The organism is Pantoea sp. JV6, assembly GCF_025910055.1.
Classification (GTDB): Bacteria; Pseudomonadota; Gammaproteobacteria; order Enterobacterales; family Enterobacteriaceae; genus Pantoea; species Pantoea agglomerans.
In genome coordinates this window covers 346029-461371 of sequence record NZ_JAPCIM010000013.1, presented here as the reverse complement: position 1 = coordinate 461371, position 115343 = coordinate 346029, and the positions used below count along the sequence as shown (strand labels likewise).

Below are 115343 nucleotides of genomic sequence, written 5' to 3'. Positions count from 1 at the left end.
TGACGCTGAACCCCCAGCCAAAGAACGCGACGCCGAGCAAGCTCCAGAGTCGCAATCCCCACGCATCGCCCAGCACCCGCTCCAGCAGGAAGACCGGCAGCGCCAGGATGACAAAACCAAAGCCCTCTTTAACGGTTTGCATCCACGGGCCGCTTTTCGGCAGCAGCCGGTTACCAAACAGGGTCACGGCGATCAGCGGTAATCCCATTCCGACCGCATAGAGCCACAGCGTCCCGGCACCGGCCCACAGATTTCCGCTCTGCGCGATGTAAAGCAGAATGGCGCTGAGCGGGGCCGTGGTGCAGGGCGAGCAGATCAAACCCGCCAGTGCCCCCATCAGGAAGACGCCGGGCAGCGAGCCACCCTGCTGACGATTACTCCACAGGGTCAGGCGGGTTTGCAGGCTGGCGGGCAGTTGCAGCGTAAACAGGCCGAACATCGACAGCGCCAGCACGATAAACAGCAGTGAGAGCGTGAACAGCACATAAGGATGCTGCAACGCAGCCTGGAAGCGCAGGCCCGCTGCCGCGACGACGACTCCCAGCAGCGTGTAGGTCAGCGCCATCCCCTGCACATAGACCATCGCCAGCGCGAACAGCCGGCCCAGCGAATAGTGGCGCTGTCCGCCAAGGATAATGCCGGAGATCAGCGGATACATCGGCAGTACGCAGGGCGTAAACGCGACACCGATACCAATCAGTAGCGCCCAGAGCGGCGAGAAAGGCAGCGGGCTGGCGGGCGCGGGCTGAGCGCTGACCGACGGCGGTGCGCTGCTGGCGGTCACCGCACTTACCGGAACGCTGCGCGTTTCTGGCGGATAACAGAATCCGGCGGCGGCACAGCCCTGATAAGTGACACTGAGCGTGGCGCCGCTGGCCGCCTGTTGCAGCGTCACCGGCAGCGTCAGATCCTGCGGATAGATTTCACTTTTGCCGAAGAATTCATCTTCATGCGGCTGACCAGCCGGCAGCGTTAACGGCGCGATGGTCGCGTTCTGCGGTGTGATGTGGATCTGCTGGCGATAGAGGTAGTAACCCGATTTCACTTTCCAGTGCAGGTTGAGCTGCGCGCCCTGCTGGTCGAAGTCAAAAGTAAAGGCCTGATCGACCGGCACAAAGCGACTGGTCGCCGGATTTGAAAAGAGTGAAGCGTGCGCCTGCAGGCCGATAAACAGCGTCAGCAGAAGCGTAATTAAGCGAGAGATGCGTGCAGCCATGACAAGTATTCACTGTCTCCATATTGAACCGGCAGCGCCAGCAGTTCGGGCACATCGTAAGGGTGAGCCTCTTTGAGCAGATCACACAGCGCCTGCTGATGATCGCTGTCGCATTTCAGCAGCATCTGGACTTCGCTGCTCTGCTCCATTTTTCCCTGCCAGAGATACCAGGAGGTGGCGCCCGGCAGCAGTGTGACACAGGCCGCCAGCCTGGCTTCCAGCGCTAAGCCAGCAAGGTGCTCCGCCGTGACCTGATCGGGTGTGGTGCAGAGGATAACGACAGCATTCATCCTGTGACTCCTGTTTTAAAGAGCGCCGATGATAGCACGCTCCATCCGTAACACGAGGAGTGCGCTATAGCAGCAATCCGCCAAAAACGAAGCCAGAGAGCACCGACAGCGCAATAGCGATCACGCCGGGAATGATAAAGGCATGGTTAAACACATACTTGCCAATCCGGGTCGAGCCGGTGTCATCCATCTCAACGGCGGCCAGCAGGGTCGGGTAGGTCGGCAGCACAAACAGCGCCGAAACCGCCGCGAAGGAAGCGATGGCAGTAAGCGGCGTAACGCCCAGCAGCAGCGCGGCGGGCATCAGCGCTTTGGTGGTCGCAGCCTGCGAGTAGAGCAGCATCGAGGCGAAGAACAGCACCAGCGCCAGCATCCACGGATAGGTTTTCAGCGTGTCGCCCGCCAGCATCTGAATCTCCGCCAGATGTGCCTTCACAAAGGTATCGCCCAGCCAGGCGACGCCCATCACGCAGATACAGGCGCTCATGCCGGACTTAAAGGTGCTGGCGCTGAGGATTTCGCTGGTGTCGAGTTTGCAGGTCAGGCTGATCAGCGTGGCGATGGTCAGCATAAACACCACAATCGCTTCATTGCGTGGCAGTGGCGGATTAACGATCAGCCCGACGCTGGCGCTGGTCGCGGTGGCATAAAGCACCACGGCCACAATGCCCGTCAGAAACAGCAGCACCGATTTTTTCGCGCCCGGTTTTGCCTGGTAGAGGCTGGCGCCGCGCAGCGTGACTTCGCCTTTGGCGAGACGCGCCTGATAAACCTCATCATCCTTTAGCTCACGGCCTAAGAAGTTAGTCACCAGAGCCGCCAGGAAGAGGCCCACCATGGTTGAGGGGATGGCAATCGCCAGCAGCGTGATATAGCTGACGCCGCGCGGCTCAAGCAAAGTGGCGAAGAAAACCACTGCGGCTGAAATGGGTGATGCGGTAATCGCGATCTGCGAAGCCACTACCGCAATCGACAGCGGCCGGGAAGGGCGAACGCCTTGCTCTTTCGCCACTTCGGCAATCACCGGTAATGTTGAGAACGCGGTATGTCCGGTACCGGCCAGCAGCGTCATCAGGTAGGTCACCAGCGGGGCCAGCAGCGTAACGTGGCGTGGATGACGGCGCAGCAGGCGTTCCGCCAGACTCACCAGATAATCCATGCCGCCTGCCACCTGCATGGCGGCTATCGCGGCGATCACCGCCATGATGATTTCAATCACATCGAACGGAATAGCGCCGGGTGCCATGCCAAATCCCAGCGTCAGGATTAGCACGCCCATTCCGCCTGCGAACCCGATACCAATGCCGCCAAGACGTGCGCCCAACCAGATCGCCATCAAGACGATAAGCAGCTCAACCACAAACATGAATGACTCCTGAAAGATAAACCGGTAATAGCCGGGTGTGCTGTTTAACAAAAAAAAAGGCACACCGTGTTGATCGCGGTGTGCCTTTGGTTAACCAGCGTCGGTTAAACCTTACTGTTCGTTTTCATCAGTATAACGTTTGGCTTTATAAACCGGGTACATCAGGTTCTGCACCGAGAAGATATCGTCCAGCTCACTTTCCGTCAGCAGGCCGCGCTCCAGCACGACTTCACGTACGCTTTTACCGGTTTCCGCACAGATTTTACCGACGATGTCGCCGTTGTGGTGGCCGATGTAAGGGTTGAGGTAAGTCACGATACCAATCGAGTTGAAGACATAGGCTTCGCACACTGCGCGGTTGGCGGTAATGCCGTTGATGCACTTCTCCAGCAGGTTATAGCAGGCGTTAGTCAGAATGCTGATCGACTCAAACAGCGCCTGGCCAATCACCGGCTCCATCACGTTGAGCTGCAGCTGGCCCGCTTCAGAGGCCATCGTCACGGTGATGTCGTTGCCAATCACTTTGAAGCAGACCTGGTTTACCACCTCCGGTACAACCGGATTGACCTTGGCGGGCATGATAGAGGAACCCGCCTGCAGCTCTGGCAGGTTGATTTCATTCAGACCAGCACGCGGGCCTGAGGAGAGCAGGCGCAGGTCGTTACAGATTTTAGAGAGCTTCACCGCCAGACGTTTCAGCGATGAATGGACCATCACATAGGCGCCGCAGTCGGAGGTTGCTTCAATCAGATCTTCCGCTGGCACCACCGGCAGGTTGCTGACTTCCGCCAGACGCTGTACCGCCAGGTGCTGATACCCTTCCGGCGTATTGAGGCGGGTGCCGATGGCGGTCGCGCCCAGGTTCACTTCCAGCAGCAGTTCCGCGGTGCGCAGAATGCTTTTGGTCTCTTCGTTCAGCAGTACGCTGAAGGCGTGAAATTCCTGCCCGAGGGTCATCGGCACGGCATCCTGCAACTGGGTACGGCCCATTTTCAGGATGGTCTGGAACTCATCGGCTTTGTGCTGGAAGCCTTCGGCCAGCTGGCTGATGCCATCAAGCAGTTTCAGTAGCGAGCTGTAGACCGCGATGCGGAAACCGGTTGGGTAAGCGTCGTTGGTGGACTGGCATTTGTTCACATGATCGTTGGGGTTGAGGTACTGATATTCCCCTTTCTGGTGGCCCATCAGCTCAAGGCCGATGTTCGCCAGTACTTCATTGGTGTTCATGTTGACCGAGGTCCCGGCACCGCCCTGATAAACATCCACGGGGAACTGGTCCATACAGCGGCCGTTGTTAAGCACTTCGTCGCAGGCCTTAATGATGGTATCGGCAATGTTGCGCGGGATGGTCTGCAGCTCTTTGTTGGCCATCGCCGCCGCTTTTTTTACCATCACCATGCCGCGGACAAATTCAGGTATGTCGCTGATTTTGCTGTTGCTGATATAAAAATTCTCAATCGCACGCAGAGTATGAACGCCATAATAGGCATCCGCCGGAACTTCGCGCATACCTAACAGGTCTTCTTCGATACGAATGTTGTTCGCCATGATAACCTTCTTGTTGTTGCCGCTAACCATCACAAAGGATGTGTTTATTTTGTCGTGGTGTACCCGTGCCGACATATTATCCGTCTTCATAGGGGCGTGTGCGATCATATTCTGATGCATATGAAAAGCACGCATGCAGATCACTTAATGCTGCAGCCTGGTTAACGATATGTGAAGTTGGTTACAAAATTAACCCCGCAGGATAAATTTGACAGGATCGGTTGAAAATGGCGGCGCGGGTGCCCATCTCTTTTCTTATCATCCTCAGGATGAACGCTTTCTGCTGACCGGCACGCTGCCGTTCAGCCCCTACTTACAGGAGAGTACGGTGCGCTGGATACCGTTATTAGTCTTTTTCGTTCTGGCCTGGATTGAGATTTCCCTCTTCATTCAGGTTGCACACGTCATGGGCGTGCTGCTTACCATGCTGTTGGTGGTCTTCACCTCGTGCATCGGCGTCTCGCTGGTCAAAAATCAGGGCATGAAAAACTTTATGCTGATGCAGGAGAAGCTGGCACGTAATGAAAGCCCGGCCAATGAGATGATCAAAAGCGTGTCGCTGATCATCGCCGGTTTCCTGCTGCTGCTGCCTGGTTTCTTTACCGACCTGCTGGGCCTGCTGCTGCTGCTGCCACCGGTGCAGAAACATCTGACGCTGAAGCTGATGCCTCATCTGCGCGTCTGGCGGGGACCGGGAGCCGGTCCAGACAGCGGCTACACCATGGATGGCGAGTTCGAGCGTAAAGACAGCGATCGCCTTGAGCATCATGACGATCACAAGGATCGTTAACCGCAGCTGTCACCTCTGAAAGCGCAACCTACGGGTTGCGTGAGATTGTTGAAAAACCTGACCCGGCCAGCTGTGAGACCGGAGCCGCACAGGGAACAGGGTCAGATCGGAAAGTCGCAAAATCGTCATCCATGACTGCTCGGCCCGCGCCATCCGTGGCGCGTGACGCTTTCCTCTTCTGACCCTGTTTCCTGCGCCCTGAGCTTAGCCGTTGCTGCCAGGGTCATCCTGTACTGAGTTTGTCAGCACGCTGGCGCAACCTACGGGTTGCGTTTTTTATCTGCCCCATCATCTGTTCAAAAAGCCATCACTTATCACTCACAGGTAAAAAATTTGTTGTCCGCCCCCTTGAAAGTGGGTGGCAGCGGCCCTATCTCTCTGGTCACGAGGCCGGAAGCCATGCAGCCCGGTGTTCAACCCCAAAACTGAATGATTGGACTTCTCAAAGGAGAGCTATCAAATGAAAATTCGTCCATTGCACGATCGCGTTATCGTCAAGCGTAAAGAAGTTGAAGCTAAATCAGCTGGCGGCATCGTGCTGACCGGTTCCGCAGCCGGTAAATCCACCCGTGGTGAAGTACTGGCTGTCGGCAATGGCCGCATCCTTGAGAGTGGCGACATTAAGCCGCTGGACGTGAAGGTTGGCGACATCGTGATCTTCAGCGAAGGTTACGGCGCGAAAACCGAGAAAATCGACAACGAAGAGGTGCTTATCATCTCTGAGAGCGACATTCTGGCCGTTGTTGAAGCGTAATTTTTACGCGTAATTCACTGAACGAAACGAATTTAAGGGATATTTAAAGATGGCAGCTAAAGACGTAAAATTCGGTAATGACGCACGCGTAAAAATGCTGCGTGGCGTGAACGTACTGGCAGATGCAGTAAAAGTTACCCTGGGTCCTAAAGGCCGTAACGTAGTCCTGGATAAATCTTTTGGTGCACCGACCATCACTAAAGATGGTGTTTCTGTGGCACGTGAAATCGAGCTGGAAGACAAGTTCGAGAACATGGGCGCGCAGATGGTGAAAGAAGTTGCCTCTAAAGCGAACGACGCTGCGGGCGACGGTACCACCACTGCAACCGTACTGGCACAGTCTATCATCACCGAAGGCCTGAAAGCGGTCGCAGCGGGTATGAACCCGATGGACCTGAAGCGCGGTATTGACCAGGCTGTTATCGCTGCAGTTGAGAAACTGAAAGCGCTGTCTGTTCCTTGCTCTGACTCTAAAGCGATTGCGCAGGTAGGTACTATCTCTGCTAACTCCGATGAAACCGTGGGCCAGCTGATTGCTCAGGCGATGGAGAAAGTGGGTAAAGAAGGCGTGATCACCGTTGAAGAAGGCACCGGCCTGCAGGATGAGCTGGATGTGGTTGAAGGTATGCAGTTTGATCGCGGCTACCTGTCACCTTACTTCATCAACAAGCCAGAAACCGGTGCGATTGAACTGGAATCTCCGTTCATCCTGCTGGCTGACAAGAAAATCTCTAACATCCGTGAAATGCTGCCAGTGCTGGAAGCCGTTGCGAAAGCCGGCAAACCACTGCTGATCATCGCGGAAGATGTTGAAGGCGAAGCGCTGGCAACACTGGTGGTTAACACCATGCGCGGCATCGTGAAAGTGGCTGCGGTTAAAGCACCAGGCTTCGGCGACCGTCGTAAAGCTATGCTGCAGGATATCGCTATCCTGACCGGTGGTACCGTAATCTCTGAAGAGATCGGTATGGAACTGGAGAAAGCGGCTCTGGAAGATCTGGGCCAGGCAAAACGCGTTGTGATCAACAAAGACACCACCACCATCATCGACGGTGTGGGTGAAGAAGCGACAATTCAGGGCCGTGTAACCCAGATTCGTCAGCAGATCGAAGAAGCAACGTCTGACTACGACAAAGAAAAACTGCAGGAGCGCGTAGCGAAACTGGCAGGCGGCGTAGCCGTTCTGAAAGTAGGCGCAGCAACTGAAGTTGAAATGAAAGAGAAGAAAGCCCGCGTTGAAGATGCGCTGCACGCAACCCGTGCTGCTGTAGAAGAAGGTGTGGTTGCTGGTGGTGGTGTGGCGCTGGTTCGCGTGGCAGCACAGCTGGTTGATCTGCGTGGTCAGAACGAAGATCAGAACGTCGGTATCAAAGTTGCGCTGCGCGCGATGGAATCTCCACTGCGTCAGATCGTTTCTAACGCCGGTGAAGAGCCATCTGTTGTCGCTAACAACGTGAAAGCGGGCGACGGTAACTACGGTTACAACGCGCAGACTGAAGAGTACGGCAACATGATCGACTTCGGTATCCTGGACCCAACCAAAGTGACCCGTTCTGCTCTGCAGTACGCGGCCTCTGTTGCGGGTCTGATGATCACGACCGAATGTATGGTCACTGACCTGCCAAAAGGCGACGCACCTGATTTAGGCGGCGGCGCTGGCGGTATGGGTGGCATGGGCGGTATGGGCGGCATGATGTAATTGCCGTTGACTGCTTAAGTCATCAAAGAACCCCCGATCGGAAACGGTCGGGGGTTTTTCTTTTTCAGCGTCTGAATGCTGGCAGCAGCAGGAAAAACCCATTAACTTTTTTTATGTTCTGCATCATGGTTTAGTCAGGGCGGGATGCTCTAACGTGGATCCCGGCGCAAAATAGCGCGCTCTGAAAGGGATAAACAACAGATTAAGGAAAATTAAAATGCACGATAAATGGGAATTTTATAAGGACGAAGCACACAAGTGGCGCTGGAGAAGAACGGCGCCCAACGGCAATATTACCGGCGCCGCCAGTCAGGGCTACGTTAACAAAGCCGATTGCATCGAAAATGCACGACGTAATGGCTACATCGGTTAAGGGCATCACGCTCTGACATCACCCCCGATCGGAAACGGTCGGGGGTTTTTCTTTTGGGTGGGAAAATAGTATAAGTAAGGCGCAATCGTTCGTCTTTCCTCTTGATATGTCACGCTGTCTGCGGCTGCGCCGACTGATCGACTGGCTTCATTTTATTCACCAGCATCGGCACGCTTGCCAGCCTGCAAGCGGCGTGAAATATTGAGACGATATAACGGGATAAGGGCAATGAATGTGCAGAAAGAAAAATCCTTTTTCTGCTACGCTGCCACCCGACTCTGATGATAATAAATGGGGATTACAATGCGGATTAACCTCTTGCTCGGACTGACGGCTGGCGCGTTATTGCTGGCGGGCTGCAGCAGCTCTACGCAACTCTCTTCAGCAGGACAGCGCGTGACGTTCACCGATCAGCAGCCTGGCAATACCTGTCAGCTTCTGGGCAATATTACCGGCTCTCAGAGCAACTGGCTGAGCGGTGCAGGCGGGGAAACCAGCGCACTGCGTGGCGCAGCAAACGACCTGCGCAATCGCGCAGCGGAGATGGGCGGTAACGTGATTTATGGAGCAACCAGTCCGACGCAGAACCTGTTGTCCGCGTTCGCGCCACTCGACAGCAAAATGACCGGCCAGGTCTACAAGTGCCCATAATGTGAATCAGGCAGTCTGCCAAATTGAACCGGCCAGCCTTTTACTGGCCGTTTTTATTCCTGACGTAACTGTAAATCTAACGGTGTTTTACTTGGCTCTCCGCCAATTTCACGCGCCAGCTTTGGCACCAGATAGCCGGAGACCTGTGACAGTAATGCACGCACCAGCTGGCGGGCCTCGTCATCTGACACAAAGAAATGCGCCGCACCCTGTACCTTATCCAGCACGTGCAGATAGTAGGGCAGAATGCCGGCATCAAATAGCGCATTGCTCAGGGTGGCCAGCGTCTGCGCATTATCGTTGATGCCACGCAACAGGACGCTCTGATTCAGCAGGGTGACACCGGCACGCTTCAGGCTGCTCATCGCCTCACGCAGCTCATCATCAATCTCCTGCGCATGGTTGATGTGCGTCACCATCACCACCTGCAGTCGCGTCTCGCTTAACATCTGACAGAGCTGATCGGTAATGCGCGCCGGTATCACCACCGGTAAACGGCTGTGGATGCGCAGACGTTTCAGATGCGGGATCTGTTCCAGCGCGGCGATAAGCCAGGCGAGCTCATGATCTTTCGCCATCAGCGGATCGCCGCCGGAGAAAATGATCTCATCCAGCTCGGGATGATCGGCGATATAGTTCAGTGCAGCCTGCCAGCTACGCTTGTTGCCGGGATTATCCTGATAGGGGAAATGACGACGGAAGCAGTAGCGACAGTTGACGGCGCAGCCGCCTTTTACCAACAATAAAGCCCGGTTTCGGTATTTATGCAGCAATCCAGGTACAACGTTGCTTTGTTCATCGAGCGGATCGGTGCTATAACCTGGCGCATCAGTGAATTCCTGGCGGCGGGTCAGTACCTGAAGCAGCAGCGGGTCGTGCGCATCGCCTTTTTTCATCCGGCGGATGAATGCATGCGGTACACGTAAGGCGAAAAGACGCCGCGCATCCGCACCTTCAGCCAGCTCAGTGTGCTGATCAAGGGCTAAAATCCGCAGTAATTCATCAGGTTCGGTGACAACATCCGCAAGTTGCTGCAACCAATCTTCTCTGGAAGGTGTTTTTAGGGTTACAATGTGTGCCATTTTTTTGGCTTAGTACCAGTGTCAATTTTCGTAGAGGGCCTTCATGGCGACTTATTCTAGCAACGATTTCCGTCCCGGTCTTAAAATCATGTTCGAAGGCGAGCCGTATGCCATCGAATCCAGTGAGTTCGTTAAACCGGGTAAAGGTCAGGCATTCGCGCGCGTTAAAATGCGTCGCCTGCTGACGGGTTCTCGCGTTGAGAAAACTTTTAAATCTACCGACTCCGCCGAAGGCGCTGACGTAGTAGATACCAACCTGAACTACCTGTACAACGACGGTGAGTTCTACCACTTCATGCATCCGGAAAGCTTTGAGCAGTTCCAGGTTGAAGAGAAGACGGTAAGCGATGCAGCGAAATGGCTGCAGGATAACGCTGAATGTATCGTTACGCTGTGGAACGGTCGTCCGATCGCCGTTCAGCCGCCGAACTTTATCGAAGCTGAAGTTATCGAAACCGATCCAGGCCTGAAAGGTGATACCGCAGGGACTGGCGGCAAGCCAGCTAAACTCTCTACCGGTGCCGTGGTGAAAGTGCCACTGTTCGTGCAAGAGGGCGAAGTGGTGAAAGTTGACACCCGCTCTGGCGAATACGTGTCACGCGTGAAATAAGATTCGCAGGCGCATCTTCTGGTGCGCCTTTTTCTTGTCTGAGAGAAAAAAATGATCAAGCTGGCAAAATTAATCGCGTTCGCGTTGCTGGTCTCCTCTGCGCTAAGCGCCTGCAACACATTCCACGGTTTTGGCGAAGATGTCTCTCACTTAGGTGGTGCCATTTCGCGAGCAGCAAAATGACCTTAACTGATTGTCCTTTTTAAAGTCTCGCCAGCAGCAACTGCCGTAAATCCGGCTATGCTTAAAGCGCTGTACTTTACATCCATCAAAAAGGACATTGTTATGTTAAAGAAAAGTATTGCTGCAATCTTCTCTGTACTGGTGCTCTCTTCCCTGCTCACAGCTTGTAATACAACGCGTGGCGTAGGTGAAGATGTCGAAGCGGGCGGCCAGGCGATTCAGAACAGCACGAAGTAACCTGTTATTCCAACCGGTACGAAATGCTTTTCGTACCGGCTTGTCAGATTCTGCACTATTTCTGTTTTACCCAGATTAACTCTTCAACCGGGAAACCATCCCGACGCGCCTGATCAACCAGTTTCTCTTTTACGCCCGGCTCCAGTTGGGGTGTGCGTGACAGTATCCAGAGATAGTGGCGATTCGGTCCACATACCAGCGCATAGCGGTAGTCAGGATCGAGAGCAATCACGTTATAGCCGCCATAGAAGGGGCCGAAGAAAGAGACTTTCAGAGAAGCCCGCGTGGGTTCACCGGTAAAGTAGGCTTTGCCGACGCTCTCCTGCCAGCGCTGCTTTTTGACGTTATAGCCACGGTTGATTACCTTCAGGCCGCCATCTTCACGCGGGCTGTAGTTTGCTGTTACCTGTTCAAGGCCGCGCTCAAAAGGATGGTTAAGGCGGGCAATCTCATACCACTGACCGAGATAGCGCTGGCTGTCAAAGTTATCTACGACCGTGACGTTCTTTGGCGGCGTAGTGCTGCAGGCGACAGAGAGAAAAGCACTCAGGCTGGCAACAACTGTTTTCCATGGAGACATAGTGGGATTCCTTTGTGATTTAACCGCTTAAGTATAGAAGCCGAAACGCTGTTTTTGGCAGTACGGGCACGAGATTGTTTGCCGCAGGCATTGCAGGTAGACTTCCCCCCTAATTTGTATCAGGAGTCATCACCATGAGCGAAACGGCAAGCTGGCAACCAAGCGCATCCATCGCCAATTTGTTAAAACGCGCCGCTATTTTAGCAGAAGTGCGTCGTTTCTTTGCCGATCGCGGCGTGCTGGAAGTGGATACGCCGGCGATGAGCCAGGCCACCATTACCGATATCCATCTGGTGCCATTCCAGACGCGTTTTGTCGGGCCTGGCGCTGCGCAGGGGCGCGATCTCTGGCTGATGACCAGCCCGGAATATCATATGAAACGCCTGCTGGCGGCGGGCAGTGGCCCGATCTATCAGATGGCGCGCAGCTTCCGCAACGAAGAGGCGGGACGTCACCACAACCCGGAATTCACCATGCTGGAGTGGTACCGGCCGCATTATGATATGTACCGTCTGATGAACGAAGTCGACGATCTGATGCAGCAGGTGCTGGAGTGTGACAGCGCTGAGTCGCTCTCCTATCAGCAGGCGTTTATCCGCCATCTTGAGCTGGATCCGCTGTCAGCGGATAAAGCGCAGTTGCGTGAAGCGGCAGAGAAGCTGGGTGAAGGCGAGCTGGCGCGTGCAGAAGAGGATCGCGATACCTTACTGATGCTGCTGTTTATGCTGGGTGTGGAACCGAAGATTGGTCAGGATAAACCCTGCTTCGTTTATCATTTCCCGGCCAGCCAGGCAGCCCTGGCGGAGATCAGCACCGAAGATCACCGCGTGGCCGAACGCTTTGAGGTCTATTACAAAGGCATTGAGCTGGCGAACGGTTTCCGTGAACTGACCGACAGCCGTGAGCAGCGTCAGCGTTTTGAGCAGGATAACCGTCGCCGTGCGGCACGCGGCCTGCCTGTGCATCCTATTGATACATATCTGCTGGATGCGCTGGCGCATGGCATGCCAGCCTGTTCCGGGGTCGCACTGGGTATTGATCGCCTGATCATGCTGGCGTTGAAAGCGGAGTCATTGAGCGATGTCATCGCGTTTCCGGTGGATCGCTGCTAATCGGTTAATCTCAAACGATGGCGGATTAGAGGGGAAGGGTTGGCCCGGATGAAGAGCAAAGCGTCCGAGCCAGGATGGCGAGGCCGACCGCCATGGATGGCGGCCTTCTTTGCGATCAGCCGGGCCATCCCTGACCTGGCACAGGTTTCAGCTAACTACTGCTGTCAGGAAACTCCTGAATGGTGACCGGCAGCGTCAGTTTCTGATCGTTTCGCAGTACCTGCACATCAATCACTGAACCCGGGCGAATTTCTGCCACCTGATCCATGGTCTCCTGCGCGGAGATGGCCGGCTTGCCATTAACGCTGAGCAGCACATCGTTGGCCTGAATCCCGGCTTTATCCGCTGGCCCATCTGGCGTGACCACGCTGACAATAATGCCCTGAACCCGATCCAGATTGCTGCCCTGTCCATGCAGCGGCGGCAGCTCACGCCCTGTAATGCCGATATAGCCGCGGATCACCCGACCATCACGAATCAGCTTATCCATGATCTTCGAGGCTAAAACGGTTGGAATGGCGAAACCAATCCCTTCCGGGGTTTCACCATCACTACTTTTATCAAAGGTCAGGGTGTTAATGCCCATCAGCTCGCCTAGCGAGTTAATCAGCGCGCCGCCGGAGTTACCCTGATTGATTGACGCATCGGTCTGCAGGAAGTTCTGTCGGCCTGATGAGCTTAAGCCAACCCGGCCCGTGGCGCTGATGATGCCCTGCGTGACCGTCTGACCGAGGTTATAGGGGTTGCCGATAGCCATCACCACATCCCCGATATGCGCCTGGCGATTTGGATTGATGGGGATAACGGGCAGGCCGGAGGCCGTGATCTTCAGTACCGCCAGATCGGTCATGCCATCGGAACCCACCAGCGTCGCTTCAAAGAAGCGGCCATCCTGCAGCGCCACGATAATTTGATCGGCATTATTGATCACATGCTTATTGGTAAGGATGTAGCCTTTTGCATTCATGATCACCCCTGAACCCAGGGTCGTGATGCCACGATTGTTGTTGCCGTGGGCGCTACGATTGTAAACGTTCACAACGGCAGGCACGGCGCGGCGCACCCCTTGATTGAAGCTAAAGGGCGTTTCGTCTGTAATATTTTCGTGGTTATAGAGGGCGTCGCTGCCCATACGCAGTGCAGGCAGTGCTGCGAGCAAAATACCCGCCACAATCAGGCCCAGCACCACGGCACGCAAAAGTTTAAGAAACATGGTGTTAAATTACGCCAGGGGAGATCGCAGGGGAGAATAGCATGAGAGCGGCGGACACACACGTGCTTGTGTCCGCCGTAATGCGAGGTTTATCTCAACAACAGATAGATACTTTCATCGCCGCGCACCACATTCAGTGCCAGTACCGGCGGTTTCCCTTCCAGTATTTTACGCATTTCAGCAATGGTCTGAACCCGGTTGCGGTTAACGCCGATAATCACATCATCTTTCTGCAGACCAACCTGTTCAGCCGGTGTGCCTTTTTCGATGGTATCGACCTTCACGCCTTTATCACCGGTTTTAGTCTGTCCATCACTCAGGGTTGCGCCCTGAAGCGCGGGTGACATCAGCTGTGCGCTGGCGGTGCTCTGTGCGCTCTGCTCCAGCGTAACGGTAACCGTTAATGGCTTACCTTCACGCAGCAGGCCAAGCTTAACCTGTTCACCTGGCGGCGTGGTTCCTACTTTCACGCGCAACTCAGCGAAGCTGGTAATCGGCTTATCGTTGATCGACGTAATGATATCGCCTGACTTCACGCCCGCTTTCTGCGCGGCAGATTGCGGTAAGACTTCAGAGACAAAGGCGCCGCGCTGTGCATCGACATTGAATGCTTTAGCCATATCGGCTGTCATTTCAGTGCCTTTGATGCCGAGCTGACCGCGCTTCACTTCACCAAATTTAATCAGCTGCTGCGCGAGGTTCATCGCCATATCACTCGGGATAGCAAAGCCGATACCGATGTTACCGCCGCTGGAGGCGAGAATCGCAGTGTTGATACCGATCAGTTCGCCGTTAAGGTTGACCAGCGCACCGCCTGAGTTGCCACGGTTGATCGCGGCATCGGTCTGAATAAAGTTTTCCAGCCCTTCCAGGTTCAGGCCGCTGCGCCCCAGTGCGGAGATAATACCGGAGGTGGCCGTCTGTCCCAGACCGAACGGGTTACCGATCGCTACCGCGAAATCACCCACTTTCAGCTGGTCAGAGTCCGCGACTTTTACCTGCGTGAGGTTTTTTGCGCCCTGAATCTGAATCAGCGCGATATCGGTCTGCTCATCATGACCAATGAGTTTGGCTTCATATTCACTGCCGTCACCAAGCTGTACGTTGATTTTATCCGCACCGTTGACCACGTGATTGTTGGTGAGCACGTAGCCTTTCGCGGCATCGATGATCACGCCAGAACCTAAACCTTCAAACGGCTGTGGCTGACTATTTCCGCCAGGCATCTGACCAAAAAAACGCTTCAGCGGTTCAGGAATATCCTGAGCCTGTGCACCCGAATCAGTGCCTTCCACGTGCACACTGACCACGGCAGGTAACACTTTCTCCAGCATCGGCGCCAGACTCGGCAGCGGCTGGCCCGCAATTTGTGCTGGCAGCGTTGCCATCGCGTCTGGCGCGGCGGCAAGGCTCATCCCAATACTCAGGGCTAATGCGCTAAACAGGCGTGCTTGTTTTTTCATTGCTACAACGCTCTCGCTGCAAAAGGTGGGAGGAATTAATAAGTGTGACAGTCGTTTGCGGTCAGGGTTCGCAAAAACAGCGGGCGCAGACAGGCTGCGCCCCAAAAAGATTAGTCGCGGGCAGGGCGCTCGCCACGCAGTAAACCGGATGCGCCTTCAGAATAGTCGCGCGGCATCTGCACCGGCACCTGATCGTTGTCCGCTTCGGCTTCAGTCAGCTGATAGGCAAACGGATTTTTCTGGCCAGGCAGATTCGGCAGCAGGTCATTTGAGCCTTTTGCCATGTGCTGATAGAGCTGACGATAATCACGCGCCATGTTGTCCAGCAGCTCCGCGCTCTGCGCGAAGTGATTGGTCAGCTCTTCGCGATAATCCGCCAGCTCCGCTTTCGATTTTTCCAGCTCGTACTGCATGCTGCGCTGCTCACGCAGCTTTTTGTTGCCAAAACGCATGGCGACTGCGCCGACAATAATACCAACCACTAAACCAATTAGCCCGTATTCCCAGGTCATAATGACTCCCGTGTTATTTCCATTGTTCCGTAGGGCATTGCACCATTTCAATAATAGTCACTATACCCGTTAATCTTATGGATGTGGAACTATGGAGCAGCATGGCTTAGTGTAGAACGGCCTTTTTTTCAGCAACCGTGGTATGAATCAGACACCATTCAGGGACTTTGAAACAACAATGCAAACCTCAACTCCGCTTGCACGCTATGAACAGGCGCTGTCGCAGGGCGAATTCAGGCCCGATGACGTACAACGTGAAGCGATTACCCGTTTAGACGCGCTGCAGCAGGCGCTGGTTGCCCGGCAACAATCCGCCGCGCCTGCCACATCCGGCCTGCTGGGTCGCCTGTCAAAATTGATCGGTAAAGAGAAAAACGAGACGCCACAACCGGTACGTGGACTCTATATGTGGGGCGGTGTCGGTCGCGGTAAGACCTGGGTCATGGATCTCTTTTTTCAGTCTATTCCTGGCGATCGCAAACTGCGTCTGCACTTCCACCGCTTTATGCTGCGGGTGCATGAAGAGCTGACGCAGCTTCAGGGGCAGAGCGATCCGTTACTGATTATTGCGGACAGATTCAAAGCGGAAACGGACATCCTCTGTTTTGATGAATTTTTTGTCTCCGATATCACCGATGCGATGCTGCTGGGCACGCTGATGGAAGCGCTGTTTGAACGCGGCATTGCGCTGGTGGCCACCTCGAACATTCCGCCTGATGATCTCTATCGCAATGGTCTGCAGCGCGCGCGCTTCCTGCCTGCCATCGAGCAGATCAAACGTCATTGTGATGTGATGAATGTGGATGCCGGTATCGACTACCGGTTACGCACGCTGACCTCCGCGCACCTGTGGAACTCTCCGCTGAACAAAGAGACGCACGCTGAAATGGCGCGGATGTTTAAAGCACTGTCGGGCAGCCAGCCTGAAGATGCGCCGGTTCTGGAAATTAATCACCGCCAGATGCCGACGCTGGGCGTCAGCGAGGGCGTGCTGGCGATTAATTTCACCACTCTGTGTGGCGAAGGGCGCAGCCAGCATGACTATATTGCGCTGTCGCGCCGTTTTCACAGTGTGCTGCTGTATGACGTGCCGGTGATGATCTACAAAACCGAAGATCAGGCACGGCGTTTCCTCGCACTGGTCGATGAGTTCTATGAACGGCATGTGAAGCTGGTGGTCGCGGCAGAAACGTCACTCACCGAGATTTATCAGGGCACGCGGCTGAAGTTTGAATACCAGCGCTGTTTATCCCGACTTCAGGAGATGCAGAGCGAAGAGTATCTGCGTTTACCGCACCTGCCGTGAGAATAATCGGGATAAATACCGAAATAGGGTTCGATTTTTGTAACCGACTTCTCTATAATCTTGCGACCCCACGTTACAGCAAAGGATTTTTTTCCCAAATCCTCTGTGTTCCAGTAACTCTATCCGAAGGGGTGGCTTGCTGGTCAAAATGGTCGTGTGAGCCTCATTCGTTTACTTAAGCGTTTGGGATTTCACCAACGTGTAACTTAATTTGGGTAAGCTTTTCGATGAAAACTTTTACAGCTAAACCAGAAACCGTCCAACGTGACTGGTTTGTAGTTGACGCAACCGGCAAAACTTTGGGTCGCCTGGCGACTGAACTGGCGCGCCGTCTGCGTGGTAAGCATAAAGCGGAATACACTCCGCACGTTGATACGGGTGATTACATCATCGTTCTGAACGCAGAAAAAGTTGCTGTAACCGGCAACAAGCGTACTGACAAGATCTACTATCACCACACTGGCCACATCGGTGGTATCAAACAGGCGACCTTTGAAGAGATGATTGCTCGCCGTCCTGAGCGTGTGATTGAGATCGCGGTTAAAGGCATGCTGCCGAAGGGCCCGCTGGGTCGTGCTATGTACCGTAAACTGAAAGTTTACGCAGGCAACGAGCACACCCATGCGGCACAGCAACCGCAAGTTCTTGACATTTAATCGGGATTAAAGGCAATGGCTGAAACTCAAAACTACGGCACTGGTCGCCGCAAAAGCTCTACCGCTCGCGTATTTATTAAGCCGGGTAGCGGTAACATCGTAATTAACCAACGTTCTCTGGAACAGTACTTCGGTCGCGAAACTGCCCGCATGGTAGTTCGTCAGCCGCTTGAGCTGCTGGACCTGGTTGGTAAATTCGATCTCTATGTCACTGTTAAAGGTGGCGGTATTTCTGGTCAGGCTGGTGCGATCCGTCACGGTATCACCCGCGCTCTGATGGAATACGACGAATCACTGCGTGGCGAGCTGCGTAAAGCTGGCTTCGTAACGCGTGATGCGCGTCAGGTTGAACGTAAGAAAGTCGGCCTGCGTAAAGCACGTCGTCGTCCTCAGTTCTCCAAGCGTTAATTGTTTGCAGCTCCGGCTGCGGCAATTGGCTCAAAAAACCCGCTTCGGCGGGTTTTTTATTTTCTGCCTTCCCATAAACTGTCCGCGAAAACCGTAACGCCGCGCTCAATTTACCTGCAAAGATTCATTCCACGCCCACAAGCAGCCTAAAATCTGGTAAACTCTGTGTCACTTTGCGCCCGCAGGCCGGTGCGTTATGCGCCTCCCCACTGTCGGGGCGTCAGTATCTGTGACGCAGCTAACCAGGTTGCGTGCGAGTTCGATAAGCAAGTGAGTCGCCGTGTGGTTGGCTATTCGCAGTATCTTTTTGTGAACAAACTTGGAGGTTTTCATGGCTGTCGCTGCCAACAAACGTTCGGTAATGACGCTGTTTTCTGGTCCTACTGACATTTTCAGCCATCAGGTACGTATCGTCCTGGCGGAGAAGGGTGTCAGCGTAGAGATCGAGCAGGTCGAAATGGATAACCTGCCGCAGGATCTGATTGACCTCAATCCGTATCGCACGGTACCGACGCTGGTAGATCGTGAGCTGACGCTGTATGAATCACGCATCATCATGGAATATTTAGATGAGCGCTTCCCGCATCCGCCACTGATGCCGGTTTATCCGGTTGCCCGTGGTGATAGCCGCCTGATGATGCACCGCATCGAGCAGGACTGGTATAGCCTGATGAGGAAAGTAGAGAACAGCAGCGGTCAGGAAGCGGAAGCGGCACGCAAGCAACTGCGTGAAGAGCTGCTGGCTATCGCGCCACTGTTTGGCCGTACGCCTTATTTCATGAGCGAAGAGTTCAGCCTGGTTGATTGCTATCTGGCTCCGCTGTTATGGCGTCTGCCGTCAATGGGTATCGATTTGATCGGCTCAGGTTCAAAAGAGCTGAAAGGTTACATGAATCGCGTATTTGAGCGTGACTCTTTCCTCGCTTCATTAACTGAAGCTGAACGTGAAATGCGGCTGCAAGCCCGGGCTTAACGTATGGAAATGTCGCAACTTACTGCACGTCGTCCCTATCTGCTGCGCGCCTTTTATGACTGGTTGCTCGACAACCAGCTGACGCCGCATCTGGTGGTCGACATAAATCTGCCGGGTGTGCAGGTGCCGCTGGAGTATGCGCGCGATGGTCAGATAGTCCTGAACATTGCGCCACGTGCTGTTGGTAACCTCGATCTGGCAAACGATCAGGTGTCGTTCAACGCCCGCTTTGGTGGCGTTCCTCGCCAGGTTAACGTGCCGATGGCGGCGATTCTGGCAATCTATGCGCGTGAAAATGGCGCCGGGACGATGTTTGAACCGGAACCGGCTTACGAGCTGGGCACGCATGAGGCGTCAGAGGGTCAGGAAGAGACTATGATGTCGGTGATTGATGGTGATCGTCCTGACGATGCCAGCGATGACGAGACACCGCCTGATGACGATCCACCGCCACGTGGTGGACGACCTTCACTGCGCGTAGTGAAATAGCAGTGACATAACAGCGAATACCCGTCCATCCGACGGGTATTTTTTTGCCTGTCGGCCATAAAAAAATCCGGCTGCCTGCGCAAGCCGGATTTTTTCAGCAGACCATCGCGATCAATAGACGTCGCGCAGGTAGCGCTTCTCTTTCTTCAGCTGATCGACATAGTCAGCAGCGCGCTCGGTGGAGAGACCACCAAACTGGCGAACCACTTCATACAGCGCATTATCCACATCCTTCGCCATACGCGATGCATCGCCACAGACATAGAAATAAGCCCCTTCCTGCAGCCAGGCATACAACTCAGCGCCCTGTTCAAGCATCCGGCTCTGCACGTAGATCTTCTTCTCCTGATCGCGTGAGAACGCCAGATCCAGACGCGTCAGCAAGCCATTATCGCGCCAGGCAAGTAATTCATCCTGATAGATAAAGTCATGTTCCTGATGCTGATCGCCGAAGAACAGCCAGTTTTTCCCCTGCGCGCCGGTTGCCTGGCGCTCCTGCAGGAAAGCACGGAATGGTGCGATACCGGTACCTGGTCCCACCATGATCAGCGGTGCGCTGTTGTTGGCAGGCACGCGGAACGATTTATTGGGTGAGATAAAGATGGCGGGCTTTTCACCGCGACGCACACGCTCGGCCAGGTAGGTTGAGCAGACGCCACCGCGATTACGGCCACCACTGTGATAGCGTACCGAGGCAACGGTCAGATGCACCTGGTCAGGATGGGCTTTAGAGCTGGATGAAATGGAGTAAGCGCGATGCTGCAGCGGACGCAGCAGCGCGACAAACTCGGGTACCGCCAGCGTGCGCGTCAGCTCAAGCTGCAGCAGGTCAAGGGTATCTTTGCCCCACAGCCACACGCCCAGCGCATCCTTATCATCATGCTGTAACACATGACGCAGCTCCTGGTTGGTGGTGTTCTGCCCGACCCATTCGATTAACTTGCGTGACGGCTCTGAGATCTCAAACTGATAGGTCAGCAGGTCGCCAAGGCTGCGATCAAAGCCGGGCACCGGCGTCTCGTAGTCCGCGTTAAGCTGGGTCAGCAGCAGGCTGACCAGCGACGGCTCGTTGACCGGAATTACGCCCAGCGCATCGCCCGCTTCATACTTCAGGCCGCTGTCAGACAGGTCGAACTCGAAATGACGAATATCTTTGGCTGACTGCTCGCCTGACAAACGCTTGTTGGTGATCAGCGCGGCGGCGTAAGGATTGGATTTGTTGCTGCCTGGAATGACTGGCGCTTCAGGCGCGCTTTCCAGCACGGTGCCGCTGCTGCCCGCGCTGGCGGCAAACTGTGGCATTGAGCTGTTCAGCCACTCGCTGGAAGGCTCCTCAAAATCGATATCACAATCGATACGATCAACCACGCGTTTCGCGCCCAGTTGCTCAAGGCGCATATCAATAAACTTGCCCGCCTGACAGAAGCCATCGTAGCCAGTATCACCAATCGCCAGCACGGCGAAATGCATCTGCTCCAGACGCGGTGCGGTACTGGCAGAGATCGCATCCCAGAACAGCTGCGCGTTGTCCGGCATTTCACCTTCGCCATAGGTCGAGGTGACGATCAATACATGGCGCATGGTGGCAAATACGTCGAGATCGACATCGCCCAGCGCCTGAACCACCGGCACCAGACCTTTAGCGCGCGCAGACTTCGCTGCGGTCTGCGCCAGTGCTTCAGCATTGCCGGTCTGTGAGCCATAAAGAATGTGCAGTTGCGTCGTCGCGGCTGCGCTTGTGCCCGCGGCGGGTTGCTGCTTGTCTTCTAATACCAGCAAACGGGAGTGCAGACCCGCAAGAAAGCCAGCCAGCCAGTACTTCTGATCGCCATTAAAAGGTGCATCTTCTGGAATATAAGGAATTTTCATGGGTACTTTTACTCAATCCCGTTCTCGCCCGTCATCAGTGGCATTGTCCGGTGTGAAAGCGGTTCCGCTTTCCCGCGCCGCAGCGTGTGCGACAGGGGAGAGCGGTGCTGCATCTGTCCGGTACAACGATTAATCCGGGCAATGATCAATTAATAATATTCAGTTCAGCCTGATCAGTATCACTGTCAGGAGAGTTTACCCACCGCAGCGGCGATTTCCGGCAATGCCGCACGTGCAAACAGCTCTTCAAAGTCAGGCAGGTGGCCCAGCACTTCCCGGTTACAGGCATCCTGGTACATGATCCAGCCGTAGGTTGCCAGACTGTCCATGGAGCGGATGTTACGTTGCGTCAGCGCCGCTTTGTAATCTGACATGCGTTTGGTTCCAATCAGACTCGCCAGTTCATCATCGCTGTAGCTCTCGATAGCGGAACGGGCATGACGCTGCAGCTTGCTTATCAGCGAAAAGTCTTCCGTCATCAACAGATTACGGACCGCTTTTTCAACTGCCGCATCTTCAACCGGGGTGCCTTTCGGTAATTTGCCCAGCGCCAGCTGCTGGGCAAAACTCAGCACGGTGTAGTTGTTGAGCAGGACAAACATCTCCAGCGTATCGGTCGCGCCATAAGCTGGTACGGCACCGTTGGCGATGGTTTTACCCTGACGCCATGCGGCTTTAAACTTCGCCACCTGATGGCCTGCCAGCGCCGTCGACAGCTCTTCGAGCAGATCTTTGCGGCTCTTGGCTTTCAGAATCTCGCCGCCATCCTGATAGAGCAGCAGCGAGCGCGGCATCACGTAAACAAAGTGGTGACACTCCGTTTCCCAGTTCTCCAGCAGCCAGGCGGCACGCGGTGATTTGGTCGCCTCCAGATGCCAGTTCAGCATGGTCAGCACCGCCTGCTTGTGAACCTGGGCCATCTCATCCTGATCGGCAATCGAGCCGAACTGTACCGAATCACCGGCAGCATGGCTGGCCAGCGATCCATAGGGGTCGTACTGGTAGGCGAAGCCGCCGCTCATGCCGTTGCCAAATCCTTTACCGAAGGTGCCCAGGTTGAGGATGGCACCGTTGGTCATATATTCGCAGCAGAAGTCACCGACGCCTTCAACCACGGCGGTGGCACCGGAGTTACGCACCGCGAAACGGTCACCGGCCTGGCCCTGCACGAACAGACGTCCGCCTGTCGCGCCAAACAGCGCAAAGTTACCAATCAGCACGTTGCCATCGGCATCCTGCGCGCCGCCACCAGGCGACATCACGATCAGTTCGCCGCCACACTGTCCTTTGCCGACACCGTCGTTACAGGTGCCGTAATGGGTCAGCTGCATGCCATCGTTGCAGAAGGCGCCAAACGACTGACCGGCAGAACCGGTGGTGGAAATTTTTACGCTCTCAGGGGCCAGATAGCGGCGACCGCGATCGTCAGTCATTACGGCAGGCATCGCCTGCAGCTGCTCAGAACTCAGCTGATGGTTCAGCATCCGCTCAATATCGATGGCCAGCTGGCCGCCGACACTTTTGTTTCGGTTATTCAGCACGATGTTGTTGCCCAGAGTGACGTCAGGATTTCCCTGATCCACCAGCGACAGCTTCAGTTGCTCAATCCAGACATCATCCAGCTCAAAATCTTTTTCCAGATAAACCGGCTTGTCGATTTTCAGCTCAGGCACCACGGTAAGCATGGCGCGTAAGTCGAGCTTGCCCACTTCCAGCGGGTGATCCATCAGGTGCAACAGGTCAGAGCGACCGCGTGCCTCACGCAGGGAACGCAGGCCCATACGCGCCAGGATTTCACGCACTTCATGCGCCACGTTGAGGAAGTACTGCGCCAGCTGACGCGGATCGCCATCAAACGCTTCGGCATTCGTGGTTAAGCCAGCCGGGCACTTAACGTTACAGTTCTTCGCCATCACGCATTTCAGCATCATCAGCGCCGTCGTACCGAACTCAAAGCTGTCGCCGCCAAGCAGCGCAGATTTCACCACGTCGCTGCCGGTCTGCTGTGCGCCAGAACAGCGCAGCAGCACTTTCTCACGCAGACCGTTGGCGCACAGCGCCTGGTGGACTTCAGCGATGCCGATTTCAGCCACGCGTCCGGTATATTTCAGGCTGGTCACCGACGCAGCGCCGGTACCGCCGGTGTTACCCGCAACGTTAATCACGTCTGCACCGGCTTTGGCCACGCCAACCGCGATGGTGCCGATCCCTTCAGACGAGACCAGCTTGACGATAACGCGCACCCGCGCGGCTTTGCAGTCGTGGATCAACTGCGCCAGATCTTCGATGGAATAGGTGTCGTGATGCGGCGGCGGTGAGACCAGCTCGACGCCAGGCGTACCGCCACGCGCGGCAGCAATCTCGACGGTAACTTTGGCCGCCGGTAACTGACCGCCTTCACCAGGTTTCGCACCCTGACCAATTTTGATCTCCAGCTCTTCCAGCATCGGATCCGCCAGATAGGCAGCCCAGACGCCAAAACGACCCGAAGCCAGCTGTTTGATGCGTGAGGCACGGATGGTGCCGTGACGGGAGTAATGCTCGCCGCCTTCACCGCAGTTACTCATGCCGCCGACCATATTGGTGCCGTGCGCGACCGCTTCATGAGCGGGAGCCACCAGCGCACCGTGGCTCATCGCCCCGGAGGCAAAGGTACGGGTAATTTCACAGGCTGGCTGCACTTCGCTCAGTGGCAGTGAGGGCAGGGTGGTGAAGATACGTGACAGATAATCGGCCGCTTTACCGTAAGCGGTCACTTTCAGACCGCCAGTCACCACTTCGCTGCTTTCGATATCGTCGCCGAAGCGGGATTTCAGGGCGCGAGACAGGTTCTGCAGGCGTTCGCTCTCAGGCTTCAGTCCTTCAATCGCATCGGTCAGACGCAGCATAAAGTGATTCAGGCTGCCATCTACCGCTTCACACTCCATGCCACGAATGGCAAAGCCGTTGTTGGTCAGCGAGTAGCGTCCCAGCTTGCGGCGGAACTCCGCTTCGCTGTCGATGTGGGTCAGGTCAGCCGGGAATGTCAGGATGTCGCGCAGGGCCGCCGGGCGACGTTTACGCTCTTCATACATCAGGCTTGAGAACTGACGGTAATCAGCAGTAATCGCGAAATTATTGATCACCTCATCCGGGATGCGCTCAAAGCTGCTGTCTTTAAAGGTCTCAGGCTTGATGCCAAACGCATTATCCAGTTTAGCCAGCGTCATCAGGCGGATGAAGTTGTCCTCTTCGCGCGCTTTGTCGGCAAAGCGAATCGGTTCTTCGGTCATATCGATAAAGGTCCGCACGGCGATGGTGCCGTAGGAGTGACCTGCGCCTTCTGCACGCTCTTTGAACAGGCCCAGCAACGGAACTTCAGATTCGCCCTGAATCTTCAGTGCGCTCTGGTGCCAGTCAACGGCCATCTGCGCGATCGTCGCGAAGCCTGCGCCGCCCACCGGCGTTTTGATATTCGGGAAATACTTTTTCAGCACCGGATCATCGGTGTTGAGGAAGTTAGGCTCAAAGAACTCGCCGCTGCTGTAGCTCTCAACGGTACAGAGGCCCACTTTGCCCATGGTTTTCATCAGTGCTTTTTCAGCCGCTTTGGCATAGCGCTTAAAGGCTTTGTTACCTTCTTCACCTTCACCAAATTTCTCCTCTGCGCGCATCTGTACGCCCAGCGGATAGATAGCTGACGCCCCAAAGCCAAGCGTGGCGGCAATGTGGTGCGACGAGATGCTCTGGCCGCTTTCAACCACCAGAGAAACATCCAGACGCAACCCTTCCTTTATCAGACGCTGGTTAATGGCGGAAACCACCAGCAGCATCGGGATCGCGGCATGCTTTGAAGAGATATGGCGATCGGTAAGTACGGCGATGCCACCCTGGGTACGGGCAAAATCAACCACCTGTTGCGCCAGGTCATCAATCGCTTTTTCCAGGGCATTCGCGTTCGCGGTGGTGCTCAGCAGATCTTTGCCGATCACCGGCTCATAGAGCATCTCAAAGCGGGCATAAGGTGCGATGGTCTGCTCGCGTAAACGCAGCATATCGAGATGGCTGAGAATCGGGGTCGGCACCACAATCTGACGGCCTTTGCTGCGGCCCAGATGGGGTTTTGCCCCCAGCGCGACACGCAACGTCATGCCATCCACTTCACGGATAGAATCCAGCGGCGGGTTGGTGACCTGCGCAAAGCGCTGAGAGAAGTAGTGCGCCATGCCGCCTTCATGATCGGATAAGCCGTTGATGGCGTTGCCGTAACCCATCGCGGAGATCTTCTCTGCGCCGGTATTCAGCATCGGGTCCATCATAAACTTGAAGCTTTCCTGGTTGTAGTAGTAGGCAACAAAGCGCTGATACGTTTTCAGATCGCCACGATAACGCAGCGGTGAACCCTGTTGTTCTGCCGGGATCTCGGGCAGATCGTCAAGACCGACGCGCGCTTCACGCAGCAACGCCGAATAATCTTTCTCTGCGGCCAGTTTTTCCAGCGCCTGCAGCGTGGTATAGCTGCGTTTTTCACGGTGATCGAAATAGAGCATACCGCCCGCTTCGATACGCCCACGACGCAACACGCTTTCAGGTGGGAAGGCGATCTGGCCGGCTTCCGACATCGCACCGATATAGTCAGCGGTTTCCACTGAACGCAGGGGACGCAGACCCAGACGATCAAGACGCGCGCCAATTACTTCGCCATTACCAAAGATTAAGGCAGCAGGGCCGTCGTTCTTCTCTTCATACAGCGAGAAGTACTCCAGCATGTCACGCACTTCTGGCGACAGCGCGCTGTCGTTTTCCCAGGCGGGCGGCATCATCGACACCACGGCGGTGATCAGATCGAGGTCATCTTCCATCAGACGGCTGTGGATGCTCTGATCCAGGCGCGAACTGTCGGACTGGCCTTTAGGCCGCACGATGGTCTTGCCACGGGCCAGTGCCAGCGCGGACTCAGCGATGCGGTTTTTACGGTCAGTGTTCAGCTCGCCGTTGTGCGCCATCAGGCGGAACGGCTGCGCCATCGTGGTATGGGGATCGGTGTTAGTGGAGAAGCGGGTGTGGAAAAACAGCCCGCGCACCTGATGATCGGGATCGGTCAGATCTTTGAAGTAAGGGATCACTTCATTGGAATTCAGACGGGCTTTGAACACCTGCGTGCGTGACGACAGCGACAGCGGATAGAGGCCGCCAAATTCGCTTTCGGTAAAGGCACGGGCTTCAATGGTTAACAGGGCGCGGTAGATGCGTTTTTCGAAGTCGTTCTGATCCACCACATCCTGTGGCGCAGTGAAAATCCACTGCAGAATCGGTAACTGGAACTGCGCGGCTGCCGGGCGCGTCACGCTGCTGTCGAGCGGCATGTCACGCTTCATAAGTACCGGCAGACCAAAGCTGCTGAGGGTTTCATCCACCAGACGTTCGGCATTCGCGCGCAGCTCAGCATCTTTCGGCACAAAGAAGTTACCGACACCAAAGCGTCCCGCTTCCAGCGGCTGGCCGGTAATCTTGCGGAAGAACTGCAGCGAAAGATCAACGTTGACCCCCGCGCCGTCGCCAACGCCTTCCGCTGACATGCCGCCGCGGTGAGGCACCGTACACAGGGCGCTGTGCGCCATCTGCAGAATCTCGTGGGTCTGCTCGCCGTCCTTACGCGTAATGAAACCTACACCACAGCTGTCACTGCCTGCTGTCGGATCATACAAGCCATAGGATTGAGGTTTTTTAGTGGACATTGAGGGTCTCCTTAAACTGCTTTGACATTACCTGCACTGTTTCAGGGTCTGAGCGCAACGGGGGCGCTATCATTTTCATCGCTATGCTCTGTCGAGCGCGCGTCATAGCCCTGAGCATTTCTCTCCAGACATCGGTAAAACGTCCTTAATTGAGCTGCTCTCTGATTTCCGGTCTCTTAAAGGAGATGACTTAAACCACGCGGGAGTCTTCTTGTTGCATAGATATGCCGAGACAATGGCCCGTCTGGAAAGCTTTCAGCGGATTTCCAACTTATCGGGAAAGCGTAATCAGGTCAAATAGGGCGGTCAGACGGGATTATCATGCGTTTTATCTGATTAAGTGTATGAATTTAATGATTTTTAAGGTTTAAAATGTATCACTCTGGTGCCTGGCGACAGGCCGATAAATGTGAACTGACTCACTGTAGTGCAGGCGTCAGATCTCTGCACCATGCTGGTGACAGGGTGTTAAGCAGCATTAAATGCTGTTCAGCACCCATGATGCATAGCATGTATCTGTTTTTCTTATGTCCGGCTATTTGAATGAAACCGCGGTTGGTTATAAGAAAAATTAATCAGCATGGGCATGCTTAAAACAGCATTAAAGATGAATGGCTATGCATATGAAAGGGTGTGCCTGTGCAACAGGACGCTGCCAGGATATTGAAAAAAGGCCGTACAGAGAAATCGGTGATTCGCTGGCGGCCTTACAGATTATTCATTTGGCACAGTCAGTCAAGGGTTTTAACCGCTTTGTCCTTAACGTCGCCGATCGGCGAGGCTGCTGCACCATAAAAGCGCATTTGATCCCTTATCTCCACGCGACGTGCTGCGACGGCAGCGGGTTAACTGCGCTATTATGAGGCTGTTTCTCTTCCAGGGAGTTGTTATGAAACAAATTCGTCTGTTGGCGCAGTACTACGTTGATTTAATGGTGAAGCTTGGACTGGTGAGGTTCTCGCTGCTGCTGGCGTCTGCGCTGGTGGTGCTGGCGATGATTGTCCAGATGGCGGTCACGATGGTACTGCGGGGCCATGTCGAGAGTATTGACGTGGTGCGTTCGGTCTTTTTCGGGCTGCTGATCACGCCCTGGGCGGTCTATTTCCTCTCGGTGGTGGTCGATCAGCTGGAGGAGTCACGGCAACGCCTGGCACGGCTGGTGGATAAGCTGGAAGAGATGCGTACCCGCGATCTGGAACTCAATCAGCAGATGAAAGAGACCATTACGCAGCTGAATCAGGAGATCAGCGATCGTAAAAAGGCGGAGCTGGCACGCGAACAGGTGATGGATAAGCTGCGTGAAGAGGTAACGCGTCGTGAGCAGGCACAGATTGAGCTGGAACAGCAATCCTCCTTCCTGCGCTCCTTCCTGGATGCCTCGCCTGACCTGGTGTTCTATCGCAACATCGATAAACAGTTCTCCGGCTGCAACCGTGCAATGGAGCTACTGACCGGCAAAAGCGAAAAGCAGCTGATTGGCCTGACGCCGCGCGATATCTATGATGATGAAGCGGCAACTAAAGTGCTGGAAACGGACGAGAAGGTTTTCCGCCACAACGTCTCGCTGACCTATGAACAGTGGCTGCAATATCCCGACGGACGCAAAGCCTGCTTCGAGATTCGTAAAGTGCCTTACTACGACCGCGTGGGTAAGCGCAGCGGATTGATGGGCTTTGGCCGCGATATAACCGAACGTAAGCGCTATCAGGACGCGTTAGAGAACGCCAGCCGGGAGAAGACCACCTTTATCTCTACGATCAGCCACGAGCTTCGTACGCCGCTTAATGGCATTGTCGGCCTGAGCCGCATCCTGCTGGACACCGACCTTAATCAGGAACAGCTGAAATATCTCAAAACCATCCACGTCTCCGCCATCACGCTGGGCAATATCTTCAATGATGTGATTGAGGTGGACAAAATCGAGCGCCGTAAAGTACAGCTGGATAATCAGCCGCTCGACTTCACCGGTTTCCTGGCCGATTTAGAAAACCTCTCTGGCCTGCTGGCACAGCCGAAAGGGCTGAAGTTTGTGCTCGCGCCGCAACTGCCGCTGCCGCATATGATCTCGACCGATGGAACGCGTCTGCGCCAGATTCTGTGGAACCTGATTGGTAACGCCGTGAAGTTCACCCAGCAGGGCGAGATCGTGGTGCGGGTAACCTATGAGCAGGACGAGACGCTGCGCTTTGAGGTGCAGGACTCCGGCATGGGTATCCGTCAGGAGGAGCAGGACAAGATCTTCGCTATGTATTATCAGGTCAAAGATCAGCATGGCGGTAAACCGGCTACCGGTACCGGCATCGGGCTGGCAGTATCACGCCGCCTGGCGCAGGCGATGGGCGGTGATATCCGGGTGCACAGTGCACCGGGACAGGGTTCCTGCTTCACCGTAGAGATTAAAGCGCCACGCATTGCTGAAGAGGTGGAGGATGAAGGCGTGGACGACAGCCTGCCACTGCCTGCGCTGCACGTGCTGCTGGTTGAAGATATTGAGCTTAATGTGATTGTCGCGCGCTCGGTACTGGAGAAGCTGGGCTGCAGTGTGGAAGTCGCCATGACCGGCAGTGAGGCGCTGGCGATGTTTGACCCGCTGGAGTTTGACCTGGTGCTGCTGGACATTCAGCTGCCCGATATGACCGGGCTGGATGTCTCACGTGCGATTCGCCAGCAGTACCAGGGAACGCATCTGCCCCCGCTGGTTGCTCTTACCGCCAATGTTCTCAAAGACAAAAAAGAGTACTTCGACGCGGGAATGGATGACGTGCTCAGCAAACCGCTGGCAGTGCCGGCACTCACTGCGATGATTAAAAAGTACTGGGATTATCAGGCAGAACCGGAAGAGGAGATCGCTGATGTCAGCGATGACAAAACCCGGATGCTGCTGGATGTCGCGATGCTCGAACAGTATATCGAGCTGGTTGGTCCCAGCCTGATTACCCAAAGCCTGACGATGTTTGAAAAGATGATGCCGGACTACCTTGCGGTGCTGGAGTCGAATCTGATGGCGCGCGATCAGAAAGGCATTGCTGAAGAGGGACACAAAATCAAAGGGGCGGCGGGTTCGGTCGGGCTGCAGCGTTTGCAGATGCTGGCGAAACAGATTCAGAGTCCGGAGTTACCGGCGTGGTGGGACAATGTGGGTGAATGGATTGATGAGCTGAAGCATGAATGGCGACACGATGTGCAGGTATTACGCGACTGGGTGGCAGAGCAGGATAAGTGATACCCCGGAAAAAAATGACCCCAGCCGAGGCCGGGGTGCGCGAAATACTGCGCCAACACCAGGGAAATCATTGCGGCCGCTATGATTTGAATAATTAATGCAGCCGCAGGGTATTGGTTAACACTGTCATCACCTTAGCAAATTCATCTTCTCATGCGACAAGATTCATTAAAATTTGTGATATTGAGCAGCGTTTAAATACAGAAAACATTAATTTGGCAACACAGTCAAGTAAGGAATTAATTTCTGTGCTGTGTTGCTGCTATTTTAATCAGTTTTACGCTTTTTCGTGTAGTTTTAATGCTGCCGGGCAGGGAAACTGAGGCTGAGCAGCACCAAAGTGAGCCGCCGTTAACATTTGCCTTTTGAGTGAGGCTAACGCGCTGATATTGCAAGCGCGCTGCCTGAAATGACACGAATTATCCAAAACGATTTGGAATGATAAAAAAGAATCTAAAAGTTTGTCCTTCTGTCGTTCTGCTATCAGGGTTATTACTGGAAGGAAATAGTGCCATTCTGGCAACCCGTGACGCCATTAAGCGCTGCTTATTTATCCGTTATAACGATAATTCTGATTAACCTTTGGGCGCGGCAGGATTAAGAAAATAATAACAGTTAAGCATAGTAAATGATTCATGCGGGCGCTTATTACTCATTATTAAGTGTTTATCTGGAAAGATGCTAAGCAATGGCAATGAATGGAACCGATTCCTTTTTTGCGGAAGTACTTGAACTATTTCGAACTGTTGCAGCATGTTGATGCAAAATGATTGAATAAAGTCTGGAAACAGCCTGTCAGTTTTCAGCGATAATCGTAAAAAGGCTGCTTTTTTAGCAGTGATTACATGAGTGATTGATTAACGTCTGAAACAAGTGTGGGAAGATTGCATGAACAAGCATAAAGGAAGCGTCGGACAGCGTATCAGACGTATTGTTGGTCGTATCGTACTGGTGTGGCTGGGAATATGGCTGGCGGGCATTTTACTCTTTTCGTTCTTACCCGTGCCGTTCTCAGCGGTGATGGCTGAACGACAGATCGGAGCCTGGTTACGCGGTGATTTTAGTTATGTCGCCCATTCAGACTGGGTCGGCCATGACGAGATTTCGCCCTGGATGGGGCTGGCCGTTATCGCCTCAGAAGATCAAAAGTTTCCCACCCATTGGGGCTTTGATGTGGCAGCGATTGAGTCCGTACTGGATAACAGCGATAGCCGGATGCGTGGGGCGTCCACGCTGTCTCAACAGACGGCGAAGAATCTGTTCCTCTGGGATGGTCGCAGCTGGGTGCGTAAAGGTCTGGAAGCGGGTCTGACGGTAGGAATTGAAACGGTCTGGACGAAGCGGCGTATTTTAACCGTCTATCTCAATATTGCGGAGTTCGGGCCGGGCATCTTTGGCGTTGAGGCGGCTTCTCAGCGCTACTTCCATAAGCCTGCCAGCCGGCTGACCGCAGCAGATGCTGCCTTACTGGCAGCGGTGCTGCCTAATCCGATACGTTTTCGTGCTGCTGCACCCTCAGGCTACGTCAGAGAGCGGCAGCAGTGGATACTGCGTCAGATGCGCCAGCTTGGCGGGGAAGGCTTCCTGCAGCGTAATCAGCTCGACTAAGCATTAATCTTCATCGAAACCCGCTTCAAATAACTCAATGACCGCTGCCAGCGCCGGGATCTCCTCCGGGCCGCTGGCTTCAATCTCAATGTGGCCGCCTTTTGCCGAGTCGAGCATCAGCAGCGCAATCACGCTGCTGGCTTCGGCTTCAGTGCCCGCTTCATTACGCAGTAATACTTCGGCATCAAAGCTCTGCACCAGCTCAAATAACTTCATCGCCGGACGTGCATGCATGCCCAGCTTATTTTTGATTTCTACAGTTTGTCTGACGGTCATGATTTGCGCTTTTCCAGCGTACGATGGCGTGACTGCACATTCTTACCCCGTGAACGGAAGTAATCTGCCAGCTGTTCTGCAATATAGACTGAGCGGTGTTTACCGCCGGTGCAGCCAATCGCCACGGTAAGATAGCTACGGTTATTGGTCTCCAGCATCGGCAGCCAGAGTTCAAGGTAGCTGCGCGTCTGGTAGATAAAATTATGCACTTCAGTGTGGCGATCAAGGAAGGCCGCCACAGGACGATCGAGGCCGGTCATCGGGCGCAGTTTGGGATCCCAGTGGGGGTTGGGCAGAAAGCGCACGTCAAATACATAGTCAGCGTCAATCGGAATGCCATGCTTGAAGCCAAACGACTCAAACACCATGGTCAGCTCACGTTCACGCTTGCCCAGCAGACGGGTACGCAGCATCTCTGCCAGCTCGTGCACCGACATCTCTGAGGTGTCGATGATCAGATCGGCACGTGAACGAAGTGGCTCCAGCAGATCGCTCTCTTCATCAATCGCGCTCTCCAGCGAGAGGTTTTTGCTGGAGAGGGGATGTAGACGGCGCGTATCGCTGTAACGACGAATCAGGGTGTTGCGATCGGCGTCGAGAAACAGCAGCTGAGGGGAAAATGTATCAGGCAGATTATTCAGTGCGGTTTCAAAAATTTCCGGGGATTCGGGCATATTACGCACGTCGATGCTGACCGCCGCCGAAATATTGCGCTCAGCCAGTGAGTTAGCTAACTCAGGCAGCAGCACGACCGGCAGGTTATCAACGCAGTAGAACCCCATATCTTCCAGCGCACGGAGCGCCACTGACTTCCCCGAGCCTGAACGACCGCTAACGATCATCAGCACCATGACCTTCTCTCCCGTTTTAAAACCGGCACCCGGCCGGTAAAGACGCGTTACTGCTCCGACTGGACTTCCGTAATAATGGCATAGAGCTCTTCATCACTCTGCGCTGCGCGCAGACGACGGCAAACCGTTTTATCTGCCAGACGCTTTGCCACCAGTGACAGGGTGTGCAGATGTGTTTTGCACTGGTCAGCCGGGACCAGTAAGGCAAACAACAGATCGACAGGCTGGTTGTCGACGGCATCAAACGCAATCGGCTGTTCGAGGCTGATAAACACCCCAACCGCGCGCAGCGTATCCTCTTCCAGCTTGCCGTGCGGGATGGCTATCCCGTTACCAATACCGGTACTGCCCATGCGTTCGCGGGTCAGGATCGCTTCGAAAAGCGTCTGGTGCGGCAGGTTGAGCTGCTTAGCGGCCAGTTCGCTGATGATTTCCAGCGCACGTTTTTTGCTCTGGCAGTGGACGCCGCTGCGGGTGCAGTCTGGCGAAAGCACTGTGCTCAATTCCAGTGTGAGATCGTTGTTCATTATCGTTTCACTTGCGTGTTCACCAGGCCATTCACCGCCAGCGCGTATTGACGCGTGTGACAAACGGCGCCTGCTCAGATGACAAAACGGGGCGGATTATCCGCCCCATCCTGTCGGCTCTGCGCGCCAGGCGCGCGTCGCTAGCGTGAAGGTTAGTGTTTTTTCAGTTTATCTTTGTGTTTGGTCAGCTGACGGGTGAGCTTATCGATCAGTCCGTCAATGGCCGCATACATATCTTCCGCTTCGGATGTGGCGTGCAGCTCGCCACCATTCACGTGTAGTGTTGCGTCAGCCACCTGCGTGACTTTCTCAACCTTCAGGACAATATAGACCTGATTGATATGTTCAAAATAGTGTTCCAGTTTGGCAAATTTACCGTTGACGAATTCACGCAGAGGTGGAGTGATTTCAACGTGTTGCCCGGTCAGGTTCAGCTGCATAGGTCTTCCTTCTCATTTCTTTCAAACCAGTTGTTTACGCTGGTTCGATGGCGGGATGGATAAAGACTCACGATATTTGGCGACGGTACGCCGTGCCACCATGATCCCCTGATCAGATAACATGGAGGTCAGTTTACTGTCGCTCAAGGGTTTGGCTGGATTTTCCGCCGAAATTAATTTTTTCACCAGGGCACGAATCGCGGTAGAGGAGGCTTCACCGCCACCTTCGGTATTCACGTGACTGGAGAAAAAGTACTTCAGTTCAAAAATGCCACGCGGGCTGTGCAGATACTTCTGCGTGGTAACGCGGGAGATGGTCGATTCGTGCATCTCAACGGCCTGGGCGATATCCGCCAGCACCATCGGGCGCATAAATTCTTCACCCTGCTCGAAAAAGGCCTGCTGCTGCTCAACAATACAGCGCGTCACTTTCAGCAGGGTATCATTGCGGCTTTCCAGGCTCTTAATCAGCCAGCGGGCTTCCTGCAGATTACTGCGAATGAACTGGCTGTCGCTGTCGTTTCGCGTCGCGCCGCTCATTGCCGCATAGTGCTGATTGATCTTCAGGCGTGGCACGCTATCGGCATTGAGTTCAACCGTCCAGCGGCTGCCGATCTTACGCACCAGCACATCGGGAATGACATATTCTGGTTCGCCGGTGTTGATCGACTGACCCGGACGCGGGTCCAGCGACTGAATCAGCAGCATCGCCTCTTTCAGCACCTCTTCTTTGAGGCGTGTGACCCGCATCAGGCTGCGGAAGTCGTGGTTTGCCAGCAGATCGAGATGTTCGCTGACGATCAGGCGCGCTTCTGCCAGCATCGGCGTTTCGGGCGCATATTGTGAAAGCTGCACCAGCAGGCAGTCACGCAGATCGCGCGCGCCAACACCAATCGGGTCAAAGCGCTGGATGCGTTTCAGCACCGCTTCAACTTCATCCGCTTCGAGCTCATCATCGCCAATGCTGTCAAGGATCTCCTCAAGCGAAACGGTGAGATACCCTGTGTCATCAATAGCATCGACAATAGAGGTGGCAATGGCGCGATCGGTATCGCTGAACGGCGTCAGTCCGACCTGCCACATCAGATAATCCTGCAGCGACTGGGTTGTTTCGCCCTGATAAACCGGTAACTCATCATCCTGGTAATCGGTGCCGGTGCCGGAAGGCGTACCCGCGGTGTAGATCTCATCCCAGGTCGCATCCAGCGGCAGTTCATCAGGCATCTCTTTCTGCTCAAGCGCTTCGCGTGTATCCAGCGCCTCGGCCTCTGAAGACTCCCGTGAATCGATCTCTTCATGCAGGTCAGTCTGCTCAAGCAGCGGATTACTTTCCAGCGCAAGCTGAAGCTCCTGCTGGAGTTCAAGCGTAGAGAGTTGCAGCAGGCGAATCGCCTGTTGCAACTGCGGAGTCATTGCCAGCTGTTGGCTGAACCTGAGTTGTAAACCTTGCTTCATAGACAGGATGATCGTTCCCAGGTAAACATCGGTATTAACGACACCTTATCAGAGTCTGAACTCTTCACCCAAATAAACCCGCTTAACCTGCTCATCCGCAAGAATTTCATTCGGTGTGCCGTGTGCGATCAGGTGCCCCTGGCTGACGATATAAGCCCGCTCACAGACTGCTAACGTTTCGCGTACGTTATGGTCGGTAATCAGCACACCGAGGCCGCTGTCACGCAGATGCTCAATGATCTTCTTAATGTCGATAACGGAGATGGGGTCAACACCGGCAAAAGGTTCATCCAGCAGGATAAATTTAGGATTAGCCGCCAGCGCCCGTGCAATCTCAACACGACGTCGCTCACCACCCGAAAGTGCCTGGCCCATGCTGTCGCGCAGGTGCTCAATGTGAAACTCTTCCATCAGCTCACGGGCACGATCCTGGCGTTGCTCTTCGGTCAGATCGTCACGGATCTGCAAGACCGCCATCAGGTTATCGTAGACGCTGAGGCGACGGAAGATCGATGCCTCCTGCGGCAGATAGCCGATGCCACGACGCGCACGGGCATGCAGCGGCAGGATGCTGATATCTTCATCATCAATAATAATGCGGCCAGCGTCACGCGGCACAATGCCCACTACCATGTAAAAGGTGGTGGTTTTACCGGCACCGTTCGGGCCCAGCAGGCCGACAATCTCGCCGGATTTTACCTGCAGGCTGACATCTTCTACCACGCGACGGCCTTTATATGCCTTCGCCAGGTTTTCTGCGATTAATGTGGCCATAGCTATCAGTTACTCTTCTTTCCGCTGTTGGACGAACCTTTGTCCTGAAGTTGCGACGGCACCAGTACAGTCGTGACGCGCTTGTTCTGGCCCTGACTGAAAGCCTGCATTTTCTGCTCTTTCACCAGGTAGGTAATACGATCGCCTTTGATGTTGCTGTCCTGCTGCTCAATGAACGCATTGCCGGTCAGTTCAACGAAATCATTAGCCAGTTCATAGTGCAGTTTTGCGGCATGGCCCTGCACCGGCTTACCGCTGTCCTGCATCTGATAGAAGGTGGCGGGATTACCGTAGGCGTCAACGATGGTTTTCTTGCTGTCGCCGCCCGGACGGGTCACCACGACTTTATCTGCCGTGATTTTAATTGAGCCCTGCGTCACGATGACATTGCCGGTAAAGGTCGCGACATTGCCTTGCAAATCCAGCGCCTGATTCTGCGAGTCAATATTGACGGGCTTGTCCGAGTCACCGGTCAGAGCCAGCACCGGAACGCTGGTTGCCAGCAGCATGCTGGCCAGTAAAAGCTTCAGGCTATTTTTGTTCATTTTGAATTTCATAAGAGGTTTTGACCTTCTCGATTAACTCGGCGTTTTTTGTCCGTAAATTGCCGCGCATTTTCATGCCGGTGGAGTTAAAACTACGGCCATACAATGTCACCTGGTCATCAGAGGTAACATCCTGAGTGACAAGATTAATCTGGGCGTTATCGGTTTTGATCCGCTCAAGCTGAGAATCCTGCGTCAGCGTATTCAGCTCAACATGGCCATACAGGTAAAGCATACGATCTTTGGTGAGCTTTGCTTTATCCGCGCGTAACGTCCAGGTAGGGATTTTGTTCTCATCAAAGGTGGTCATGACCGGATTGTCGAACCAGCTCAGTTCATCATCCGAGAAATAGGTCACTTTGTCAGAGACCAGTTTATATGACAGCGCGCCCTGCGGGTTATAAACCACAGTGTGTGAATCAGCACTGGTGTAGGTCGGTGACTGACTGTCCGTGCCGACTGGCGTGCCATCGTCATCCTGGTTAGTAAGATTCCAGCCGATCAAAACCAGTGCAATCAAGGTCAGAATCAGCGTTATCCAACGCCTGCTTTTACTCATACTGATTGCCCTTTGGCATCCTCAAATTTGTTCTGCGCCATTAAGATCAGGTCACATACTTCGCGAACTGCACCGCGTCCACCGGCAATCCGCGTGACATAATGCGCGCGCGGCAACAGGATCGGATGTGCATCCGCCACCGCCACGCTTAAACCCACTTTCGCCATAACCGGCCAGTCGATCAGATCGTCACCAATGTAGGCGACCTGGTCGTCGGAAAGAGACAGTTTATCCAGAAGTTCACGATAGGCCAAAAGCTTATCCGATTGTCCCTGATAAAGATGACGGATGCCGAGCGTTTTGCAGCGATCTTCCATCAGGCGGGCATTGCGGCCGGTAATAATAGCCACTTCCACATCGGAGGTCAGCAAACAGCGAACGCCGTAACCGTCCCGCACGTTGAATGCCTTCAGCTCTTCGCCATTATTCCCCATGTAGATCACTCCGTCGGACATCACGCCATCGACATCGCAGATCAGCAGACGAATCCTGCTGGCGCGCGCCATAACGTCAGCGCTGACCGGGCCGTAGCAGGTTTCAATCGGGTGGGTTGCCTGTTGCATTTTCTCTTCCTGTTCAGACTACGCCAGCGCGCAGCATGTCATGCATATGTACCACACCGAGCAGATGGTCGTCATCGGCCACCAGAATCGAGGTAATGTTTTTGGTCTGCATCAGGTTCAGGGCTTCCACCGCCAGCATATTAGGCCGGACGCGGATGCCACCTGGCGTCATCACTTCCCCGATGGTGGCGCGCTGGAAATCGATGCCCATATCAAAGATGCGGCGCAGGTCACCATCGGTAAAGATACCTTCAATTTTCATCAGGTCGTCGACGATCACCGTCAGTCCCAGATTTTTGCGGGTAATCTCCAGCAGCGCATCGCGCAGCGAGGCGTCACGTGTGACGTGCGGCAGTTCATCGCCACTGTGCATGATATCAGCCACATGCAGCAGCAGTTTACGGCCCAGCGCACCGCCAGGATGGGACAAAGCAAAGTCTTCGGCGGTGAAGCCGCGCGCTTCCAGCAGCGAAACCGCCAGCGCGTCACCCATCACCAGCGTGGCCGTGGTGCTGGTGGTCGGTGCCAGACCCAGCGGGCAGGCTTCCTGCGGAACATGGACACACAGATGCACATCGGCAACCCGGCCCATCGCACTGTCAGGCCGTCCGGTCATGCAGATCAGCGTAATGTGCTGACGCTTTAAAACCGGAATCAGCGCGAGGATTTCGTTCGACTCACCGCTGTTGGAGATGGCGATGACCACATCATTTTTGCTCACCATGCCCAGATCGCCATGGCTGGCTTCGGCCGGATGAACAAAAAAAGCGGGCGTGCCAGTACTGGCAAAGGTCGCCGCCATTTTTTTGCCGATATGGCCAGACTTGCCCATGCCCATCACCACCACTTTACCCTGACAGGCGTAGATCAGGGCGCAGGCGCGGGCGAAATCGTCGTTAATATATTGATCGAGTTGTTCCAGACCTTCGCGCTCAATGCGCAGTACGGTTTTCCCCGCCTGCTGGAAATCAAATGCTGTTGGTTGCTGATATGACATAGTGAGTCTGTCCTTGTTAGCCGTCCATGAATGCCGGCTGCATCCACAGCAGCGTCACCCAGACGAAGAAACCACAGAGTAAAAATAAGCCTGCCGTTCGGCCAACGCGGCGACGACGTAGCAGGCAGAGCAGGGCAAACAGCACGCTGACTCCCAGCATCACCCAGTAATCACGGGCAAAGGCGTGATAATCGACACTGCCAGGGTGAATCAGCGCCGGCAGACCCAGCACAATGGCAATATTATAAATGTTGGCGCCGATCAGATTGCCGATCGCGATATCATCTTCGCCTTTCAGCGCACCGGCAATAACCGTTGCCAGCTCGGGCAGGCTGGTGCCCACGGCGATCAGCGTCAGGCCCATCACCAGTTCGCTGACGCCAAAATAGTCGGCAAACGCCGTGGCATTGTCGATCACCATTCGTGTCGACATCGGCAGGATAATCAGCGCGACGGCCAGCCAGAGAAAGGCCACCGTATTTCCGCTCTCTTCGCGTGGCAGCTCGGCCAGCTGCTCGCGGGTCAGGGTGTCGTTGTTATCCCGTTCTGCTTTACGCGCAATGCGAATCACCACCATCAGATAAATCGCGGCAATGGCGATCAGGCCTATTCCATCCAGTCGACTAAGCTGATTGTCAAACAGCATGAAACCGCTGAGCAGGGTAACCAGCAACATTAACGGCAGTTCACGGCGTATCAGATTAGAATGGACGCTGAGCGGGTGCATAAGCGCAGCGGCACCCAGGATGAGTAAAATATTGGTAATATTCGAGCCGAGCGCGGTGCCAACAGCAAGATCCATCTGGCCATGCTGCGCGGCGGAAAAGGAGAGGATCATCTCTGGCAGCGAGGTGCCGATGCTGACAACGGTCATGCCAATAATCAGTGGCGGGATGCCAAATGATCGACACAGTATAGAGGCGCTAAACACCAGACGATCGGCACCATATGCCAGTAAAAGCAAACCGATAATCAGCAGTGCAGAAGCTACGAACATGAAAAATCCTTGCGTAAAAACCCAGGCCGGCAATGCCTTTCCCGACCGGTTTAAGGTTCTGTTTGGCGAGACAGGCGCTGATTTTGACCGTCCGGACGGCAAAAGTAAATTTAATGACCATTTTCGCCAAATCTTAGCGGTAAGTTTCTGTAAAGCTATCGTGAATCAGGACCGAACAGGCTACCATCGTACCCCATGTTTACGCCCGATCCTTACAAGAGGTTATAATGATCCAGCAGCAATCGAATCTGGTTGAGGTTCGTGGCGTGAGTTTTTCGCGCGGAGATCGCACCATCTTCGATGACATTTCGCTGACCGTGCCAAAAGGCAAAGTGACGGCGATAATGGGGCCGTCGGGGATAGGAAAAACCACGCTGCTACGCTTGATTGGGGGGCAACTTCAGCCGACCAGCGGTGAAATCTTTTTCCGTGGTGAAAACATTCCGTCATTGTCTCGCACTAAATTGTACGAAGCGCGCAAAAAAATGAGCATGCTGTTCCAGTCTGGCGCGCTGTTTACTGACCTGACGGTCTATGAAAATGTTGCCTGGCCGCTGCGTGAACATACCCGTCTGCCTCCTCCGTTGCTGCACAGCACAGTGCTGATGAAGCTGGAAGCGGTGGGTCTGCGTGGCGCGGCCCAGCTGAAGCCCGCGGAGCTGTCGGGCGGAATGGCGCGTCGTGTGGCACTGGCGCGCGCTATCGCGCTGGAGCCGGAACTGATCATGTTTGATGAGCCTTTCGTCGGTCAGGATCCGATCACGATGGGTGTGCTGGTAAAACTCATTGATGAACTGAACCATGCTCTGGGCCTGACCTGTATTGTGGTCTCGCACGACGTACCGGAAGTACTGAGTATTGCGGACTATGCCTATATCGTGGCCGGACAAAAAATTATCGCACACGGCACCACGCCGGAGTTGCGAGCGAACAATGACCCGCGCGTTCGCCAGTTTATTGATGGCGATGCGGATGGTCCGGTTCCCTTCCGTTTTCCTGCCGGCGACTATCTCGCTGATTTAACCGGCTCAGGGAGTAACTAAACTGATGGTGTTGAAGGCGCTGGCGACATTTGGACGTCAGGGAATTGAAACGTGCGCCAGTTTTGGACGCGCAGGACTCATGCTCTTTCATGCGCTGGTGGGCAAGCCAGCGTTCCGCAGACACACGCCGCTACTGATTAAACAACTTTATAGCGTCGGCGTGCTGTCGCTGCTGATCATCGTGGTTTCCGGTCTGTTTATCGGCATGGTGCTTGGCCTTCAGGGTTATCTGGTCTTAAACACCTATGGCGCGGAAACCAGCCTCGGTATGCTGGTGGCGCTGTCATTGCTGCGCGAACTGGGGCCGGTTGTGACCGCGCTGCTGTTCGCCGGACGGGCAGGGTCTGCGCTGACCGCCGAAATCGGCCTGATGAAGGCCACCGAACAGCTCTCCAGTATGGAGATGATGGCGGTTGACCCGTTGCGCCGGGTGGTCTCGCCGCGCTTCTGGGCCGGTTTTATCAGTATGCCGTTACTGACGCTGATTTTTACCGCGGTAGGGATTGCCGGTGGGGCGCTGGTCGGGGTGAGCTGGAAAGGGATTGATCCCGGTTTCTTCTGGTCGGCGATGCAGAATGCCGTCGATTTTCGTGCCGATGTGGTTAACTGCCTGATTAAAAGTGCGGTATTTGCCATTACCGTGACGTGGATTGCGCTGTTTAACGGCTATGATGCGATTCCAACCTCTGAAGGGATCAGTCGCGCGACGACGCGCACTGTGGTGCACGCGTCACTGGCGGTGCTCGGATTGGATTTTGTGCTGACAGCACTGATGTTTGGGAATTGATGCAATGCAAAGCAAAAAAAGCGAAATCTGGGTTGGCATATTTATGATTATGGCGTTGCTGGCGGCGCTGTTTCTCGCGCTGCGCGTCGCCGATTTAAAGTCAATGGGCACCGAGCCGACGTGGAAGCTCTACGCCACCTTTGACAATATTGGTGGTCTCAAAGCCAGTTCACCGGTCAAGATTGGTGGGGTGGTGATTGGCCGGGTGACCGATATTGAGTTAGAGCCGAAAACGCTGCTGCCGCGTGTCACCATGGACATCAGCGATCAGTATGCGAATAAAATTTCAGACACCAGCTCGCTGGCGGTTCGCACTCAGGGACTGCTGGGTGAGCAATTCCTGGCACTCAACTTAGGATTTGACGATCCTGAACTGGGTTCAGCGATGCTGAAAGATGGCGATACGCTGCGCGATACGAAATCCGCCATGGTGCTCGAAGACCTGATCGGTCAGTTCCTTTATAAGAGCGGCGATAATAAACAAAACAGTGAAAACAAGGATGCGCAGGAAGGCGACAGTGCTGCGCCTGCGGCACCGGCTCAACCTTAAAGAAGAGGGTATACCATGTTTAAACGTTTACTGATGATTGCCATGCTGGTGGTTGCGGTACCGCTGACGGCAACCGCAGCCGATCAGAGCAACCCCTACAAACTGATGAATGAAGCGGCGCAAAAGACGTTCACCCGTCTGAAAAACGAGCAGCCGAAAATCAAGCAGGACCCTAACTACCTGCGTCAGATTGTGCGTCAGGAGCTGCTGCCCTATGTGCAGATCAAATATGCGGGCGCGTTAGTGCTGGGCCGCTACTATCGTGATTCGACGCCCGCTCAGCGTGAAGCCTACTTCAGCGCCTTTGGTGACTATCTGGCGCAGGCTTATGGTCAGGCACTGGCACTGTACAACGGACAGAGCTACCAGATTCAGCCTGAGCAGCCGTTAGGCGATGCCCAGATTGTCGCTATTCGCGTTTCCATTATCGATCCAAATGGCCGTCCACCGGTTCGCCTCGACTTCCAGTGGCGTAAAAACAGCCAGAGCGGTAACTGGCAGGCGTATGACATGATCGCTGAAGGCGTCAGCATGATCACCACCAAACAAAATGAGTGGAGCGATCTGTTACGTACCAAAGGTATCGATGGTCTGACGGCGCAGCTGAAATCTTCTGCGGCACAGCCAATCACGCTGGATAAACAACAATAATGCACGAATCGTTACGCTGGGAGCGGGAAGCCAGCACGCTATTACTGAAAGGCGAACTGGATCGCGACACGCTGATGAGCCTGTGGCAGCAACGTGAAACGCTGATTAAAGATGTCGATACCATCGACGTCGCGGCGCTGGAGCGTGTGGACTCTTCCGGGCTTGCCCTGCTGGTGCATCTGCGGGAAATCGCGCGGGCACAGGGTATTACCCCTCGCTTTACGGGCATCAGCGACAAACTGCATTCGCTGATAACGCTTTACAATCTGCAACAGATTATTGTTTCTGCGGATAAAAGCGCCTGATATCCGGTTGTTATGCTAAGCCCCTGTTTTCAACAGGGGCTTTTGCGTATTTAAGAGTCAGCCGCTTTCCTCTACTATGTCAGCCTTATTATTATTAAGTGAAGTTAAGCCCAATGGAAAACAGTGAAATTCAGGCCGTGCTGATGGCAGCATTGCCTTTAGACGAAGTGCATGTGATGAGCAATGATGGCAGCCATTTTCAGGTGATCGCCGTAGGCGAACTGTTTGGCGAACTGAGCCGCGTGAAAAAGCAGCAGGCTGTCTACGCGCCGCTGATGGAATTTATCGCGGATAACCGCATTCATGCTGTCTCTATCAAAACCTATACTCCCGCTGAATGGGCGCGTGACCGTAAACTCAACGGTTTCTGATCCCCAGCGTGGTGAACTCGTCGCTGGCGAGTCCAATCTTTAGCTAGTTAATTGAGAGCCGTGTTAATGGACAAATTTCGTGTGCAAGGCCCCACCCGCTTAAGTGGTGAAGTAACCATTTCCGGGGCAAAGAACGCCGCGCTTCCTATTCTGTTTGCTGCGCTGCTGGCTGAAGAGCCGGTCGAGATCCAGAATGTGCCAAAGCTGCGCGACATTGATACCACCATGAAGCTGCTGAGCCAGCTGGGTGCGAAGGTGGAACGCAACGGTTCTGTGCATGTCGATGCCAGCGCGGTAGATGTATTTTGTGCGCCTTACGATCTGGTCAAAACCATGCGTGCCTCAATCTGGGCGCTGGGCCCGCTGGTGGCGCGTTTTGGTCAGGGTCAGGTTTCCCTGCCGGGTGGCTGCGCTATCGGCGCGCGTCCGGTTGATCTGCACATCACCGGTCTTGAACAGCTGGGTGCCGAGATCAAGCTGGAAGAGGGCTACGTGAAAGCGTCAGTCAATGGCCGCCTGAAGGGCGCACTGATTGTCATGGACAAAATCAGCGTTGGCGCGACCGTAACCATCATGAGTGCTGCGACGCTGGCGACCGGTACCACCGTGATTGAGAATGCGGCGCGTGAGCCGGAAATTGTCGATACCGCCAACTTCCTTAACACCCTGGGCGCCAGAATCAGTGGTGCAGGCAGCGATAAAATCACCATCGAAGGCGTAGAGCGTCTGGGTGGCGGTGTTTATCGTGTCCTGCCGGATCGTATCGAAACCGGTACCTTCCTGGTGGCTGCGGCCATTTCGGGTGGCAAAGTGATGTGTCACAAAACCCAGCCGGATACGCTGGATGCTGTGCTGGCCAAGCTGCGTGATGCGGGTGCCGATATCGAAACCGGTGAAGACTGGATCAGTCTGGATATGCACGGCAAGCGGCCAAAAGCGGTCAACGTGCGCACTGCACCGCATCCAGGTTTCCCGACCGATATGCAGGCGCAGTTCACACTGCTAAACATGGTTGCGGAAGGCACGGGCGTGATTACCGAAACCATCTTCGAAAACCGTTTCATGCATATCCCGGAACTGATTCGTATGGGCGGACATGCTGAGATTGAGAGCAACACGGCGATCTGTCATGGGGTTGAAACCCTGTCAGGTGCGCAGGTGATGGCGACCGATTTGCGTGCGTCTGCCAGCCTGGTTCTGGCCGGTTGTATTGCGGAAGGAACGACGTTTGTTGATCGCATTTATCACATCGATCGTGGCTATGAGCACATCGAAGATAAGCTGAAAGCCATGGGCGCAAACATCGAGCGCGTCAGCGAAGAGTAATCCCGCAGATGCTCTGAAAGAGCCAGCCCCCTTTGGGGGCTGGTTTTTTTTCGCCTGAGGATCGCCTGAGTTTTCAGGCGGTATCGGAATGATCGACAGGCGCCCGGATACGTTTTCTGCGATCCAGCAGGCAGTGGGTCTCGGGATCGTAATAGCGGCTGGGCCAGATCTCACAAGGATGAACCTTGATCGCGTCAGCGATCAACCATTCGCCCTTGGGCCATGGACGCGTGAGCGCATTAGCCAGCGTTGATGAACTGAGACCTGCTGCGCGTGACAGCGCTGCGAGTGTCATTCCACGCTTATGCAGCGCCGCGATAATGTCAGCCGGGTGCCAGTCTTCCATCCTTTTTTGCATATCCTGTTCTCCTTTTCCCTGTCATTGCGTCGTCCAGCAGGACGTGAGCTTTCCTTTTTACCTTTATCTGGAAAGATTGAGGTTTTTATAGCAAATAGTTCCCATTAGTTTCCAGTAATATTTGGATTCAGCATCTGATCTGTGGGGTGGCATGCAAAAGGAGTGCAACAGCTAAGAGATAACAAAAAGAAGTGAGAGCAGGGACGTAAAAACGGAGCCTGTCAGGCTCCGTGAGGGATCAGAAATCGCGCTGAACTGACATGTGCGCCAGCGACTCCAGCGCACTGCGCCACGGCGATTCGGGCAGAATACGCAAGGCTTCAATGGCTTTATCCGCTTCCTGTTCGGCGCGGCTGCGCGTCCATTCGAGTGAACCACACTGATTCATCGCTTCCAGTACCGGTTCCAGCAGATGGCGGCCATTTCCCTGCTCAATGGCTTCACGGATCATCTTCGCCTGCTCAGGTGAGCCGTGCTGCATAGCATGTAGCAGTGGCAGCGTGGGTTTGCCTTCACTCAGATCATCGCCGGTATTTTTGCCCAGCGTCTCGCCGTCAGCACTGTAATCCAGTAAGTCGTCAATTAACTGGAAAGCGGTGCCCAGATAGCGCCCATAATCCTGTAGCGCTTTTTCCTCTTCAGGTGTGGCTTCAGCCAGTATCGCCGAGGCCTGCGAGGCCGCTTCAAACAGGCGCGCGGTCTTGCTGTAAATCACGCGCATGTAGCTCTCTTCGGTGATGTCGGGATCGTTGACGTTCATCAGCTGCAGGACTTCGCCCTCAGCAATCACGTTTACCGCTTCTGACATCAGCGCCAGGATACGCAGCGAACCCATGCTGGTCATCATCTGGAAGGCGCGGGTGTAAATAAAATCACCGACCAGCACGCTTGCCGCATTGCCAAACGCCGCGTTCGCGGTCGCTTTGCCACGACGCATATCGGATTCATCCACGACATCGTCATGCAGCAGCGTGGCGGTGTGGATAAATTCGATCAGCGCCGCATTGGTCACGTGAAGATCGCCCTTGTAGCCCATGGCACGTGCGGATAGCACGGCAATCATGGGACGGATACGCTTGCCCCCACCACTGATGATGTAGTAGCCCAACTGGTTGATGAGCGAGACATCTGAATTCAGCTGGTCGAGGATGGTCTGGTTAACGGCAGCCATATCCTGTGCGGTTAATTCATTAATCTGTTCTAAGTTCATTCGTCTTTTCAGCTATGACTCGTTATCTCTGCCATGGTAAGTGCTTTTACCCAGCCAGCGTTCAGGTAATCTGTTACTGATTGTACTTGAATTTTCTGCCTGAGAAACGGTTGCATTCAGCCTGTGTTTTTTTTCTGCAAGAGTGTGCAAAGTGCTCTTGTCTTCTTCTGGAGTTTTGCGTAGAATTCGCGCCCTATTGTGAATATTTAGCGCGCCGCCTGATGAACTAAAAGGCAAGCGCAGAAGCGGAGTTTTATATGTACGCGGTTTTCCAAAGTGGTGGTAAACAACACCGAGTAAGCGAAGGTCAGACCGTTCGCCTGGAAAAGCTGGACATCGCAACCGGTGAAACGATTGAGTTTGACCAGGTTCTGATGATTGCTAATGGCGAAGACGTGAAAATCGGCGCGCCACTGGTTTCAGGCGGAATGATCAAGGCAGAAGTTGTTGCTCACGGTCGTGGCGAGAAAATTAAGATCGTTAAGTTTCGTCGTCGTAAGCACTACCGTAAGCAAGCAGGCCATCGCCAGTGGTTCACTGATGTGAAAATCACTGGTATCACGGCATAAGAGGAGATCTGACAAATGGCACATAAAAAGGCTGGTGGTTCGACTCGAAATGGTCGTGACTCCAATGCAAAACGTCTGGGTGTAAAACGTTTCGGTGGCGAATCTGTTCTGGCAGGTAGCATCATCGTTCGTCAGCGTGGCACCAAATTCCACGCCGGTACCAATGTAGGTTGTGGTCGTGACCACACCCTGTTTGCTACCGCAGACGGTAAAGTACAGTTCGAAGTTAAAGGTCCGAACAACCGTAAATACATCAGCATCGTTGCTGAGTAAGGTTGTCGTGACGCAGACGTTTAACGTCTGAACGCACGAATTGAAGGCCCCGCAGCTCCTGCGGGGCTTTTTACATTCTGCGGTCTGTTGCGGTAAAAGCGACGCATCACAAAAGTTTGCTGTACACTTTATGTACGCACTGGCGAAAGCCAATCCTGATTTATCCGCCGCTGGTCAGCGCAGAAGACCCTGGCGGACCCGTCTGCAGAGTGCTGCAGGCGATTGTGTGACGGAGATAGAAAATGAAGTTTGTAGATGAAGCGACAATTTTGGTCGTCGCCGGTGATGGCGGTAATGGTTGCGTAAGCTTCCGCCGCGAAAAATATATCCCGAGAGGCGGCCCTGATGGGGGTGATGGCGGTGATGGCGGTGACGTTTATCTGATCGCTGATGAAAACCTCAACACCCTTATCGATTATCGTTTCGAAAAATCTTTCCGCGCCGAGCGTGGGCAGAACGGCCAGAGCCGCGACTGTACTGGCAAACGCGGTAAAGATATCGAAGTTAAAGTGCCGGTCGGCACCCGGGTTATCGATCAGGGTACCGGCGAGACACTGGGCGACATGACGCGTCACGGCCAGAAACTGATGGTCGGCAAAGGCGGCTGGCATGGCCTGGGTAACACCCGCTTTAAATCATCTGTAAACCGCAGTCCGCGCCAGAAAACCATGGGTACCCCAGGTGAAAAGCGCGATCTGCAGCTGGAGCTGATGCTGCTGGCAGATGTCGGGATGCTGGGCTTACCGAATGCCGGTAAATCGACCTTTATCCGTGCCGTATCGGCAGCGAAGCCAAAAGTGGCGGACTATCCGTTTACCACGCTGGTGCCGAGCCTGGGCGTGGTTCGTATGGACAGCGAGCAGAGCTTCGTCGTGGCCGATATCCCTGGCCTGATTGAAGGCGCAGCCGATGGCGCAGGCCTCGGCATTCGCTTCCTGAAGCACCTTGAGCGCTGCCGCGTGTTGCTGCACCTGATCGACATCGACCCTATCGATGAAAGCGATCCGGTTGAAAATGCCCGCATCATTCTCGGCGAGTTGGAAAAGTACAGCGAGAAGCTGTTCAACAAGCCACGCTGGCTGGTCTTCAACAAAATTGATCTGATCAGTGAAGAAGAAGCGCAGTCACGGGCTAAAGCGGTGGCTGAAGCACTGGGCTGGGAAGATAAGTATTACCTGATTTCTGCCGCAAGCCGTACCGGTGTCAACGAACTCTGCTGGGACGTGATGAGCTTCATCAACGCTAATCCGAAAGAAGCGGAGCTTGAAGAGAAGCAGCCGGAGAAAGTGGAGTTCATGTGGGACGATTACCACAAAGAAACCATTGAAAACACGGTTGAAGTGGAAGATGAAGAGTGGGATGACGACTGGGATGATGAAGACGACGAAGGCGTTGAAATTATCTATCAGCGTTAACCGATCGCCTGCTACAGCGTGATATGCAATGCCCCCTTTCAGGCCTGAAAGGGGGCATTGTTCTTTCTGCAGCTAGCTCATCACCGCCACACTCAGTCGCGCACTGCAGCACAGCTGATCCCGACCGTTCCGAATCTCAATCTGCCAGCTCTGACTGCGTTTACCCAGATGCAGTGGACGGCAAATTCCCCGCACCAGACCGGCAGAAACCGCACGATGATGGCTGGCATTCACTTCTACGCCAACCACGCTGCTGCCTTCCTCAACCGCCAGATATCCGGCAATTGAGCCCATCGACTCCGCCAGCACCACGGACGCACCGCCATGCAGCAGCCCGAACGGCTGTTGCGTACGGGCATCGACCGGCATCGTCGCTTCCAGATAATCATCACCTATCAGGGTAAAAACGATACCCAGATGGGCCACCAGAGAGTTCTCACCCAGCGCATTCAGGGCGGGAAGATCAATGGATCGCTTCCAGATCGCTGTCATTATCAGGCTCCCAGGGTTGCGCCACCATCAACCACAATATCCTGCAGCGTCACATGGCTGGCAAGATCCGACGCGAGAAACAGTACGGTGGCTGCAATTTCCTGCGGCTGCGCGATCTTACCCAGCGGGATACCCAGCTTGAACTGATCCGGGAAGCCGGCAATCATCTCCTGCTCACCCGTCGGTGTGTGCCACAGGCTGCGCTGCATATCGGTGTCGGTGGAACCCGGTGAAACGATGTTGCAGCGCACGCCATAGGGCGCCATCTCCAGACCCACGGTCTGACAGAGACTGCGCAGCGCCGCTTTTGAAGCACCATAAGCGGACATGCCGATACGCGGGGCGTGAGCCGAATTAGACGCGACAGTGACGATGGCACCGGCGCGCTGTTCACGAAAGCGTGGCAATGTCTGCTGGAACAGATTAAACGCGCCGCCCGCATTGACGTTAAGACACGCCTGCCAGTCGGCAAACGACAGCTCATCGGTGGCACCAATCCGTAAGATACCGGCTGCGTTGACCAGCACATCAATGCGCGGCTGCGCAGCCAATACGCGCTGGCAGATCGTTTTGACCTGCGCCGGATCGGCTACATCCATCGTGTGGCAGGGAAACGGGTAATCATGGCCCTTAAAACGTTGATCAAAGGCCTCGACCTGTGCGCCAGCCTGATGAAAGGCTAACGCAGTATGATAGCCGATGCCCTGGCCGGCACCGGTTACCCAGACGATTTTACCGCTGAAGTCGAATGTGTGGCTCATTTCGCCGGCTCCCGCGTCAGCAGCGCCCACCAGCCATCAATGCTCGGATTTTTCGCCAGGCTGACGAAATCGATATCACGATGTACCTGACGCCAGCGTGCCGCCAGCGCCATCACGCGTACTGAGTCCAGACCGTAATCAATCAGGTTTTCATCATCTTCCGGCACCTCATCATCTTCCAGCAGCGGCAGGATCAACGCGCGCAAATCATCTTTGCTGAGTGGCACAGGCATCAGATCGGCGGTCATCACCACTTTTCCGCTACGGCCCGCGGTGTAGGTCAGCGCCATCATATGTTCCTCACGGCTGAAGTCAGCCAGCGCATCGGCCACCATAAACGGCTGAATATTGCGCATAAACGCATCGGTGGCGGTGGTCAGGCAGCCAATATGGGCATAGACGCCGGTGATAATCAGCTGATCGCGGCCCATCTCCTGCAGGATCGACTCCAGCGGCGAGCGGTGAAATGCACTGTAGCGCCATTTGGTCAGGACCTGATCGTCCTCATCCGGTGCCAGCGCATCCACGATCTTCTGCTGATCGGGATGTTTATTCAGACCCGGTCCCCACATGTCGTTGAGCAGCGCACGATCTTCATCGCTCTGCGCGTTTGGCTGAGCGGTGTAAAACACCGGAATACCCTGCGCTTTGCAGTAGCGACGCAGGCGGGCAATATTGTCGACTACCTGCTCAACCAGCGGGCTATTTTCGCCCCAGAAGTTGAGAAAATAGCGCTGCATATCGTGGATCAGCAGGGCGGCACGGTCCGGCTCCAGCATCCATTTCACTTTGTTGTTGGGCAACTCGGTGACGGCTGGCAGCGGATAAGAGGTCAGTTGTGGAATAGCCATTGAAAATCTCCGGACAGATCAGGCTTGCGCTTGTTGATCGGCAAGTTGTTGGCGCAGACGTTTTTTGTCCACCTTTCCGACCGCGGTCAGCGGCAGGGCATCTACGCAGGTAATACGGTCGGGCAGCTTAAATTCTGCCACGCCAAGTTCACGCAGGTGACGACGCAGCGCCACCGGTTTAACCGGCTGACGGGTAACGATAAAGGCACAGCTCTTTTCACCCATCAGCTCGTCGCTCATGGAGACCAGCGCAGCGTGGATCACATCCGCATGGCGCTGCAGCAGGTTTTCGATCTCTTCGGCTGCGATCTTTTCGCCGCCCCGGTTGATCTGATCTTTCTCCCGGCCCTGCACGATGATGTTGCCAGAGGGCGTGATCTCAATCAGATCGCCAGAGCAGTAAAAGCCCTGGTCATCGAAGCTGGCGGCGTTATGTTCCGGGCTGTTGTAGTAGCCGCGGAAGGTATAAGGACCACGCGTCATCAGGCGACCGATGGAGCCTGCTGGCAATGGATTACCCTGATCGTCGGCGACCCACACCTCGTCATCCGGGGAGATCGGGCGTCCCTGCGTGGTGAGAATGGTCTGCTCATCGTCATCCAGTCGGGTGTAGTTCACCAGACCTTCCGCCATACCAAATACCTGCTGCAGTGTGCAGCCGATCTCGTTCTGGATGCGCGCGGCCAGCGTTTCACCCAGCTTTGCGCCACCGACCTGAATGCGTTGCAGCGAGGCCAGCGCGGCATTGCTGCCCCATTCCTGAATCGCCTGCAGCCAGAGACTGGCGGCGGGCGGAACCAGGCCGGTATCGGTGACCTGATGCTTTTCAATCAACGGGAAGCAGAGCGTTGCGCTGGGATCGGCGGCTAAGATCACCTGTCCGCCCGCGTAAAAAACGCCCAGCGCGCCCGGCGAACTCATCGGGAAGTTATGCGCGGCGGGCAGGGCGATCAGGTAGCGGGTGTCGGCGGTAACATCGCAGATAACGTCACTCTCACGGATGCTGTAGTAGTAATCATTATGGGTACGTGGGATCAGTTTCGGTGTACCGGTACTGCCACCCGACAGCTGGAAAAAGGCGACTTCATCGCCTGCGGTCGGGGTTGCGATGAAGTTGCCCGCGGGTTCAGCCAGCAGGGCGTCGAGGCTGTTTTCCGTCTGAGCATCATTACGCAGGATCACCTGTTGGAGTGAACGCTGATCGCGGCGAAGTTGCGCAATAAACGCATCATCGGCGAACAGTGCGTGGCTGCGATCGGCAATTAACAGGCTCGGCGAGATCTGACTGGCATAGGCGGCCAGTTCGGTGCGCTGATGGCTGAACAGGGCGTTAACCGGGGCAACGCCGATTTTGAACAGGGCAAACAGCGTCAGGTAAAATTCCGCCACGTTGCCAAGCTGCACCAGCGCCGTATCGCCTGACTTCAGGCCGCGACGCTGCAATGCCGCGGCCAGGTTGTCACTCAGCGCCGCCAGCTGGCGATAGGTAAATTGTCGTTCGCCATCAATCACCGCTACGCTCTCGCTGTCGCGATGACGTTCCAGGATATCGGTCATCGGCAGATCGAGCCAGTAGCCTTTTTCACGGTAACGTGCGGCCAGATCGTCCGGCCAGCGGCTGTAGGAAATCGTCATACAGGTTCCTTTATTGCAGTCCAAAAGCGCGAAGCATGGTGTCGAGTTTGACGCCGGTTTCACGCCATTCTGATTCAGGTTGTGAGTCCGCTACGATGCCTGCGCCCGCAAACAGCCGCACCCGCGGGCCATTCACCGTACCGCAGCGAATGGTGACGACCCATTCGCCATTGCCCTGATCGTCACACCAGCCGACGATGCCGCCAAACAGCTGACGTTCAAATGGCTCCAGTCGCTGAATCAGCGCCTGAGCACGCTGATGCGGGAAGCCGCTGAGGGCCGGTGTCGGATGCAGCAGACAGGCCAGTGACAGCGCATTTTCGCGATCGTCCAGCACGTCACCCTGAATCTGCGTAGCGAGATGCCACAGTGTTGCGGTGGTCAGCAGTGAAGGTGTCTCGGGGACCGACAGCAGGCGGCTGCGCGGTTGCAGCGTCGCGCGCATCGCATCCGTGACCAGCTTATGCTCATGACGATCTTTTGCTGAGTGCATCAGGCTGTCGCCAGAGGCCTGGTCACGCTGCGGATCGCGATGACGCGGCGCTGAACCGGCCAGCGGACAGGAGCTGAACTGGCGGCCCTGCTTACGAATCATCAGCTCCGGGCTGGCGCCAACCAGCGCGCCACCATCGGGCAGCGGCAGATGAAAGTGATAGCTGTTAGGGTTCTGCGCCACGATGCGCTGCATCAGGGCGGCCGTATCAACCGGTTGTTCCGCCACGATATCCATCAGCCGCGACAACACCACTTTATCCAGATCGCCGCGCTGCGTAGCCGCCACCGCCTGCGCAACCATGTCAATGAAAATGTCATGGTCCGGCACCGCCGTGCGGCGACGCACCTGCGGCAGTTCAGCCTCAGCCAGAGAGGCACTGGCGTTGAGATCGTCACGGTTAAAGGTCTGATACGACTCAGGGATAAACAGCGCTGCGGGCTGATCCACGTCGAAGGGGATTGCACCCACCAGAATGGGATGGGCAATGCCCTGTTTTCTGGCTGAAGCAAAATGGTGCTGTAGTTGCTGCTGAAACTCCCCTGTCAGCTGCTCACACTGCCTCACCGGCGCGGTAAGGGTAGTAAAACAGCCCTGTGTGGTCAGGCTTTGCCAGGGAGAGGTAAACAGAAAGCCACGGCAGAGTGCCGGGAAATCCTGCAACAAGGGATGTTCAAACGCCAGCGATTCCACCATAATTTCCACCTATAAATGATAAGATAACTAATAATGATTATCATTTGTATTGTGGGCCAGTAACCTACGTTGATTAGCCGAAAGTGTCAATAATTACGCGGCGATTCAGCTGGCATGGCCGGTTAAATCAGCACAAATGGTCTCTCTCTTTTTCCGGGTAAAAGTGGACGAAAATCTATGAGTAAACATGGTGTCACATCGGCGATAGCGCTGTTTTTCCTGAGCATCTGCTTGTTCAGCGTTACCGCTGCTGCCCAGACCGGCTGGCCGCGTACTGTCGCCGGGGCAACAGGCAATATCACGCTGACCCAGGCACCGATGCGTATCGTTTCGACCAGCGTTACCCTGACAGGCTCGCTGCTGGCCATTGATGCGCCGGTCATCGCCAGTGGCGCAACCGCACCCGGCAGTCGGCTGGCTGATAAGCAGGGATTCTTCCGTCAGTGGGGCGAAGTGGCCAAACAGCGCGGCGTAAAACGTCTCTACATTGGTGAGCCCAGTGCAGAAGCGATTGCTGCTGAAGCGCCAGACCTGATTGTGGTCAGCGCCACCGGGAATGATTCGGCAATAAAACTGGTCGACCAGCTCGCGGCGATTGCGCCGGTGCTGGTGGTGAATTACGACGATAAAAGCTGGCAGCAACTGGTGACGTTGCTGGGTGAGGCGACCGGGCATGAAGCGGAAGCTGCCGCCCGGAAAGCTGAGTTTGATGCGCGAGAAAAGGCTCTGAAAGCGAAGCTGACCCTGCCGCCGCAGCCGGTATCAGCGATGGTGTGGAACGGGGATGGCCGGGCAGTCAATCTGTGGACGGATGCGTCGGCGCAGGGGAAATTACTGCAGCAACTGGGCTTCACTCTGGCGACGCCGCCGGCCACGCTTCAGTCTGGTCACAGCATGGGACAGCGTAAAGATATCCTGCAACTGTCAGGAGAAAATCTGGCGGCAGGCCTTAATGGTCAATCATATCTGCTGTTTGCCGCTGAAGAGCCCACCGCCGCACAGGTGATGAGCAACCCTTTCCTGGCGCAGACCCCAGCTGTGCGCGCAAAAGCGGTCTATGCGCTGGGGCTGGATAGCTTCCGGCTCGACTACTACAGCGCCAGCAATTTGCTGACGCGGCTGGAGACGCTGTTCGTTAAATCATGATCCCGTTTCCGCCGGTGCAGGCGGTTGATAGCGACGCAGACGCGCCATCAGCAGCCACATGACGATGCCCAGCACGGTGGCTGCCAGACCAGCCAGGCTGGCCGCCTGCTGCGGCAACAACAGTGAACCCATCGCGCCAATCATCGCTGCACCTATCGCATCGCCGGTGACATTCTGCGCTGTCCAGAGGCTGTTGATCCTGCCGAGCAGCGCATCAGGCGTCAGCGTCTGGATCATCGCGTACTGCACCAGGCTGTTGATGGCACTGAAATAGCCAAAGGCCGCGAGGCAGACCAGACTCGCGCTGAACCACGGCATCAGGCTGAACAGAGCCAGCGCGACGAAAGCAGCAATAGCACTCGCCAGAATCAGGCGGCCCGGCTGCGGTGACTGTGCCAGCCGTCCGCTGGTGAGGGCACCTGTGGCAGCACCCAGCGGAACGGCGGCATACATCAGCCCTAACTCCGTCACGCCGACCTGCCAGTGTGGCGCCAGCGCCGGATAGAGCACGCGCACCGCACTGGCTAACGTCACCAGCGCGCCGACCAGCGCCGCCATGCCAACGATCGGGCTGGCAAACAGGAATTGCACGCCGCTGACCAGTGCTTTCAGCGGATGCTCACGCGGCTGCGGCGGTGGCGCAAGCCGCGGCAACCGCAGCAGGGTTAACACCGTCAGCAACGTGCCGAACGCCGCCAGTCCGTAGTTCCACGCCACACCGCCCTGCGCGATGACCAGTCCGGCAATGGCGGGTGAGAGAATCGCGCCAAATCGCACCGTCAGCATGGTAATCGCACCTGCTTTCATCAGGTTTTCACGCCCGACCAGCGCCGGCGTCGCCGCCAGCAGCGCGGTGACGCCTATCGCGCCGAAAAAACCATCCCATAGTCCCAGCACAAAGACGGCGATCACCGACGGCGAAGGGAGCAGGGCATTGATGCATAAGGCGACAAAGCCCAGGCCACAGGTGGATCGGGCAAACAGGATCAGACGTCGGCGCTCATAGCGATCCGCCAGCACGCCGCCGGTCAGCAGGCCGATAAACATGCCGGCACTGGCCAGCGTCACCGCCAGACCCACCAGCAGCGGCGACTGCGTTAGCTGCTGAATCTGAACCGGTACCGCCACCGCCAGCATGCCGAGGGCGACGATGGAGATAAAGCGGGCGATAAAAATGGCGCGAAAGGCGGGGTGGGTTCTCAGCAGGCTGAGATCGATAAAGTGGGAGGGTTTGTTCATAACGTCGCTTTTTTGCACCCATTTTCCTCATCATTGAGTCCGGGAGTCATGGTAACATACAAAAAATCACTAATAACGATAACAAGTATCATTATCATAATGACTCGTGCTGCGATCTCAATGAATCGGTGAAGGTTTAAACGTTATGCGTCAACTTCGTGCAATAGCAGGTTCAGGGATGCTGCTGTTGTTGCTTCTCGCGCTCAGCCTGATGCTGGGTGCCAAATCTATCCCCTTTCATGATGTCACGCAGGCCTTATTCAGCGACTGTAACCGCGTCGATTGTGTCATCGTGCGCGATGCCCGACTGCCGCGCACCCTGGCGGGTCTGCTGGCCGGGATCAGTTTAGGTCTGGCGGGCGCGCTGATGCAGAGCCTGACGCGCAATCCGCTGGCCGATCCCGGCATTCTCGGTATCAACGCCGGTGCAGGCTTTGCGGTGGTGCTGGGCATCGCCCTGTCTGGCGCCGATTCCCCCGCGGACTGGCTTGGCTTTGCCTTTACGGGCGCACTGCTGGCCTCCCTGCTGGTGGCGCTGACCGGTGCGCTGGGCGGTGGCCGCGTTAATCCGGTGCGTCTGACGCTGGCAGGCGTGGCGCTGGGCGCGGTGCTGGAGGGGTTAACCTCTGGTTTATCGCTGCTCAATCCTGACATCTACGATCATCTGCGTTTCTGGCACAGTGGCTCGCTGGATATCCGCAATTTTGCCATTCTGCGCACCACCTTTCCGGCGGTAGTCGCCGGTAGCCTGCTGGCGCTGCTGCTGGCGCGTTCGCTCAACAGCCTGAGTATGGGCGGTGATATGGCGACCGCGCTGGGTACCCGGGTGATGCGTACCCAGCTGGTGGGATTACTGGCTATTGCTCTGCTGAGTGGGGCGGCGACAGCCGCTGTCGGCCCCATCGCTTTTGTCGGCTTAATGACGCCACATCTGGCCCGCTGGCTGCTGGGTAACGATCATCGCTGGATGCTGCCCGGAACCCTTCTTATCACCCCCTGTTTGCTGCTGGCCGCCGATATTCTGGGACGGCTGCTGGTACCGGGCGAACTGCGCGTGTCGATTGTCACGGCCATACTGGGCGCGCCGATGCTGATTGTGCTGGTGCGCCGCAAGTCGGGAAGAGGGCAGCTATGAAACGGGTGATGATTAATGCGCTGATGCTGCTGGTGGCCTGCGGGGTGCTGACCTTTCTGAGCATTACGCGCGGCACCTTACCGATCTCCGCCAGCCAGTTGTGGGCCCTTATCAACGGCGAGGCGGCGCGTAACATACAGCTGATTGTACTGGAGTGGCGACTGCCGCGTGTCATGATGGCGCTGCTGATTGGTGCGGCACTGGGCGTCAGCGGGGCAATTTTTCAGTCGCTGCTGCGCAACCCGCTGGGCAGCCCCGATATTCTGGGTTTCAATACCGGCGCTTACAGCGGCGTCCTGGTGGCACTGGTGCTGTTCCAGCAAAACATGGAGGGCATGACGCTGGCGGCACTGCTTGGCGGACTGCTCACGGCGGGCGTGGTCTGGCTGTTCAGCTGGCGCAACGGCGTGGAGACCTTTCGTCTGATCATTGTGGGCATCAGCGTGCGGGCGCTGCTGATGGCGCTGAACAGCTGGCTGATTATCAGCGCCTCACTGGAGGCGGCACTGAGCGCCGGGCTCTGGAGCGCCGGTTCACTCAACGGCATTACCTGGGCGAAAACGACGCCGGTGATTATCGTGCTGCTGCTGGCGCTGCTGGCGACAAGCATGCTGGCCCGGCGCATGCGTCTGCTGGAGATGGGTGACGACACCGCCTGCGCGCTGGGCGTACCGGTTGAACGCAGCCGCGTTTTGCTGATGCTGACGGGCGTGATCCTCACCGCCGCCTCTACCGCGCTGGTCGGTCCTGTCTCCTTTATTGCGCTGCTGGCACCGCAGATTGCTCGTCGGCTATGTGGCGGTATCAAAGGCGCGCTGCCGCTGGCTGCCTTGTGCGGCGCGCTGCTGTTAACCGCCGCGGATTACGCCGCGCAGCACTTTTTCCTGCCTTATCAGCTGCCGGTTGGCGTCATCACGGTTAGCCTGGGCGGACTCTATCTGATTGCTTTACTGGTACGGGAGGCGCGACGCCAATGACAGTGAAAACACGTTTGCAGGGCGACGCGCTGACGCTGGGGTACGACAAAAAAATCGTGGCGGAGAATCTCACCGTCGCGATCCCCGACGGTGAACTGACCGTTATTATTGGCCCCAACGCCTGTGGAAAGTCGACGCTGCTGCGTACCTTAAGCCGCCTGGTCTCGCCCCTGAAAGGCCAGGTGCTGCTGGATGGCAATGCGATTGCTCACTACGCTACCAAAGAGGTGGCGCGTCGGCTGGGTCTGCTACCGCAAAGCTCGAATGCACCAGCGGGCATCAGCGTCAGCGAACTGGTCGCGCGCGGGCGTTATCCGCACCAGTCGCTGTTTGGTCGCTGGCGACAGGAAGATGAGACGGCTGTTCAGCAGGCAATGCAGGCTACTGGCGTGGCAGATTTGGCGCAGCAGCAGGTTGATACGCTCTCTGGCGGCCAGCGGCAGCGGGTGTGGATTGCGATGGTGCTGGCTCAGCAGACGCCACTGTTGCTGCTGGATGAACCGACCACCTGGCTCGACATCGCCCATCAGATTGAGTTGCTGGAATTAATGCAGGATCTCAATCAGCAGCATGGCCGTACGCTGGTGGTGGTGCTGCACGATCTCAATCAGGCGTGCCGCTATGCCAGCCACCTGATTGCGATGCGAGACGGGAAAATTATTGCCGAAGGGAAACCGGCGGAGATCGTTACGCCGGAACTGATAGAAGCGATCTACGGCCTGCGCTGCATCATCATTAACGATCCGGTGGCCGGTATGCCGATGATTGTGCCGCTGGGAAGAGGCTGACCTGCGCTTTCTCCACCCGAAGAAAGCGCAAAGTCAGAACGGTTCAGGGATTCAGCGACGCCAGGCACTGCTGCAGTCGTGGCCCAATCTGTTCGAACATGCGCGGTGAGATGATCTCGACGTGCGCACAGTCCAGCGGCCAGATAGTCAGCTCGCCGACATAGGGCGCCCAGGCGCGGCGCGCATCCTGACCGGGCTGCTGCGTCTGTTCCGCCAGGAACAGGGTTGCGTGTCCGGTGAAACGGGCACTGCGCGCTGTTGCCAGCAGGCGCACCGAACTGGCGTAGTTGGCTTCAATGGTGGTAAACAGTGCCTCCATTCCTTCACCGGCCTGCTGCCGCTGCGCAGCGATAAACTGCTCGCGCTCACGATTAACCTCTTCCAGCACCGCCGGATCCAGCACGTTTTCACCGCGTCGTTCATCCCAGTTCTGCGTCTCCGGCGGCCAGGTATCCAGCAGTCCAAGGAAGGCAACAGTTTCACCTTCGGCCTCCAGCCGCGCGGCGATACCCTGCGCCAGCGTGCCGCCCAGCGAGTAGCCCAGGAAATAGTAAGGCCCCTGTGGTTGCTGCTGACGCACCGTCGCCAGATGCGCCTCACACACCGCGTCAAGGTGCTGCGCCTGGTTCAGCGGGCTGGCGGTGTGGGGTGACTGAATGCCGAGTAGCGACCAGCGTGCATCCAGATAGCGCTGCAACACGCTGAATTGCCAGGCAAAACCGGAGGCGGGATGGAAGCAGAACAGCGTCGGGCCAGTGCTGCGTCGCAAGGGTAATACCGCTTCAAATCCGGCGCGAGCCACATCCGCGGGCTCGCTGCTGAGCAGTGCCGCCAGCTTTTCTACCGTGGATGCCACCATAATCTGGCCCACTGACACAGGCTGATTCAGCGTCCGGCGCAGCTGTGCTGCCAGCCGCATCGCCAGCAGCGAGTGACCGCCCAGCGAGAAGAAATCATCCTGGGCGCTCACCGGTTCGCACTCCAGCAGCCTGGCAAACGCCTGTGCCAGTGTCGTTTCGAGTCCGGGATGCGGCGCGCGACCAGCCAGCGCTGCCTGCGTTTGCGGCAGCGGCAGCGCTTTGCGATCCAGTTTACCGTTGCTGCTGAGCGGTAACGCCGCCAGCTGAACAATCGCCACCGGCACCATATGCGCCGGTAACTGTGTGGCCAGAGTCTGACGCATTGCGTCGGTATCGATCGGGCCATCAGCCACCACATAGCCGACCAGCTGGCGGGCATCGCCCTGCTGATCGCTGCTGCTCCCCAGCACCACCGCATGTGTGACGGCCTGCTCAATGCCAGGTAGCGCAGCCATGGCGTGGTCGATCTCGTTCAGCTCGATACGCTGTCCGCGAATTTTAAGCTGATCGTCGCTGCGGCCCAGATACTCCACCGCACCATCCGGCAGCCAGCGCGCCACATCACCGGTGCGGTACATCCGGGAGCCGTGTCCCCACGGATCGGCGACAAACCGGCTGGCAGTAAGGTCGGGACGATCAAGATAGCCATGTGCCAGCTGCACGCCGGTCAGATAGAGATCGCCAGCCACGCCCGGTGGCACCGGCTGCAGACGCGCATCCAGAATCCGTAAGCCGGTGTTCCAGACCGGGAAGCCAATCGGCACGCTGGCCCCTTCGACGGCCGCCAGCTCCGGGCCAAAGGCCGGATAGTAGCTGACATCAACCGCCGCTTCGGTCGGGCCATAAAGATTATGCAAGGGCACACGGGTCAGCGCCTGCCACTGGCGCGATAACTCTGCGGGCAGCGCTTCGCCGCTACAGAAAACCCGGCGCAGGGTGGCGCAGCGCGCTATCGCGTCACCTTCCTGCAGCGAAGCGACAAAAGCAGCCAGCATCGACGGAACAAAATGGGTGGTGGTCACGCGGTAGCGGGCAAACAGCTGCTGCAGCGCGTCCGGGTCGCGATGAGCATCGGGCGGAGCCATCACCAGCCGTGCGCCGACGATAAGCGGCCAGAAGAACTCCCATACCGAAACATCAAAGCTGCTCGGGGTTTTCTGCAACACCACATCATCGCTGCCGAGCGGATAGCGATCCTGCATCCATAACAGACGGTTGACGATCGCCTCATGACTGACCAGCACCCCTTTTGGCCGGCCGGTCGAGCCGGAGGTATAGATGATGTATGCGCCATCCTGTGGACGCGGGGCCTGCATCAGCACGCTATCAACGGGTGTTAACAGCGCGTCGTAAAACAGCGGCGTGACGGGTGAGAGTGCCGCCAGCCGCTCGGCCAGTTCACGACAGGTGATCAGCGTTTTCGGCGCGGCATCTTCCAGCATCATCTGTAACCGATCGTCCGGGTAGCCGGTATCAAGCGGCAGCCAGGTTGCCCCCACGCTGACGATCGCCTGCAGCGCCAGCGATAAAAAGACCGAACGCGGCAGCGCTACGGCGACGATATCACCCGGCGTCACTCCCTGCGCAATCAACTGTTGCCCCAGCGCGGCGACCTGCTGCTGCATCTGTTGATAGTCAAGCTGATGCCCCTCATCTGCCAGTGCCGGAGCGCGCGGCGAACGCTGTGCCTGACGGAGCAGCAGGCTGCTCAGGGTTTCTGCAGGCAGCATTACGGCAGTCTGGTTGATCGCCGCGAGCTGCTGATGCTCTTCCGGCATCAGCATATCCAGCTCGCCACAGGCACTGGCTGGCCGGACGGCAAGCTGCTGAAGCAGCAGGCCAAAGCGGCTGGCGTGTTGCTTTAGCGTTGTGTCGCTGTAGCGCTGTGCATTAGCGAGTAACTCCAGCGTCAGGTCGCCCTGTTCGCTGAGGTAGATAGCAATCTCCAGATCGCGTACCGGTCCTGACGCCAGCTGATGGGTTATGCCTTTGATGCCAGCGAAATCGAGCTGGTAATCAAACATCTTCAGGTTGATTACCGGCCCATAGAGCGGATCGCTGTCGCCGGAGCGACCCAGATCGCGCTGCACCTGTTCAGCGTCGTAACGCTGATGACGACGCATTTTTTTTACTTCGCCCGCCAGACGCCCGGCCAGTGCCGTCAGCGGCTGTGCCGGATCGTAATGCACCGCCATTGGCAGCACGTTAATCACCGGACCGGTGGCGCAGAGCGCGGCCGAGCCGATGCGGCGCATAAAGATGAAACCGGCGGCGAACGCATGCTGGCCGGTGAGGCGCGCCAGCCATAAGGCCACCAGCGCAAAGGCGGTATCTGCGGCGCTGAGGTTTTGCTGCCCGGTGTGCGTCAGCAAAGCCTGAAACGTGTCGCGATCCACGGCAAACGTGTGGCGCAGCAGGTCGGTACTGGCGCTCTGACCGGCCAGCGGCAGAGCGGACAACGAGGCGGGCGCAGGTAACTGCACCCCTTTCTCCAGCCAGAACTGGCGATCGCGCTGCCAGCCCGAAGATTGCTGATAGCGCTGATATTCATCAACGACGTCGCTGAACGGCACGAACGGGCTTGGCTCCGGCGTGTCGCCGCGCTGCCAGGCGCTGTAGAGATTGGCGATACGGCGGGTCAGGGCGGTGAAACTAAAACCATCGACCACCAGATGATGGTATCGCTGATACCAGTACCAGTGATCCTCATCCAGCCGAAACAGGCTGTGATGGTAGAGCGGCGCGCCGCTCAGCACCCGCAGATCGCCGGTCATATCCTGCTGCATCAGCGCACGTGCTGTGGCCTCCGGATCGGCGGCGTCGCGCAGATCGACCACCTCAGGCTCGCGGAAAGCCTGGGGTTCAGGCCACTGTAGCGGTTCACCCTCCAGCTCGCCAAAGGCCATATTCAGTGTGTCCGCTTCCTGCATGCCAGCAATTATGGCCCGTGATAACAGCGCGCTGTTCAGCGCACCGCGCAGTTCGACAAAATGCGCCACGGCGTAAGCATTGGAATAGGGCGATAGCTGGTCAGCGATCCAGATTCCGGGCTGAGCGGCCACCAGCGGCAGCGTTTTTTGTTCTGTCTGCGGGTTGAGGGTGATCTCAGACATTTTCGCCTCTGTCCTGCGTCATAACCGGACGGATATCGTGCCAGTTTTCATTCAGCCAGCTCAGACAGTCAGCCTGTGGCCCGGGACCAAACACCGGCTGCCATCCTGCCGGAACCGCACAAAAGGCGGGCCATAAGCTGTACTGCTGCTGATCGTTCTTCAGCACCTGACAATCCTGTTGCGGATCGTCGAAAGGGTTAAGTTGTTGCATGTCGGTCTCCTGTCCGCAGTCACCGGGCGCGCTAACGCCGCTGTCCTGCATAGATATCTTTCAGTGGCGCGCAGAAGGCGGAATATAAGCGGGTTAGGGCTATTGCCATATGGCTTTAAGGCCTGCCAGCAGTCCGCCGCGCCAGCACAGCGCATCGTGACCACCTTCGACCGGGTGATAGCTGACCTGATGTCCGGCAGCGGTCAGATCGTGCTGAAACTGCTGGTTTGCTGCCAGAATCAGCCGTTCGCGTCGTCCCGCTTCCAGGTAGAAGCGGCGAGGGGGGGCCTGCAGTAAGCCCTGTTGTAACTGCTGTGGCAGCCAGCCATTGGGATCGCCGCGCGCGGGCCACCAGAACGACCCGGAGAGGCTGATCGCCCCAGCAAAGGTTTCCGGCCAGGTCAGGGTGGCGTAAGCGGCAGAAAGGCCGCCAAAACTTTGTCCCGCTACCAGCGTGCTGTCGGCACGAAACGGCGCCCAGCGCTGAACCTGCGGCAACAGCTCGTGCTGAATCGCCAGCCAGAAGTCAGGGTTACAGGTCAGCTCACGCGTGCGGTGTTCGCGGTCGATGATGTCGATCATGACATAGACCGCAGGGGGCAGTTCGCCCGCCTCTGTCAGTTGCTGAAGCGGGCCGGCAACCGGCATGTTCTGTGCCCAGAACTGACCATCCAGCAGCAGTACCAGCGGACGATCGCCTGCACTGGCGTCTCCGGTAACAGAGATCCAGATCTGACGCTGGTTCCCCAGCCGTTCGCTGCGCCACAAATAGTGTTGCAGCGGAATATCGGCGGCACGGCCCTCATCAACCGCACGCCACACCTGCTGATCCGGCGCGTGTGGCAGGTGCAGTGGCGAGACCCTCATTCCGCGTCCACCCGCCCAGCTTCGCAGAGGATTCAGCGGATCGCTTTGCGCCTGCGGGAATTTCTGACTCCACCACTGGCGCACTGACTGCATATCGGCCTGCCCGGTAAAAGTCTCTTCCTGACTATCAGGAATCAGGCAGTAGCTGCCGCGCCAGTCAGCGGGCAGAGCGGTTTGCCACCACCAGACATCGGTATCGGGAACAGGCGTTAATGAGGAGGGGACCGCTGAATGATGATGATCGGTTACGCCGGTAATATTGATCCAGACGCGCCGGGTATCGGAGCGCTGCGTGTCACCCTGGGGATCGCGCCAGAAAAAGGTGACCTGACAGGTTCCCTTTTCGCCAGCTTCAACCAGAGGAATGCCCCGTTGCTGCTGCTGTTGCCACCAGCGTTCACTGCCGGTTTCTTCATTTAACCACGTCATACGCGCCATCTTTCGATCACCCTTGATTAGGGTCATGCATGTTATGAATAATAGTATTGATAATTATTTGCATTTGCAATAGGGTGTTTCCGCCCGACAGGGAGTGCGCGCATCCTCTCTGCCGCACCGGCTTTCAGACTGATGCAAAGCGGTTCTGACGCTGGCCCGGCGACAAGGGGAAAACGTTGCAGGCAAGGTTATTACTTTTTTACCGGCACGCCGGCAGTGGCATCCTCGCCGGCACTCCAGGAACAGAAAAATGAAAAAGTTATCCCGGCTTTCGTTAGCCATTATGATTGAACTGGGTTTCACCGCCTCTCTCATTTCTGCCGGTGCCGTGGCTGCTGAAGCCACCCGCGAACCGGCTATCGACAGCAGCACCTCCGATACCCTCCACGACGACACCATGATGGTGACCGCCGCCGAGCAGACGTTGCAGGCACCTGGCGTGTCGACCATCACCGCCGACGAAATTAAAAAACATCCACCCGCACGCGATGTCGCCGAAATTATTCGCACCATGCCTGGCGTCAATCTGACCGGTAACTCCACCAGCGGCCAGCGCGGAAACAATCGCCAGATCGATATCCGCGGCATGGGGCCGGAAAATACCCTGATTCTGATCGATGGATTGCCGGTGACCAGCCGCAACGCGGTTCGGCTTGGCTGGCGTGGCGAGCGTGATACGCGCGGCGACACCAACTGGGTGCCGCCAGAGATCATTGATCGCATTGAGGTGATCCGCGGTCCGGCAGCGGCCCGTTACGGTAACGGTGCAGCGGGCGGCGTGGTGAACATCATCACCAAAAAAGAGATGGATAATCAGTGGCACGGCTCATGGAGCGCCTATTACAACGTGCCGGAACACAAGGAGGAGGGCGCGACCCGTCGCACCAACTTCAGCCTTGAAGGGCCACTGGGCGATGATGTCAGTTTCCGGCTCTATGGCGGACTGGCAAAAACGCAGGCTGATGCTTACGACATTAATGAAGGGCACGCCGCAGACCGCACCGGCAGTTACGCCGGATCGTACCCGGCGGGCCGGGAAGGCTCGATCAACAAAGATATTCATGGCCTGCTGCGCTGGGCATTTGCGCCGATGCAGACGCTGGAAGTGGGGGCCGGTTACAGTCGTCAGGGCAACCTCTATGCCGGGGACACGCAGAACACCAATACCAATGCCCTGGTGAAAAGCAAATATGGTGAAGAGACCAACCGGCTCTATCGGCAGAACTTTTCTGTTAAGTGGACCGGTGCCTGGGATAATGGCATCAGCACCAATACCTACGCGCAATATGAGAATACCCGCAACGCGCGTCTGAATGAGGGGCTGGCGGGCGGCACCGAAGGCATCTTCGCCAACAGCAACTTCAATACCATCCAGCTGGATGATGTGTTGTTGCACAGTGAGATCAGTGTGCCGTTTGAATGGCTGGTGAACCAGACCGCGACTTTCGGGACGGAATGGAATCAGCAGCGGATGAAGGATCCTTCATCAACGACGCAGGCCGCCAGCTACGGGTCGATTCCCGGTATCGCTACGACCGGCCGCACACCCTATTCACAGGCGGAAATCTTCTCGCTGTTTGCCGAAGACAATATTGAGCTGACCGATAGCACCATGCTGACGCCGGGCCTGCGCTTCGATCACCATTCGATTGTCGGCGATAACTGGAGTCCGTCGCTCAACCTGTCACAGGGATTAGGCGATGAGTTCACCCTGAAAATGGGCATTGCGCGCGCCTATAAAGCCCCGAGCCTCTATCAGACCAACCCGAACTATCTGCTCTACAGCAACGGTCAGGGCTGTGCCGCCAGTGCCGGTGCCTGTTATCTGATGGGTAATGACGATCTGAAAGCGGAAAACAGCATCAATAAAGAGATTGGGGTCGAATGGAAGCGCGACGGCTACCAGGCGGGCCTGACCTGGTTCCGCAACGACTACCGTAACAAGATCGAGGCTGGCACGGCGCCAACCGGCACCGCATCTAACGGCAAAACCGACATCTACAAATGGGAAAATGTGCCGAAAGCGGTCGTCGAGGGGCTGGAAGGCACGGTCAATGTCCCGTTCTCCGACAGCGTAACGTGGAACAATAACTTCACTTACATGCTGCAGAGTAAGAATAAAGAGACCGGCGATCGTCTGTCGATTATTCCGGAATATACGCTCAATTCGACGCTGAGCTGGCAGGCGATGCAGGACCTCTCCCTGCAAACGACCCTGACCTGGTACGGTAAACAGGTACCGAAGAAATATGACTATAAAGGTAACGCCGTTACCGGTAGCGCCACCGATCAGGTGAGCCCCTATTCGGTTGTGGGCATGAGCGGCACCTATGACGTTAATAAATATGCCAGCGTCACCGTGGGTATCGACAACCTGTTCGACAAGCGCCATTTCCGTCAGGGCAACGCGCAGACCACCGGCAATGCCACCACCGGAGCGTGGCTCTATGGCGCAGGGGCCAATACCTTTAACGAGTCGGGCCGCACCTGGTATATGAGCGTGAATACCCGCTTCTGATGGACGGGCAATAAAAAGCGCAGCGGTTGACCTGACCGCTGCGCTTTTTTCATGACTGAATAATCAGTTGTTCTGATTGATATCGCGGTAGAGACGGCTCTCAAATCGCACCAGCGGAATACGGCGGGTACGCTGATCTTCAGGCGGGACCGCATAACCGGAAAGGAACTGAACGAATGCCACCCGCGCACCACTGGAGGTGGTAATAAAGCCCGCCAGGTTATAGACGCCCTGCAGTGAACCGGTTTTCGCCGAGACTTTGCCATCCAGCCCCGCCTCATGCAGCCCGCCGCGATACTGCAGCGTGCCGTCGTAACCTGCCAGCGGCAGCATCGAAATATAATCCAGCGTGTTGTCATTCTTCGCAATGAACTGCAATACCTGCATCATGGTTTGCGGCGAAATCAGGTCATGGCGGGAGAGACCTGAACCATCCACCTGAATGCTATTACCCATGTCGACATTGGCTTTGGCTTTCAGGATGCGGCGAACGGCATCCTGTCCGGCGCGGAACGTGCCGGGCACATTGAAGTAGTGATGACCAATGGTGCGAAACACCGTGTCGGCAATCATGTTGTCTGACTTCTTCAGCATGGTGTGCAGCAGCGTATGCAGCGGCGCGGACTGGGTCGATGCCAGCACGGTACCCGGTTCGGTGACCTGCGTCTGTCGCACCAGATGCCCGCTGTAGTCAATCTCAGACGACCGCAGTTCCGCCTTGAGGATTTCGCCAGCCCAGGCCGCGCCATCCTGCACCGCAAATGCCAGCGGCAGCGGTTCCGCGCGCTGGCGCATACAGCCCGTGAGGGTGTAGCGGTTCAGCTCGCCCGGCACCACATCCAGCTCGCAATATTGCCCTTCGCCGCTGTTGCGGCCAATGGTGCGCACCTGGCTGTACATATGCGCCGGATAATAGGAGGCGATACGTACAAAGGCATTCTCACCCGGCGTATTAGCACTGTAGAGCGAAACCGAGAAGCAGTTTTTATCAACGATTGCCGCACCCGGCGGAGCACTGAAGCACTGGGTCATATCGTTCCACGGCCAGCCCGGCGCCATATCGTGACTGGCAAAAACGGAGGTGTCGATAACCAGATTGCCTTTGATATGGTTAATGCCCTGCTTCTTTATCGCCGCCACCATGTTGCGCAGATCCTGACGGCTTAAGGTGGGATCACCGCCGAAACGTGCAACTAAATCGCCGTTCAGGGTGCCATCGATAATGGCGCCGCGAGTCTCAAAAGTGGTCTGAAAACGGAAGTCGCCACCCAGCTCCAGCAATGCTGCCAGCGCCGTCACCACTTTCATGGTACTGGCGGGCAGGGCCATCTGTTTTCCGTGATAATCAATAATCGGTGTTGATGCGCCTACTTTTTGTACCATCAGCGCCAGATTGGCGCCGTCTGGCAGGTACTGCATGTATTCATCAACTGGCGCTGCGTGTGCCTGCAGCATAAATGCGCAGCTTAATCCGGTAACAAGTCGTGAAAATCGCATAATCTCGCGGTAACTGGCAGGTGAGGGCGTCAATACTACGTCGCTGGACGGTGCAAAGTAAACGATGACCCGCAGGGAACTCTGGGGTAAAATACGTATCAAATTGCAAAACTCTTTTCTGGCCTGGAAGCATCTCCGGGTCAGGATTCTTTTATTTGCAAAAACGGGCTAATGCGCCGCAGAACGCTTTTTTCTGCAGTCACCGGTCAGGATGACATCGTTAAACAGGAAAGATGGCGAGGAGCTTAAATGAATCAGATTCCGATGACGTTAAGAGGCGCTGAAAGATTGCGCGAAGAGCTGAACGAGCTGAAAACCGTGAAGCGCCCGCGCATTATCGCCTCTATCGCTGATGCACGCGAACATGGCGATTTAAAAGAGAACGCGGAATATCACGCTGCGCGTGAAGAGCAGGGTTTTTGCGAAGGCCGTATTCAGGAGATTGAAGCCAAACTCTCCAATGCGCAGGTTATCGACGTCACTCAGATGCCGAAAACCGGACGCGTGATTTTCGGTGCAACCGTTACCGTGCTGAACGTCGAAACCGACGAAGAAGCCACGTATCGCATTGTGGGCGATGACGAAGCGGACTTTAAGCAAAATCTGATTTCGGTCAATTCGCCGATGGCGCGTGGCCTGGTGGGTAAAGAGGCCGATGACGTGGCTATCGTGAAAACCCCGGGCGGCGACGTTGAGTATGAAATCCTGAAGGTGGAATACCTTTAAGATGTTGCTACGCTTTGAAAAGCGTTAAAGCACAATGTAAAGAAAGGAAAAAGGCCGCATTGCGGCCTTTTATCTGAGGTAAGAGCATGTCACTTTCTTTGCCCACTTAGCGTGGCAGAGAAATTTTGCTCTCTTTAGAGGGGCGATACAGCACCAGCGTTTTGCCGATCACCTGTACGTTGCTGGCACCGGTCTCACGCACGATAGCCTCAACGATCAGCTGCTTCGTTTCACGATCTTCCGAGGCGATTTTTACCTTGATCAGTTCGTGATGCGACAGAGCCTGCTCGATTTCGGCCAGCACGCCTTCAGTCAGGCCATTGCCACCCAGCATAACCACTGGCTTGAGCGGATGGGCGAGGCCCTTGAGGTGCTGTTTTTGTTTGGTACTTAGATTCATCGTAGTTTTTTACTTACTCAGGGATTGAAAACGGTTCATTCTACCGCCATCTCGGGTATATCACCAAATCGACGCAACCCATTGCGTGCAGGTTTATCGCTACGATGACGATTTAGTTGGAAATATTATGACGGGTAAAAAGCGTTCGGCCAGCTCCGGCCGCTGGCTTCAGGAACACTTTAGCGATAAATATGTGCTCCAGGCGCATAAAAAAGGGTTGCGTTCGCGCGCCTGGTTTAAACTTGATGAAATACAACAGGGTGACAAGCTTTTCAAACCCGGCATGACCGTGGTAGATCTGGGGGCTGCACCCGGAGGCTGGTCGCAATATGTGGTACAGCAAATTGGGAACAAAGGGCGAGTCATTGCCTGTGATATCCTGCCAATGGATCCGATAGTCGGTGTCGATTTCCTTCAGGGCGATTTTCGTGAAGAATCGGTGGTCAATGCGCTGCTTGAACGCGTTGGCGATCAAAAAGTTCAGGTTGTCATGTCCGATATGGCGCCGAATATGAGTGGTACACCTGCCGTAGATATTCCCCGGTCGATGTATTTAGTCGAGCTGGCGCTGGAGATGTGTCGGGATATCCTGGCACCTGGCGGCAGTTTTGTAGTGAAAGTGTTTCAGGGAGATGGCTTCGATGAATACCTGCGGGAAATTCGCTCCCTGTTTACGAAAGTGAAAATTCGTAAGCCGGACGCTTCACGTTCACGTTCACGTGAAGTGTATATTGTGGCGACTGGGCGCAAACTATAACCAAATTGCTGGAGAAGTCCGCAGTTTTGCTGCGATTCCATGTATGCGGGATCTATAGTACCCTACGCTATCTGTTAACACCGTTGTAATATGAGGTTAATCCCTTGAGTGACATGGCGAAAAACCTGATTCTCTGGTTAGTCATCGCGGTCGTGCTGATGTCAGTATTCCAGAGCTTTGGGCCCAGCGAGTCGAATGGCCGTCGGGTTGATTATTCAACCTTCCTGTCGGAAGTGAACCAGGATCAGGTCCGCGAGGCACGTATTAACGGGCGTGAAATTAACGTCGTTAAAAAAGACAGCAATAAATACACGACCTACATTCCTGTCAACGATCCCAAGTTGCTCGATAACCTCTTGACCAAAAACGTCAAAGTGGTTGGCGAACCGCCGGAAGAACCAAGCCTGCTGGCTTCAATCTTCATTTCGTGGTTCCCGATGTTGCTGCTGATCGGTGTGTGGATCTTCTTTATGCGTCAGATGCAGGGCGGCGGCGGTAAGGGCGCGATGTCCTTCGGCAAGAGCAAAGCCCGCATGTTGACGGAAGACCAGATTAAAACCACTTTCGCCGACGTAGCAGGTTGTGACGAAGCGAAAGATGAAGTTGCTGAGCTGGTGGAATATCTGCGTGAGCCAAGCCGTTTCCAGAAGCTGGGCGGTAAGATTCCAAAAGGCGTTCTGATGGTGGGGCCACCGGGTACCGGTAAAACCTTGCTGGCAAAAGCGATTGCCGGCGAAGCGAAGGTGCCTTTCTTTACCATCTCCGGTTCTGACTTTGTGGAAATGTTTGTCGGTGTCGGTGCATCCCGTGTGCGTGACATGTTCGAACAGGCCAAAAAAGCGGCTCCGTGCATCATCTTTATCGATGAGATCGACGCAGTCGGTCGTCAGCGTGGCGCCGGTTTAGGCGGTGGACATGACGAACGTGAGCAGACGCTGAACCAGATGCTGGTTGAGATGGATGGTTTCGAAGGTAACGAAGGTATTATTGTTATCGCCGCAACTAACCGTCCTGACGTACTGGACCCTGCGCTGCTGCGTCCAGGTCGCTTTGACCGTCAGGTTGTAGTTGGCCTGCCAGATGTTCGCGGTCGTGAGCAGATCCTGAAAGTGCATATGCGTCGTGTGCCGCTGGCAACTGATGTTGATGCAGCAATCATTGCACGTGGTACGCCAGGCTTCTCGGGTGCCGATCTGGCCAACCTTGTTAACGAAGCAGCGCTGTTCGCGGCCCGTTCAAACAAGCGTGTGGTTTCGATGGTAGAGTTCGAGAAAGCGAAAGACAAAATCATGATGGGTGCGGAACGTCGCTCCATGGTGATGACGGAATCGCAGAAAGAGTCAACTGCCTACCACGAAGCAGGCCACGCCATTATTGGTCGCCTGGTGCCAGAGCATGACCCGGTTCATAAAGTAACGATTATCCCGCGCGGTCGCGCACTGGGTGTGACCTTCTTCCTGCCTGAAGGCGACGCGATCAGCGCCAGCCGTCAGAAACTGGAAAGCCAGATCTCAACGCTTTACGGCGGTCGTCTGGCAGAAGAGATCATCTACGGTGCAGAACGTGTTTCTACCGGTGCGTCCAACGATATTAAAGTTGCGACCAATCTGGCGCGTAACATGGTAACGCAGTGGGGCTTCTCTGAAAAACTGGGTCCGTTGCTCTATGCAGAAGAAGAGGGTGAAGTGTTCCTCGGACGTTCTGTCGCGAAAGCGAAACATATGTCTGATGAAACGGCCCGCATCATCGACCAGGAAGTTAAGCACCTGATCGACAGCAACTACCAGCGTGCTCGTCAGATTCTGGGTGAGAACATGGACATCCTTCACGCGATGAAAGACGCGCTGATGAAGTATGAAACCATTGATGCACCGCAGATCGACGACCTGATGGCACGCCGCGAAGTGCGTCCGCCAGCGGGCTGGGAAGATCCAGGCAGCAACTCAGACAGCAACGGTACGCCAAAGGCGCCACGTCCGGTTGATGAACCGCGTACGCCAAACCCAGGCAATACCATGTCAGAGCAGTACAACAAATAAGACGCAACATCGTCAGACAAAACCCCGGCTGGTCCGGGGTTTTTTACATCCAGATATTGATCAGCAAGGAGTTTCCGCTATGAAGTTGTTCGCCCGTGATTCCCATCTCGATTTATCTTTTCCACATGTGATGGGCATTCTTAACGTCACGCCGGACTCCTTTTCAGATGGTGGAAAGCATAACGCGCTGGTCGATGCGCTGACGCATACCAATGAGATGGTCAATGCAGGCGCAACCATCATCGATGTGGGTGGGGAATCAACCCGTCCTGGCGCGGATGAAGTGAGTGTGGAGGAGGAGCTGGAGCGGGTGATTCCGGTCATTGATGCCATTGCCCAGCGTTTCGAAGTCTGGATTTCAGTGGACACCTCTAAAGCTGATGTCATCCGGGAAGCCGCGCGAGTGGGTGCTCACATCATTAACGACGTGCGTTCGCTTTCTGAACCCGGAGCACGGGAAGCCGCCGCCTCGACCGGGCTGCCCGTCTGTTTAATGCATATGCAGGGCGAACCGCGCACCATGCAGCAGGCACCGGTTTACGAAAATATTTTAAGCGAAGTGGACACTTACTTCGCTCAGCAGATAGCGCGCTGCGAAGCAGCGGGCATGAAAAAAGAGCGTCTGATACTCGACCCGGGCTTCGGTTTCGGTAAAAATCTCAGCCACAATTATGAACTGCTGGCTCATCTTGGCGATTTTCACCACTTCGGCCTGCCGCTGTTAGTGGGGATGTCGCGTAAATCGATGATTGGCCAGCTGTTAAACGTCGGCCCGTCACAGCGTTTAACCGGCAGCCTGAGTTGCGCGGTGATTGCTGCTATGCAGGGCGCGCAGATTATTCGCGCCCATGATGTAAAAGAGACGGCTGAAGCGATGCGCGTGGTCGAAGCGACCCGAAGAGCAAAAGGAGTATCATGAGTAATCGTAAATATTTCGGTACAGACGGCATTCGTGGCAAAGTCGGTGAAGCACCCATCACCCCCGATTTCGTCCTGAAGCTGGGCTGGGCTGCAGGTAAAGTGCTGGCGCGCCACGGTTCAAAGAAGATCATCATCGGTAAAGATACCCGTATCTCTGGCTATATGCTGGAGTCCGCGCTGGAAGCTGGTCTCGCCGCAGCAGGCCTGACGGCCGCCTTTACCGGCCCGATGCCGACACCAGCCATCGCCTATCTGACCCGTACTTTCCGCGCAGAGGCGGGCATTGTGATTTCAGCGTCACATAACCCGTTTGACGACAACGGAATTAAATTCTTCTCATCCGAGGGCACCAAACTGCCCGATGACGTCGAAGAGGCGATTGAGCTGGAGATGGAAAAGCCGATTACCTGCGTTGAATCAGCGCAGCTAGGTCGTGCCAGCCGTATTGTGGATGCAGCAGGGCGTTACATTGAGTTCTGCAAAGGGACTTTCCCCAGCGAACTGAATCTGAATGGCCTGAAAATTGTGGTCGACTGCGCCAATGGCGCCACCTACCATATTGCGCCGAATGTATTGCGTGAACTGGGCGCGACGGTGATTGCTATCGGTGTCCAGCCAGACGGCATGAACATCAACAAAGAGTGCGGTGCCACCGACCTCAAGCTGCTGCAGCAGCGCGTGCTGGCGGAGAAGGCCGATATCGGTCTGGCCTACGACGGTGACGGCGATCGCATCATGATGATTGACCATCTGGGTGACAAAGTTGATGGCGACCAGATTCTTTACATCATTGCGCGTGAAGCCCTGCGTCAGGGACAGCTTCGCGGCGGCGTCGTGGGTACGCTGATGAGTAACATGGGGCTGGAGTTAGCGCTGAAACAGCTTGGCATTCCGTTTACCCGTGCCAAAGTCGGTGACCGTTATGTACTGGAGAAGATGCAGGAGAAGGGCTGGCGTCTCGGTGCAGAGAACTCCGGTCATGTGATCCTGCTGGATAAAACCACAACCGGTGACGGTATCGTTGCAAGTTTGCAAGTGCTCACTGCGATGGTGCGTAACCACATGAGCCTGCACGATCTCTGTAGTGGCATGAAGATGCTGCCGCAGGTCCTGGTTAACGTACGCTTTGCGGGCGAACATGATCCGCTTCAGAGTGACGCGGTAAAAGCTGTCACGGCCGAAGTGGAAAAAGCGCTGGCGGGTCGCGGACGCGTTCTGCTGCGTAAATCAGGGACTGAGCCATTGATTCGTGTCATGGTCGAAGGCGAAAATGAGGCGCAGGTTACCGAACTGGCGAATCGCATCGCCGACCAGGTCAAGGCCGTTTAAAACCGTAACAGGCGGTCTGCAGGGTGCTGAACTGCCTGTAAAATCACCGGGATGGCGTTTTTTTCTGCAAACAGTAGGGGTAGTAAAAATTGCACTTGCAGAGATATGCGCCTTTGGTTAGTATTCACACCCGCTTCTGATGGGTGATGACGAGACTCCCCATCAATACTGGTTGAAGCTTTAACTGTACGATTACCGTGCAAGGAACAGGATGATATGTACCAAGCTCTTTTAGTAGTTTTCCTTATTGTAGCTATCGCCCTCGTGGGTATGATCATGCTGCAGCAAGGCAAAGGCGCTGATATGGGAGCCTCATTCGGTGCAGGCGCATCCGGTACGGTGTTTGGTTCTTCGGGTTCAGGTAACTTCATGACTCGTACAACCGGCATCTTAGCAGCGCTGTTTTTCATCATCAGCCTGGTTCTGGGTAATCTGAACAGCAATAAAGCGTCTAAAGGAAGCGAGTGGGAAAATCTTTCTGCGCCGGCGCAGTCTTCTCAACAGACTGAAAAGCCAGCTCAACCGGTAACGCCGGGCAGCGATATTCCTAAGTAAGGTCGTCAGCACAACGAATCGTTGTGGTCAGTGCAGTGCCGTGGTGGTGGAATTGGTAGACACGCTACCTTGAGGTGGTAGTGCCCGATTGGGCTTACGGGTTCAAGTCCCGTCCTCGGTACCAAATAGCAGTATCCCTTGCATTTTATGCAGGTCTGGCGTATTATTCGCCACGTTTTCGGACGCGGGGTGGAGCAGCCTGGTAGCTCGTCGGGCTCATAACCCGAAGGTCGTCGGTTCAAATCCGGCCCCCGCAACCAATTTTCCCTTTGAGTTCTTTTTCAAATATACTGTATGCATCGACGGACGCATTCACGGTTATTTTTTGAAAGAAAATTCTTTGGATGGAGTCCGGGCCGCATTGCGGCATACAGGGTCCAGTGATTAAAAGCCCCGAATATTCGGGGTTTTTTGTTATTAGCGAATCGTAATACTGGGCTATAGGCCCTTTTTTTATGTCTTGGGGGTGGGCTTGTCCACATTAGAGCAAAAATTGACAGAGTTGGTATCGGCTCCCGTAGAAGCGCTGGGTTACGAACTGGTTGGAATTGAATTCGTTCGTAGTCGCACATCTATCCTGCGCATCTATATTGATAGTGAAGATGGCATCAATGTCGATGATTGCGCCGATGTCAGCCACCAGGTAAGTGCGGTAATGGATGTTGAAGATCCCATTACGGTCCCTTACAACCTAGAAGTCTCTTCACCGGGACTCGATCGTCCTCTGTTCACTGCAGAACACTACACCCGCTTTATGGGTGAAGAAGTGAGTCTGGTGTTGCGTATGGCCGTGCAGAACCGCCGTAAATGGCAGGGAACCATTAAGTCAGTTGATGGCGAGATGATCACGGTGCACGTTGAGGGTAGCGATGAAGTGTTCGCACTGAGTAATATTCAGAAAGCGAACCTGGTCCCCCACTTTTAAAAGTCCGGATTGAGGCTAACCAGGATGAACAAAGAGATCTTAGCTGTTGTAGAAGCCGTTTCTAACGAAAAAGCCCTGCCGCGTGAGAAAATCTTCGAAGCGCTGGAGAGCGCGCTGGCGACTGCGACCAAGAAAAAGTACGAGCAGGAAATTGAGGTACGCGTCAGCATTGATCGCCGCAGTGGCGATTTCGATACTTTCCGCCGCTGGGAAATCGTAGAAGAGGTGACACAGCCGACGCGCGAGATCACGCTGGATGCGGCCCGCTTCGAAGATGAAGCATTCAATCTGGGCGAATATGTCGAAGATCAGATTGAATCGGTCACCTTTGACCGTATCACCACCCAGACCGCTAAGCAGGTTATCGTGCAAAAAGTGCGCGAAGCTGAGCGCGCAATGGTGGTTGATCAGTTCCGTGAGCAGGAAGGCGAAATTATCACGGGCGTGGTGAAGAAAGTTAACCGCGACAACATCTCCCTCGACTTAGGCAGCAATGCCGAAGCGGTGATTCTGCGCGAAGATATGCTGCCGCGTGAAAACTTCCGTCCAGGCGACCGTATTCGTGGCGTACTCTACTCTGTACGTCCGGAAGCGCGTGGCGCGCAACTGTTCGTGACGCGTTCTAAACCAGAAATGCTGATTGAACTGTTCCGCATCGAGGTGCCAGAAATTGGCGAAGAACTGATTGAAATTAAAGCCGCTGCCCGTGATCCGGGTTCGCGCGCTAAAATTGCAGTCAAAACCAACGACAAACGTATTGATCCGGTGGGTGCCTGTGTGGGCATGCGCGGCGCGCGTGTTCAGGCAGTTTCCAGTGAACTGGGCGGCGAGCGTATCGATATCGTGCTGTGGGACGATAACCCGGCGCAGTTTGTTATTAACGCCATGGCTCCGGCCGATGTGGCGTCAATCGTGGTTGATGAAGATAACCACACCATGGATATCGCCGTAGAAGCTGGCAATCTGGCTCAGGCGATCGGCCGTAACGGCCAAAACGTGCGTCTCGCTTCACAGCTGAGTGGCTGGGAGCTGAACGTGATGACCGTCGATGATCTGCAGGCTAAGCATCAGGCTGAAGCACATGCAGCGATCGATATGTTCACTAAACATCTCGACATCGACGAAGAGTTCGCCACCGTACTGGTGGAAGAGGGCTTCTCCTCGCTGGAAGAGCTGGCATACGTGCCAATCAACGAGCTGCTGGAAGTCGACGGCCTCGACGAAGAGACCATTGAAGCCCTGCGTGAACGAGCAAAAAATGCGTTAACCACCCTGGCACTGGCGAAAGAAGAGAGTCTTGGAAATCAGGAGCCCGCTGAGGATCTTCTGAATCTTGAAGGCCTCGATCGTGCGCTGGCGTTCCGCCTGGCGTCGAAAGGCGTTTGCACGCTGGAAGATCTCGCTGAGCAAGGTGTTGACGATCTGACGGATATTGAAGGCATGTCTGATGAACAAGCCGGCGCGCTGATTATGGCCGCACGTAATATCTGCTGGTTCGGCGATGACGCGTAATAACAGGAAGGAACAGCATGACAGATGTAACCGTAAAATCGCTGGCCGCAGAAATTCAGACTCCGGTCGATCGCCTGGTACAGCAATTTGCTGATGCGGGGATCCCTAAGTCTGAAAATGACGCGGTGACCCAGCAAGAGAAAGAAACCTTACTATCTCATCTGAACCGTGAACACGGTCAGGTCGGTTCAGCTAAGCTGACGCTGCAGCGTAAAACGCGCAGCACCTTGAATATTCCAGGCACCGGGGGTAAAAGTAAGTCGGTGCAAATTGAAGTCCGCAAAAAGCGTACCTATGTGAAGGGTGATGCAGAGGCTGAGCAAGCTCAGGCAGAAGCTGAAGCCGAGGCGCAGCGTGAAGCGGAAGAGCAGGCGCAACGCGAGGCTGAAGAAAAAGCCCGTCGCGAAGCTGAACAGAAAGCGCAACGTGAAGCCGAAGATAAAGCCAGGCGCGAAGCCGCTGACAAGGCCAAACGTGCAGCAGCGGAAAATGAAAAAGTGACAAATCAACCTACCGACGAAGTGACCAGGGCTGCGCAATCAGACAAAGCCCGTCGCGAAGCTGAAGCTGCCGAACTGAAGCGTAAAGCTGAAGAAGAAGCCCGCCGTAAGCTTGAAGAGGCTGCCCGCCTCGTAGCAGAAGAAGCCCGCCGTCTGGCTGAAGAGAAATCAGCTGAATGGGAAAAACCGGAAGAAGAGGATAAAGGCGACTATCACGTCACCACTTCGACCCATGCCCGTCAGGCGGAAGACGAAAACGACCGTCAGGTTGAAGCAGGTCGTGCGCGTGCGCGTACTACGGCTAAAGCTGCGCGTCCGGCGAAAAAAGGCAACAAACACTCTGAAGCCAAAACTGACCGTGAAGAAGCGCGTGCGCAGGTTCGTGGTGGTAAAGGCGGCAAGCATCGCAAACCTAGCGCACTGCAGCAGGGCTTCAACAAGCCAGCGCAGGCCGTTAACCGCGATGTTGTGATTGGCGAAACTATCACCGTAGCCGAACTGGCTAACAAAATGGCGGTGAAAGGTTCTCTGGTCATTAAAGCGATGATGAGAATGGGCGCCATGGCGACCATCAACCAGGTCATCGACCAGGAAACTGCACAGCTCGTTGCCGAAGAGATGGGCCACAAAGTGACCCTGCGTCGTGAGAACGAGCTGGAAGAAGCGGTAATGGACGATCGTGATACTGATGCTGCGCAGGAGTCTCGTGCTCCGGTTGTCACCATCATGGGCCACGTCGACCACGGTAAAACGTCCCTGCTGGACTATATCCGTTCCACTAAAATCGCCTCTGGCGAAGCGGGCGGTATTACTCAGCACATCGGTGCTTACCACGTTGAAACCGACAACGGTATGGTTACCTTCCTGGATACCCCGGGCCACGCCGCGTTTACCGCGATGCGTGCACGTGGTGCGCAGGCGACCGATATCGTTATCCTGGTGGTTGCAGCAGACGATGGCGTGATGCCACAGACTGTCGAAGCTATTCAGCACGCCAAAGCCGCTAAAGTGCCGGTTGTGGTTGCAGTGAACAAGTGCGATAAGCCAGAAGCGGATCCGGATCGTGTTAAAAACGAACTGACTCAGTACGGTATCATTCCGGAAGAGTGGGGCGGCGAAAACATGTTCGTTAATGTCTCTGCGAAAGCGGGTACCGGCATTGATGACCTGTTAAACGCTATCCTGCTGCAGGCGGAAGTGCTGGAGCTGACCGCTATCCGTGAAGGTATGGCGAGTGGCGTGGTGATCGAATCGTTCCTCGACAAAGGTCGTGGTCCGGTTGCCACCGTGCTGGTACGTGAAGGTACGCTGAACAAAGGCGACATCGTTCTTTGTGGTTTCGAATATGGCCGTGTTCGTGCAATGCGTGACGAACTGGGTCGCGAAGTCATGGAAGCGGGTCCATCTATCCCGGTTGAGATTCTGGGCCTGTCCGGCGTGCCGGCTGCGGGTGATGAAGCGACCGTGGTACGTGACGAGAAGAAAGCACGTGAAGTTGCGCTCTATCGTCAGGGCAAATTCCGCGAAGTTAAACTGGCTCGCCAGCAGAAATCTAAGCTCGAGAACATGTTTGCTAACATGACCGAAGGCGAAGTGTCTGAACTGAACATCGTTCTGAAAGCTGACGTTCAGGGTTCTGTGGAAGCAATCTCCGACTCCCTGCAGAAACTCTCCACCGACGAAGTGAAGGTGAAGATTGTGGGTTCAGGCGTGGGCGGGATTACCGAAACCGATGCGACCCTGGCTGCTGCCTCTAACGCCATCCTCCTTGGCTTCAACGTCCGTGCCGATGCCTCTGCGCGTCGCGTCATTGACGCAGAAAGCCTGGATCTGCGCTACTACTCTGTCATCTATAACCTGATTGACGAAGTTAAAGCGGCGATGAGCGGCATGCTGGCACCAGAGTACAAACAGCAGATCATCGGTCTGGCTGCGGTGCGCGATGTGTTCAAATCACCGAAGTTTGGCGCGATTGCCGGTTGTATGGTGACGGAAGGTAACATCAAGCGTCACAATCCAATCCGTGTCCTGCGCGACAACGTGGTAATTTACGAAGGCGAGCTGGAATCTCTGCGTCGCTTTAAAGATGACGTCAACGAAGTGCGTAACGGCATGGAGTGCGGTATCGGCGTGAAGAACTACAACGACGTTCGCGTTGGCGATATGATCGAAGTGTTTGAAATCATCGAAATTAAACGCACCATCGAGTAATAGACTGCTGATGTGTTGCAATTTGGGAGGCCTCTGGCCTCCCGAATTATTTGGGAGAAATAATGATGGCGAAAGAATTTGGTCGCCCGCAGCGCGTTTCACAAGAGCTGCAAAAAGAGATTGCGATGATCCTGCAGCGTGAGATCAAAGATCCACGTCTTGGCATGATGGTCACCGTATCAGGCGTTGAAGTCTCACGCGATCTCGCTTACGCAAAAGTGTTCGTGACTTTCCTCAACGACAAAGATGAAGAAGCGATTAAACATGGCCTGAAAGCGCTGAAAGAAGCGTCAGGTTATATCCGCATTCTGCTGGGCAAAGCGATGCGTCTGCGTATCGTGCCTGAGCTGACTTTCTTCTACGACAACTCGTTAGTCGAAGGGATGCGCATGTCCAATCTCGTCACCAGCGTCGTGAAGAACGATACTGAACGCCGTGGTCCGGACGCCACTGGCGATGACGAGGAGGCGTAATGAGTCGTCCGCGTCGTCGCGGTCGCGACGTCCATGGCGTGTTGTTGCTGGATAAGCCACAAGGCGTCTCGTCGAATGATGTCCTGCAGAAAGTGAAGCGTATCTTTAACGCGAATCGCGCAGGACATACCGGCGCGCTGGATCCTCTGGCTACCGGCATGTTGCCGATCTGCCTGGGTGAAGCGACTAAGTTTTCGCAGTATCTGCTCGATTCCGACAAACGCTATCGCGTGATTGCCCGACTGGGCGAGCGGACCGACACGTCAGACGCCGATGGCAACATCGTGCAGACGCGTCCGGTCAGCTTCACTCAGGCCGATCTGGACAGTGCTCTGGAGAGCTTCCGCGGCGAAACGCTGCAGGTGCCTTCGATGTTTTCGGCACTGAAGCATCAGGGACGCCCGCTGTATGAATATGCGCGTCAGGGCATTGAGATTGCGCGTGAACCGCGTCCCATCACTGTCTATGAACTGCAATTCATTCGCTGGCAGGATAACGAGCTGGAGCTGGAGATTCACTGCTCCAAAGGCACCTATATCCGCACCATCATCGATGACCTGGGCGAAAAGCTGGGATGCGGTGCGCACGTGATTATGCTGCGTCGCGTTCAGGTTGCCCGTTATCCGTATGAAAGGATGGTGACGCTGGAACAGCTTAACACCCTGCTGACGGAAGCCACAGAAGCCGGCATTCCACTGGAAACGCAGCTCGATCCGCTGTTGTTGCCAATGGACAGCCCCGCCTCTGATTTCCCTGAAGTGAATATCCCGCCTGCCGTGGCAGATTTCTTCCGCCAGGGACAGCCGGTACAGGCCAGCAATGCGCCTGCGCAGGGGCTGGTAAGGGTATCGGAAGGCGAAGCGCGTAAGTTTATCGGTATGGCAGAAATTGCCGACGATGGCCGGCTTGCGCCACGTCGTTTAGTGGTTGAGTATCAGGATTGAGCCAGGCGTTCACTTTTCGCTGATGGGGCATTTGCGTTGCTATCGGGCGCAGAGTAGAATAGCGCGGCTTTAAAGCGGGATGCTGAATTAGAGATCGGCACCCATACATTCATTTATTACTGGAGTTTATTATGTCTCTAAGCGTAGAAGCTAAAGCAGAGATCGTTGCTAAATATGGCCGTGGTGCTAACGACAGCGGTTCAACTGAAGTTCAGGTTGCCCTGTTGACCGCGCAGATTACCCATCTGCAGGGTCACTTCTCTGAGCACAAAAAAGACCACCACAGCCGCCGCGGTCTGCTGCGCATGGTATCTCAGCGTCGTAAGCTGCTGGACTACCTGAAGCGTAAAGACGTTGCACGCTACAGCAGCCTGATCGAAAGTCTCGGTCTGCGTCGCTAAGTCTGAAGAATCTGATCGTCGGGGCATTATGCGGGCTTTTGCACTCTGTGCAGCTTACGATCAGATTTGTGCGAGTTTCGTGAAGAGGGGGCCTTTATGGCCCCTTTTTTCGAGCAATCGGCAGCAATCCGGACCAAACTGATGTATTGTTGCTTAGTGTGATCTTTAGTTTGCAGAATTTCGCGCGGCTAATGAGAGGCTTTACCGCAGGGGCGGTCGAGGGTTGTCATTAGTCGCGAGGATGCAACTGAAGATTGGTAATCAATGGCGGGCTACAGATAGCCATGCCCCGAAGTTAAGGACTTTGATTTTGCTGAATCCGATCGTACGCAAATTCCAATATGGTCAACATACCGTCACGCTGGAAACCGGCATGATGGCTCGCCAGGCGACAGCCGCTGTTATGGTGAGCATGGACGATACTGCAGTATTCGTCACTGTAGTAGGTCAGAAAAAATCTAAACCAGGTCAGGATTTCTTCCCACTGACCGTGAACTATCAGGAGCGTACTTACGCTGCTGGTCGTATCCCAGGCAGCTTCTTCCGTCGTGAAGGCCGTCCAAGCGAAGGCGAAACCCTGATTTCGCGTCTGATTGACCGCCCGATTCGTCCGCTGTTCCCGGAAGGTTTTGTTAACGAAGTTCAGGTTATCGCCACTGTTGTCTCTGTGAACCCACAGGTTCATCCGGACATCGTTGCCATGATCGGTGCTTCTGCTGCACTGGCGCTTTCTGGTCTGCCGTTCAATGGCCCAATTGGTTCTGCGCGTGTTGGTTACATCAACGATCAATATGTCCTGAACCCAACCGCAGATGAGCTGAAACAGTCTCGTCTGGATCTGGTGGTTGCCGGTACGCAGAATGCCGTTCTGATGGTTGAATCTGAAGCTGAGATCCTGTCAGAAGAGCAGATGCTGGGCGCCGTGGTCTTTGGTCACGACCAGCAGCAGATTGTTATCGAAAACATCAATGCCCTGGTTGCTGAAGCGGGCAAACCACGCTGGGACTGGCAGCCAGAAGCGGCCAATACCGCACTGATTTCTCGCGTTGCTGCCCTGGCAGAAGCACGCATCAGCGATGCTTACCGCATCACTGACAAGCAGGAGCGTTACACCCAGGTTGGCGTCATTAAAGACGAAACCATCGCTGCGCTGCTGGCTGAAGATGAAACGCTGGATGGTTCAGAAATCGGCGACATCGTGCATAGCCTTGAAAAAACCGTCGTTCGTACTCGCATCCTGAATGGCGAGCCACGCATCGATGGTCGTGAAAAAGATATGATCCGTGGTCTGGACGTGCGTACTGGCGTATTGCCACGTACACACGGTTCATCACTGTTCACCCGTGGTGAGACGCAGGCACTGGTTACTGCAACGCTGGGTACGACCCGTGATGCGCAGAACCTTGATGAGCTGATGGGCGAACGTACCGACAGCTTCCTGTTCCATTACAACTTCCCTCCATACTCTGTCGGCGAAACCGGCATGGTAGGTTCGCCGAAGCGTCGTGAGATTGGTCACGGTCGTCTGGCGAAGCGCGGCGTGTTAGCGGTAATGCCTAAAGCGGAAGATTTCCCTTACACCATTCGTGTTGTTTCTGAAATCACCGAATCTAACGGCTCTTCTTCAATGGCCTCTGTCTGTGGTGCCTCACTGGCGCTGATGGATGCAGGTGTGCCAATCAAAGCCGCCGTTGCCGGTATCGCAATGGGTCTGGTGAAAGAAGATGAGAAGTTTGTTGTTCTGTCTGACATCCTGGGCGATGAAGATCACCTGGGCGACATGGACTTCAAAGTAGCCGGTAGCCGTGAAGGTATCACCGCGCTGCAGATGGACATCAAAATCGAAGGCATCACGCGTGAAATCATGCAGGAAGCGCTGAACCAGGCCCGGGGTGCACGTCTGCACATTCTGGGCGTTATGGAACAGGCTATCAGCACACCGCGTACTGAGATTTCTGAATTCGCACCACGCATTTACACCATCAAAATCAGCTCTGACAAGATCAAAGATGTGATCGGTAAAGGCGGCTCAGTGATTCGTGCACTGACCGAAGAGACCGGCACAACGATTGAAATTGAAGATGACGGCACCGTGAAAATCGCTGCGACCGATGGTCTGAAAGCGAAAGAAGCGATTCGTCGTATCGAAGAGATTACCGCAGAGATCGAAGTGGGCCGCGTTTACAGTGGTAAAGTGACCCGTATCGTTGACTTCGGCGCCTTCGTTGCAATCGGTGGTGGTAAAGAAGGTCTGGTTCACATTTCACAAATCGCTGATAAGCGCGTTGAGAAAGTGACTGACTATCTGCAGATGGGTCAGGAAGTACCGGTTAAGGTGATGGAAGTTGATCGCCAGGGCCGTGTACGTCTGAGCATCAAAGAAGCGACAGAATCTAAGCCGCAGGCTGAAGAAGCTGTCGCGGTGACCACGCCTGACGCTGCTGAATAAGTCGTTGCTGATTTGCCCCTCTCTGCCTGGCAGAGAGGGGCGTTTGTATCATCGCGAGGGCGGGAATCCTTGTGCACAGCAGGCGGATGACAGGATGGTTATCCCAATGTTTGTATTCGGGAGTGGGAAATGAAGCCTTTTCTGCGCTGGTGTTTTGTTGCGACAGCTTTGACGCTGGCAGGATGCAGCAACTCCAATTGGCGTAAGAACGAAGTTCTTGCAGTGCCTTTACAGCCCACACTGCAGCAGGAAGTGATACTGGCGCGCATGGAACAAATTCTTGCCAGTCGCGCTCTCACCGATGATGAACGCGCACAGCTGTTATATGAGCGCGGAGTGTTGTATGATAGTTTAGGTCTGCGGGCATTAGCGCGGAACGATTTTTCGCAAGCGCTGTCTATAAGACCAGATATGCCCGAAGTGTTTAACTACTTAGGCATATATTTAACGCAGGCGGGCAACTTTGATGCCGCCTATGAAGCGTTTGATTCTGTACTTGAGCTTGATCCAACTTACAACTATGCGCATTTAAACCGTGGTATCGCCCTCTATTACGGCGGTCGATACAAGTTAGCGCAAGATGATCTGCTGGCGTTTTATCAAGACGATCCTAACGATCCTTTCCGCAGTTTGTGGCTCTATCTCGTTGAACGTGAGATGGATGTCGACAAGGCAAAAGTCGCGCTTCAACAGCGTCACGACAAAGCGGTCAGAGATCAATGGGGATGGAATATTGTCGAGTTCTACCTTGGAGATATCAACGAGAAAACGTTGATGGAAAGTCTCAAGGCGGACGCAACGGATAACACCTCGCTCGCTGAACATCTCAGTGAAACCAACTTCTATTTAGGTAAGTACTACCTAAGTCTGGGGGAGAAGGACGACGCGAAAGCGTTGTTCAAACTGGCGGTGGCCAACAACGTCAATAACTTTGTTGAACACCGATACGCATTGTTGGAACTGGCGCAACTCGGCCAGGCACAAGACGATTTATCAGAATCTGACCAGCAATAGCTGACGAACTTAATTTGCCTGTAAAACCTGTTAAGTCATCATCTTAAAGGATGAAGGCTTTTCTGTTCGTCAAAACTTTTAATTTGAGCCGGTTCACACTTTTTGATGAAAATGACTGAAAGTTTTCACGACGAGTTATGTAGACTGGCCGCCGCAATCTAAGAGGCACGTGTACTACATGACTGATATTCAAACCACTTTTGCTGACCTTGGCCTGAACGCCGACATCCTTGAATCACTGAATGGCATGGGCTACGTAAAGCCATCCCCAATCCAGGCTGAGTGTATTCCTCACCTGCTGGCGGGCCGTGACGTGTTAGGCATGGCGCAGACCGGGAGTGGTAAAACCGCGGCGTTCTCTCTGCCGCTGTTACATAACATTGATCCTACTGTTAAAGCGCCACAAATCCTGGTGCTGGCACCTACCCGCGAACTGGCGGTACAGGTTGCTGAAGCAGTTACCGAATTCTCTAAACACATGCGTGGCCTGAACGTGGTTGCCCTTTACGGCGGCCAGCGTTATGACGTGCAGCTGCGCGCACTGCGTCAGGGACCACAGGTTGTTGTGGGTACGCCTGGCCGTCTGCTTGACCACCTGAAACGCGGCACGTTAGACCTTTCTAACCTGCGTGGCCTGGTGCTGGATGAAGCAGATGAAATGCTGCGCATGGGCTTCATCGAAGACGTTGAAACCATCATGGCGCAAATTCCAGCCGATCATCAGACCGCGCTGTTCTCTGCAACCATGCCGGAAGCGATTCGTCGTATCACCAAACGCTTCATGAAAGATCCACAGGAAGTGCGTATTCAGTCAAGCCTGACCACGCGTCCTGATATCAGCCAGAGCTACTGGACCGCTTACGGTCGTAAAACAGACGCACTGGTTCGCTTCCTGGAAGCAGAAGACTTTGATGCTGCCATCATCTTCGTGCGTACCAAAAACGCAACCATGGAAGTGGCAGAAGCGCTGGAACGTAGCGGCTATAACAGCGCCGCGCTGAACGGTGACATGAACCAGGCGCTGCGTGAGCAGACGCTTGAGCGCCTGAAAGATGGTCGTCTCGACATTCTGATTGCAACCGACGTAGCGGCCCGTGGCCTGGACGTTGAGCGCATCAGCCTGGTTGTTAACTACGACATCCCGATGGACTCAGAATCTTACGTTCACCGTATCGGCCGTACCGGTCGTGCTGGTCGTGCTGGCCGTGCGCTGCTGTTCGTTGAAAACCGCGAACGCCGTCTGCTGCGTAACATCGAACGTACCATGAAGCTGACTATTCCTGAGGTAGAACTGCCTAACGCAGAACTGCTGGGTGAGCGTCGTCTGGCTAAGTTTGCTGCTAAAGTTCAGCAGCAGCTGGAAAGCAGCGATCTGGATCAGTACCGTGCTCTGCTGGCTAAAATGCAGCCAGAAGAGGAAATGGATCTGGAAACACTGGCAGCCGCACTGCTGAAGATGGCACAGGGCGAACGTCCTCTGATTCTGCCACCAGAAGCACCGCGTCCGGCACGTCGCGAATACCGCGATCGTGACGAGCGTGATGGCCGTCGTGACAGCCGTGAAGCGCGTGGCGATTCTCGTGCTCCGCGTGAAAACCGCGAAAGCCGTGATGGCGATCGTCCACGTCGCGAACGTCGTGACGTTGGCGAAATGCAGCTGTACCGCATCGAAGTAGGCCGCGATGATGGTGTTGAAGTTCGTCACATCGTTGGCGCTATCGCTAACGAAGGCGACATCAGCAGCCGTTACATCGGTAACATCAAGCTGTTCGGTACCCACTCGACTATCGAGCTGCCGAAAGGCATGCCAGGCGATGTGCTGCAGCACTTTACCCGTACCCGTATTCTGAACAAGCCGATGAATATGCAGTTACTGGGTGATGCACAGCCGAACGAAGGCCGTGGTGACCGTCGTCCAGCTGGTGCTGGCGGTGAGCGTCGCAGCGGTCCAGGTGCAGGCGGTCCGGGCGCAGCTAACCGTGAAGGTGGTCGTCGCTTCTCTTCTGAACGCCGTGAAGGTGGTCGTGAAGGCGGCGGACGTACTTTCAACCGTGAAGGTAGCCGTGGTCCACGTCGTGAAGAGGGCGCAGCCGCCGCTCCACGTCGTCGTGATGCATAACGACTTAGCGTCGTAACAAAAAGGGAAGCCAGTGGCTTCCCTTTTTTTATGCCTGTCAGGCACCGCCGCTGATCATCACGCGCTCGCCGCTGACCCAGGCGGACTCTTCAGAGGCGAGAAACAGCGCAACCTGCGCCACATCTTCCGGCAGACCAAAGCGTCCCAGCGGCGTGGCAGCCAGCAGTTGCGCTTTGAGCTGCGGGCTCATCCTCTTCGCGGCCAGTAATCCCTCCGTCAGAATCATGCCTGGTGCCAGGGCATTAACCCGGATGTTCTTTGCGCCCAGCTCGCGCGCCAGTCCCTGGGTCAGGGTATCCACTGCGCCTTTGGTTGCCGCCCAGAGCACGGAACCCGGCGTGCTGTTTTTACTGTTCAGGGCGCTGAGATTAATAATGCTGCCGCCGTGCGCCGGGAAGTGATGAATCGCCTGCTGACAGACCATCAGCGTACCCAGCAGGTTAACGTTAATCTGCTGCTGCATCTCCTCCAGCGTCAGCGCCGCAAACTCGCCGTGATGAAAGCTGCCCGCATTGTTCACCACAATGTCGGGCGCGCCGAAGCACTCTGCGGTGGTGGCGAAGAGCCGTTCCACATCCCGCAGGAGAGAGATATCTGCCTGTACCGCCACGGCTTCACTGCCCAGGTTGACGATATCGCTGACCACGTCAGCCGCTCCCACTTCATCCTGACGATAATTAACCACGACGCGGGCGCCAGCCGCGGCAAAAGCGATGGCAATCGCCGCACCAATGCCTTTTGAGGCGCCTGTTACCAGCGCGATTTTATTCTGCAGTGCCTTCATTATGTTGTTCTCCGCCGTAATGATTGCGTCGAAAGACTATGCGCGCTGGTGCCGAAAAGCGGGTAGTGCAATCCTGCAAGCTTCTTGCACGATCCTGCAAAAGTAACGCAACGGGCCAGGTATTCCGCTCAGCGTCAGGTAATATCAGCACAGATAGCGGGAGGGGAGAACACAGTGACAGAGAGTGAGAAGTGGCAGGGGCTGGCGCAGTTAATTGCCCGTCATGCTCCGGAGGATGGGCGGCATTCAAGCGCCATAGATTGCCTGTTTTTTGGCCGGGTTTCAGCACCGACTGAGCCAATGCACTTTGCTCAATGGGCCAGTTTTGCCCTGGTGGCACAGGGCGGTAAGGCGCTGCATATCGGTGATGAGGTGCTGCACTATGGTCCGGGCGATCTGCTGCTGGTGACGCTGGATATGCCGGTGCGCGCCTGCGTCACCGTCGCCACGCCGGAAAAACCCAATCTGGGGATTGGTATTGCCATCAATGAATCCCGGCTGATGCGCTACCTCGAACAGTTTCCCCCGACGCTGCCGCTGGTGACACCAGACAGTGAACGCGGCGTCACCGTGCATAAGGTCTCACCTTTGCTGGTGGATGCGGTTATCCGGCTGGTACGCCTGCTTGACCATCCTGAGGACATTGAGGCGCTGGCCCCGCTCATTGAGCAGGAGATTTTCTACCGGCTGCTGACCGGGCCGGAAGGTTCGCGCATCCTGAATATGGCGCTGGCTGAGCGGCCGGGCAACCGGGTCGCGCAGGCTGCCCGCTGGCTGCGGGAAAATTTTCATCAGCCACTGAAGATCGATCGGCTCGCCAGCAGTGTCGGCATGAGCATCTCTTCGCTGCATCATCACTTCAAAGCCGTTACGGCCATGACGCCGATGCAATACCAGAAACAACTGCGGCTGAATGAGGCGCGACGTTTGATGATGGTAGAAAAGCTGGATGCCGGTACGGCAGGCTATCGGGTGGGGTATCAGAGCGCGTCGCAGTTCAGCCGGGAGTATCGCCGCCTGTATGGGCAATCTCCGGCCAGGGATAGTCGTCAGCTGGCGGTGAGCCCGGACAGATTGCGCCCACCGCAGAACTGATTACAGGCTGTTAGCCGCTTCCATCGCAATGGCGAAGGAGCGCAGGCGCGCTTCGGAATCAAAAATCTGGCCATTGACCATAATTTCATCCGCCTGGGTTTCACGCATCAGCGAGGCCAGCCCATGACGCACTTTGTCCGTATCGCCGACCAGCGACATGCTGAGCGCCTGCTGTACACCATACTGTTCTGATGGCGACCAGAGGTTATCCATATTTTCAACCGGTGCCGGTAACGGGCCCGGTTTGCCGCGGCGCAGGTTGATAAACTGCTGCTGCTGCGAGGTAAACAGGAAGCGCGCATCACGCTCACTGTCTGCGGCGATCACGTTAATGCAGACCATGGCATAAGGCTTGTCGAGACGCGCCGATGGCTGGAAGTTTTCACGGTAGACGTGCAGCGCCTGGAACAGTTGGTCAGGGGCAAAATGGGAGGCAAACGCAAACGGCAGGCCCATTTTCGCTGAAAGCTGTGCGCTGTAGAGACTGGAGCCGAGCAGCCAGACCGGAATCTGCAGGCCCAGACCGGGTACAGGCTGCACTGGCGGCTGCGCATCCGCTTCGGCATCGAACCAGCTAATCAGTTCAGCCACATCCTCGGGGAACGTGTCGATGTGCATGTTGGCCTGATGACGGCGCAGTGCCATCATGGTGCGCTGGTCAGAACCTGGCGCGCGACCTAAGCCGAGATCGATACGGCCAGGATAGAGAGAGGCCAGCGTACCAAACTGCTCGGCGATCACCAGCGGCGCATGGTTAGGCAACATAATGCCGCCGGAGCCCAGCTTCAGAGTCTCGGTATTCGCCGCCAGATAGCCAATCAGCACGGAGGTGGCTGCGCTGGCAATCCCCGTCATGTTGTGATGTTCAGCCAGCCAGTAGCGTTGATAGCCCAGTTTTTCAGCCTGACGCGCCAGCGCCAGCGAATTATGGAACGCATCCCGAGCGGTCGCGCCCTGTGGAATCGGCGCGAGATCCAGCACGGACAGGCGAAGAGGTTTTTTATCAGACATGACTACTCCCGTTGTATGGCGCAGGCGTTAAGTTAAGGCCTGCACCATTTAGTATTACGCATCATTTCTTATATTAAAACTGCTAACCTCAGCAGGAATATAGCCGGTATGTGCTTTTATTCAGGATGCCAGCGTCATGCCCGCCAGTTTGCGCCAGTAACCGTTACAATCACTGCCTTTTGCGACCATTAGCGGAGCCTGACCGTTTTCATTGGCGCGGAAACGGTCGATCTCTGCCAGCGTCGTCACATCCTGCGGCGAGAGCCGTATGCAATCGACCTGGCCGTGCATACCAGCCAGATCGTTACCCAGGTTATAGCAGTAGCCGCTCATGGTCTGAATGCCATTGAGGACGAACACCTGCTGCCCCTCCTGGGAGTTGACGCGCCGGCCTGTCGGATAGTTGATACAGCAGGTTTCGCAGTCATCTTTCGCGCGGTTTTCCGAGCGGGCGGTGAAGCAGCGCGCTGAGAGCGCCAGCGGCAGATGACCGTAGCCCAGCACCTCCACCTCAAACTGCTGCCGGATACCCCGCGTCTCGCACTGCTCCAGCAGCTGTAGCAGCCAGTCACGTGACATCTCCACCGGCATACACCAGCGCGTCATGCCCTCTTTGACCAGCAGCTGCAGCGTGTCGGCGTTATAAACATTGAGCGTCGGACCCGCGACAAAGGGCAGATGACGCTCAGCGGCCATGTTAACCGTGCCGATATCATTGGCTTCAATCAGGAACTCACCGTTCTCTACGTAACGCTGCAGCTCTTTCAGCTCAGAGGGCGATTGCAGCAGCGCCAGCGTGCTCAGCACCACCTGTTTGCCGCTGGCCGCGAGTTCACGAGCCAGCGCCATCCAGCGGGCATAGGGCGTGGCGCGACGTTTACTGCACACCGCTTCGCCGAGGTAGATAATATCCGCGCTACTGCGGGCAGCCTGCTGGTAAAAATCTTCCAGCGTATCGGTCGGCCAGTACCAGAGCACCGGCCCAAGGGCATATTGCATCATGACTCCTTATTGCCATTCACGGTGATAAGCACCCAGCGTGGTTTGCGAACCTTCTGAGAGATCGCCCAGCGTCTGCATCCACTGTGGTGCGACTTCAAACTGTTCCGGCTGCGCCTTGCAGCGATCAATTGCCTGACGCCAGACGCGCGCCACGTCAGCGACATAGGCAGGGCTGCGCTGACGGCCTTCGATTTTCACCGAGGCGATGCCTGCCCGCAGCAGTTCCGGCAGCAGCTCCAGCGTGTTCAGACTGGTGGGCTCCTCCAGCACGTGATAACGCTTGTCGTTAACCACATAGCGTCCTTTGCAAAGTGTCGGATAACCCGCGCTTTCGTCCGGGGCGTAGCGATCGATCAACACTTCATTAAGACGTGACTCCATGCCCTGCGGCGTCTGCTGCCAGCGCACAAACTTCGCCGGGGAGCAGGCACCGGCGCTGTTAGGCGATTCACCGGTCAGCCAGGAAGAGAGGTAGCAGCGGCCTTCCGCCATGATGCACAGGCTGCCAAAGGCGAACACCTCCAGCGGTACCGGTGTGCTGCGTGCCAGCTGTTTAACCTGGTGAATCGACAGCACGCGAGGCAGCACCACACGCTGCAGATTGAAGTGGCGATGGTAAAAGCGAATCGCCTCGAGATTGGTCGCCGAAGCCTGTACAGAAAGATGACGTTCGACCTGGGGATAGTGCGTCGCGGCATACTCCAGCGTGGCGATATCCGCCAGGATCAGCGCGTCAGCTCCGTTTTGCGCCGCCACATCAATCGCCCGCTGCCAGCGACCCATGCCATCCGGATGGGCAAAGGTGTTGATCGCAACATGCAGTTTGCGACGATGCTGATGAAGATAGCGCGCGGCTTCAGCCAGTTTTTTATCGGTGAAATTCAGACCCGCAAAATGACGGGCATTGGTGTCATCTTTCAGCCCCACATACACCGCATCAGCGCCATTCTCTACAGCGGTGCGCACTGCGGGTAAGTTTCCTGCCGGGCAGAGCAGTTCCATAGATATTCCTCTCAACATGCAGATGGGCGTCGAGTCTAGGCATCTGGTCCGGGCTGCGTGTTGATTTGGGGCAGTGAAATTCAAATTCATCCGCCCTGCGGCGCTTTTTTTCCTTTCATGGCAGCGGTTTTTATTGATCTCAGAGGAGGCGCGCAGAAAAGGATATGGCAATATACGTAAAATTTTCTGAAGGGAGTGACGAAAGTGTTAGAGCGGATACATGCCCATTGTGTGAAAAACGGTCCTAAAATCTTAGGGTTACCCGCTGCGTTCACCCCATTCCCGGTCAAAAAGTTGCTTCTGCAACAACTCTTAAACTGGCAATTTCGTCATGCTTTGGCTGAAGGTGAGTTAGACTTTCTGGATGGTCGCCTGCTGGGTATTGAAATTGCCGATCTCAATCTGCAATGGATAACCACGCTGCAGGACGGCCGACTGGCGGTATTGCAACAGTCCGAAGCGGATGTCTGGTTTCGGGGCAATGCCAATGATCTGTTGCTGGTGGCAGCACGTAAAGCAGATCCCGACATGCTGTTCTTTCAACGCCGGCTGGTGATTGAAGGTGACACTGAACTGGGACTTGAGGTGAAGAACGTAATGGATGCTATTGAACCCGAGGCTATGCCCACCGCGTTACGCACGGCAATTGAGCAGATGGCGGCATTTGTCGACGCCGGCATGAAACAGGACGCGAAGGCCGCACAGGCGCGCGCAGGTGCTGCATGTTGATTCGTAGTGAAATTGGCGTGGATGCCGCAGGCATCGACGCACTGCTCAGACGCTGCTTCAGTACCTCAGCAGAGGCGGAACTAACTCAGGCGCTGCGTGAAGATGGCTTGCTGACCTTAGGTGTGGTCGCGACGGATGACGAGGGACAGGTGCTGGGTTATGCCGCATTCAGTCCGGTCAGCGTGCAGGGTGAAGATCGCGGCTGGGTTGGGCTGGCACCGCTGGCCGTCGATGAGACGCTGCGCGGTCAGGGAATTGCCAGCAAGCTGATCTATGAGGGGCTGGATACGCTCAATGAATTTGGCTACAGCGCGGTAGTGGTGCTGGGCGATCCGGCGCTGTTCAACCGTTTTGGTTTTGAACCGGCGGCACGCCACGGCCTGCGCAGCCGCTGGCCGGGCACAGAGGCAACGTTCCAGGTCTACCGTCTGGCGGATAATGCGTATGACGGGGCGGAAGGGCAGATCGACTTCGCCGAACCCTTTAATCGCCAGCCGTAATACCCAGCCAGCTCTCCAGACAGCCGGGCTGGCCCGCCACCAGCAGTAATTTCTGCTGGCGGGTCAGCTGCTTGACCTGATACTCCAGCCTGGAGGCGCTGGCGCGATCGCCCGCGTCACAGTGAAACACCAGGTCCAGCGGCCCTTTGCCGCGCAGCGCGCGGGCGCCGCGTCCGCTCTGGTGCTGAGCGACCCGGCGCACCACATCCGTGGTGATACCGGTGTACAGGCTCCCTTTCGCCGTACGGACGATGTAGAGTTGCCACTGCTGACTCATCGCAATCATTTCCCAAAAAAAGGTGCCGGGCAGTGTAGCGCGCTTCACTCTCCGGTGCACCGCCAGGAGTTTATCTTGTCCGATCACGCCCATCTGGTTCGCTATCTGAGAAAGCAGCATGTGCTTTCACTCTGCTGTACCACCGACGATCAACTGTGGTGCGCTAACTGCTACTACGTCTTTGACGAGACGCGCATGGCCTTCTGGATCATGACGGAACCCGATACCCGCCATGGTGAGTTAATGCTGCAGAATCCGCAGGTTGCGGGCACCGTCAATGGCCAGCCCAGAAGTGTGCTGCTGATTAAAGGGGTGCAGTATCGTGGCCATGTTAAACGGCTGGAGGAGACAACAGAGCAGATCGCCAGAGCCGCTTACCAGAAACGTTTTCCGGTCTCACGCAAAGTGTCGGCACCGCTGTGGGAGATTGTGCTGGATGAAGTGAAGATGACGGATAATGCGCTGGGATTCGGCAAGAAAATTGCCTGGCAGCGGGAGAAATAGAAACGCCCTTTTCAGCAGAAAAGGGCGTCGCGGCTTACAGCGCTTCGAGGATCCGCAGGGATTCACGATTAAAGGCCGGTAAATCGGCCGGGGTGCGGCTGGTGACCAGCTTATCGTCGTCTACCACCACTTCCTTATCATGGAAGTCGGCACCGGCATTGATCAGGTCAATGGCAACGGCTTTAACGGTAGTCATCTTGCGACCGCGCACGCCGTTAGCGCTAATCAGCAGCTGTGGCCCGTGGCAGATGGCAAAAATTGGCTTGCCGCTGGCGACAAACTCTTTGGTAAAAGCAACAAAACGATCGTCGCCGCGCAGGGCATCGGGCGAGTGACCGCCAGGCAGGAGCAGGGCGTCAAATTCAGCCGGGCTGACGTCATCAATGCTGCGATCGATGGTCACTTCCGCTTCGCCTTTCTTGCCTTTAACGACATTACCGGCTTGTTTCTCAATGGTAACCACCTCAAAACCAGCGCGTTTGTAAACTTCCGCAGGTGAGGTAAATTCTGAGTCTTCAAATTCATCGGTAATTAAAACCGCCACTTTCTTGCTCATTTTTTTCCTCCTTCAGCATGTGGAGCGCGAGACGCGCTTTCCGGATAACGCTATAAGCCTGGTCGCTGAGAGTGAGAACGCAAGCCAGCCCGTTAAGATCAGCTATCTTTTAACCAGTCAGCAGTGAAATAAGGATGAATCTGAGATGAATCGCGTATTACTGACCGGTGCCACCGGCTTAGTCGGGTCGCATCTGCTGCGCTTACTGATTGAGGATCCACGCGTCGATGAGATCATCGCGCCAACCCGTCGGCCACTGCCCGCGATGAACAAGGTGGTAAATCCGGTTGAGGCCGATCTCACCGATGTCCTCGGGCCGCTGCAAAGTTCGCTGGACACGGTGTTCTGCTGCCTGGGCACCACGCGTAAGCAGGCGGGCAGTAAACAGGCTTTTATTCACGTTGATTACACCCTGGTGGTGGACAGCGGGTTAAGCGGATTACGTCTGGGGGCGAAGCAGATGCTGGTGGTCAGCGCGCACGGGGCCAGTCGTCACTCGCCGTTTTTGTACAATCGCGTCAAAGGCGAAATGGAGAATGCGCTGCGCCATCAGGGCTGGCCGCGCCTGACGCTGGTGCGGCCTTCATTGCTGCTTGGGGATCGCGCGCAGAAGCGCCGGGGCGAAAGCCTGGCGGGACCGCTGTTTTCGCTGCTGCCGGGCAACTGGCGGGCGGTCAGCGCGCACGACGTGGCACGCTGTCTGCACCAGCAGGCTTTTACGCCGGGGAGTGAGAGCGTAAAAATCATTGAGTCTGGCGAAATTCCGCGCCACTCAGCGTAACTGCCAGATAATCTGATTACGGCTGCCGCGCCATTGCAGCGTGGCATCCTTCTCCTCTTCGACAAAACGGCCATCGATCAGCACGTCGAGATAGACCAGCACAGCGCGCTGCGCCGCATTCAGCTCCTGCATCCGGTAACCGGTCCAGAGCCAGATATCTTTACCGGGACACGTCTGTCGCACCCGTTTCACCAGACGGCGAATGTGCGGCACGTTATGCGGATGCAGCGGATCGCCGCCGCTCAGCGACAATCCCTGGCGCGGAATGCGGGTGTCCTGCAAATCCGCCAGCAGTTGCTCCTCCATCGCAAGCGTAAAGGGCACGCCGGAATCAAGCCGCCAGGTGCTCTGGTTATAGCAGCCGCGGCACTGATGTTCGCAACCAGCGACAAACAGCGTGCAGCGGGTGCCAGGTCCATTAACGATATCCACATCATAGTAGCGATGGATGTGCATCATCCCAGCGGTCCTTCAGACAGATGCTTCACCCGACGCTGCACTTCCTGCTGTTTACCGGCATTAAAGGGCCGCGCATCCGGGCTGCCCAGATAGCCGCAGACCCGCCGGGTAACGGAGACGCGCGCCGGATCGTGGTTGCCGCAATTCGGACAGGTGAAGCCGCGGCTGGTACAGGTGAACTCGCCGTTGAAGCCGCACTCGTAACACTCATCAATCGGGGTATTAGTGCCGTAATAGGGCACGCGGTCGTAGCTGTAATCCCAGACATCCTCCAGCGCCTTGAGGTTGTGCTGCACATTCGGGTATTCGCCGTAACAGATGAATCCGCCATTCGCCAGCGGCGGATAGGGCGCTTCAAAGTCGATTTTGTCGTAAGGATTGACCTTCTTCTCAACGTCGAGATGGAAGCTGTTGGTGTAGTAGCCCTTGTCGGTAACGCCTGGCACCAGACCAAACTGCGCCGCATCAAGACGGCAGAAGCGGTCGCACAGATTCTCGCTTGGCGTGCTGTAAAGGCTGAACCCATAGCCTGTTTCAGCTTTCCAGCGCTCGGTGGCATCGCGCATGTAAGCAATGATCTCTACGCCTTTGGCGCGCAGGGCCGCGTCATCGTAAGGATGCTGATGACCGCCGCTGAGCGCATTCAGGGTTTCATGCAGGCCGATATAGCCCAGCGACAGCGACGCACGGCCATTACGGAAAATAGGACCGACTTCATCATCCGCATTCAGCCGAACGCCACAGGCGCCTTCCATATAGAGGATGGGCGCGACGCGCGCTTTGGTCTTCTCCAGCCGCGCCACCCGCGTCATCAGCGCCCGCTTAGCCAGCTGTAGTCGCGCATCGAGCAGCGTCCAGAAGCGCGCTTCATCCCCGCCCGCTTCCAGTGCGATGCGCGGCAGGTTCAGGCTGATCACCCCGATATTGTTGCGGCCCTCATGAATCTGCTCGCCGTTCTCTTCATAAACGCCCAGGAAACTACGGCAGCCCATTGGGGTTTTAAACGAGCCGGTGACTTTAACCACCTGATCGTAATTGAGGATGTCGGGATACATCCGCTTGCTGGCGCACTCCAGCGCCAGTTGTTTGATGTCGTAATTAACGTCGCCCGCCCGGCGGTTGACGCCTTCGCGAATGCTGAACACCAGTTTAGGGAACACCGCCGTCTTGCGATTTTTACCCAGTCCGGCCAGCCGATTAAGCAGAATCGACTGCTGAATCAGCCGGGCCGCCCAGTCCGTCCCCAGGCCAAAACCAAAGGTGACAAACGGCGTCTGGCCGTTGGCGGTGTGCAGGGTATTCACCTCATACTCCAGCGACTGAAAGGCGTCGTAGCACTCTTTCTCCGTACGCTGGCGCGCATACTGCTCGGCCTGCGGGATCTGCCACTGCTCAGCAATCGCCAGATGCCGGGCATAGCTCTGCTCAACAAACGGGGCCAGCACTTCATCAATACGGTTAATGGTGGTGCCGCCGTAAATATGGCTGGCGACCTGCGCGATGATCTGCGCCGTTACGGCGGTGGCGGTGGCGATCGATTTAGGCGGCTCGATTTCAGCATTGCCCATTTTGAAACCGTTGGTCAGCATGCCTTTCAGATCGATCAGCATGCAGTTGAACATCGGGAAGAAAGGGGAGTAGTCGAGATCGTGATAATGGATCTCGCCGCGCTCGTGCGCCAGCACCACATCGCGCGGCAGGATCTGCTGCTGTGCGTAGTGTTTTGCCACGATCCCAGCCAGCAGATCGCGCTGCGTCGGGATCACTTTGCTGTCTTTGTTAGCATTCTCGTTCAGCAGCGCCGCATTGGTCTGATCGACCAGCCCGCGGATGGCGTGATGTAACTGGCTCTGACGATCGCGGGCGACATCGCGATCGTGGCGGTATTCAATGTAGGCGCGGGCCAGTTGAGGGTAAGGACCCGCCATCAGCGTCTCTTCTACTGCACACTGAATTTCACGGATATCCACTTCCGGACAATCGGCCAGCCGCAATGCCACGCGCTCAGCGACCTGCGCGCACCAGGCCGCGTCTTCTACTTCGGCTGCCCGTGCCGCCGCCGCCACGGCCTGCTCAATACGCTGCGCATCAAAGCCTGTCCGGCATCCATCACGCTTGATTACCACCGTCGCCATTTCTCTCTCCATAAACTACATATAGGGGTCGAAAGGATTCTATTCGCTACATGTAGTGATTGCTGAGAATTATTGCGATCAGATTTGACCTGAAACAAGGAAGCCTCAACCCGCTGGAAAACTCTGGCTGATGTAAAAAATCGGGTGCTGGTTCAGGTTTCCTGCAGGATCCACTGGCGGATTGGCGAGCAGCAACTTTAATCAACGTTCTGCCCTGTCAAAACGTTGACGTTACAAGGATGCCCGCCAATGTGGTTACCCCGTTCTTTGCTCCTGCTCCCGGCCCTCTGCCCGATCGCCCTGGCCAGTCCGCTGCCGCTGATGCCCTGGCCGCAACAGGTGGAACAGCCTGCCAGCGGCGGCACGCTTATCCTGACGCCGCAGCTGACGCTGCAAATCTCTGGCGATCATCTGGCGGGTGCTGATGCGCGCTGGCTGGAGCGGATCAGTAATCAGACCGGCTGGCCGCTGTTGCCCGCCACCCAGCCGATAGCAGCACCGACTATCCGCATCGTCATTGCGAAGGCGGTGGATCCGCTGCCGCTGCCTGATAGCGATGAGAGCTATCAGTTGCAGGTCGATGGCGACGGCGTCCTGTTAACCGCGCCCAGCCGTTTCGGCGCGATGCGCGGCATGGAAACCCTGCTGCAGCTGATACAAAACGGCGCACAGGGGACTACCATTCCTTACGTCACCATCCACGATCATCCGCGCTTTCCGTGGCGCGGCGTGCTGATCGACACGGCGCGTCACTTTATGCCGGTGGAGACGCTTAAACGTCAGATCGACGGCATCGCCGCCGCGCGCATGAACGTCTTTCACTGGCATCTTACTGACGATCAGGGCTGGCGCTTCGCCTCCAGCCACTATCCCCAGCTGCAGCAGAAAGCCAGCGATGGCAACTATTACAGCCAGCAGCAGATGCGGGAGATCGTGAAATATGCCACCGATCGCGGGGTGCGTGTGGTGCCCGAGCTGGATATGCCGGGACATGCGTCCGCGCTGGCGGTGGCGATGCCAGAGCTGATTAGCGCACCCGGACACTATCAGATGGAGCGCGGCTGGGGCGTCTTTAAACCGCTGCTCGATCCCAGCAACGAACAGGTTTATCAGGTGATCGACTCGCTGGTGGGTGAGATGGCGGCGATCTTCCCCGATCCCTGGCTGCACATTGGCGGCGATGAGGTGGATCCGACACAGTGGAACGACTCGCCCACTATCCAGCAGTTTATGCGCGACCACGATCTGAAAGATGCCCATGCGCTTCAGGCGTATTTCAATCAGCGGGTAGAGAAGATCCTGGAAGCCCATCACCGTCAGATGGTGGGCTGGGATGAGATTGCCCATCCCGACTTGCCGCGCAGTATTCTGATCCAGTCGTGGCAGGGCCAGGATGCGCTGAGCGCGCTGGCAAAAGAGAACTACCGCGGCATCCTCTCCACCGGTTTCTACCTTGATCAGCCTCAGCCTGCCAGCTATCACTACCGCAATGAGGTCACGCCACAGGGCCTCAACGGGCAGGATCGTCTGCGGCCAGGCGACCAGGCGCAGAGCTGGTCATTCACCATGCCGCGGCTGAAAGGCAGCCCGGTGAAGGGCAGCTTTACGCTGATACAGGGAGAACCAGGCTGGCGCGGTTTTATCGACTTCGATGGCAAAGCCCGCCGGATGGTCAGTCAGATCAACTGGCTCTCGACGCGGCAGGTGCGGTTTAGCGTGGATAGCTGGATGGGGCCGTTCCAGCCGGTGTTCACGCTGCAACAGAACGCCCTCAAAGGTTATGCAGAGGTAGGCAACGTGCGTTATCCCACTAGCGGTCAACGGCTGGCGCAGCCGCCTGCGGGCATCGCGCCCGCGCTGCCCACACCCGAGCAGGTGCAGCAAAATCTGCTGGGTGGCGAGGCGGCGCTGTGGGCAGAAAACATCAACAGCCAGATTATTGATACCAAATTGTGGCCGCGCGCCTTTGTTGTGGCTGAGCGGTTATGGTCGGCACAGGATGTCACCAATACCGACTCGATGTATTCGCGGCTGGCGGCGATGGATCGCTGGAGCAGCGTGTCGGTCGGAACGCTGCAACACGCGCAGACGGAGCAGCAGATGATGCGGCTGGCCAGTGGGCATGACATCGCCCCACTGCGGGTTCTGGCCGAGGTGCTGGAACCGGCGCAATACTACACGCGTCAGCATCTCAAGTTTCAGGCGGGCCATTACGACTACCATGAACCCCTGAACCGGCTGGCAGATGTACTGCCCGCTGAGAGTGAGGCGGTACGTCAGCTGGAGCAGCAGGTCGCCGTGTTAATCGCCAATCGTAATAATCCGGCTGCCGCCTCTGCGGTTCGCGCGCCGCTGCAGCGCTGGCAGGCTAACACCAGCGCGGTGCTGCCGATCATTAACGCCAGTGCAACGCTGAAGCCGCTGGCACAGAGCGTGCAGCAGATCGAGGCGCTGAGCGCCATGGGCCTCGCGCTGGTTAATGCTTACGTTCGCAATCAGGCGTTTGGTGCCAGTGAAGTGGCGGAGATGCGCGCGACACTGGATGCCGCCGCAGAGGTACAGGATGAAACGGTGATTGCGCTGGTCAGGCCGCTGGAGACGCTGCTGCGCGCCTTTCAGTAAACGCTGCGGCCGGATAAACCGGCCATAGCGTCCTCAGGCCGGGCCGCTGACCGAGTGGCGGCGCACCAGGGTCGGGCTGAACATGTGGGTCACTTCCGGCAGCGGCTGATTGTTGGCCAGCGCCAGCGCCAGCTGGGCCGCCTGCTGCGCCATGGTGACAATCGGATAGCGGATGGTGGTGAGGCGCGGTCGCACATAGCGCGAAACCAGCACATCATCGAAGCCGATCAGTGACATCTCTTCCGGCACCCGAACGCCGTTATCGCTCAGCACCGCCAGCGCACCGGCGGCCATTGAGTCGTTGTAGCAGGCGACGGCGGTGAAATTCTTGCCGCGACCCAGCAGTTCCGTCATCGCCTGCTCACCGCCTACTTCATCTGGTTCGCCCCAGGTGACCAGCCGATCGCTGCACGGCAGGCCATGTTCTTTCAGCGCATCGTAGTAACCCTGCAGGCGATCTTCTGCATCGGAGATAGTGTGGGTCGAGCAGATAAAGGCGATATTCTGGTGGCCAAGCTGGATCAGATGACGGGTTGCCAGCCAGGCGCCGTAGCGATCGTCGAGCGCGATACAGCGCTTTTCAAAGCCTTTTATCAGCCGGTTCAGCAGCACCATGCCAGGCACCTGCTTCATCAGCACTTCCAGCTCTGCATCGGGGATTTTCTTGGCGTGAACCACCAGCGCCGCGCAGCGGTGACGCATCAGTTGTTCAATTGCCTGCCGCTCTTTTTGCTCATTATGGTAACCGTTACCAATCAGCAAAAAGTTACCGGTGTCACCTGCCACCTCATCCACGGCTTTTACCATTGCGCCAAAAAAGGGATCGGAGACGTCACCGACAATCAGGCCGAGCGTTTCGGTCGATTGCTGCGCCAGCGCGCGTGCGTTGGCATTCGGGTGATACTGAAGCTGCTCCATCGCCTGACCTACGGCCTGTCGGGAGCTGTCGCTGGCTTTGGGAGAATTATTGATTACACGGGAGACTGTGGCGACAGAAACGCCAGCCAGTCGCGCAACATCCTTTATGGTAGCCATGCGTTGACCTGCTTTGGGGAAAACGTTTACACATCGCATCAGTGTTACGGAAAAGGGCGGACACATCAACCCGACAGAATGCCAGCGTCGTCGCAAAAAGGGGTAAAAACGGTCACTGCTGCACGTCTTCTGCTGAGGCGTCGCACCATGCTATGCTCAATCTCCCACCTGGCTACCGTGAAAAACAACGATGAAAACCAAAGTGCCACATCTGGCGCACTGGGGCGCCTTTACCGCCGTCACTGAAAACGATCGTCTGATTGGCTGCGAACCTTTCTTCGCCGATGCCGATCCGTCACCGATGATCCACACCATTCCTGAACTGGTCTATTCCGACAAACGCATTCGTCAGCCGATGGTGCGGCGTTCGTGGCTGAAGTCACGCGAAAAGAGCGACCGTACGCTGCGTGGCCGGGAAGATTTTGTTGCCGTCGACTGGGAAACCGCACTGGATCTGGTGGCGGAGGAGAATCGCCGCATTCGCGAGCGCTATGGCGCATCGGGCATTTTCAACGGCTCCTACGGCTGGTCATCGGCCGGACGTGTTAACCATGCCCGCACCCTGATTCGTCGCTTCTACTTTCAGGGCGGCGGCGGCGTTGATCAGCAGGGTAACTACAGTTGGGGCGCCGCGCAGTTCTTCCTGCCCTATGTGATTGGCACCTACATGCCGCTGACCGGGCGCGTCACCGAATGGCCGCAGGTGGTGGAACATGCCGAAATTTTTGTCGCCTTTGGTGGGCTGGCGCTGAAAAACGCCCAGGTCGCCTCGGGGGGCGCAGGGCAGCACAGCCTGAAACCGGCGCTGATGCAGCTGGCGGCCAAAGGCACGCCGGTGATCAACATCAGCCCGATGCGCGATGACTGCCCGGAATTTGTTAACGCCGAGTGGATTCCGATTCGCCCCAACACCGACGTGGCGCTGATGCTTGCGCTGGGACATGAGATCACCCAGCGCGGCGCGGTTGACGAAGCGTTTCTCGCCAGCCACTGCACCGGCTGGCCGCAGCTGCGCGCCTATCTGCTGGGCGAAACCGACGGCGTGGCGAAAACCGCCGGCTGGGCCAGCCGTATCACCGGCATCCCGGCCGATCGCATTGTGCATCTGGCGCAGCAGCTCACCGGCAAGCGCAGCTTTATTACCTGCTCCTATTCCGTTCAGCGCGCCCATCGCGGCGAGCAGCCTTACTGGATGATGATTGCGCTGTCGTCGATGCTCGGCCAGCCAGGCCTGCCGGGCGCAGGTTTCTCTTTTGGTCACGGTTCGATGAACAGCGTCGGCAACCCGCGCCAGGAAGGTCCGGCTCCGATGATGAGCACCGGCCCCAATCCTTCCGGGCTGTCGATTCCGGTGGCGCGGATCAGCGATATGCTGCTCAATCCCGGCCAGCCTTACCGCTTTCAGGGCGAAACCCTGCACTATCCCGACATTCACATGGTGCACTGGGCGGGCGGCAATCCTTTCCATCATCACCAGCAGCTCAACCGGCTGGTGGAGGGCTGGCAGCGGCCCGATACGGTCGTGGTGCAGGATATCGTCTGGACACCCGCCGCGCAGATGGCGGACATCGTACTGCCCGCGACCACCACGCTGGAGCGCAATGACATCGGCGGCTCCTCCCGTGACCGCTTTGTGCTGGCGATGCATCAGGCGATTAAACCGCAGCATCAGGCGCGCAACGACTTCGATATTTTTGCTGACCTGGCGGAGCGCCTCGGCTACCGCGATACCTTCACCGAAGGGCGCAACGAGATGCAGTGGATCGCCCATCTTTATCAGCAGTGTGCGACGGCGCATCAGCGTAAAGGCATCGATTTCCCGTCGTTTGAGGAGTTCTGGCAGCGCGGCTTTGTGGAGATCCCCGAAGGGGGCAAACCCTATCAGTTTATGGATGATTTCCGTGCCGATCCGCAGGCCAATCCGATTAAAACTGCCAGCGGCAAAATCGAGCTCTTCAGCCAGACCATTGCGGACTACCAGCTGGACGATTTCGCCGGCCATCCGGAATGGCGTGAACCCCAGGAGTGGCTCGGTTCGCCGGTCAGCCGCGACTATCCGCTGCACATGCTCTCGATTCAGCCTTCCGACCGGTTACACAGTCAGCTGGATGCTACAGAAACGGTGCAGGGCAATAAAACCGCCGGACACGAAACGCTCTACATGCATCCGCAGGATGCGGCCGCGCGCGGGCTGGTAGAGGGCGACGAGATAGAGGTGAGCAACGCACGCGGCGTGATGCTGGCGGGCGTGCGGATCACCGATGGCGTGACGCAGGGCGTGGTGATTATCGCCACCGGCGCCTGGTTTGATCCCGGCTTTGGCAAGGCGTGGCAGCCGCACGATCGCGCGGGTAACCCCAACGTGCTGACGCTCGACATCGGCACCTCGTCGCTGACGCAGGGGCCAAACGCCATGAGCTGCCTGGTGGAAATCAAAAAACATCAGGATTGCACAATAGCGTAAGGATCTCATGGCTGGTTACATTTTGCCGGTAACTGTTGCGTTTGAGAGATGGCAGCCGATCGATCCCTCTTGCTACATTCAGGGTCCCAGAGGTATTGATGGGTGAACATCAATAGATTTTCTTGATTACACCAACCTGCGCAGATGCGCAGGTTTTTTTTTGCCAGAAATCGGCTGCCGATAACGAACTGATACACAGTTTTCCTGTTATACGGCCAGCGCTTTCTTTATAACTGCTGGCACCAGCCCCTTTCTCTTTATTTTGCGCAGCGGAATGCCATGCCCCGGATTAAAAAACTACTGGGAAAAGACCAGATAAAAGCGCCGTTTAACCCTTTTCGTTTCCGACTGATCTGCCTGGGTGTCACGACCTGTCTGGTGGTGCTGCTGGCGCGCGTCGCGGACCTGCAGTTCCTGAATCAGCCGATGCTGGAGCACGAAGCGGATCAGCGATCGCTGCGTACCGTGACGCTGCCGACCAGTCGCGGCACGCTGCTGGATCGTAACGGTGAAGCGCTGGCGCTCAGCGTCCCGTCGCGCGACGTGATTGCCGATCCGCAGCGTGTGCTGGAGAGCAACCCCGATTTTACCAGTGCCAAATGGGCCTATCTGGCGGCGGCGCTTAACACCCGTCCCGAAGAGCTGGCGGCGCAGATCACCGCCAACCCGAAACGTCGCTTCCTCTATCTGGGGCGTAAAGTCGAGCTGGGCATCGCCAAAGATATTAAAGAGCTGAAGCTGAAAGGCATCAGCGAAGTCTATGACGACAGCCGTTTCTATCCGATGAGCGAGGCCTCTGCGCCGCTGATCGGCATCGTCGGGGCGGATAACGTCGGCCTGAATGGACTGGAAAAGGGCTTTGATAAAGTATTGCAGGGCGAGCCGGGCAAAGAGGTCTATCGGCAGGATGCCGCGGGCAATATCATCGCGATGATCAACTATCAGCCGCCGACCCAGCCGCCGACGGTACAGCTCAGCATCGACAAATATGACCAGTACACGCTCTACAGCAAACTGCGCGACGGCGTACTGATCAACAAGGCGGACTCGGGTGCGGCCGTGCTGGTGAAAATCGACACCGGCGAGATTCTGGCGATGGCCTCCTATCCGTCGTTCAACCCCAACAACTATGAAGGGGCAACGCCCGCGCAGATGCGTAACTCTGCCATCAATGACAGCTACGAACCGGGATCGACCGTCAAACCGTTAGTGGTGATGGAAGCGCTGGAGCGCCACCTGGTGCGCCCGGATTCGGTGATCGACACCACGCCTTACAGCGTTAACGGCCACCTGATCCGCGACGTCGGCCACTGGCCGCGCCTGACCATGACCGGCATTCTGCAAAAATCGAGCGACATCGGCGTGTCACACCTCGCGCTGGCAATGCCCGCCGAAGCGCTGGTCAACACCTATCATGCGTTCGGCCTTGGCAAACCGACCGGCTTAGGGCTGACCGGCGAAAGCGTCGGCTACTTTCCGTTGCACCGCACCCGCTGGGCAGATATCGAGCGGGCCACCTTCTCCTTTGGCTATGGCCTGCGTGTGACGCCGCTGCAGATTGCCCGCGAATACGCCACGCTCGGCTCCTATGGCATTTACCGTCCGCTGTCGATCACCCGCGTTACGCCACCGGTCATGGGACGCCAGGTCGCCAACCCGGAAACGGTGAAAGAGGTGGTGCACATGCTGGAGAGTGACGTCCTGCCGGGCGGAACCGGGCTGAAAGCTGCGGTGCCGGGCTACCGTCTGGCAACCAAAACCGGTACGGCGGAAAAAATGGGCACCAGCGGCAAGTATGATGGCGGCTACGTCAACTACACCGCCGGTCTCGCTCCCGCCAGCCATCCTGAAGTGGCGCTGGTGGTGATGATCAACCATCCGACGGCGGGCGATCACTTCGGTGGCTCGGTTGCTGCGCCGGTGTTCGGCAATATCATGGGACCGGTACTGAAACACATGAATATTGCACCGGATGCCATCTACACCAAACCGGCGGCCACTCCTTCAGATAAATCTTAGATAAATCAGAGTGTAAGCGAGGCGTGAAGGATATTCACACCTCGTTGCACTTCCCCGAATTCGGTTGCGTTTTCCTGCTGTCTCCGCGCGGTCAATCAGTGCGAGGATAGCAGTCCCAGAGGTATTGATGGGTGTGAAAACAACACTGCTTCGGCAGTGAGACCCTGTTATTACACCAACCCACGCAGATGCGTGGGTTTTTTTTGCCTGCTTGCCTGAGCCTGCCGTTACCGCTGTAAAAACCCCCGCTAAATCAACATCGTTCTTAACGAAACCCTGACAGTTTGCCAATAGAAAGGCGCGTCGCCTTTCACTGATAATGGCCGCCGTGAAGCCTGGCGGTTTTTTGTCCGCCGCCGCTCACTGCCGCATTCCGCACGTTCCGGGATTTCTTTTTCTGCTTATCTGAAGAGTTCGACGATGACTCACCTTTCTCGCCCCGCGCGTTCCTTTGGGCTTAAATGGCTGCTTCTGTTGCTGATGGCGGCGATTGTCGCTGGGGTTATCTGGCGTCTGCTGGCGGCGGGTCACGGGCCTGGCGAGGGGATGCCGTCGGGCAGACCGGGTGCGCATGGCATGATGGGCGGAGGGGCGACGCTGGTTCACAGCGGTGTCGCCAGCACGGCGGATGTGCCGGTGTGGCTGAATGCGCTCGGCACGGTCATCCCCAACGCCAGCGTCACGGTGACCAGCCGCGTTGACGGCCAGCTGGAGCAGGTTTTCTTTACTGAGGGGCAAAAAGTCAGCGCCGGGCAGCTGCTGGCGCAGATCGATCCGCGCAGCTTTCAGGCCACGCTGAACCAGTATCAGGGCGAACTCAGTGAAAACCAGGCGCTGCTGAAAAGTGCGGAGCTGACGCTGGCGCGCTACCGCAAACTGGCGGCGCAGGATGCACTGGCGCGTCAGGATCTGGACAGCCAGATTGCCACTGTCGGGCAGTATCGCGGTGCCGTCGCCGCCGATCAGGCGCAGATCGCCAGTGCGAAACTCAGCATTGAATATGCCCGGATCACCGCCCCGATCAGCGGGCGCGTCGGCCTGCGTCAGGTCGATCCCGGCAACATGGTTCAGAGTGCCAGCAGCACCGGCCTGGTGACTATTACCCAGATGCAGCCCGCCGCCGTGACCTTTAGCGTGCCACAAAGCGAAATCCCGACGCTGGTCAGCGTGCTGCATCAGGGGCAGAGCCTGCCCGCCACGCTGTATGATCAGGACAACCAGCATCAGCTCGGCAGCGGCGAAGTGAAGTTCATCAGCAACCAGATCGACACCGCCACCGGCACCGTGGCGCTGAAAGCGGTGTTCGCTAACCAGGATGAGTCGCTGTTTGCCAATCAGTTTGTGAATCTGCGGCTGCAGACCCGGGTGCTGAAAGGCGCGACGGTGATCCCGGCCCAGGCGCTGCAGCTGAGCAGCGACGGCAGTTTTGTCTTTGTGATCAATCAGGATCACAGCGTCACGCGCAAAGCGGTCATCACCGGTCCCGCTTTCGGAGACGATCAGCAGGCGATCCTCAGCGGCGTTTCGCCGGGCGATCGGCTGTTGACGGAAGGGATCGATCGTCTGACCAGCGGCAGCAAAGTGTCGCTGGCCGATGAGACGCCCGCCGCTGCGGGTGCTGTGTTGAAATGAACCCGTCGCGCCTGTTTATTCTGCGTCCGGTCGCCACCATTCTGCTGATGGTCGGCGTGCTGATCGCCGGCATTTTTGCCTGGAAATTCCTCTCAACCTCGGCGCTGCCGCAGGTCGACTATCCGATCATTCAGGTCACCACGCTCTATCCGGGTGCCAGCCCGGATGTGATGGCGTCGTCGGTCACCTCACCGCTGGAGCGCCAGTTAGGGCAGATGGCGGGACTGAGCCAGATGAGCTCCACCAGCGCCAGCGGCTCGTCGATCATTACCCTGAAGTTCAGCCTCGATCTGTCGCTGGATGTCGCAGAACAGGAGGTGCAGGCGGCGATCAATGCGGCGAATAATCTGCTGCCCGACGACCTGCCCAATCCGCCGACCTACAAAAAGGTCAATCCGGCGGACAGCGCGGTGGTAACGCTGGCAGCCAGCTCCAGCACGCTGCCGTTGACCGCGGTGCAGGATCTGGTCAACACCCGGGTGGCGCTGAAGCTGTCGCAGATCTCCGGCGTCGGGATGGTGACGCTGGCGGGCGGCCACCAGCCGGCGATTCGGGTGCAGATGAATCCTCAGGCGCTGGCGGCGCATCATCTGACGCTGGAGGCGGTAAATACGCTGATTGGCAACAGCAACGTCAATGGCTCCAAAGGCGGCTTTGACGGGAAATATCATTCGGTGACCATTGACGCCAACGACCAGCTGCGCACCGCAACCGAGTACGGGAACCTGATCCTCAGCTATGAGAATGGCGCGGCGCTGCGCCTGAAAGATATCGCCCACATTGAACAGGGCCCGGAAAACAGCTTCCAGTCGGCGTGGGCCAACAACCAGCCCGCGATTGTAATCAGCGTGCAGCGTCAGCCGGGCGCGAACGTGATCCAGGTGGTGGACAACATCAAGGCGCAGCTCCCCGCGCTGCAGGCGGCACTGCCGGAGGGGGTGAAGATGACCATTCTCTCCGATCGCACCCAGACCATTCGCGCCTCGATCAGCGACGTGCAGTTTGAACTGATGCTGTCGATTGCGCTGGTGGTGATGGTGACTTTCCTGTTCCTGCGCAACGTTGCTGCCACGCTGATTCCGAGCGTGGCAGTGCCGCTGTCGCTGGTCGGCACCTTTGGTGTGATGTATCTGGCGGGCTTCAGCCTGAATAATCTGTCGCTGATGGCGCTGACCATCGCCACCGGTTTTGTCATTGATGACGCTATTGTGGTGGTCGAGAACATCTCCCGGCGGCTGGAGCAGGGCGAGTCACCGATGGAAGCCGCGCTGAAAGGCTCACAGCAGATTGGCTTCACCATCATCTCGCTGACCTTTTCGCTGATTGCGGTGCTGATCCCGCTGCTGTTTATGGGCGATGTGGTCGGGCGACTGTTCCGGGAGTTCGCGATTACGCTGGCGGTGGCGATTCTGGTGTCAATGCTGGTGTCGCTGACCCTGACACCGATGCTGTGTGCATATCTGCTGCGCCACATTCCGCCAGAACAGCAGTCGACGTTTGCCCGCAAGGGCGGCGAACTGTTTGATGCCCTGGTGCGCGGCTATGACCGGCTGCTGACCGTGGTGCTGAACCATCAGAAACTGACGCTGATGGTGGCGCTGGCCACCTTCGGGCTGACGGCGCTGCTCTACATGATGGTGCCGAAAGGCTTCTTCCCGACCCAGGATACCGGGCTGATTCAGGGCATTACCGTCGCCTCACAGGACGTCTCGTTTAACGCCATGGCAACGCGGCAGCAGGCGTTGTCGGCGCGGATCCTGAAAAACCCGGCGGTGGAGAGCGTCTCATCGACGATCGGCATCGACGGCACCAACACCAGCCTTAACAGCGGGCGGTTGCAGATCAACCTGAAGCCGTTTGGCTCGCGTGATGTGAAAGCGGGTGAGGTGATTAAACAACTGCAACAGGCGACCGCCGATGTGCCGGGCATCCGGCTCTATCTGCAACCGGCGCAGGATCTCACCGTCAACGATCAGGTCTCGCCGAGTCAGTATCAGTTCACCCTCGATGATGCCGACAGTGAAAATCTGGTCAGCGAGTCGCCGAAACTGGTGGCGGCATTGCAGCAGCGGCCCGAGTTTAATGGCGTGGTGAGTAACCTGCAGGATCAGGGGCGCGTCTCTTACGTTGAGCTGAACCGCGATAAAGCGGCGCGCTTCGGCATTACTGCCTCGGACGTGGACACCGCGCTCTATAACGCCTTTGGTCAGCGGCTGGTCTCGACCATCTTCACCCAGTCGAATCAGTATCGGGTGGTGCTGGAAGTGGCTCCGGCATACCAGCAGGGTCCGGCGTCGTTTGATGATGTCTGGCTGCAATCGTCCGGCAGCAGCAGTTCGGCGTCGTCATCCACCAGCACGGCTTCATCAGCGTCTTCGTCAACATCATCGTCTTCGTCAACGTCCACTTCAGCCTCTGACACCAGCGCCAGCACGACCAGCAGCGGCATGGTCAAACTCACCTCTATCGCCACTATCCACCAGCGCACCGGTTCGCTGATGCACATGCGGCTGAATCAGTTCCCGGCGGTGATGATCTCCTTCAACCTTAATCCGGGCTATTCGCTTGAGGATGGACAGCGGGCGATCGCGGACGTGCGGGAGCAGCTGCATCTGCCGGAGAGCACCACGCTGCGTTATCAGGGGGAAACCTCGGCGTTTCAGAGCGCTACCGGCAACACGCTGTGGCTGATTCTGGCGGCGCTGATCACCATGTATGTGGTGCTCGGCATCCTCTACGAGAGCTTTATCCATCCGGTGACCATCCTCTCTACGCTGCCGTCGGCGGCGGTGGGCGCGTTGCTGACGCTGCTGCTGGCGGGCACCGAATTCAGCCTGATTGCGCTGATTGGGGTGATACTGCTGATCGGCATCGTGAAAAAGAACGCCATCATGATGATCGACTTCGCGCTGGAGGCGGAACACCATCAGCAACTCAGCGCGCGCGACGCGATTCATCAGGCCTGCCTGCTGCGCTTCCGCCCGATTCTGATGACGACGATGGCGGCGCTGCTGGGTGCGCTGCCGCTGATGCTGGCCTCCGGCTCCGGGGCAGAGCTGCGTCAGCCGCTGGGGCTGGTGATTGTCGGCGGGCTGATTGTCAGTCAGGTGCTGACACTCTTCTCCACGCCGGTCATCTACCTCCTGTTTGATGGGCTGGCGCAGCGCGGTAACGCCTGGGTGAAACGCCGTCAGCAGCGGGCGCGGAGCGGGCAATGAATCTGACCCGGCTGTTTATCTTTCGTCCGGTGGCGACGCTGCTGCTGACGCTGGCGATCCTGCTGCTGGGCGCGCTGGGCTACCGGCTGCTGCCGGTAGCACCGCTGCCGCAGGTCGATTTTCCTACCATCATGGTCAGCGCCAGCCTGGCAGGCGCCAGCCCGGAAACCATGGCGGCGACGGTCGCTACGCCGCTGGAACGTTCGCTGGGGCAGATTGCCGGTATCAGTGAGATGACCTCCAGCAGCTCGCAGGGCTCCAGCAGCATCATCCTGCAGTTTGAACTGGACCGCGATATCAATGGCGCGGCGCGCGACGTGCAGGCGGCAATCAACGCGGCGCGCAGCCTGCTGCCCAGCGCAATGGCCTCGCTGCCGACCTATCGCAAAGCCAACCCGTCAGACGCGCCAATAGTAATGCTGGCGCTGACCTCTGCCACCCGCACGCCAGGCGAGCTCTACGATCTGGCGGAGAGCAAAATCGAACAGGCGATGGGGCAGGTACAGGGCGTCGGCGAAGTGTCGCTGATGGGCAGCGCCTTACCGGCGGTGCGGATTGATCTGCAGCCGCTGAAGCTGACCCATTACGGCATCTCGCTGGAGACGGTGCGTGCCGCCGTCGCCAACAGCACCACTAATCTGCCTAAAGGGATCTTACAGAGCAGTGACCAGTCGTGGCTGGTGGACAGCAACGGCCAGCTGGAGAAGGCCGCCAGCTACCGCGATTTGATCATCACTTATCAGCAGGGCAACGCGGTGCGACTGCGCGACGTCGCCACGGTCTATGACTCGGTGGAAGATCGCTATCAGGCAGGGTTTCTGAATGCCACACCGGCGGTGATGATCGGTATCAAACGTCAGGCGGGTGCCAATATGCTGGAAACCATCGACGCGATAAAAGCGCAGTTGCCACAGCTTGAAAAGAGCCTGCCCGCTGACAGCCAGCTGAAGGTGGTGGTTGACCGTTCGCCTGGCGTGCGCGCCTCGCTGTATGACACCGAAGAGACGCTGCTGATCGCGGTGCTGCTGGTGATTGCGGTGGTGTTTGTTTTTCTGCGCAATCTGCAGGCGGTGATCATTCCGGCGCTGGCACTGCCGGTGTCGCTGATCGGCACCTGCGCGGTGATGTATCTGCTGGGATACAGCCTGGATAACCTGTCGCTGATGGCGCTGATTATCGCCACCGGCTTCGTGGTGGATGATGCGATTGTGGTGCTGGAGAACATCACCCGTCACATTGAGCGCGGGCTGAGCCCGCTGCGGGCAGCGCTGCGCGGGGCGCAGGAGGTGAGCTTTACCGTGCTGTCGATGACCGTGTCGCTGATCGCGGTGTTCATCCCGATCCTGCTGATGGGCAGCATTGTCGGGCGGCTGTTCCGCGAATTCGCCGTGACGCTCACCGTGTCGCTGCTGATCTCACTGTTTGTCTCGCTGAGTCTGACGCCGATGCTCTGCGCCCGCCTGCTGAAACCAAAGCCGCCCGTCAGCCAGCGGCCGCATCCGCTTTATCAGTTGATTGAAAACCAGCTGAATCGCCTGCTGGCCGCCTACGGGCGCGGGCTGGCCTGGGTGATGCGCCATCAGAAACTGACGCTGCTCAGCCTGCTGCTGACCGTACTACTGAATGTTTTTCTCTTCGTCGTGGTGCAGAAGGGCTTCTTCCCCAATCAGGATACCGGGCTGCTGATGGGTGCGCTGCGCGCCGATCAGAACATCTCGTTCCAGGCGATGAAGCCGAAAATGCTGATGTTCACGCAGATCATTCAGGAAGATCCGGCGGTAGAGAGTGTGATGTCGTCGATGGGCAGCGGGATGTTTGGCTCCCGCAACAGCGCCAACTTCTTTGTGCGGCTTAAAGATTTTGATCAGCGCGATGCGACCGCCACCGAGGTGGCCAACCGGCTGACGCGCAAAACCAGTCACATCGCCGGGGCGCAGATGTTCCTGATGGCGGCGCAGGACCTGCACATTGGCGGACGCAGCGCCAACGCCACATATCAGTACAGCCTGCAGGCGGACGATCTCGATCTGCTGCGCACCTGGACGCCGAAAGTGCAGGCGGCGCTGGCGGCGATCCCCGAGCTTAACAGCGTGGACTCCGATTCGCAGACCGGCGGCCAGGAGGTAGAGCTGAACATCGATCGTGATCGCGCTACCCGGCTGGGCGTCAACGTGAACATGCTGGATACGCTGCTGAACAATGCGTTCAGCCAGCGGCAGATCGCCACGCTCTATCACACCCTGAATCAGTATCACGTGGTGATGTCACTGCAGGATAGCGACACCGCCAATCCCGAGACGCTGCAGCAGCTTTATGTGATTAACGACAGCGGTGACCGCGTGCCGCTCTCCGCCTTTGCCCGCTTCAGCGGCGGCAACGCGCCGCTGTCGGTGGCGCATCAGGGCCAGGCCGCGACCAGCACCCTGGCGTTTAATCTCAACGAGGGTGTGTCACTGGAACAGGCGCAGGAACTGATAAAACAGGCGATGGCGAAGCTGGGCCTGCCGTCGACCCTTCATGCCGGTTTTGCCGGCACCGCCGCCGCCTTTTCTCAGCTGACCGCGACCATGCCGTGGCTGATTCTGGCGGCGCTGGCGGCGGTCTATCTTGTGCTCGGCGTGCTCTATGAGAGCTACATTCATCCGCTGACCATTCTTTCGACCCTGCCGTCAGCGGGCGTCGGCGCGCTGTTACTGCTGCTGCTGACCGGCACGCAGCTCACGGTGATCGCGCTGATTGGCATCATCCTGCTGATCGGCATCGTGAAAAAGAACGCCATCATGATGATCGATTTCGCCATCGACGCGGAGCGGCAGCAGGGCATGTCGCCACAGCAGGCGATCACCCAGGCGTGCCTGATGCGCTTCCGGCCCATCATGATGACCACGCTGGCCGCCTTTTTCGGCGCGTTGCCGCTGGCGCTGGGCAGCGGCGGTGATGCCGATCTGCGCAGCCCGCTGGGCATCGCTATCGCGGGCGGACTGGCGCTCAGCCAGCTGCTGACGCTGTTTACCACGCCGGTTGTTTATCTTTGGCTCGATCGTCTGGGCCGTGCCACTCAACGTCAATGGCGTCGTCTGCGCCCTACGGAATCCTGATCCATGAAACCGCTTATCCCCTTTGTTGTGATGCTGCTGAGCGGCTGTAGCGTCGGTCCCGACTATCAGCGCCCCGCGATGGCAATGCCGGTCCACTATAAAGAGGCCAGAGGCTGGCAGCAGGCGACGCCGCTTGATGCGCAAAGTAAAGGCGAATGGTGGGCGGTTTATCACGACGCCACCCTGAGCGGGCTGCTGAACCAGGTGAGCATCTCGAACCAGAACGTGGCGAATTATGCCGCGCAGTACCGGCAGGCACAGGCGCTGGCGAGTGAGTCACGCGCGGCGCTGTTTCCCTCGCTGGGCTATGACGGCAGCGCGACGCGCAGCGGCAGCCACGCGACTGACAGCAGCGTTCGCACCACCAGCAGCAGCCATCAGGCGGAGCTGAGTGCCAGCTGGGAGCTGGACCTGTGGGGCAAACTGCGACGCACGCTGGAGGAGAACCGCGCCAGCGCCTCGGCCAGCGCGGCGGAACTGGCCAATATCACCCTGAGCGCCCAGTCTGAGCTGGCGCAGGACTATTTCCAGCTGCGCATCATGGATCAGAAAATCGCGCTCTATCAGCAGAGCGTTGATGCTTATCAGCGCTATCTGAAAGTGATTACCAGCCAGTATCAGGCGGGCACCGCGTCGCGTG

Annotated in this window: 104 protein-coding genes and 2 tRNA genes (2 of these 106 cut by a window edge); 62 read left to right on the top strand and 44 right to left on the bottom strand. The window is 56.4% G+C overall.

All coding sequences use genetic code 11. The annotated features are described in order from the left end of the window. The 4 genes from OK412_RS16135 to aspA all read right to left on the bottom strand — a co-directional run. On the bottom strand, positions 1 to 1216 hold the 5' portion of the coding sequence (locus OK412_RS16135; protein WP_264353352.1) for a protein-disulfide reductase DsbD. It extends 485 nt beyond the left edge of the window; 1216 of the gene's 1701 nt are visible here — the first part of the coding sequence; its start codon is at positions 1214 to 1216; the stop codon falls past the left edge of the window. Next, positions 1192 to 1506: a divalent cation tolerance protein CutA gene (gene cutA / locus OK412_RS16130; protein WP_010252009.1), complete on the bottom strand. Its 315-nt coding sequence runs from the start codon at positions 1504 to 1506 to the stop codon at positions 1192 to 1194. The genes OK412_RS16135 and cutA overlap by 25 nt, the downstream gene beginning before the upstream one ends. A 64-nt stretch (positions 1507 to 1570) precedes the next feature. Continuing rightward, positions 1571 to 2872 (bottom strand): anaerobic C4-dicarboxylate transporter, encoded by a 1302-nt coding sequence (locus tag OK412_RS16125; RefSeq protein ID WP_033759606.1) that lies wholly within the window; start codon positions 2870 to 2872, stop codon positions 1571 to 1573. Positions 2873 to 2983: 111 nt separating this feature from the next. Further along, complete coding sequence (gene aspA, locus OK412_RS16120) at positions 2984 to 4420, bottom strand: aspartate ammonia-lyase (RefSeq protein ID WP_010251996.1); 1437 nt, start codon at positions 4418 to 4420, stop codon at positions 2984 to 2986. A 328-nt stretch (positions 4421 to 4748) separates the two neighbouring features. Here aspA and OK412_RS16115 point away from each other — a divergent pair, with 328 nt between their 5' ends. From OK412_RS16115 to OK412_RS16095, 5 genes are all read left to right on the top strand, one after another. Beyond that, a complete protein-coding gene (locus tag OK412_RS16115; protein ID WP_010251992.1) occupies positions 4749 to 5210 on the top strand; it encodes an FxsA family protein in 462 nt (153 codons plus the stop codon). Positions 5211 to 5670: 460 nt separating this feature from the next. Continuing rightward, positions 5671 to 5964 (top strand): co-chaperone GroES, encoded by a 294-nt coding sequence (locus OK412_RS16110; RefSeq protein ID WP_010251990.1) that lies wholly within the window; start codon positions 5671 to 5673, stop codon positions 5962 to 5964. 49 nt (positions 5965 to 6013) lie between these two features. Continuing rightward, positions 6014 to 7663: a chaperonin GroEL gene (gene groL / locus OK412_RS16105; protein WP_010251987.1), complete on the top strand. Its 1650-nt coding sequence runs from the start codon at positions 6014 to 6016 to the stop codon at positions 7661 to 7663. Between the two features lie 217 nt (positions 7664 to 7880). Further along, the gene (locus OK412_RS16100; RefSeq protein ID WP_264353351.1) at positions 7881 to 8036 is read left to right on the top strand and encodes a YegP family protein; all 156 of its coding nucleotides are present in this window, start codon (positions 7881 to 7883) and stop codon (positions 8034 to 8036) included. A gap of 303 nt (positions 8037 to 8339) precedes the next feature. Beyond that, entirely contained in the window at positions 8340 to 8687 is a 348-nt protein-coding gene (locus OK412_RS16095) for a DUF4156 domain-containing protein (protein WP_010251983.1), read from the top strand. A 53-nt stretch (positions 8688 to 8740) separates the two neighbouring features. Here the strand turns inward: OK412_RS16095 and epmB are convergent, their stop codons facing one another. Continuing rightward, on the bottom strand, positions 8741 to 9769 hold the full coding sequence (gene epmB / locus OK412_RS16090; protein ID WP_132499346.1) for an EF-P beta-lysylation protein EpmB: 1029 nt from the start codon (positions 9767 to 9769) through the stop codon (positions 8741 to 8743). 43 nt (positions 9770 to 9812) lie between these two features. Here epmB and efp point away from each other — a divergent pair, with 43 nt between their 5' ends. The 3 genes from efp to OK412_RS16075 all read left to right on the top strand — a co-directional run bounded on the left by efp (position 9813) and on the right by OK412_RS16075 (position 10799). Next, positions 9813 to 10379: an elongation factor P gene (gene efp, locus OK412_RS16085; protein WP_010251979.1), complete on the top strand. Its 567-nt coding sequence runs from the start codon at positions 9813 to 9815 to the stop codon at positions 10377 to 10379. Positions 10380 to 10430: 51 nt separating this feature from the next. Next, entirely contained in the window at positions 10431 to 10562 is a 132-nt protein-coding gene (locus OK412_RS16080; protein WP_003848306.1) for an entericidin A/B family lipoprotein, read from the top strand. Between the two features lie 102 nt (positions 10563 to 10664). Next, a complete protein-coding gene (locus OK412_RS16075; protein ID WP_003848302.1) occupies positions 10665 to 10799 on the top strand; it encodes an entericidin A/B family lipoprotein in 135 nt (44 codons plus the stop codon). Between the two features lie 55 nt (positions 10800 to 10854). On the opposite strand, the gene OK412_RS16070 is transcribed toward OK412_RS16075, so the two are convergent. After that, positions 10855 to 11379 (bottom strand): lipocalin family protein, encoded by a 525-nt coding sequence (locus OK412_RS16070; protein WP_010672015.1) that lies wholly within the window; start codon positions 11377 to 11379, stop codon positions 10855 to 10857. A gap of 134 nt (positions 11380 to 11513) precedes the next feature. Between OK412_RS16070 and epmA the strand changes: the two genes are divergently transcribed. After that, complete coding sequence (gene epmA / locus OK412_RS16065) at positions 11514 to 12491, top strand: elongation factor P--(R)-beta-lysine ligase (RefSeq protein ID WP_003848297.1); 978 nt, start codon at positions 11514 to 11516, stop codon at positions 12489 to 12491. 151 nt (positions 12492 to 12642) lie between these two features. On the opposite strand, the gene degS is transcribed toward epmA, so the two are convergent. From degS to zapG, 3 genes are all read right to left on the bottom strand, one after another. Continuing rightward, entirely contained in the window at positions 12643 to 13704 is a 1062-nt protein-coding gene (gene degS / locus OK412_RS16060) for an outer membrane-stress sensor serine endopeptidase DegS (protein ID WP_010251964.1), read from the bottom strand. Positions 13705 to 13793: 89 nt separating this feature from the next. Beyond that, positions 13794 to 15167, bottom strand: coding sequence for a serine endoprotease DegQ (gene degQ / locus OK412_RS16055; protein ID WP_010251960.1), 1374 nt, complete (start codon positions 15165 to 15167; stop codon positions 13794 to 13796). Positions 15168 to 15277: 110 nt separating this feature from the next. Then, entirely contained in the window at positions 15278 to 15679 is a 402-nt protein-coding gene (zapG, locus tag OK412_RS16050; protein ID WP_003848291.1) for a Z-ring associated protein ZapG, read from the bottom strand. Between the two features lie 178 nt (positions 15680 to 15857). Between zapG and zapE the strand changes: the two genes are divergently transcribed. The 5 genes from zapE to sspB all read left to right on the top strand — a co-directional run bounded on the left by zapE (position 15858) and on the right by sspB (position 19511). After that, the gene (gene zapE, locus OK412_RS16045) at positions 15858 to 16985 is read left to right on the top strand and encodes a cell division protein ZapE (protein ID WP_022625259.1); all 1128 of its coding nucleotides are present in this window, start codon (positions 15858 to 15860) and stop codon (positions 16983 to 16985) included. 227 nt (positions 16986 to 17212) lie between these two features. Beyond that, positions 17213 to 17641, top strand: coding sequence for a 50S ribosomal protein L13 (gene rplM, locus OK412_RS16040; RefSeq protein ID WP_008925400.1), 429 nt, complete (start codon positions 17213 to 17215; stop codon positions 17639 to 17641). Between the two features lie 15 nt (positions 17642 to 17656). Next, positions 17657 to 18049, top strand: coding sequence for a 30S ribosomal protein S9 (gene rpsI / locus OK412_RS16035; RefSeq protein WP_008925401.1), 393 nt, complete (start codon positions 17657 to 17659; stop codon positions 18047 to 18049). Between the two features lie 331 nt (positions 18050 to 18380). Next, complete coding sequence (sspA, locus tag OK412_RS16030; protein WP_009092481.1) at positions 18381 to 19022, top strand: stringent starvation protein SspA; 642 nt, start codon at positions 18381 to 18383, stop codon at positions 19020 to 19022. Between the two features lie 3 nt (positions 19023 to 19025). Further along, positions 19026 to 19511, top strand: a complete 486-nt coding sequence (sspB, locus tag OK412_RS16025; RefSeq protein WP_010251939.1) for a ClpXP protease specificity-enhancing factor — start codon at positions 19026 to 19028, stop codon at positions 19509 to 19511. A gap of 111 nt (positions 19512 to 19622) precedes the next feature. Here the strand turns inward: sspB and OK412_RS16020 are convergent, their stop codons facing one another. Together OK412_RS16020 and OK412_RS16015 are read right to left on the bottom strand one after the other, a co-directional pair. Beyond that, positions 19623 to 21380, bottom strand: coding sequence for a sulfite reductase subunit alpha (locus tag OK412_RS16020; protein WP_010251935.1), 1758 nt, complete (start codon positions 21378 to 21380; stop codon positions 19623 to 19625). A gap of 185 nt (positions 21381 to 21565) precedes the next feature. After that, entirely contained in the window at positions 21566 to 27097 is a 5532-nt protein-coding gene (locus tag OK412_RS16015) for a glutamate synthase-related protein (RefSeq protein WP_010251932.1), read from the bottom strand. 889 nt (positions 27098 to 27986) lie between these two features. Here OK412_RS16015 and arcB point away from each other — a divergent pair. Next, positions 27987 to 30320, top strand: a complete 2334-nt coding sequence (gene arcB / locus OK412_RS16010) for an aerobic respiration two-component sensor histidine kinase ArcB (RefSeq protein WP_010251930.1) — start codon at positions 27987 to 27989, stop codon at positions 30318 to 30320. Positions 30321 to 31208: 888 nt separating this feature from the next. After that, a complete protein-coding gene (gene mtgA / locus OK412_RS16005; RefSeq protein ID WP_264353350.1) occupies positions 31209 to 31928 on the top strand; it encodes a monofunctional biosynthetic peptidoglycan transglycosylase in 720 nt (239 codons plus the stop codon). A 3-nt stretch (positions 31929 to 31931) separates the two neighbouring features. Here the strand turns inward: mtgA and npr are convergent, their stop codons facing one another. The 11 genes from npr to OK412_RS15950 all read right to left on the bottom strand — a co-directional run bounded on the left by npr (position 31932) and on the right by OK412_RS15950 (position 39912). Continuing rightward, positions 31932 to 32204 carry a PTS phosphocarrier protein NPr gene (gene npr / locus OK412_RS16000; RefSeq protein WP_010251923.1) on the bottom strand — a complete coding sequence of 91 codons (273 nt, stop codon included), beginning with the start codon at positions 32202 to 32204 and terminating at the stop codon, positions 31932 to 31934. Further along, positions 32201 to 33055 (bottom strand): RNase adapter RapZ, encoded by an 855-nt coding sequence (gene rapZ, locus OK412_RS15995; RefSeq protein WP_010251920.1) that lies wholly within the window; start codon positions 33053 to 33055, stop codon positions 32201 to 32203. Before rapZ ends, npr begins: the two co-directional genes overlap by 4 nt. Before the next feature lie 47 nt (positions 33056 to 33102). Continuing rightward, entirely contained in the window at positions 33103 to 33582 is a 480-nt protein-coding gene (gene ptsN, locus OK412_RS15990; RefSeq protein WP_010251916.1) for a PTS IIA-like nitrogen regulatory protein PtsN, read from the bottom strand. A 152-nt stretch (positions 33583 to 33734) separates the two neighbouring features. Next, complete coding sequence (gene hpf, locus OK412_RS15985) at positions 33735 to 34022, bottom strand: ribosome hibernation promoting factor (protein ID WP_010251913.1); 288 nt, start codon at positions 34020 to 34022, stop codon at positions 33735 to 33737. Between the two features lie 21 nt (positions 34023 to 34043). Then, positions 34044 to 35477, bottom strand: a complete 1434-nt coding sequence (gene rpoN, locus OK412_RS15980; protein ID WP_010251911.1) for an RNA polymerase factor sigma-54 — start codon at positions 35475 to 35477, stop codon at positions 34044 to 34046. 48 nt (positions 35478 to 35525) lie between these two features. Continuing rightward, the gene (lptB, locus tag OK412_RS15975) at positions 35526 to 36251 is read right to left on the bottom strand and encodes an LPS export ABC transporter ATP-binding protein (RefSeq protein WP_003851107.1); all 726 of its coding nucleotides are present in this window, start codon (positions 36249 to 36251) and stop codon (positions 35526 to 35528) included. A 5-nt stretch (positions 36252 to 36256) separates the two neighbouring features. After that, the gene (gene lptA / locus OK412_RS15970; protein ID WP_264353349.1) at positions 36257 to 36808 is read right to left on the bottom strand and encodes a lipopolysaccharide ABC transporter substrate-binding protein LptA; all 552 of its coding nucleotides are present in this window, start codon (positions 36806 to 36808) and stop codon (positions 36257 to 36259) included. Then, positions 36783 to 37355 carry an LPS export ABC transporter periplasmic protein LptC gene (gene lptC / locus OK412_RS15965; protein ID WP_010251907.1) on the bottom strand — a complete coding sequence of 191 codons (573 nt, stop codon included), beginning with the start codon at positions 37353 to 37355 and terminating at the stop codon, positions 36783 to 36785. Before lptC ends, lptA begins: the two co-directional genes overlap by 26 nt. Beyond that, positions 37352 to 37918: a 3-deoxy-manno-octulosonate-8-phosphatase KdsC gene (kdsC, locus tag OK412_RS15960; RefSeq protein WP_010251905.1), complete on the bottom strand. Its 567-nt coding sequence runs from the start codon at positions 37916 to 37918 to the stop codon at positions 37352 to 37354. Before kdsC ends, lptC begins: the two co-directional genes overlap by 4 nt. A gap of 13 nt (positions 37919 to 37931) precedes the next feature. Further along, positions 37932 to 38915 (bottom strand): arabinose-5-phosphate isomerase KdsD, encoded by a 984-nt coding sequence (gene kdsD / locus OK412_RS15955; protein ID WP_010251903.1) that lies wholly within the window; start codon positions 38913 to 38915, stop codon positions 37932 to 37934. 16 nt (positions 38916 to 38931) lie between these two features. Then, the gene (locus tag OK412_RS15950) at positions 38932 to 39912 is read right to left on the bottom strand and encodes a calcium/sodium antiporter (protein ID WP_010251901.1); all 981 of its coding nucleotides are present in this window, start codon (positions 39910 to 39912) and stop codon (positions 38932 to 38934) included. On the opposite strand from OK412_RS15950, the gene OK412_RS15945 reads away from it, so the two are divergent. The 8 genes from OK412_RS15945 (at position 39911) to murA (ending at position 44945) form a co-directional block, all read left to right on the top strand. Further along, positions 39911 to 40168, top strand: a complete 258-nt coding sequence (locus OK412_RS15945) for a hypothetical protein (RefSeq protein WP_124889623.1) — start codon at positions 39911 to 39913, stop codon at positions 40166 to 40168. The genes OK412_RS15950 and OK412_RS15945 overlap by 2 nt on opposite strands. After that, positions 40140 to 40955, top strand: coding sequence for a phospholipid ABC transporter ATP-binding protein MlaF (gene mlaF / locus OK412_RS15940; protein WP_010251897.1), 816 nt, complete (start codon positions 40140 to 40142; stop codon positions 40953 to 40955). Before OK412_RS15945 ends, mlaF begins: the two co-directional genes overlap by 29 nt. Before the next feature lie 4 nt (positions 40956 to 40959). Further along, positions 40960 to 41742, top strand: coding sequence for a lipid asymmetry maintenance ABC transporter permease subunit MlaE (mlaE, locus tag OK412_RS15935; protein WP_010251894.1), 783 nt, complete (start codon positions 40960 to 40962; stop codon positions 41740 to 41742). 4 nt (positions 41743 to 41746) lie between these two features. After that, positions 41747 to 42292: an outer membrane lipid asymmetry maintenance protein MlaD gene (gene mlaD, locus OK412_RS15930; RefSeq protein WP_010251890.1), complete on the top strand. Its 546-nt coding sequence runs from the start codon at positions 41747 to 41749 to the stop codon at positions 42290 to 42292. 15 nt (positions 42293 to 42307) lie between these two features. Further along, a complete protein-coding gene (gene mlaC, locus OK412_RS15925) occupies positions 42308 to 42943 on the top strand; it encodes a phospholipid-binding protein MlaC (protein WP_010251887.1) in 636 nt (211 codons plus the stop codon). Continuing rightward, positions 42943 to 43248, top strand: coding sequence for a lipid asymmetry maintenance protein MlaB (gene mlaB, locus OK412_RS15920; protein WP_010251883.1), 306 nt, complete (start codon positions 42943 to 42945; stop codon positions 43246 to 43248). Before mlaC ends, mlaB begins: the two co-directional genes overlap by 1 nt. 113 nt (positions 43249 to 43361) lie before the next feature. Next, the gene (gene ibaG, locus OK412_RS15915) at positions 43362 to 43619 is read left to right on the top strand and encodes a BolA family iron metabolism protein IbaG (RefSeq protein WP_010251880.1); all 258 of its coding nucleotides are present in this window, start codon (positions 43362 to 43364) and stop codon (positions 43617 to 43619) included. Between the two features lie 66 nt (positions 43620 to 43685). Next, on the top strand, positions 43686 to 44945 hold the full coding sequence (murA, locus tag OK412_RS15910; RefSeq protein ID WP_010251868.1) for a UDP-N-acetylglucosamine 1-carboxyvinyltransferase: 1260 nt from the start codon (positions 43686 to 43688) through the stop codon (positions 44943 to 44945). A 73-nt stretch (positions 44946 to 45018) separates the two neighbouring features. Here murA and OK412_RS15905 read toward each other — a convergent pair whose 3' ends face one another. Then, the gene (locus OK412_RS15905) at positions 45019 to 45303 is read right to left on the bottom strand and encodes a helix-turn-helix domain-containing protein (protein WP_022625265.1); all 285 of its coding nucleotides are present in this window, start codon (positions 45301 to 45303) and stop codon (positions 45019 to 45021) included. A 238-nt stretch (positions 45304 to 45541) separates the two neighbouring features. Then, positions 45542 to 46513 carry an octaprenyl diphosphate synthase gene (gene ispB, locus OK412_RS15900; RefSeq protein ID WP_008925415.1) on the bottom strand — a complete coding sequence of 324 codons (972 nt, stop codon included), beginning with the start codon at positions 46511 to 46513 and terminating at the stop codon, positions 45542 to 45544. Between the two features lie 257 nt (positions 46514 to 46770). Here ispB and rplU point away from each other — a divergent pair, with 257 nt between their 5' ends. The 3 genes from rplU (at position 46771) to cgtA (ending at position 48770) form a co-directional block, all read left to right on the top strand. After that, positions 46771 to 47082 carry a 50S ribosomal protein L21 gene (gene rplU / locus OK412_RS15895; RefSeq protein ID WP_008925416.1) on the top strand — a complete coding sequence of 104 codons (312 nt, stop codon included), beginning with the start codon at positions 46771 to 46773 and terminating at the stop codon, positions 47080 to 47082. A gap of 15 nt (positions 47083 to 47097) precedes the next feature. Further along, positions 47098 to 47355 carry a 50S ribosomal protein L27 gene (gene rpmA, locus OK412_RS15890; RefSeq protein WP_003851093.1) on the top strand — a complete coding sequence of 86 codons (258 nt, stop codon included), beginning with the start codon at positions 47098 to 47100 and terminating at the stop codon, positions 47353 to 47355. A 242-nt stretch (positions 47356 to 47597) separates the two neighbouring features. Beyond that, a complete protein-coding gene (cgtA, locus tag OK412_RS15885) occupies positions 47598 to 48770 on the top strand; it encodes an Obg family GTPase CgtA (RefSeq protein ID WP_003851092.1) in 1173 nt (390 codons plus the stop codon). Between the two features lie 72 nt (positions 48771 to 48842). Here the strand turns inward: cgtA and OK412_RS15880 are convergent, their stop codons facing one another. From OK412_RS15880 to OK412_RS15860, 5 genes are read right to left on the bottom strand one after another with little or no spacing between them, the layout of a single operon-like run. Next, positions 48843 to 49262, bottom strand: a complete 420-nt coding sequence (locus tag OK412_RS15880) for a hotdog fold thioesterase (protein ID WP_029519501.1) — start codon at positions 49260 to 49262, stop codon at positions 48843 to 48845. A gap of 2 nt (positions 49263 to 49264) precedes the next feature. Further along, positions 49265 to 50023 carry a 2,3-dihydro-2,3-dihydroxybenzoate dehydrogenase gene (gene dhbA / locus OK412_RS15875; protein WP_033759623.1) on the bottom strand — a complete coding sequence of 253 codons (759 nt, stop codon included), beginning with the start codon at positions 50021 to 50023 and terminating at the stop codon, positions 49265 to 49267. Beyond that, complete coding sequence (locus OK412_RS15870; RefSeq protein ID WP_264353348.1) at positions 50020 to 50874, bottom strand: isochorismatase family protein; 855 nt, start codon at positions 50872 to 50874, stop codon at positions 50020 to 50022. The genes dhbA and OK412_RS15870 overlap by 4 nt, the downstream gene beginning before the upstream one ends. 18 nt (positions 50875 to 50892) lie before the next feature. Then, the gene (locus OK412_RS15865) at positions 50893 to 52509 is read right to left on the bottom strand and encodes a (2,3-dihydroxybenzoyl)adenylate synthase (protein WP_010251844.1); all 1617 of its coding nucleotides are present in this window, start codon (positions 52507 to 52509) and stop codon (positions 50893 to 50895) included. A gap of 10 nt (positions 52510 to 52519) precedes the next feature. Then, a complete protein-coding gene (locus tag OK412_RS15860) occupies positions 52520 to 53698 on the bottom strand; it encodes an isochorismate synthase (RefSeq protein ID WP_264353347.1) in 1179 nt (392 codons plus the stop codon). 177 nt (positions 53699 to 53875) lie between these two features. Here OK412_RS15860 and fepB point away from each other — a divergent pair, with 177 nt between their 5' ends. Further along, positions 53876 to 54844, top strand: a complete 969-nt coding sequence (fepB, locus tag OK412_RS15855; RefSeq protein ID WP_264353346.1) for a Fe2+-enterobactin ABC transporter substrate-binding protein — start codon at positions 53876 to 53878, stop codon at positions 54842 to 54844. Here fepB and entS read toward each other — a convergent pair. After that, positions 54839 to 56083, bottom strand: coding sequence for an enterobactin transporter EntS (gene entS, locus OK412_RS15850; protein ID WP_122459422.1), 1245 nt, complete (start codon positions 56081 to 56083; stop codon positions 54839 to 54841). The genes fepB and entS overlap by 6 nt on opposite strands. 145 nt (positions 56084 to 56228) lie before the next feature. On the opposite strand from entS, the gene fepD reads away from it, so the two are divergent. Genes fepD through OK412_RS15835 form a run of 3 tightly spaced genes read left to right on the top strand, consistent with a single transcriptional unit; the run spans position 56229 to position 58983 of the window. Then, positions 56229 to 57218 (top strand): Fe(3+)-siderophore ABC transporter permease, encoded by a 990-nt coding sequence (fepD, locus tag OK412_RS15845; protein ID WP_072171285.1) that lies wholly within the window; start codon positions 56229 to 56231, stop codon positions 57216 to 57218. Next, on the top strand, positions 57215 to 58195 hold the full coding sequence (fepG, locus tag OK412_RS15840; protein WP_124889628.1) for an iron-enterobactin ABC transporter permease: 981 nt from the start codon (positions 57215 to 57217) through the stop codon (positions 58193 to 58195). The genes fepD and fepG overlap by 4 nt, the downstream gene beginning before the upstream one ends. After that, positions 58192 to 58983, top strand: coding sequence for an ATP-binding cassette domain-containing protein (locus OK412_RS15835; RefSeq protein ID WP_264353345.1), 792 nt, complete (start codon positions 58192 to 58194; stop codon positions 58981 to 58983). Before fepG ends, OK412_RS15835 begins: the two co-directional genes overlap by 4 nt. A 43-nt stretch (positions 58984 to 59026) precedes the next feature. Here the strand turns inward: OK412_RS15835 and OK412_RS15830 are convergent, their stop codons facing one another. From OK412_RS15830 to fes, 3 genes are all read right to left on the bottom strand, one after another. Continuing rightward, positions 59027 to 62956, bottom strand: coding sequence for an enterobactin synthase subunit F (locus OK412_RS15830; RefSeq protein ID WP_264353344.1), 3930 nt, complete (start codon positions 62954 to 62956; stop codon positions 59027 to 59029). Beyond that, complete coding sequence (locus tag OK412_RS15825; RefSeq protein ID WP_029519500.1) at positions 62949 to 63167, bottom strand: MbtH family protein; 219 nt, start codon at positions 63165 to 63167, stop codon at positions 62949 to 62951. Before OK412_RS15825 ends, OK412_RS15830 begins: the two co-directional genes overlap by 8 nt. A 99-nt stretch (positions 63168 to 63266) precedes the next feature. Then, a complete protein-coding gene (gene fes, locus OK412_RS15820) occupies positions 63267 to 64472 on the bottom strand; it encodes an enterochelin esterase (protein ID WP_157353482.1) in 1206 nt (401 codons plus the stop codon). Between the two features lie 250 nt (positions 64473 to 64722). Here fes and OK412_RS15815 point away from each other — a divergent pair, with 250 nt between their 5' ends. Further along, positions 64723 to 66990, top strand: a complete 2268-nt coding sequence (locus tag OK412_RS15815; RefSeq protein WP_122889210.1) for a TonB-dependent siderophore receptor — start codon at positions 64723 to 64725, stop codon at positions 66988 to 66990. A gap of 63 nt (positions 66991 to 67053) precedes the next feature. Here the strand turns inward: OK412_RS15815 and dacB are convergent, their stop codons facing one another. Beyond that, positions 67054 to 68487 carry a serine-type D-Ala-D-Ala carboxypeptidase gene (dacB, locus tag OK412_RS15810; RefSeq protein WP_010251813.1) on the bottom strand — a complete coding sequence of 478 codons (1434 nt, stop codon included), beginning with the start codon at positions 68485 to 68487 and terminating at the stop codon, positions 67054 to 67056. A gap of 249 nt (positions 68488 to 68736) precedes the next feature. On the opposite strand from dacB, the gene greA reads away from it, so the two are divergent. Continuing rightward, the gene (gene greA / locus OK412_RS15805) at positions 68737 to 69213 is read left to right on the top strand and encodes a transcription elongation factor GreA (protein ID WP_010251811.1); all 477 of its coding nucleotides are present in this window, start codon (positions 68737 to 68739) and stop codon (positions 69211 to 69213) included. A 106-nt stretch (positions 69214 to 69319) separates the two neighbouring features. Here the strand turns inward: greA and yhbY are convergent, their stop codons facing one another. Continuing rightward, on the bottom strand, positions 69320 to 69613 hold the full coding sequence (yhbY, locus tag OK412_RS15800; protein WP_010251809.1) for a ribosome assembly RNA-binding protein YhbY: 294 nt from the start codon (positions 69611 to 69613) through the stop codon (positions 69320 to 69322). A gap of 127 nt (positions 69614 to 69740) precedes the next feature. Here yhbY and rlmE point away from each other — a divergent pair, with 127 nt between their 5' ends. The 17 genes from rlmE to OK412_RS15720 all read left to right on the top strand — a co-directional run bounded on the left by rlmE (position 69741) and on the right by OK412_RS15720 (position 87762). Beyond that, entirely contained in the window at positions 69741 to 70370 is a 630-nt protein-coding gene (gene rlmE / locus OK412_RS15795) for a 23S rRNA (uridine(2552)-2'-O)-methyltransferase RlmE (RefSeq protein ID WP_010251807.1), read from the top strand. A 113-nt stretch (positions 70371 to 70483) separates the two neighbouring features. Next, positions 70484 to 72409: an ATP-dependent zinc metalloprotease FtsH gene (gene ftsH, locus OK412_RS15790; protein ID WP_010251805.1), complete on the top strand. Its 1926-nt coding sequence runs from the start codon at positions 70484 to 70486 to the stop codon at positions 72407 to 72409. 79 nt (positions 72410 to 72488) lie between these two features. Further along, entirely contained in the window at positions 72489 to 73328 is an 840-nt protein-coding gene (folP, locus tag OK412_RS15785; protein ID WP_264353343.1) for a dihydropteroate synthase, read from the top strand. Next, positions 73325 to 74659 carry a phosphoglucosamine mutase gene (gene glmM, locus OK412_RS15780; RefSeq protein WP_010251799.1) on the top strand — a complete coding sequence of 445 codons (1335 nt, stop codon included), beginning with the start codon at positions 73325 to 73327 and terminating at the stop codon, positions 74657 to 74659. Before folP ends, glmM begins: the two co-directional genes overlap by 4 nt. A 216-nt stretch (positions 74660 to 74875) precedes the next feature. Next, positions 74876 to 75214 carry a preprotein translocase subunit SecG gene (gene secG, locus OK412_RS15775; RefSeq protein ID WP_010251798.1) on the top strand — a complete coding sequence of 113 codons (339 nt, stop codon included), beginning with the start codon at positions 74876 to 74878 and terminating at the stop codon, positions 75212 to 75214. 37 nt (positions 75215 to 75251) lie between these two features. Then, positions 75252 to 75338: transfer RNA gene (locus OK412_RS15770), tRNA-Leu, on the top strand. Between the two features lie 59 nt (positions 75339 to 75397). Beyond that, positions 75398 to 75474, top strand: a tRNA-Met gene (locus tag OK412_RS15765). Between the two features lie 212 nt (positions 75475 to 75686). Beyond that, positions 75687 to 76139, top strand: a complete 453-nt coding sequence (rimP, locus tag OK412_RS15760) for a ribosome maturation factor RimP (protein WP_010251795.1) — start codon at positions 75687 to 75689, stop codon at positions 76137 to 76139. Between the two features lie 24 nt (positions 76140 to 76163). Continuing rightward, positions 76164 to 77651 carry a transcription termination factor NusA gene (gene nusA, locus OK412_RS15755; protein WP_010251792.1) on the top strand — a complete coding sequence of 496 codons (1488 nt, stop codon included), beginning with the start codon at positions 76164 to 76166 and terminating at the stop codon, positions 77649 to 77651. A gap of 17 nt (positions 77652 to 77668) precedes the next feature. Beyond that, positions 77669 to 80362, top strand: coding sequence for a translation initiation factor IF-2 (gene infB / locus OK412_RS15750; RefSeq protein ID WP_010251789.1), 2694 nt, complete (start codon positions 77669 to 77671; stop codon positions 80360 to 80362). A 65-nt stretch (positions 80363 to 80427) separates the two neighbouring features. Further along, positions 80428 to 80835, top strand: a complete 408-nt coding sequence (gene rbfA, locus OK412_RS15745; RefSeq protein ID WP_010251785.1) for a 30S ribosome-binding factor RbfA — start codon at positions 80428 to 80430, stop codon at positions 80833 to 80835. Further along, complete coding sequence (gene truB, locus OK412_RS15740; RefSeq protein ID WP_010671805.1) at positions 80835 to 81779, top strand: tRNA pseudouridine(55) synthase TruB; 945 nt, start codon at positions 80835 to 80837, stop codon at positions 81777 to 81779. Before rbfA ends, truB begins: the two co-directional genes overlap by 1 nt. Before the next feature lie 131 nt (positions 81780 to 81910). Then, complete coding sequence (rpsO, locus tag OK412_RS15735; RefSeq protein WP_003851063.1) at positions 81911 to 82180, top strand: 30S ribosomal protein S15; 270 nt, start codon at positions 81911 to 81913, stop codon at positions 82178 to 82180. Positions 82181 to 82490: 310 nt separating this feature from the next. After that, complete coding sequence (gene pnp / locus OK412_RS15730) at positions 82491 to 84629, top strand: polyribonucleotide nucleotidyltransferase (RefSeq protein WP_010251767.1); 2139 nt, start codon at positions 82491 to 82493, stop codon at positions 84627 to 84629. Between the two features lie 129 nt (positions 84630 to 84758). After that, entirely contained in the window at positions 84759 to 85643 is an 885-nt protein-coding gene (gene nlpI, locus OK412_RS15725) for a lipoprotein NlpI (RefSeq protein ID WP_010251765.1), read from the top strand. Positions 85644 to 85748: 105 nt separating this feature from the next. Beyond that, positions 85749 to 85805 (top strand): protein YrbN, encoded by a 57-nt coding sequence (gene yrbN / locus OK412_RS23550; RefSeq protein WP_098053093.1) that lies wholly within the window; start codon positions 85749 to 85751, stop codon positions 85803 to 85805. A 16-nt stretch (positions 85806 to 85821) separates the two neighbouring features. Further along, positions 85822 to 87762 carry a DEAD/DEAH family ATP-dependent RNA helicase gene (locus tag OK412_RS15720; RefSeq protein WP_031592043.1) on the top strand — a complete coding sequence of 647 codons (1941 nt, stop codon included), beginning with the start codon at positions 85822 to 85824 and terminating at the stop codon, positions 87760 to 87762. Between the two features lie 55 nt (positions 87763 to 87817). On the opposite strand, the gene OK412_RS15715 is transcribed toward OK412_RS15720, so the two are convergent. Further along, positions 87818 to 88564 (bottom strand): SDR family NAD(P)-dependent oxidoreductase, encoded by a 747-nt coding sequence (locus OK412_RS15715; RefSeq protein WP_010671804.1) that lies wholly within the window; start codon positions 88562 to 88564, stop codon positions 87818 to 87820. Between the two features lie 174 nt (positions 88565 to 88738). On the opposite strand from OK412_RS15715, the gene OK412_RS15710 reads away from it, so the two are divergent. Further along, a complete protein-coding gene (locus OK412_RS15710) occupies positions 88739 to 89659 on the top strand; it encodes an AraC family transcriptional regulator (RefSeq protein WP_033770876.1) in 921 nt (306 codons plus the stop codon). Here OK412_RS15710 and OK412_RS15705 read toward each other — a convergent pair whose 3' ends face one another. From OK412_RS15705 to ubiU, 3 genes are all read right to left on the bottom strand, one after another. Beyond that, positions 89660 to 90670 carry a luciferase-like monooxygenase gene (locus tag OK412_RS15705; protein ID WP_010251755.1) on the bottom strand — a complete coding sequence of 337 codons (1011 nt, stop codon included), beginning with the start codon at positions 90668 to 90670 and terminating at the stop codon, positions 89660 to 89662. A 120-nt stretch (positions 90671 to 90790) separates the two neighbouring features. Next, positions 90791 to 91669, bottom strand: a complete 879-nt coding sequence (locus OK412_RS15700) for a U32 family peptidase (RefSeq protein WP_033759648.1) — start codon at positions 91667 to 91669, stop codon at positions 90791 to 90793. Positions 91670 to 91678: 9 nt separating this feature from the next. Then, positions 91679 to 92674 carry a ubiquinone anaerobic biosynthesis protein UbiU gene (gene ubiU / locus OK412_RS15695; RefSeq protein WP_062759370.1) on the bottom strand — a complete coding sequence of 332 codons (996 nt, stop codon included), beginning with the start codon at positions 92672 to 92674 and terminating at the stop codon, positions 91679 to 91681. 204 nt (positions 92675 to 92878) lie between these two features. On the opposite strand from ubiU, the gene ubiT reads away from it, so the two are divergent. Together ubiT and OK412_RS15685 are read left to right on the top strand one after the other, a co-directional pair. Further along, positions 92879 to 93403 (top strand): ubiquinone anaerobic biosynthesis accessory factor UbiT, encoded by a 525-nt coding sequence (ubiT, locus tag OK412_RS15690; protein WP_010251750.1) that lies wholly within the window; start codon positions 92879 to 92881, stop codon positions 93401 to 93403. Beyond that, a complete protein-coding gene (locus tag OK412_RS15685; RefSeq protein ID WP_033759650.1) occupies positions 93397 to 93903 on the top strand; it encodes a GNAT family N-acetyltransferase in 507 nt (168 codons plus the stop codon). Before ubiT ends, OK412_RS15685 begins: the two co-directional genes overlap by 7 nt. Here OK412_RS15685 and OK412_RS15680 read toward each other — a convergent pair. Further along, a complete protein-coding gene (locus tag OK412_RS15680) occupies positions 93887 to 94180 on the bottom strand; it encodes a GIY-YIG nuclease family protein (protein WP_031292823.1) in 294 nt (97 codons plus the stop codon). The genes OK412_RS15685 and OK412_RS15680 overlap by 17 nt on opposite strands. A 75-nt stretch (positions 94181 to 94255) precedes the next feature. Here OK412_RS15680 and OK412_RS15675 point away from each other — a divergent pair, with 75 nt between their 5' ends. Next, positions 94256 to 94684, top strand: coding sequence for a YhbP family protein (locus OK412_RS15675; protein ID WP_172608698.1), 429 nt, complete (start codon positions 94256 to 94258; stop codon positions 94682 to 94684). Between the two features lie 34 nt (positions 94685 to 94718). Here the strand turns inward: OK412_RS15675 and OK412_RS15670 are convergent, their stop codons facing one another. Then, positions 94719 to 95240: a type 1 glutamine amidotransferase domain-containing protein gene (locus OK412_RS15670; protein WP_010251739.1), complete on the bottom strand. Its 522-nt coding sequence runs from the start codon at positions 95238 to 95240 to the stop codon at positions 94719 to 94721. A gap of 145 nt (positions 95241 to 95385) precedes the next feature. Between OK412_RS15670 and OK412_RS15665 the strand changes: the two genes are divergently transcribed. Then, positions 95386 to 96021, top strand: coding sequence for an NAD(P)H-binding protein (locus OK412_RS15665; protein WP_022625290.1), 636 nt, complete (start codon positions 95386 to 95388; stop codon positions 96019 to 96021). Here OK412_RS15665 and nrdG read toward each other — a convergent pair. Further along, positions 96013 to 96480 (bottom strand): anaerobic ribonucleoside-triphosphate reductase-activating protein, encoded by a 468-nt coding sequence (gene nrdG, locus OK412_RS15660; RefSeq protein WP_022625291.1) that lies wholly within the window; start codon positions 96478 to 96480, stop codon positions 96013 to 96015. The two genes, OK412_RS15665 and nrdG, sit on opposite strands and share 9 nt — an antisense overlap. After that, positions 96477 to 98615 (bottom strand): anaerobic ribonucleoside-triphosphate reductase, encoded by a 2139-nt coding sequence (gene nrdD, locus OK412_RS15655; protein ID WP_033759656.1) that lies wholly within the window; start codon positions 98613 to 98615, stop codon positions 96477 to 96479. The genes nrdG and nrdD overlap by 4 nt, the downstream gene beginning before the upstream one ends. A 249-nt stretch (positions 98616 to 98864) precedes the next feature. On the opposite strand from nrdD, the gene OK412_RS15650 reads away from it, so the two are divergent. Further along, positions 98865 to 101237 carry a beta-N-acetylhexosaminidase gene (locus OK412_RS15650; RefSeq protein WP_264353342.1) on the top strand — a complete coding sequence of 791 codons (2373 nt, stop codon included), beginning with the start codon at positions 98865 to 98867 and terminating at the stop codon, positions 101235 to 101237. Positions 101238 to 101270: 33 nt separating this feature from the next. Here the strand turns inward: OK412_RS15650 and galR are convergent, their stop codons facing one another. Next, positions 101271 to 102272, bottom strand: coding sequence for an HTH-type transcriptional regulator GalR (gene galR, locus OK412_RS15645; protein WP_010251726.1), 1002 nt, complete (start codon positions 102270 to 102272; stop codon positions 101271 to 101273). Between the two features lie 190 nt (positions 102273 to 102462). On the opposite strand from galR, the gene OK412_RS15640 reads away from it, so the two are divergent. From OK412_RS15640 to OK412_RS15615, 6 genes are all read left to right on the top strand, one after another. Beyond that, positions 102463 to 104736: a molybdopterin guanine dinucleotide-containing S/N-oxide reductase gene (locus OK412_RS15640; protein ID WP_264353341.1), complete on the top strand. Its 2274-nt coding sequence runs from the start codon at positions 102463 to 102465 to the stop codon at positions 104734 to 104736. 279 nt (positions 104737 to 105015) lie between these two features. Next, the gene (locus OK412_RS15635) at positions 105016 to 106755 is read left to right on the top strand and encodes a penicillin-binding transpeptidase domain-containing protein (protein WP_010251720.1); all 1740 of its coding nucleotides are present in this window, start codon (positions 105016 to 105018) and stop codon (positions 106753 to 106755) included. Positions 106756 to 107175: 420 nt separating this feature from the next. Then, positions 107176 to 108387, top strand: a complete 1212-nt coding sequence (locus OK412_RS15630; protein ID WP_264353340.1) for an efflux RND transporter periplasmic adaptor subunit — start codon at positions 107176 to 107178, stop codon at positions 108385 to 108387. Beyond that, positions 108384 to 111605, top strand: coding sequence for an efflux RND transporter permease subunit (locus OK412_RS15625; protein WP_264353339.1), 3222 nt, complete (start codon positions 108384 to 108386; stop codon positions 111603 to 111605). The genes OK412_RS15630 and OK412_RS15625 overlap by 4 nt, the downstream gene beginning before the upstream one ends. Beyond that, positions 111602 to 114703: a multidrug efflux RND transporter permease subunit gene (locus tag OK412_RS15620; RefSeq protein ID WP_264353338.1), complete on the top strand. Its 3102-nt coding sequence runs from the start codon at positions 111602 to 111604 to the stop codon at positions 114701 to 114703. Before OK412_RS15625 ends, OK412_RS15620 begins: the two co-directional genes overlap by 4 nt. A gap of 3 nt (positions 114704 to 114706) precedes the next feature. Continuing rightward, on the top strand, positions 114707 to 115343 hold the 5' portion of the coding sequence (locus tag OK412_RS15615) for an efflux transporter outer membrane subunit (RefSeq protein ID WP_264353337.1). It continues 749 nt past the right edge of the window; the window shows 637 of its 1386 coding nt (coding positions 1-637); the start codon lies at positions 114707 to 114709; the stop codon falls past the right edge of the window.

What these genes read in the sequence shown, in the direction of transcription:
- OK412_RS15830 (WP_264353344.1), bottom strand. Translation starts at nt 62,956, where the DNA reads ATGTCTGAGATCACCCTCAACCCGCAGACAGAACAAAAAACGCTGCCG.
- OK412_RS16015 (WP_010251932.1), bottom strand. Translation starts at nt 27,097, where the DNA reads ATGTCCACTAAAAAACCTCAATCCTATGGCTTGTATGATCCGACAGCA.
- nrdG (WP_022625291.1), bottom strand. Translation starts at nt 96,480, where the DNA reads ATGATGCACATCCATCGCTACTATGATGTGGATATCGTTAATGGACCT.
- OK412_RS15720 (WP_031592043.1), top strand. Translation starts at nt 85,822, where the DNA reads ATGACTGATATTCAAACCACTTTTGCTGACCTTGGCCTGAACGCCGAC.
- mtgA (WP_264353350.1), top strand. Translation starts at nt 31,209, where the DNA reads ATGAACAAGCATAAAGGAAGCGTCGGACAGCGTATCAGACGTATTGTT.
- greA (WP_010251811.1), top strand. Translation starts at nt 68,737, where the DNA reads ATGAATCAGATTCCGATGACGTTAAGAGGCGCTGAAAGATTGCGCGAA.
- cgtA (WP_003851092.1), top strand. Translation starts at nt 47,598, where the DNA reads ATGAAGTTTGTAGATGAAGCGACAATTTTGGTCGTCGCCGGTGATGGC.
- OK412_RS15620 (WP_264353338.1), top strand. Translation starts at nt 111,602, where the DNA reads ATGAATCTGACCCGGCTGTTTATCTTTCGTCCGGTGGCGACGCTGCTG.
- OK412_RS15685 (WP_033759650.1), top strand. Translation starts at nt 93,397, where the DNA reads ATGTTGATTCGTAGTGAAATTGGCGTGGATGCCGCAGGCATCGACGCA.
- lptB (WP_003851107.1), bottom strand. Translation starts at nt 36,251, where the DNA reads ATGGCCACATTAATCGCAGAAAACCTGGCGAAGGCATATAAAGGCCGT.
- OK412_RS15870 (WP_264353348.1), bottom strand. Translation starts at nt 50,874, where the DNA reads ATGGCTATTCCACAACTGACCTCTTATCCGCTGCCAGCCGTCACCGAG.
- aspA (WP_010251996.1), bottom strand. Translation starts at nt 4,420, where the DNA reads ATGGCGAACAACATTCGTATCGAAGAAGACCTGTTAGGTATGCGCGAA.
- OK412_RS15945 (WP_124889623.1), top strand. Translation starts at nt 39,911, where the DNA reads ATGAAAAATCCTTGCGTAAAAACCCAGGCCGGCAATGCCTTTCCCGAC.
- galR (WP_010251726.1), bottom strand. Translation starts at nt 102,272, where the DNA reads ATGGCTACCATAAAGGATGTTGCGCGACTGGCTGGCGTTTCTGTCGCC.
- mlaC (WP_010251887.1), top strand. Translation starts at nt 42,308, where the DNA reads ATGTTTAAACGTTTACTGATGATTGCCATGCTGGTGGTTGCGGTACCG.
- cutA (WP_010252009.1), bottom strand. Translation starts at nt 1,506, where the DNA reads ATGAATGCTGTCGTTATCCTCTGCACCACACCCGATCAGGTCACGGCG.
- OK412_RS15665 (WP_022625290.1), top strand. Translation starts at nt 95,386, where the DNA reads ATGAATCGCGTATTACTGACCGGTGCCACCGGCTTAGTCGGGTCGCAT.
- ispB (WP_008925415.1), bottom strand. Translation starts at nt 46,513, where the DNA reads ATGAACTTAGAACAGATTAATGAATTAACCGCACAGGATATGGCTGCC.
- sspB (WP_010251939.1), top strand. Translation starts at nt 19,026, where the DNA reads ATGGAAATGTCGCAACTTACTGCACGTCGTCCCTATCTGCTGCGCGCC.
- rlmE (WP_010251807.1), top strand. Translation starts at nt 69,741, where the DNA reads ATGACGGGTAAAAAGCGTTCGGCCAGCTCCGGCCGCTGGCTTCAGGAA.
- rapZ (WP_010251920.1), bottom strand. Translation starts at nt 33,055, where the DNA reads ATGGTGCTGATGATCGTTAGCGGTCGTTCAGGCTCGGGGAAGTCAGTG.
- kdsD (WP_010251903.1), bottom strand. Translation starts at nt 38,915, where the DNA reads ATGTCATATCAGCAACCAACAGCATTTGATTTCCAGCAGGCGGGGAAA.
- dhbA (WP_033759623.1), bottom strand. Translation starts at nt 50,023, where the DNA reads ATGAGCCACACATTCGACTTCAGCGGTAAAATCGTCTGGGTAACCGGT.
- dacB (WP_010251813.1), bottom strand. Translation starts at nt 68,487, where the DNA reads ATGCGATTTTCACGACTTGTTACCGGATTAAGCTGCGCATTTATGCTG.
- fepB (WP_264353346.1), top strand. Translation starts at nt 53,876, where the DNA reads ATGAGTAAACATGGTGTCACATCGGCGATAGCGCTGTTTTTCCTGAGC.
- ibaG (WP_010251880.1), top strand. Translation starts at nt 43,362, where the DNA reads ATGGAAAACAGTGAAATTCAGGCCGTGCTGATGGCAGCATTGCCTTTA.
- OK412_RS15700 (WP_033759648.1), bottom strand. Translation starts at nt 91,669, where the DNA reads ATGCAATATGCCCTTGGGCCGGTGCTCTGGTACTGGCCGACCGATACG.
- secG (WP_010251798.1), top strand. Translation starts at nt 74,876, where the DNA reads ATGTACCAAGCTCTTTTAGTAGTTTTCCTTATTGTAGCTATCGCCCTC.
- OK412_RS15860 (WP_264353347.1), bottom strand. Translation starts at nt 53,698, where the DNA reads ATGGTGGAATCGCTGGCGTTTGAACATCCCTTGTTGCAGGATTTCCCG.
- mlaE (WP_010251894.1), top strand. Translation starts at nt 40,960, where the DNA reads ATGGTGTTGAAGGCGCTGGCGACATTTGGACGTCAGGGAATTGAAACG.
- infB (WP_010251789.1), top strand. Translation starts at nt 77,669, where the DNA reads ATGACAGATGTAACCGTAAAATCGCTGGCCGCAGAAATTCAGACTCCG.
- fepD (WP_072171285.1), top strand. Translation starts at nt 56,229, where the DNA reads ATGCGTCAACTTCGTGCAATAGCAGGTTCAGGGATGCTGCTGTTGTTG.
- rplM (WP_008925400.1), top strand. Translation starts at nt 17,213, where the DNA reads ATGAAAACTTTTACAGCTAAACCAGAAACCGTCCAACGTGACTGGTTT.
- groL (WP_010251987.1), top strand. Translation starts at nt 6,014, where the DNA reads ATGGCAGCTAAAGACGTAAAATTCGGTAATGACGCACGCGTAAAAATG.
- epmA (WP_003848297.1), top strand. Translation starts at nt 11,514, where the DNA reads ATGAGCGAAACGGCAAGCTGGCAACCAAGCGCATCCATCGCCAATTTG.
- OK412_RS16070 (WP_010672015.1), bottom strand. Translation starts at nt 11,379, where the DNA reads ATGTCTCCATGGAAAACAGTTGTTGCCAGCCTGAGTGCTTTTCTCTCT.
- lptC (WP_010251907.1), bottom strand. Translation starts at nt 37,355, where the DNA reads ATGAGTAAAAGCAGGCGTTGGATAACGCTGATTCTGACCTTGATTGCA.
- zapE (WP_022625259.1), top strand. Translation starts at nt 15,858, where the DNA reads ATGCAAACCTCAACTCCGCTTGCACGCTATGAACAGGCGCTGTCGCAG.
- hpf (WP_010251913.1), bottom strand. Translation starts at nt 34,022, where the DNA reads ATGCAGCTGAACCTGACCGGGCAACACGTTGAAATCACTCCACCTCTG.
- OK412_RS15625 (WP_264353339.1), top strand. Translation starts at nt 108,384, where the DNA reads ATGAACCCGTCGCGCCTGTTTATTCTGCGTCCGGTCGCCACCATTCTG.
- rpmA (WP_003851093.1), top strand. Translation starts at nt 47,098, where the DNA reads ATGGCACATAAAAAGGCTGGTGGTTCGACTCGAAATGGTCGTGACTCC.
- OK412_RS15635 (WP_010251720.1), top strand. Translation starts at nt 105,016, where the DNA reads ATGCCCCGGATTAAAAAACTACTGGGAAAAGACCAGATAAAAGCGCCG.
- OK412_RS15640 (WP_264353341.1), top strand. Translation starts at nt 102,463, where the DNA reads ATGAAAACCAAAGTGCCACATCTGGCGCACTGGGGCGCCTTTACCGCC.
- zapG (WP_003848291.1), bottom strand. Translation starts at nt 15,679, where the DNA reads ATGACCTGGGAATACGGGCTAATTGGTTTAGTGGTTGGTATTATTGTC.
- OK412_RS15630 (WP_264353340.1), top strand. Translation starts at nt 107,176, where the DNA reads ATGACTCACCTTTCTCGCCCCGCGCGTTCCTTTGGGCTTAAATGGCTG.
- epmB (WP_132499346.1), bottom strand. Translation starts at nt 9,769, where the DNA reads ATGGCACACATTGTAACCCTAAAAACACCTTCCAGAGAAGATTGGTTG.
- OK412_RS16125 (WP_033759606.1), bottom strand. Translation starts at nt 2,872, where the DNA reads ATGTTTGTGGTTGAGCTGCTTATCGTCTTGATGGCGATCTGGTTGGGC.
- OK412_RS15650 (WP_264353342.1), top strand. Translation starts at nt 98,865, where the DNA reads ATGTGGTTACCCCGTTCTTTGCTCCTGCTCCCGGCCCTCTGCCCGATC.
- sspA (WP_009092481.1), top strand. Translation starts at nt 18,381, where the DNA reads ATGGCTGTCGCTGCCAACAAACGTTCGGTAATGACGCTGTTTTCTGGT.
- efp (WP_010251979.1), top strand. Translation starts at nt 9,813, where the DNA reads ATGGCGACTTATTCTAGCAACGATTTCCGTCCCGGTCTTAAAATCATG.
- rpsI (WP_008925401.1), top strand. Translation starts at nt 17,657, where the DNA reads ATGGCTGAAACTCAAAACTACGGCACTGGTCGCCGCAAAAGCTCTACC.
- OK412_RS16110 (WP_010251990.1), top strand. Translation starts at nt 5,671, where the DNA reads ATGAAAATTCGTCCATTGCACGATCGCGTTATCGTCAAGCGTAAAGAA.
- nusA (WP_010251792.1), top strand. Translation starts at nt 76,164, where the DNA reads ATGAACAAAGAGATCTTAGCTGTTGTAGAAGCCGTTTCTAACGAAAAA.
- OK412_RS16080 (WP_003848306.1), top strand. Translation starts at nt 10,431, where the DNA reads ATGATCAAGCTGGCAAAATTAATCGCGTTCGCGTTGCTGGTCTCCTCT.
- ubiU (WP_062759370.1), bottom strand. Translation starts at nt 92,674, where the DNA reads ATGGAACTGCTCTGCCCGGCAGGAAACTTACCCGCAGTGCGCACCGCT.
- OK412_RS16020 (WP_010251935.1), bottom strand. Translation starts at nt 21,380, where the DNA reads ATGAAAATTCCTTATATTCCAGAAGATGCACCTTTTAATGGCGATCAG.
- folP (WP_264353343.1), top strand. Translation starts at nt 72,489, where the DNA reads ATGAAGTTGTTCGCCCGTGATTCCCATCTCGATTTATCTTTTCCACAT.
- OK412_RS15815 (WP_122889210.1), top strand. Translation starts at nt 64,723, where the DNA reads ATGAAAAAGTTATCCCGGCTTTCGTTAGCCATTATGATTGAACTGGGT.
- rpoN (WP_010251911.1), bottom strand. Translation starts at nt 35,477, where the DNA reads ATGAAGCAAGGTTTACAACTCAGGTTCAGCCAACAGCTGGCAATGACT.
- truB (WP_010671805.1), top strand. Translation starts at nt 80,835, where the DNA reads ATGAGTCGTCCGCGTCGTCGCGGTCGCGACGTCCATGGCGTGTTGTTG.
- OK412_RS15715 (WP_010671804.1), bottom strand. Translation starts at nt 88,564, where the DNA reads ATGAAGGCACTGCAGAATAAAATCGCGCTGGTAACAGGCGCCTCAAAA.
- degQ (WP_010251960.1), bottom strand. Translation starts at nt 15,167, where the DNA reads ATGAAAAAACAAGCACGCCTGTTTAGCGCATTAGCCCTGAGTATTGGG.
- OK412_RS16100 (WP_264353351.1), top strand. Translation starts at nt 7,881, where the DNA reads ATGCACGATAAATGGGAATTTTATAAGGACGAAGCACACAAGTGGCGC.
- entS (WP_122459422.1), bottom strand. Translation starts at nt 56,083, where the DNA reads ATGAACAAACCCTCCCACTTTATCGATCTCAGCCTGCTGAGAACCCAC.
- OK412_RS16075 (WP_003848302.1), top strand. Translation starts at nt 10,665, where the DNA reads ATGTTAAAGAAAAGTATTGCTGCAATCTTCTCTGTACTGGTGCTCTCT.
- fes (WP_157353482.1), bottom strand. Translation starts at nt 64,472, where the DNA reads ATGGCGCGTATGACGTGGTTAAATGAAGAAACCGGCAGTGAACGCTGG.
- yhbY (WP_010251809.1), bottom strand. Translation starts at nt 69,613, where the DNA reads ATGAATCTAAGTACCAAACAAAAACAGCACCTCAAGGGCCTCGCCCAT.
- lptA (WP_264353349.1), bottom strand. Translation starts at nt 36,808, where the DNA reads ATGAAATTCAAAATGAACAAAAATAGCCTGAAGCTTTTACTGGCCAGC.
- murA (WP_010251868.1), top strand. Translation starts at nt 43,686, where the DNA reads ATGGACAAATTTCGTGTGCAAGGCCCCACCCGCTTAAGTGGTGAAGTA.
- OK412_RS16095 (WP_010251983.1), top strand. Translation starts at nt 8,340, where the DNA reads ATGCGGATTAACCTCTTGCTCGGACTGACGGCTGGCGCGTTATTGCTG.
- nrdD (WP_033759656.1), bottom strand. Translation starts at nt 98,615, where the DNA reads ATGGCGACGGTGGTAATCAAGCGTGATGGATGCCGGACAGGCTTTGAT.
- OK412_RS15880 (WP_029519501.1), bottom strand. Translation starts at nt 49,262, where the DNA reads ATGACAGCGATCTGGAAGCGATCCATTGATCTTCCCGCCCTGAATGCG.
- rpsO (WP_003851063.1), top strand. Translation starts at nt 81,911, where the DNA reads ATGTCTCTAAGCGTAGAAGCTAAAGCAGAGATCGTTGCTAAATATGGC.
- kdsC (WP_010251905.1), bottom strand. Translation starts at nt 37,918, where the DNA reads ATGCAACAGGCAACCCACCCGATTGAAACCTGCTACGGCCCGGTCAGC.
- degS (WP_010251964.1), bottom strand. Translation starts at nt 13,704, where the DNA reads ATGTTTCTTAAACTTTTGCGTGCCGTGGTGCTGGGCCTGATTGTGGCG.
- rplU (WP_008925416.1), top strand. Translation starts at nt 46,771, where the DNA reads ATGTACGCGGTTTTCCAAAGTGGTGGTAAACAACACCGAGTAAGCGAA.
- npr (WP_010251923.1), bottom strand. Translation starts at nt 32,204, where the DNA reads ATGACCGTCAGACAAACTGTAGAAATCAAAAATAAGCTGGGCATGCAT.
- rbfA (WP_010251785.1), top strand. Translation starts at nt 80,428, where the DNA reads ATGGCGAAAGAATTTGGTCGCCCGCAGCGCGTTTCACAAGAGCTGCAA.
- fepG (WP_124889628.1), top strand. Translation starts at nt 57,215, where the DNA reads ATGAAACGGGTGATGATTAATGCGCTGATGCTGCTGGTGGCCTGCGGG.
- OK412_RS15705 (WP_010251755.1), bottom strand. Translation starts at nt 90,670, where the DNA reads ATGTCTGATAAAAAACCTCTTCGCCTGTCCGTGCTGGATCTCGCGCCG.
- OK412_RS15670 (WP_010251739.1), bottom strand. Translation starts at nt 95,240, where the DNA reads ATGAGCAAGAAAGTGGCGGTTTTAATTACCGATGAATTTGAAGACTCA.
- OK412_RS15825 (WP_029519500.1), bottom strand. Translation starts at nt 63,167, where the DNA reads ATGCAACAACTTAACCCTTTCGACGATCCGCAACAGGATTGTCAGGTG.
- OK412_RS15950 (WP_010251901.1), bottom strand. Translation starts at nt 39,912, where the DNA reads ATGTTCGTAGCTTCTGCACTGCTGATTATCGGTTTGCTTTTACTGGCA.
- arcB (WP_010251930.1), top strand. Translation starts at nt 27,987, where the DNA reads ATGAAACAAATTCGTCTGTTGGCGCAGTACTACGTTGATTTAATGGTG.
- mlaD (WP_010251890.1), top strand. Translation starts at nt 41,747, where the DNA reads ATGCAAAGCAAAAAAAGCGAAATCTGGGTTGGCATATTTATGATTATG.
- nlpI (WP_010251765.1), top strand. Translation starts at nt 84,759, where the DNA reads ATGAAGCCTTTTCTGCGCTGGTGTTTTGTTGCGACAGCTTTGACGCTG.
- mlaF (WP_010251897.1), top strand. Translation starts at nt 40,140, where the DNA reads ATGATCCAGCAGCAATCGAATCTGGTTGAGGTTCGTGGCGTGAGTTTT.
- OK412_RS15835 (WP_264353345.1), top strand. Translation starts at nt 58,192, where the DNA reads ATGACAGTGAAAACACGTTTGCAGGGCGACGCGCTGACGCTGGGGTAC.
- OK412_RS15905 (WP_022625265.1), bottom strand. Translation starts at nt 45,303, where the DNA reads ATGCAAAAAAGGATGGAAGACTGGCACCCGGCTGACATTATCGCGGCG.
- ptsN (WP_010251916.1), bottom strand. Translation starts at nt 33,582, where the DNA reads ATGAACAACGATCTCACACTGGAATTGAGCACAGTGCTTTCGCCAGAC.
- OK412_RS15865 (WP_010251844.1), bottom strand. Translation starts at nt 52,509, where the DNA reads ATGACGATTTCCTACAGCCGCTGGCCGGACGATCTGGCCGCACGTTAC.
- ftsH (WP_010251805.1), top strand. Translation starts at nt 70,484, where the DNA reads ATGGCGAAAAACCTGATTCTCTGGTTAGTCATCGCGGTCGTGCTGATG.
- mlaB (WP_010251883.1), top strand. Translation starts at nt 42,943, where the DNA reads ATGCACGAATCGTTACGCTGGGAGCGGGAAGCCAGCACGCTATTACTG.
- OK412_RS15680 (WP_031292823.1), bottom strand. Translation starts at nt 94,180, where the DNA reads ATGAGTCAGCAGTGGCAACTCTACATCGTCCGTACGGCGAAAGGGAGC.
- glmM (WP_010251799.1), top strand. Translation starts at nt 73,325, where the DNA reads ATGAGTAATCGTAAATATTTCGGTACAGACGGCATTCGTGGCAAAGTC.